The organism is Rhodococcus sp. KB6, assembly GCF_001445685.1.
Lineage (GTDB): Bacteria > Actinomycetota > Actinomycetes > Mycobacteriales > Mycobacteriaceae > Rhodococcus_F > Rhodococcus_F qingshengii.
The window spans coordinates 1-115,343 of record NZ_LNAK01000134.1; the positions used below are offsets into that span (position 1 = coordinate 1).

Annotated in this window: 107 protein-coding genes, 3 tRNA genes, 1 other RNA gene and 2 pseudogenes (1 of these 113 running past the window's edge); 75 read left to right on the plus strand and 38 right to left on the minus strand. The window is 63.3% G+C overall.

Annotated features, from left to right (window positions below; all coding sequences use genetic code 11):
- Nucleotides 1-26: 26 nt before the first annotated feature.
- Both ASU23_RS19935 and ASU23_RS19940 read right to left on the minus strand, forming a co-directional pair.
- A complete protein-coding gene (locus ASU23_RS19935; RefSeq protein WP_003942363.1) occupies nt 27-1,232 on the minus strand; it encodes an acyl-CoA dehydrogenase family protein in 1,206 nt (401 codons plus the stop codon).
- Between the two features lie 27 nt (nt 1,233-1,259).
- A complete protein-coding gene (locus tag ASU23_RS19940) occupies nt 1,260-2,708 on the minus strand; it encodes an acyl-CoA dehydrogenase family protein (RefSeq protein WP_003942317.1) in 1,449 nt (482 codons plus the stop codon).
- A 103-nt stretch (nt 2,709-2,811) separates the two neighbouring features.
- On the opposite strand from ASU23_RS19940, the gene ASU23_RS19945 reads away from it, so the two are divergent.
- Nucleotides 2,812-3,957 carry a sensor histidine kinase gene (locus tag ASU23_RS19945; RefSeq protein ID WP_047271658.1) on the plus strand — a complete coding sequence of 382 codons (1,146 nt, stop codon included), beginning with the start codon at nt 2,812-2,814 and terminating at the stop codon, nt 3,955-3,957.
- The gene (locus ASU23_RS19950) at nt 3,954-4,592 is read left to right on the plus strand and encodes a response regulator transcription factor (RefSeq protein ID WP_042450085.1); all 639 of its coding nucleotides are present in this window, start codon (nt 3,954-3,956) and stop codon (nt 4,590-4,592) included. The genes ASU23_RS19945 and ASU23_RS19950 overlap by 4 nt, the downstream gene beginning before the upstream one ends.
- On the opposite strand, the gene ASU23_RS19955 is transcribed toward ASU23_RS19950, so the two are convergent.
- From ASU23_RS19955 to ASU23_RS19965, 3 genes are all read right to left on the minus strand, one after another.
- Nucleotides 4,586-6,124, minus strand: a complete 1,539-nt coding sequence (locus tag ASU23_RS19955; protein WP_058038577.1) for a multicopper oxidase family protein — start codon at nt 6,122-6,124, stop codon at nt 4,586-4,588. The two genes, ASU23_RS19950 and ASU23_RS19955, sit on opposite strands and share 7 nt — an antisense overlap.
- A 136-nt stretch (nt 6,125-6,260) precedes the next feature.
- Nucleotides 6,261-7,043, minus strand: a complete 783-nt coding sequence (hisN, locus tag ASU23_RS19960) for a histidinol-phosphatase (protein WP_054187613.1) — start codon at nt 7,041-7,043, stop codon at nt 6,261-6,263.
- A gap of 19 nt (nt 7,044-7,062) precedes the next feature.
- The gene (locus tag ASU23_RS19965) at nt 7,063-7,557 is read right to left on the minus strand and encodes a carbonic anhydrase (RefSeq protein ID WP_058038578.1); all 495 of its coding nucleotides are present in this window, start codon (nt 7,555-7,557) and stop codon (nt 7,063-7,065) included.
- A gap of 109 nt (nt 7,558-7,666) precedes the next feature.
- Between ASU23_RS19965 and prfB the strand changes: the two genes are divergently transcribed.
- The 7 genes from prfB (at nt 7,667) to ASU23_RS20000 (ending at nt 13,317) form a co-directional block, all read left to right on the plus strand.
- Nucleotides 7,667-8,773 (plus strand): peptide chain release factor 2, encoded by a 1,107-nt coding sequence (gene prfB, locus ASU23_RS19970; protein WP_058038579.1) that lies wholly within the window; start codon nt 7,667-7,669, stop codon nt 8,771-8,773.
- A gap of 22 nt (nt 8,774-8,795) precedes the next feature.
- Entirely contained in the window at nt 8,796-9,680 is an 885-nt protein-coding gene (locus ASU23_RS19975) for a mechanosensitive ion channel family protein (RefSeq protein WP_003942304.1), read from the plus strand.
- The gene (locus ASU23_RS34525; protein WP_007731286.1) at nt 9,677-10,162 is read left to right on the plus strand and encodes a hypothetical protein; all 486 of its coding nucleotides are present in this window, start codon (nt 9,677-9,679) and stop codon (nt 10,160-10,162) included. The genes ASU23_RS19975 and ASU23_RS34525 overlap by 4 nt, the downstream gene beginning before the upstream one ends.
- 62 nt (nt 10,163-10,224) lie before the next feature.
- The gene (gene ftsE / locus ASU23_RS19985) at nt 10,225-10,914 is read left to right on the plus strand and encodes a cell division ATP-binding protein FtsE (RefSeq protein ID WP_003942294.1); all 690 of its coding nucleotides are present in this window, start codon (nt 10,225-10,227) and stop codon (nt 10,912-10,914) included.
- An 81-nt stretch (nt 10,915-10,995) separates the two neighbouring features.
- A complete protein-coding gene (ftsX, locus tag ASU23_RS19990; RefSeq protein ID WP_003942367.1) occupies nt 10,996-11,901 on the plus strand; it encodes a permease-like cell division protein FtsX in 906 nt (301 codons plus the stop codon).
- A gap of 76 nt (nt 11,902-11,977) precedes the next feature.
- The gene (smpB, locus tag ASU23_RS19995; RefSeq protein ID WP_003942330.1) at nt 11,978-12,451 is read left to right on the plus strand and encodes an SsrA-binding protein SmpB; all 474 of its coding nucleotides are present in this window, start codon (nt 11,978-11,980) and stop codon (nt 12,449-12,451) included.
- Nucleotides 12,452-12,459: 8 nt separating this feature from the next.
- On the plus strand, nt 12,460-13,317 hold the full coding sequence (locus ASU23_RS20000) for a DMT family transporter (RefSeq protein WP_075832889.1): 858 nt from the start codon (nt 12,460-12,462) through the stop codon (nt 13,315-13,317).
- Between the two features lie 36 nt (nt 13,318-13,353).
- On the opposite strand, the gene ASU23_RS20005 is transcribed toward ASU23_RS20000, so the two are convergent.
- Nucleotides 13,354-13,938, minus strand: coding sequence for a helix-turn-helix domain-containing protein (locus ASU23_RS20005; RefSeq protein ID WP_058038580.1), 585 nt, complete (start codon nt 13,936-13,938; stop codon nt 13,354-13,356).
- 65 nt (nt 13,939-14,003) lie between these two features.
- On the opposite strand from ASU23_RS20005, the gene ASU23_RS20010 reads away from it, so the two are divergent.
- From ASU23_RS20010 to ssrA, 3 genes are all read left to right on the plus strand, one after another.
- Nucleotides 14,004-14,951 carry an NAD(P)/FAD-dependent oxidoreductase gene (locus ASU23_RS20010; protein ID WP_058038834.1) on the plus strand — a complete coding sequence of 316 codons (948 nt, stop codon included), beginning with the start codon at nt 14,004-14,006 and terminating at the stop codon, nt 14,949-14,951.
- Between the two features lie 20 nt (nt 14,952-14,971).
- Nucleotides 14,972-16,528, plus strand: coding sequence for an SDR family oxidoreductase (locus tag ASU23_RS20015; protein WP_058038581.1), 1,557 nt, complete (start codon nt 14,972-14,974; stop codon nt 16,526-16,528).
- 66 nt (nt 16,529-16,594) lie between these two features.
- Nucleotides 16,595-16,965: a transfer-messenger RNA gene (gene ssrA / locus ASU23_RS33505) on the plus strand.
- A gap of 101 nt (nt 16,966-17,066) precedes the next feature.
- On the opposite strand, the gene ASU23_RS20020 is transcribed toward ssrA, so the two are convergent.
- From ASU23_RS20020 to ASU23_RS20030, 3 genes are all read right to left on the minus strand, one after another.
- The gene (locus ASU23_RS20020) at nt 17,067-18,047 is read right to left on the minus strand and encodes an alkaline phosphatase family protein (RefSeq protein WP_058038582.1); all 981 of its coding nucleotides are present in this window, start codon (nt 18,045-18,047) and stop codon (nt 17,067-17,069) included.
- Between the two features lie 101 nt (nt 18,048-18,148).
- On the minus strand, nt 18,149-19,450 hold the full coding sequence (locus tag ASU23_RS20025; RefSeq protein WP_058038583.1) for an HNH endonuclease signature motif containing protein: 1,302 nt from the start codon (nt 19,448-19,450) through the stop codon (nt 18,149-18,151).
- Between the two features lie 110 nt (nt 19,451-19,560).
- On the minus strand, nt 19,561-20,382 hold the full coding sequence (locus tag ASU23_RS20030) for a GNAT family N-acetyltransferase (protein ID WP_080961234.1): 822 nt from the start codon (nt 20,380-20,382) through the stop codon (nt 19,561-19,563).
- Between the two features lie 53 nt (nt 20,383-20,435).
- On the opposite strand from ASU23_RS20030, the gene ASU23_RS20035 reads away from it, so the two are divergent.
- From ASU23_RS20035 to ASU23_RS20100, 14 genes are all read left to right on the plus strand, one after another.
- Nucleotides 20,436-21,068 (plus strand): alpha/beta fold hydrolase, encoded by a 633-nt coding sequence (locus ASU23_RS20035; RefSeq protein WP_007731295.1) that lies wholly within the window; start codon nt 20,436-20,438, stop codon nt 21,066-21,068.
- On the plus strand, nt 21,065-22,345 hold the full coding sequence (locus ASU23_RS20040; protein ID WP_058038584.1) for an NAD(P)/FAD-dependent oxidoreductase: 1,281 nt from the start codon (nt 21,065-21,067) through the stop codon (nt 22,343-22,345). Before ASU23_RS20035 ends, ASU23_RS20040 begins: the two co-directional genes overlap by 4 nt.
- A complete protein-coding gene (locus ASU23_RS20045; RefSeq protein ID WP_058038585.1) occupies nt 22,336-23,079 on the plus strand; it encodes a DUF1365 domain-containing protein in 744 nt (247 codons plus the stop codon). Before ASU23_RS20040 ends, ASU23_RS20045 begins: the two co-directional genes overlap by 10 nt.
- The gene (locus ASU23_RS20050) at nt 23,076-24,365 is read left to right on the plus strand and encodes a cyclopropane-fatty-acyl-phospholipid synthase family protein (protein ID WP_003942339.1); all 1,290 of its coding nucleotides are present in this window, start codon (nt 23,076-23,078) and stop codon (nt 24,363-24,365) included. Before ASU23_RS20045 ends, ASU23_RS20050 begins: the two co-directional genes overlap by 4 nt.
- Nucleotides 24,362-25,678 carry a cyclopropane-fatty-acyl-phospholipid synthase family protein gene (locus ASU23_RS20055; protein WP_058038586.1) on the plus strand — a complete coding sequence of 439 codons (1,317 nt, stop codon included), beginning with the start codon at nt 24,362-24,364 and terminating at the stop codon, nt 25,676-25,678. Before ASU23_RS20050 ends, ASU23_RS20055 begins: the two co-directional genes overlap by 4 nt.
- Nucleotides 25,675-26,478, plus strand: a complete 804-nt coding sequence (locus ASU23_RS20060) for a DUF1295 domain-containing protein (RefSeq protein ID WP_037130102.1) — start codon at nt 25,675-25,677, stop codon at nt 26,476-26,478. The genes ASU23_RS20055 and ASU23_RS20060 overlap by 4 nt, the downstream gene beginning before the upstream one ends.
- A gap of 23 nt (nt 26,479-26,501) precedes the next feature.
- Entirely contained in the window at nt 26,502-26,879 is a 378-nt protein-coding gene (locus ASU23_RS20065) for a CrcB family protein (protein ID WP_058038587.1), read from the plus strand.
- The gene (gene crcB, locus ASU23_RS20070; RefSeq protein ID WP_003942344.1) at nt 26,876-27,220 is read left to right on the plus strand and encodes a fluoride efflux transporter CrcB; all 345 of its coding nucleotides are present in this window, start codon (nt 26,876-26,878) and stop codon (nt 27,218-27,220) included. Before ASU23_RS20065 ends, crcB begins: the two co-directional genes overlap by 4 nt.
- A gap of 97 nt (nt 27,221-27,317) precedes the next feature.
- Entirely contained in the window at nt 27,318-28,955 is a 1,638-nt protein-coding gene (pgm, locus tag ASU23_RS20075; RefSeq protein ID WP_042924497.1) for a phosphoglucomutase (alpha-D-glucose-1,6-bisphosphate-dependent), read from the plus strand.
- A 42-nt stretch (nt 28,956-28,997) separates the two neighbouring features.
- Nucleotides 28,998-30,251 (plus strand): MFS transporter, encoded by a 1,254-nt coding sequence (locus ASU23_RS20080; protein ID WP_003942326.1) that lies wholly within the window; start codon nt 28,998-29,000, stop codon nt 30,249-30,251.
- 25 nt (nt 30,252-30,276) lie between these two features.
- A complete protein-coding gene (locus tag ASU23_RS20085) occupies nt 30,277-30,765 on the plus strand; it encodes a MauE/DoxX family redox-associated membrane protein (RefSeq protein WP_058038588.1) in 489 nt (162 codons plus the stop codon).
- A 42-nt stretch (nt 30,766-30,807) separates the two neighbouring features.
- A complete protein-coding gene (locus tag ASU23_RS20090; protein WP_007731305.1) occupies nt 30,808-31,551 on the plus strand; it encodes a DsbA family protein in 744 nt (247 codons plus the stop codon).
- Between the two features lie 145 nt (nt 31,552-31,696).
- Nucleotides 31,697-31,769: transfer RNA gene (locus ASU23_RS20095), tRNA-Ala, on the plus strand.
- 126 nt (nt 31,770-31,895) lie between these two features.
- Nucleotides 31,896-32,939, plus strand: coding sequence for an NAD(P)/FAD-dependent oxidoreductase (locus ASU23_RS20100; RefSeq protein WP_253741415.1), 1,044 nt, complete (start codon nt 31,896-31,898; stop codon nt 32,937-32,939).
- 10 nt (nt 32,940-32,949) lie between these two features.
- On the opposite strand, the gene ASU23_RS20105 is transcribed toward ASU23_RS20100, so the two are convergent.
- A complete protein-coding gene (locus ASU23_RS20105; RefSeq protein ID WP_058038589.1) occupies nt 32,950-35,484 on the minus strand; it encodes an alpha/beta fold hydrolase in 2,535 nt (844 codons plus the stop codon).
- A 178-nt stretch (nt 35,485-35,662) separates the two neighbouring features.
- Between ASU23_RS20105 and ASU23_RS20110 the strand changes: the two genes are divergently transcribed.
- The 3 genes from ASU23_RS20110 to bluB all read left to right on the plus strand — a co-directional run bounded on the left by ASU23_RS20110 (nt 35,663) and on the right by bluB (nt 38,025).
- Nucleotides 35,663-36,265, plus strand: coding sequence for a lipocalin family protein (locus tag ASU23_RS20110; RefSeq protein ID WP_058038590.1), 603 nt, complete (start codon nt 35,663-35,665; stop codon nt 36,263-36,265).
- An 81-nt stretch (nt 36,266-36,346) separates the two neighbouring features.
- On the plus strand, nt 36,347-37,399 hold the full coding sequence (locus ASU23_RS20115; protein WP_058038591.1) for a GTP-binding protein: 1,053 nt from the start codon (nt 36,347-36,349) through the stop codon (nt 37,397-37,399).
- Nucleotides 37,396-38,025 (plus strand): 5,6-dimethylbenzimidazole synthase, encoded by a 630-nt coding sequence (gene bluB / locus ASU23_RS20120; protein ID WP_058038592.1) that lies wholly within the window; start codon nt 37,396-37,398, stop codon nt 38,023-38,025. The genes ASU23_RS20115 and bluB overlap by 4 nt, the downstream gene beginning before the upstream one ends.
- 14 nt (nt 38,026-38,039) lie before the next feature.
- On the opposite strand, the gene ASU23_RS20125 is transcribed toward bluB, so the two are convergent.
- The 4 genes from ASU23_RS20125 to glp all read right to left on the minus strand — a co-directional run bounded on the left by ASU23_RS20125 (nt 38,040) and on the right by glp (nt 42,331).
- Nucleotides 38,040-39,479: a DEAD/DEAH box helicase gene (locus tag ASU23_RS20125; protein ID WP_042450056.1), complete on the minus strand. Its 1,440-nt coding sequence runs from the start codon at nt 39,477-39,479 to the stop codon at nt 38,040-38,042.
- 228 nt (nt 39,480-39,707) lie between these two features.
- Complete coding sequence (locus ASU23_RS20130) at nt 39,708-40,121, minus strand: molybdenum cofactor biosynthesis protein MoaE (RefSeq protein WP_003944730.1); 414 nt, start codon at nt 40,119-40,121, stop codon at nt 39,708-39,710.
- On the minus strand, nt 40,114-41,100 hold the full coding sequence (gene moaCB / locus ASU23_RS20135) for a bifunctional molybdenum cofactor biosynthesis protein MoaC/MoaB (RefSeq protein WP_047271627.1): 987 nt from the start codon (nt 41,098-41,100) through the stop codon (nt 40,114-40,116). Before moaCB ends, ASU23_RS20130 begins: the two co-directional genes overlap by 8 nt.
- 28 nt (nt 41,101-41,128) lie before the next feature.
- Nucleotides 41,129-42,331, minus strand: a complete 1,203-nt coding sequence (gene glp, locus ASU23_RS20140) for a gephyrin-like molybdotransferase Glp (RefSeq protein WP_003944714.1) — start codon at nt 42,329-42,331, stop codon at nt 41,129-41,131.
- A gap of 111 nt (nt 42,332-42,442) precedes the next feature.
- On the opposite strand from glp, the gene moaA reads away from it, so the two are divergent.
- From moaA to ASU23_RS20155, 3 genes and pseudogenes are all read left to right on the plus strand, one after another.
- Nucleotides 42,443-43,501, plus strand: coding sequence for a GTP 3',8-cyclase MoaA (gene moaA, locus ASU23_RS20145; protein WP_058038593.1), 1,059 nt, complete (start codon nt 42,443-42,445; stop codon nt 43,499-43,501).
- Nucleotides 43,494-43,751 carry a MoaD/ThiS family protein gene (locus ASU23_RS20150; protein ID WP_003944706.1) on the plus strand — a complete coding sequence of 86 codons (258 nt, stop codon included), beginning with the start codon at nt 43,494-43,496 and terminating at the stop codon, nt 43,749-43,751. The genes moaA and ASU23_RS20150 overlap by 8 nt, the downstream gene beginning before the upstream one ends.
- Nucleotides 43,752-44,065: 314 nt before the next feature.
- Nucleotides 44,066-44,821: pseudogene (locus ASU23_RS20155) on the plus strand (hypothetical protein).
- 25 nt (nt 44,822-44,846) lie between these two features.
- On the opposite strand, the gene nadE reads toward ASU23_RS20155, so the two are convergent.
- Nucleotides 44,847-45,671 carry an ammonia-dependent NAD(+) synthetase gene (gene nadE, locus ASU23_RS20160; RefSeq protein ID WP_003944695.1) on the minus strand — a complete coding sequence of 275 codons (825 nt, stop codon included), beginning with the start codon at nt 45,669-45,671 and terminating at the stop codon, nt 44,847-44,849.
- Nucleotides 45,672-45,739: 68 nt separating this feature from the next.
- On the opposite strand from nadE, the gene ASU23_RS20165 reads away from it, so the two are divergent.
- Complete coding sequence (locus tag ASU23_RS20165; protein WP_003944766.1) at nt 45,740-46,294, plus strand: nucleosidase; 555 nt, start codon at nt 45,740-45,742, stop codon at nt 46,292-46,294.
- Nucleotides 46,295-46,313: 19 nt separating this feature from the next.
- On the opposite strand, the gene ASU23_RS20170 is transcribed toward ASU23_RS20165, so the two are convergent.
- Together ASU23_RS20170 and ASU23_RS20175 are read right to left on the minus strand one after the other, a co-directional pair.
- Nucleotides 46,314-47,093 carry an META domain-containing protein gene (locus ASU23_RS20170; RefSeq protein ID WP_058038594.1) on the minus strand — a complete coding sequence of 260 codons (780 nt, stop codon included), beginning with the start codon at nt 47,091-47,093 and terminating at the stop codon, nt 46,314-46,316.
- A 35-nt stretch (nt 47,094-47,128) separates the two neighbouring features.
- On the minus strand, nt 47,129-47,728 hold the full coding sequence (locus ASU23_RS20175) for a TetR/AcrR family transcriptional regulator (RefSeq protein ID WP_003944690.1): 600 nt from the start codon (nt 47,726-47,728) through the stop codon (nt 47,129-47,131).
- 106 nt (nt 47,729-47,834) lie between these two features.
- Between ASU23_RS20175 and ASU23_RS20180 the strand changes: the two genes are divergently transcribed.
- On the plus strand, nt 47,835-48,401 hold the full coding sequence (locus ASU23_RS20180; RefSeq protein ID WP_003944689.1) for an NAD(P)H-dependent oxidoreductase: 567 nt from the start codon (nt 47,835-47,837) through the stop codon (nt 48,399-48,401).
- 70 nt (nt 48,402-48,471) lie between these two features.
- Here ASU23_RS20180 and ASU23_RS20185 read toward each other — a convergent pair whose 3' ends face one another.
- Complete coding sequence (locus ASU23_RS20185) at nt 48,472-49,299, minus strand: siderophore-interacting protein (protein WP_058038595.1); 828 nt, start codon at nt 49,297-49,299, stop codon at nt 48,472-48,474.
- A gap of 291 nt (nt 49,300-49,590) precedes the next feature.
- Here ASU23_RS20185 and nrdH point away from each other — a divergent pair, with 291 nt between their 5' ends.
- The 3 genes from nrdH (at nt 49,591) to nrdE (ending at nt 52,524) form a co-directional block, all read left to right on the plus strand.
- Nucleotides 49,591-49,821, plus strand: coding sequence for a glutaredoxin-like protein NrdH (gene nrdH, locus ASU23_RS20190; RefSeq protein ID WP_003944717.1), 231 nt, complete (start codon nt 49,591-49,593; stop codon nt 49,819-49,821).
- An 82-nt stretch (nt 49,822-49,903) separates the two neighbouring features.
- Nucleotides 49,904-50,383, plus strand: a complete 480-nt coding sequence (gene nrdI, locus ASU23_RS33510; protein ID WP_003944767.1) for a class Ib ribonucleoside-diphosphate reductase assembly flavoprotein NrdI — start codon at nt 49,904-49,906, stop codon at nt 50,381-50,383.
- A 59-nt stretch (nt 50,384-50,442) separates the two neighbouring features.
- Nucleotides 50,443-52,524 (plus strand): class 1b ribonucleoside-diphosphate reductase subunit alpha, encoded by a 2,082-nt coding sequence (nrdE, locus tag ASU23_RS20195; protein WP_007736057.1) that lies wholly within the window; start codon nt 50,443-50,445, stop codon nt 52,522-52,524.
- 61 nt (nt 52,525-52,585) lie between these two features.
- Here nrdE and ASU23_RS20200 read toward each other — a convergent pair whose 3' ends face one another.
- Complete coding sequence (locus ASU23_RS20200; RefSeq protein ID WP_003944723.1) at nt 52,586-52,798, minus strand: hypothetical protein; 213 nt, start codon at nt 52,796-52,798, stop codon at nt 52,586-52,588.
- A gap of 12 nt (nt 52,799-52,810) precedes the next feature.
- Complete coding sequence (locus ASU23_RS20205) at nt 52,811-53,728, minus strand: SPFH domain-containing protein (protein WP_003944699.1); 918 nt, start codon at nt 53,726-53,728, stop codon at nt 52,811-52,813.
- 170 nt (nt 53,729-53,898) lie between these two features.
- Here ASU23_RS20205 and nrdF point away from each other — a divergent pair, with 170 nt between their 5' ends.
- Nucleotides 53,899-54,864 carry a class 1b ribonucleoside-diphosphate reductase subunit beta gene (gene nrdF / locus ASU23_RS20210; protein ID WP_003944744.1) on the plus strand — a complete coding sequence of 322 codons (966 nt, stop codon included), beginning with the start codon at nt 53,899-53,901 and terminating at the stop codon, nt 54,862-54,864.
- A gap of 75 nt (nt 54,865-54,939) precedes the next feature.
- On the opposite strand, the gene ASU23_RS20215 is transcribed toward nrdF, so the two are convergent.
- From ASU23_RS20215 to ASU23_RS20225, 3 genes are all read right to left on the minus strand, one after another.
- Entirely contained in the window at nt 54,940-55,413 is a 474-nt protein-coding gene (locus ASU23_RS20215; RefSeq protein ID WP_058038596.1) for an NUDIX domain-containing protein, read from the minus strand.
- A gap of 66 nt (nt 55,414-55,479) precedes the next feature.
- On the minus strand, nt 55,480-56,484 hold the full coding sequence (locus ASU23_RS20220) for an iron-siderophore ABC transporter substrate-binding protein (protein ID WP_231783550.1): 1,005 nt from the start codon (nt 56,482-56,484) through the stop codon (nt 55,480-55,482).
- 157 nt (nt 56,485-56,641) lie between these two features.
- Nucleotides 56,642-57,637: an ABC transporter substrate-binding protein gene (locus ASU23_RS20225; protein WP_058038598.1), complete on the minus strand. Its 996-nt coding sequence runs from the start codon at nt 57,635-57,637 to the stop codon at nt 56,642-56,644.
- 349 nt (nt 57,638-57,986) lie between these two features.
- Between ASU23_RS20225 and ctaD the strand changes: the two genes are divergently transcribed.
- The 4 genes from ctaD to ASU23_RS34300 all read left to right on the plus strand — a co-directional run bounded on the left by ctaD (nt 57,987) and on the right by ASU23_RS34300 (nt 62,728).
- Entirely contained in the window at nt 57,987-59,777 is a 1,791-nt protein-coding gene (ctaD, locus tag ASU23_RS20230) for a cytochrome c oxidase subunit I (protein WP_020907234.1), read from the plus strand.
- 116 nt (nt 59,778-59,893) lie between these two features.
- Nucleotides 59,894-61,114 (plus strand): phosphoserine phosphatase SerB, encoded by a 1,221-nt coding sequence (gene serB / locus ASU23_RS20235; RefSeq protein WP_042926136.1) that lies wholly within the window; start codon nt 59,894-59,896, stop codon nt 61,112-61,114.
- Nucleotides 61,111-61,896: a peptidyl-tRNA hydrolase gene (locus ASU23_RS20240; RefSeq protein WP_082661439.1), complete on the plus strand. Its 786-nt coding sequence runs from the start codon at nt 61,111-61,113 to the stop codon at nt 61,894-61,896. Before serB ends, ASU23_RS20240 begins: the two co-directional genes overlap by 4 nt.
- Nucleotides 61,897-61,933: 37 nt before the next feature.
- On the plus strand, nt 61,934-62,728 hold the full coding sequence (locus tag ASU23_RS34300) for a YitT family protein (protein WP_306673537.1): 795 nt from the start codon (nt 61,934-61,936) through the stop codon (nt 62,726-62,728).
- On the opposite strand, the pseudogene glgX reads toward ASU23_RS34300, so the two are convergent.
- Nucleotides 62,641-64,683 (minus strand): annotated as a pseudogene (glgX, locus tag ASU23_RS20250) (glycogen debranching protein GlgX); the annotation flags it as partial. The gene ASU23_RS34300 and the pseudogene glgX sit on opposite strands and share 88 nt — an antisense overlap.
- A 51-nt stretch (nt 64,684-64,734) precedes the next feature.
- On the opposite strand from glgX, the gene ASU23_RS20255 reads away from it, so the two are divergent.
- Genes ASU23_RS20255 through ASU23_RS20275 form a run of 5 tightly spaced genes read left to right on the plus strand, consistent with a single transcriptional unit; the run spans nt 64,735 to nt 69,450 of the window.
- Complete coding sequence (locus tag ASU23_RS20255; protein ID WP_003944728.1) at nt 64,735-65,556, plus strand: ABC transporter ATP-binding protein; 822 nt, start codon at nt 64,735-64,737, stop codon at nt 65,554-65,556.
- 56 nt (nt 65,557-65,612) lie between these two features.
- Nucleotides 65,613-66,431 carry an NUDIX domain-containing protein gene (locus tag ASU23_RS20260; RefSeq protein WP_029255094.1) on the plus strand — a complete coding sequence of 273 codons (819 nt, stop codon included), beginning with the start codon at nt 65,613-65,615 and terminating at the stop codon, nt 66,429-66,431.
- Between the two features lie 10 nt (nt 66,432-66,441).
- Nucleotides 66,442-67,221, plus strand: a complete 780-nt coding sequence (locus tag ASU23_RS20265; RefSeq protein ID WP_003944701.1) for an enoyl-CoA hydratase/isomerase family protein — start codon at nt 66,442-66,444, stop codon at nt 67,219-67,221.
- Between the two features lie 53 nt (nt 67,222-67,274).
- Nucleotides 67,275-68,291, plus strand: coding sequence for a class I SAM-dependent methyltransferase (locus ASU23_RS20270; RefSeq protein ID WP_003944733.1), 1,017 nt, complete (start codon nt 67,275-67,277; stop codon nt 68,289-68,291).
- 1 nt (nt 68,292) lies between these two features.
- The gene (locus ASU23_RS20275) at nt 68,293-69,450 is read left to right on the plus strand and encodes a hypothetical protein (protein WP_058038600.1); all 1,158 of its coding nucleotides are present in this window, start codon (nt 68,293-68,295) and stop codon (nt 69,448-69,450) included.
- A gap of 1 nt (nt 69,451) precedes the next feature.
- Here the strand turns inward: ASU23_RS20275 and ASU23_RS20280 are convergent, their stop codons facing one another.
- Nucleotides 69,452-70,759 carry a PQQ-binding-like beta-propeller repeat protein gene (locus tag ASU23_RS20280; RefSeq protein WP_058038601.1) on the minus strand — a complete coding sequence of 436 codons (1,308 nt, stop codon included), beginning with the start codon at nt 70,757-70,759 and terminating at the stop codon, nt 69,452-69,454.
- A gap of 137 nt (nt 70,760-70,896) precedes the next feature.
- Between ASU23_RS20280 and ASU23_RS20285 the strand changes: the two genes are divergently transcribed.
- Both ASU23_RS20285 and ASU23_RS20290 read left to right on the plus strand, forming a co-directional pair.
- Entirely contained in the window at nt 70,897-71,661 is a 765-nt protein-coding gene (locus tag ASU23_RS20285; protein WP_003944741.1) for an acyltransferase, read from the plus strand.
- Between the two features lie 97 nt (nt 71,662-71,758).
- Nucleotides 71,759-72,394, plus strand: coding sequence for a maleylpyruvate isomerase family mycothiol-dependent enzyme (locus tag ASU23_RS20290; RefSeq protein ID WP_042451128.1), 636 nt, complete (start codon nt 71,759-71,761; stop codon nt 72,392-72,394).
- A gap of 10 nt (nt 72,395-72,404) precedes the next feature.
- On the opposite strand, the gene ASU23_RS20295 is transcribed toward ASU23_RS20290, so the two are convergent.
- Genes ASU23_RS20295 through ASU23_RS20305 form a run of 3 tightly spaced genes read right to left on the minus strand, consistent with a single transcriptional unit; the run spans nt 72,405 to nt 75,981 of the window.
- On the minus strand, nt 72,405-73,649 hold the full coding sequence (locus ASU23_RS20295) for a glycosyltransferase family 4 protein (RefSeq protein ID WP_058038602.1): 1,245 nt from the start codon (nt 73,647-73,649) through the stop codon (nt 72,405-72,407).
- The gene (locus ASU23_RS20300; RefSeq protein ID WP_058038836.1) at nt 73,646-75,172 is read right to left on the minus strand and encodes a glycoside hydrolase family 57 protein; all 1,527 of its coding nucleotides are present in this window, start codon (nt 75,170-75,172) and stop codon (nt 73,646-73,648) included. The genes ASU23_RS20295 and ASU23_RS20300 overlap by 4 nt, the downstream gene beginning before the upstream one ends.
- Nucleotides 75,173-75,201: 29 nt before the next feature.
- Nucleotides 75,202-75,981 carry a bifunctional 2-polyprenyl-6-hydroxyphenol methylase/3-demethylubiquinol 3-O-methyltransferase UbiG gene (locus ASU23_RS20305; protein ID WP_058038837.1) on the minus strand — a complete coding sequence of 260 codons (780 nt, stop codon included), beginning with the start codon at nt 75,979-75,981 and terminating at the stop codon, nt 75,202-75,204.
- 271 nt (nt 75,982-76,252) lie between these two features.
- On the opposite strand from ASU23_RS20305, the gene ASU23_RS20310 reads away from it, so the two are divergent.
- The 9 genes from ASU23_RS20310 (at nt 76,253) to ASU23_RS20350 (ending at nt 86,041) form a co-directional block, all read left to right on the plus strand.
- Nucleotides 76,253-77,053 (plus strand): electron transfer flavoprotein subunit beta/FixA family protein, encoded by an 801-nt coding sequence (locus ASU23_RS20310; protein WP_003944754.1) that lies wholly within the window; start codon nt 76,253-76,255, stop codon nt 77,051-77,053.
- Between the two features lie 48 nt (nt 77,054-77,101).
- Nucleotides 77,102-78,058: an electron transfer flavoprotein subunit alpha/FixB family protein gene (locus ASU23_RS20315; protein WP_003944698.1), complete on the plus strand. Its 957-nt coding sequence runs from the start codon at nt 77,102-77,104 to the stop codon at nt 78,056-78,058.
- Between the two features lie 135 nt (nt 78,059-78,193).
- The gene (locus tag ASU23_RS20320) at nt 78,194-79,030 is read left to right on the plus strand and encodes a GNAT family N-acetyltransferase (RefSeq protein ID WP_003944707.1); all 837 of its coding nucleotides are present in this window, start codon (nt 78,194-78,196) and stop codon (nt 79,028-79,030) included.
- The gene (locus ASU23_RS20325) at nt 79,030-79,929 is read left to right on the plus strand and encodes a 1-acyl-sn-glycerol-3-phosphate acyltransferase (RefSeq protein WP_054827837.1); all 900 of its coding nucleotides are present in this window, start codon (nt 79,030-79,032) and stop codon (nt 79,927-79,929) included. The genes ASU23_RS20320 and ASU23_RS20325 overlap by 1 nt, the downstream gene beginning before the upstream one ends.
- Nucleotides 79,930-79,981: 52 nt before the next feature.
- The gene (locus ASU23_RS20330; protein WP_058038603.1) at nt 79,982-81,211 is read left to right on the plus strand and encodes a cysteine desulfurase family protein; all 1,230 of its coding nucleotides are present in this window, start codon (nt 79,982-79,984) and stop codon (nt 81,209-81,211) included.
- Nucleotides 81,211-82,323 (plus strand): tRNA 2-thiouridine(34) synthase MnmA, encoded by a 1,113-nt coding sequence (gene mnmA / locus ASU23_RS20335; protein WP_042447455.1) that lies wholly within the window; start codon nt 81,211-81,213, stop codon nt 82,321-82,323. The genes ASU23_RS20330 and mnmA overlap by 1 nt, the downstream gene beginning before the upstream one ends.
- Nucleotides 82,320-83,342, plus strand: coding sequence for a methionine synthase (locus ASU23_RS20340; protein ID WP_058038604.1), 1,023 nt, complete (start codon nt 82,320-82,322; stop codon nt 83,340-83,342). Before mnmA ends, ASU23_RS20340 begins: the two co-directional genes overlap by 4 nt.
- 60 nt (nt 83,343-83,402) lie before the next feature.
- Nucleotides 83,403-85,505, plus strand: a complete 2,103-nt coding sequence (ligA, locus tag ASU23_RS20345) for an NAD-dependent DNA ligase LigA (protein ID WP_058038605.1) — start codon at nt 83,403-83,405, stop codon at nt 85,503-85,505.
- Between the two features lie 47 nt (nt 85,506-85,552).
- Nucleotides 85,553-86,041 carry a GNAT family N-acetyltransferase gene (locus ASU23_RS20350; RefSeq protein WP_058038606.1) on the plus strand — a complete coding sequence of 163 codons (489 nt, stop codon included), beginning with the start codon at nt 85,553-85,555 and terminating at the stop codon, nt 86,039-86,041.
- A 13-nt stretch (nt 86,042-86,054) separates the two neighbouring features.
- Here ASU23_RS20350 and ASU23_RS20355 read toward each other — a convergent pair whose 3' ends face one another.
- On the minus strand, nt 86,055-86,705 hold the full coding sequence (locus ASU23_RS20355; protein WP_003944719.1) for an amino acid-binding protein: 651 nt from the start codon (nt 86,703-86,705) through the stop codon (nt 86,055-86,057).
- A gap of 280 nt (nt 86,706-86,985) precedes the next feature.
- Here ASU23_RS20355 and gatC point away from each other — a divergent pair, with 280 nt between their 5' ends.
- Nucleotides 86,986-87,285, plus strand: coding sequence for an Asp-tRNA(Asn)/Glu-tRNA(Gln) amidotransferase subunit GatC (gatC, locus tag ASU23_RS20360; protein WP_003944747.1), 300 nt, complete (start codon nt 86,986-86,988; stop codon nt 87,283-87,285).
- Nucleotides 87,282-88,760 (plus strand): Asp-tRNA(Asn)/Glu-tRNA(Gln) amidotransferase subunit GatA, encoded by a 1,479-nt coding sequence (gene gatA, locus ASU23_RS20365; protein WP_030535403.1) that lies wholly within the window; start codon nt 87,282-87,284, stop codon nt 88,758-88,760. The genes gatC and gatA overlap by 4 nt, the downstream gene beginning before the upstream one ends.
- 57 nt (nt 88,761-88,817) lie before the next feature.
- On the opposite strand, the gene ASU23_RS20370 is transcribed toward gatA, so the two are convergent.
- Nucleotides 88,818-90,218, minus strand: a complete 1,401-nt coding sequence (locus ASU23_RS20370) for an alpha/beta-hydrolase family protein (protein ID WP_058038607.1) — start codon at nt 90,216-90,218, stop codon at nt 88,818-88,820.
- A complete protein-coding gene (locus tag ASU23_RS20375) occupies nt 90,215-90,889 on the minus strand; it encodes a hypothetical protein (protein WP_058038838.1) in 675 nt (224 codons plus the stop codon). The genes ASU23_RS20370 and ASU23_RS20375 overlap by 4 nt, the downstream gene beginning before the upstream one ends.
- A 164-nt stretch (nt 90,890-91,053) precedes the next feature.
- Between ASU23_RS20375 and ASU23_RS20380 the strand changes: the two genes are divergently transcribed.
- The 4 genes from ASU23_RS20380 (at nt 91,054) to gatB (ending at nt 95,684) form a co-directional block, all read left to right on the plus strand.
- Nucleotides 91,054-92,328 carry a sensor histidine kinase gene (locus ASU23_RS20380; protein WP_058038608.1) on the plus strand — a complete coding sequence of 425 codons (1,275 nt, stop codon included), beginning with the start codon at nt 91,054-91,056 and terminating at the stop codon, nt 92,326-92,328.
- Between the two features lie 9 nt (nt 92,329-92,337).
- Entirely contained in the window at nt 92,338-93,000 is a 663-nt protein-coding gene (locus ASU23_RS20385; protein WP_007729374.1) for a response regulator transcription factor, read from the plus strand.
- Between the two features lie 115 nt (nt 93,001-93,115).
- Nucleotides 93,116-94,147: an ATP-dependent 6-phosphofructokinase gene (locus ASU23_RS20390; RefSeq protein WP_019747919.1), complete on the plus strand. Its 1,032-nt coding sequence runs from the start codon at nt 93,116-93,118 to the stop codon at nt 94,145-94,147.
- Between the two features lie 25 nt (nt 94,148-94,172).
- Nucleotides 94,173-95,684 (plus strand): Asp-tRNA(Asn)/Glu-tRNA(Gln) amidotransferase subunit GatB, encoded by a 1,512-nt coding sequence (gene gatB / locus ASU23_RS20395; protein ID WP_007729370.1) that lies wholly within the window; start codon nt 94,173-94,175, stop codon nt 95,682-95,684.
- 88 nt (nt 95,685-95,772) lie between these two features.
- On the opposite strand, the gene ASU23_RS20400 is transcribed toward gatB, so the two are convergent.
- Nucleotides 95,773-96,819: an NAD(P)-dependent alcohol dehydrogenase gene (locus ASU23_RS20400; RefSeq protein WP_042447438.1), complete on the minus strand. Its 1,047-nt coding sequence runs from the start codon at nt 96,817-96,819 to the stop codon at nt 95,773-95,775.
- Between the two features lie 126 nt (nt 96,820-96,945).
- Nucleotides 96,946-98,076 (minus strand): sorbosone dehydrogenase family protein, encoded by a 1,131-nt coding sequence (locus ASU23_RS20405; RefSeq protein ID WP_003944688.1) that lies wholly within the window; start codon nt 98,074-98,076, stop codon nt 96,946-96,948.
- 90 nt (nt 98,077-98,166) lie between these two features.
- On the opposite strand from ASU23_RS20405, the gene ASU23_RS20410 reads away from it, so the two are divergent.
- Complete coding sequence (locus ASU23_RS20410; RefSeq protein ID WP_003944742.1) at nt 98,167-98,994, plus strand: DoxX family protein; 828 nt, start codon at nt 98,167-98,169, stop codon at nt 98,992-98,994.
- Nucleotides 98,995-99,062: 68 nt separating this feature from the next.
- On the opposite strand, the gene ASU23_RS20415 is transcribed toward ASU23_RS20410, so the two are convergent.
- From ASU23_RS20415 to ASU23_RS20425, 3 genes are all read right to left on the minus strand, one after another.
- Nucleotides 99,063-100,598, minus strand: a complete 1,536-nt coding sequence (locus ASU23_RS20415; RefSeq protein ID WP_058038609.1) for an amino acid permease — start codon at nt 100,596-100,598, stop codon at nt 99,063-99,065.
- A 768-nt stretch (nt 100,599-101,366) separates the two neighbouring features.
- Nucleotides 101,367-103,208, minus strand: coding sequence for a dihydroxy-acid dehydratase (ilvD, locus tag ASU23_RS20420; RefSeq protein WP_007729361.1), 1,842 nt, complete (start codon nt 103,206-103,208; stop codon nt 101,367-101,369).
- A 72-nt stretch (nt 103,209-103,280) separates the two neighbouring features.
- Nucleotides 103,281-103,802, minus strand: a complete 522-nt coding sequence (locus tag ASU23_RS20425; RefSeq protein ID WP_030535410.1) for a PH domain-containing protein — start codon at nt 103,800-103,802, stop codon at nt 103,281-103,283.
- Nucleotides 103,803-104,067: 265 nt separating this feature from the next.
- Here ASU23_RS20425 and ASU23_RS20430 point away from each other — a divergent pair, with 265 nt between their 5' ends.
- The 10 genes from ASU23_RS20430 to ASU23_RS20475 all read left to right on the plus strand — a co-directional run bounded on the left by ASU23_RS20430 (nt 104,068) and on the right by ASU23_RS20475 (nt 114,850).
- A complete protein-coding gene (locus tag ASU23_RS20430; protein ID WP_030535411.1) occupies nt 104,068-106,008 on the plus strand; it encodes an acetolactate synthase large subunit in 1,941 nt (646 codons plus the stop codon).
- A complete protein-coding gene (gene ilvN, locus ASU23_RS20435; RefSeq protein ID WP_003944718.1) occupies nt 106,005-106,508 on the plus strand; it encodes an acetolactate synthase small subunit in 504 nt (167 codons plus the stop codon). The genes ASU23_RS20430 and ilvN overlap by 4 nt, the downstream gene beginning before the upstream one ends.
- Nucleotides 106,509-106,561: 53 nt before the next feature.
- Nucleotides 106,562-107,563, plus strand: a complete 1,002-nt coding sequence (gene ilvC, locus ASU23_RS20440) for a ketol-acid reductoisomerase (RefSeq protein WP_030535412.1) — start codon at nt 106,562-106,564, stop codon at nt 107,561-107,563.
- Nucleotides 107,564-107,813: 250 nt separating this feature from the next.
- A complete protein-coding gene (serA, locus tag ASU23_RS20445) occupies nt 107,814-109,406 on the plus strand; it encodes a phosphoglycerate dehydrogenase (protein WP_003944758.1) in 1,593 nt (530 codons plus the stop codon).
- Nucleotides 109,407-109,480: 74 nt separating this feature from the next.
- Nucleotides 109,481-110,494, plus strand: a complete 1,014-nt coding sequence (locus ASU23_RS20450) for a 3-isopropylmalate dehydrogenase (protein ID WP_003944691.1) — start codon at nt 109,481-109,483, stop codon at nt 110,492-110,494.
- An 84-nt stretch (nt 110,495-110,578) separates the two neighbouring features.
- Nucleotides 110,579-111,352, plus strand: coding sequence for a fumarylacetoacetate hydrolase family protein (locus tag ASU23_RS20455; protein ID WP_003944722.1), 774 nt, complete (start codon nt 110,579-110,581; stop codon nt 111,350-111,352).
- Nucleotides 111,353-111,743: 391 nt separating this feature from the next.
- Nucleotides 111,744-112,904, plus strand: coding sequence for an alkane 1-monooxygenase (locus ASU23_RS20460; protein WP_030535413.1), 1,161 nt, complete (start codon nt 111,744-111,746; stop codon nt 112,902-112,904).
- 73 nt (nt 112,905-112,977) lie between these two features.
- Nucleotides 112,978-114,453 (plus strand): glutamate--tRNA ligase, encoded by a 1,476-nt coding sequence (gene gltX / locus ASU23_RS20465; protein ID WP_003944712.1) that lies wholly within the window; start codon nt 112,978-112,980, stop codon nt 114,451-114,453.
- A gap of 156 nt (nt 114,454-114,609) precedes the next feature.
- Nucleotides 114,610-114,681, plus strand: a tRNA-Gln gene (locus tag ASU23_RS20470).
- 96 nt (nt 114,682-114,777) lie between these two features.
- A tRNA-Glu gene (locus tag ASU23_RS20475) sits at nt 114,778-114,850 on the plus strand.
- Nucleotides 114,851-114,989: 139 nt separating this feature from the next.
- On the opposite strand, the gene ASU23_RS20480 is transcribed toward ASU23_RS20475, so the two are convergent.
- Nucleotides 114,990-115,187, minus strand: a complete 198-nt coding sequence (locus tag ASU23_RS20480; RefSeq protein WP_007729345.1) for a DUF5302 domain-containing protein — start codon at nt 115,185-115,187, stop codon at nt 114,990-114,992.
- A gap of 83 nt (nt 115,188-115,270) precedes the next feature.
- Nucleotides 115,271-115,343, minus strand: the end of a protein-coding gene (locus ASU23_RS20485) for a pyridoxamine 5'-phosphate oxidase family protein (protein ID WP_058038610.1). The gene runs 431 nt beyond the window's last position; 73 of the gene's 504 nt are visible here — the last part of the coding sequence; its start codon lies beyond the right edge, outside the window — the gene reads right to left on this strand; the stop codon is at nt 115,271-115,273.

Sequence of the window (115,343 nt, forward strand, 5' to 3'; positions counted from 1 at the left end):
CACAATCATTTCTAGCGTCTGAACTGCTATTTCAGTTCGGCGGACGACTTTCCGAGCAGGCGGCGTGCGACGATCAGCTGCTGGATCTGCTGGGTGCCCTCGAAGATGTCGAGAATCTTCGAGTCGCGGCCCCACTTCTCGAGCAACGGGCGCTGCGAGTAGCCGTAAGTGCCGGCCAACTCGACTGCCTTGAGCGTCACGTCGGTGCCGGTGCGGCCGGCCTTCGCCTTGGACATGGACGCTTCGAGCGAGTTCGGCTTCTTGTTGTCGGCCATCCACGCCGCGCGCAGAGACAGCAGGTACGCGGCCTCCCAGTCGGCTTCCAAACGGATGAACTCGGCTGCAGCTGCATGCTGGTTGTAGACCGGTGTGTCGTAGGAGATCTCGACACCGGCTTCGGTCAGGATGCCGCGCAGTTCTTCGAGAGCTGCGCGTCCGACGCCGACGGCCATGGCTGCAACGAGGGGCCGGGTGTTGTCGAACGTCTGCATGACGCCGGCAAAGCCCTGCTCCACGTTGACCTCCGGGCTGCCGAGGATGTTGTCCGCGGGAATGCGGCAATCCTGGAGCAGGAGTACTGCGGTGTCGGAGGCCTTGATGCCCAGCTTGTGCTCGAGGCGAGCAACGCTCAGGCCCGGTGCGTCACGCGGAACGACGAACGACTTGATGGCCGCTCGGCCCTTCGACTTGTCGACCGACGCCCACACGACGATGTGCGTCGAACGCTCACCGGCGGTGACGAAGATCTTCTCGCCGTTGAGAACCCACTCGTCGCCGTCGAGAACGGCGGTGGTGGTCACGGCGGCGGAGTCGGAACCGAAGCTCGGTTCGGTGATGGCCATCGAGGCCCACACTTTGCCGAAACGTTCGAGCTGTTCGTCGGTTGACACTGCGGCGATCGCGGCGTTGCCGAGCCCCTGGTAGGGGATCGAGAGCATGAGTCCGACGTCGCCCCAAGACGTTTCGAGCGAGTTGAGGAGCGCAGACATGTTGCCGCCGTTGGCGTTGCCGCCCTTGGCGCTCGCGTCGGACCGTCCGCCGCTGGCACCGCCGATGTCTCCACCGGAATCGGAGAGGCCTTCGACCATGGCGGCCATGGTGTCGAGCTCGACGGGATACTCGTGCTCAGCGAGATCGTACTTACGTGAAATGGGTCGGAAGATCTGCGCCGCGACCTGATGTGCCTGGTTCGCTGATGCTTTGAGCTTCTTGGGAAGTTCGAGGTTGATCATCGTGGTTCTCCTGGAAGTTCAGCGGCGTCAGATGAGGACGATGCCCTCGGCAACGCCGATGGCACGGAGGTCGCGGTACCAGCGCTCGACCGGGTGTTCCTTGGTGAACCCGTGTCCACCGAGGAGTTGCACACCGTCGAGGCCGATCTGCATGCCCTTCTCGGAAGCCAGCTTCCGGGCCAGAGCGGATTCGCGAGCGAAAGACAAGCCCTGCTCGGCGCGTGAAGCGCCCCGAAGCGTGACCAGGCGCAGTCCGTCGAGTTCGATGCCGATGTTGGCGACCATGAAGGCAACCGCCTGGCGGTGGCTGATCGGCTCGCCGAACGCTTCGCGCTCGTTGACGTACGGAATCACGTAGTCGAGAACTGCCTGGCTGGTTCCGACGGCCATGGACGCCCAACCGAGGCGAGCCAGGCGAATCGCGTCGGCGTATTCGGCCTTGCGCTGCTCGGCGTCACCGTCGCCGAGCAGTGCGGACTCCGACACAGCGACATCGGTGAGGATCAGGCGACCCAGGCCGGCGGCGCGCAGTCCCATGCTGGGATCTGCTTCGACGACGAGTCCCTTGGTGTCGGATTCGACGATGAAGAAGGACGGCTTGCCGTCGAGTTCTGCGGCGATGACGAAGAGCTCGGACGTAGCCGCGGCGGGCACCAAGCTCTTGACGCCGTTGAGCTTGTAGCCGCTGGGGGAGCGAACTGCCTTGGTCTGCAGGGCGAACGGATCGAACAGTGCGCGTGGTTCGTTGACCACCACTGCTGCGCCGGGGACCTGCTCGCCGGTGAAGGCCGGAAGGTAGGTCTTCTGCTGCGCGTCGGTGCCCCACTGCGTCAGTGCGACTGCAACGCCGCTGGGTGCGAGGATCGGAAGTGCAAGTCCCATGTCTCCGTGCGCAAGTGCCTCGGCAACAAGCGAATTGGTGACTGCGCCGCGGTCGGCAGCTGCTCCGTCGAGTTCTTCGGGAACGTTGATCAGCGTGATGCCGAGCTCGGCTGCGCGCTTGGAGAGATCGGCGGGTGCCTGCGCTGCGCCGTCGGCGTCGTGCGCTGCGGGACGCAGGATCTCGGCCGCGAACTCGCGCACGGTCTCGACGATCATCTTCTGGTCGTCGTCGGGGGTCAGATCGAAGTAGTCGGCGTTCTTGCTCGGGTTGTCGGGCAGGCGCTTGGGTGCGCCGTTGCCCGAGACCTTCTGGAATCCTCGAGTGGCGGCACCCAGGGTTTTGAAGCCCGTCTTGGTGCCCTCGTAGGTCACGCGATCGATGGTCTGACGCAGATTGAACTTCTCGGCCAGTTCCGAACCGGTGATCTTGGTAAGCACACGCATGGCTGCGCCCATGGCGTCGCGTTTGATCGGGTTCAGGCCGACGGCGGACGTGTCGCGGGGCGCACCCTTGGCGCCGCCGCGCTGCGCGCCCGATTCGCTGCGCTGAGCGCTCTTGTCGGGGGCAACACTGTCTTGCTTGGTCATGATCACCAGCTGTTTCTCGGTGTTGGGGCGTTGGACGATCCTTATCTTACTCATCAGTAAGGTCTGTTGTCGAGAAACCGCGAAATGATGCGCGTCATAGGCTCGAGGGGTGAACCGGACAGAGGTGCCAGATCGGATACAGCGGTACGTGCGCTACACGCCGTTGGTGGTGGTCCCGTGCCTGTTGATCGCCAGCACGTATCCGGGGGAGTATCGAGTTCCCCTCACCTACTGGATTCTGTCGATGCTGTCGGCGCTCGCCTTCGCCGTCGGCCGTCGATGGCCGGTCTTCGCGTCCCTGGTCATCTCGGCGCTCGCCGTTCCGATGTTCGTCGCCGACGCCTGGGGGCTGTCCGAGCTTGTTCCGTATCTCGGGGCGGTCGCCGTCGTCGACGTCACGATGCGGGCCGAGCGTAGAGAAATGGTTGCCGTATCGGCAGCAGGATGGTGCGGTTCGGTGCTCGCGGGTATCTGGTTCGAATCTCACGAAGCGTTCTGGTCTGTCACGACGGCTGTGAAAGTGCTTGCGTACGTGGGGTTGCCACTGCTGCTCGGGCTGTATCTACGCTCGCAGCGTGAATTGGCCGCGAACAATCTTGCGCAGACCCGCGCTGCGGAGCGCAGTGCGCTCGCCCGCGAACTGCACGACCTGGTTGCGCACCACATGGCATCGATCGTCCTGAGAATCGGCGTGGCTCAACATGTCTTGGCGCCCCAGGACGAGGCCGTGCGTGAGGTCCTCGCGGATGTGCGTGGGACTGCGTCCGATGCGCTGGCCGATATCCGTCGCCTCCTGGTCGCACTTCGTGATCCTTCGCTCGGTGAGGTCGCTCTGGTCGAGCCGGATGCCGTCGAGGCGGAAATCGAGGCGGCGATAGATCGTGTGCGTGCGGCGGGTTTCGAGGTGCAGGCAGTCTTCGATGCCCAGGAGAATGTCGAGTCAGGCGCAGCCGATCTCGACGCGATCGGGAGGCTGACGTTGTTGCGGGTGATTCAGGAATCACTGACCAACGTCATGAAGCATGGCGACAAGAAGGGGCTGGTATCGGTCTCGGTCGGTCGCGAAGACAACCGGGTGCATGTCAGGGTTGTCAACGACGTCGAGGGATCGCCTCGGAGTGCAGGTCATGGCCTGGTGGGAATGCAGGAGCGTGCGGAGTTGGTCGGCGGCGAGATGACCGCGGGCACCAACAGTGACGGGAAATGGGAAGTGCACGTGAGTATTCCACTCGTTGTCTCGGGCGATGTCTCGTGATCAGCGTGCTGATCGTCGACGACCAGCGACTTGTGCGCGCCGGTTTGCGGATGCTGTGCGCGGCAGCCGAGGACATGACCGTGGCCGGTGAGGCGTCGAACGGCGTCGAGGCGGTAGCGCTCGCTGCAGAATTGGATCCCGACGTGATTCTGATGGACTTGAGAATGCCCGGGCTGGACGGGATCGGCGCCACGCAGCAGATCGTCAAGGCCGGTCGTCGAGCGCGCATCCTCGTGCTGACCACCTTCGACGACGACGATCATCTGTATCCCGCACTCGCCGCGGGGGCTTCGGGATTCTTCGTCAAGGACACCGAACCCGCCGAGTTGCTCGGTGCCATTCGGCGGATCGCCGAGGGCGAGATGGTGTTCACTCCGGAACTTCTCCGCCGCGTTGTGGATCGAGCGGTGATCGGTGGTATCGCAGACACTGCTGTGACGGAGAAGGTTCCGTTGACCGATCGCGAATCGCAGGTCCTCGCGCTGGTGGCAGAAGGGAAGAGCAATCAGGAGATCGCGGACACGCTGCATCTCGGTGTCACCACGGTGAAGACGCACGTGGCGAACCTGATGTCGAAGACCGGTTGCGACAATCGGGTTCGCCTCGCCGTGTACCACTTGCAGAACTTTCAGTGACCGGAGTGCGAACCAGACGAAGGCATCGGCATGTCCATCGGCATGTCCATCTGCATCGGAGCCGCCTTCTGCCCCGGTTCGAGGACGAGGAATTGGCCCATCATCCCTTGGTCCTCGTGCATCAGCAGGTGGCAGTGGAACATGTACGGGAAGGTGGGATCGGTGTACTCGGACCACTGCAGCGCGACGCGAATCCTACTGCCCGGTGGTGTGTAAACAGTGTCCTTGAGTCCTCGTAAGTGAGGCGGAGGAGTGCGACCGTCGACGTCGAGGATCTGGAACTGTACGTCGTGGACATGGAAATTGTGTGGCCAGTTGTCCTTGTTGGTGATCGTCCACACCTCGGTCGCGCCGACCTCGGCCTCGAAGTCGATGCGGTTCATGTCCATTCGTTGCCCGTTGATCATGTACCACTGCAGATCGAAGGTTCGGGAAACGCTTGCCTTCGACGGATCCAGACTCGGCAGTACGGCCAACTGCGCCGGGAGAGTCGACCGTGACGCGCGGCTGGCAACGCCCCGCAGTTCGAGGATGTCGAAGCGGTCGTTCATGCCGAAGTTCTCGGCGTCGGAGGAACTCACGCCACCGCCGTCCTCGATCGGGAACGACACCAGTGTGGTCGTCGCACCGGGGTCGACGCGAACCACGATCTCGGCTCGTTCGCCGGGGCTGAGCTGAATCCGCTTGATCGCAATAGGTGATTCGAGCAGTCCGCCGTCGGTGGCAATCAGATCGAACGTGCGGTCGTCGGGGAACCCCAGGTTGTAGAGACGGCCGGAAGAGCCGTTCAGAATGCGTAACCGGACGACCCCGGTGGTGACGTCGAGGTAGGCGTCGGAGATGCCGTTGGTGACGATCGTGTCGCCGAGCAGGCCTATGTCGGTCGGATCCGATTCGTCGAAGCTGCCGTCGGCGAGGAATCGACGATCCTGGATGATCAGCGGAACATCCTCGACACCATAGGTTTTGGGGATGTCCAACGCCCGCGTGTCGGCGTCGTCGATCAGGAACAGTCCGGCGAGACCGCGCTGCACGTGCCGTTCGGTGGATCCGTGCGGGTGTGGGTGATACCAGAGCGTCGACGCCGACTGGCCGATCGTCCACGCCGGTTCCCAGCGTCCGCCGGCTTCGATGGTCTGGTGCGGGCCGCCGTCGTATCGGGCGGGCAGATGCATGCCGTGCCAATGGACGGTCGTGGGCTCTGCCAGTGTGTTGTCGATCGTGAATGCGACAGATTCTCCGCGTTCGGCGCGGACGGTCGGCCCCAGAATGGATCCGTTGAAACCCCAAGTGTCGGTGAGTTTTCCCGCGACGATCTCGGTGGTCCCGGCACCGGCACGAAGTGTGAAGTGGCGAACACCTGCGTCGTCGACGGTGGATTCGGCAAGCGGCGGAATCGGTAGCGGACGCGAAGTTCCGGCCACCGCCAACGTGGCGCTCTTCGCTGCCGGGTCGGCGCCGCAGCCCACCGCGAGCCCGAGGGGCGCTGCGGCCAGACCGAACAGAATCGTGCGCCTGGAAATCCGGTTCATCGTTCTCCTGGAAGTAGTGCGTGATCAACTACTTCCAGTCAACGGGCCGAGATGTCGTGCCGAATCCTGCCGACGGGCCTGTCGGAACTCCTCCCTCGGACCCTTGCGGCGGGTGGGATGTTCTGGTACTCGGGTGTTACCGCAGGCGGGCCAGAACGTCTTCGTGCAGCAGTCCGTTGGTGGCGACCGCGCTGCCGCCGTGCGGACCTGCGCCGCCGTCCAGATCGGTGAACGCGCCGCCGGCCTCACGGACCAATACGTCGAGCGCTGCCAGATCCCACAGCGACACCTCGGGTTCGGCAGCAATGTCGACGGCGCCTTCGGCCACGAGGCAGTAGGAGAAGAAGTCCCCGTAACCGCGCACGCGCCAGACGTCGTCGGTGAGTTCGACGAACTGATCGCGAATTCCGCGGTCCTTCCACCCCGAGAGGCTCGAGAAGCTCAGGCTCGCTGACTCGCTGCGATCGACGGCGGATACCTGGATCGCCCGCGCATCACTGTCCCCGAAGGAAGTATGTGCACCCAAACCTGTTGCAGCCCACCATCGCCGATTCAGTGCAGGTGCGCTCACGACGCCGATGACCGGGACGCCGTCCTCGAGCAAGCTGATCAGCGTGGCCCACACCGGTACGTTGCGGACGAAGTTCTTGGTCCCGTCGATGGGGTCGACCACCCACTGTCTGCCCTCGAAGACTGCGTCGCCGCCGAATTCCTCGCCGAGTACGGAATCCGTAGGACGATGCTCACCGAGCGTCGCGCGCACTGCTCGCTCGACAGCCAGATCGGCGTCGGAGACGGGGGTGAGGTCCGGCTTGTCGTCCACTCGAAGGTCGAGGGCGCCGAAGCGGGCGCGAGTGATCGCGTCAGCCTCGTCGGCGATACGGAGGGCGAGTGCGAGGTCGGATGCGCGATCGGTCACGGGTACACAACCTACCGGCTCAATCGGGGAGGACCTCGTTCAGCTTTCCGGTTGCGACGTCGAAGACGAATCCGCGTAGGGAGGTCGTCGCGGTGACGAACGGACTGTTCTCGATGCGCTTCAACGACTGACGGACGTCCTCGTCGATGTCGGGAAACGATTCGGCAGCCCAATTTGGTTTGATGCCGATCTCGTCCTGGATGGATCGCTTGAAGTCGTCGTCGGTGAACGTCAGCATTCCGCAGTCGGTGTGGTGGATGAGGATGATCTCGGTAGTTCCCAGCAGACGCTGGCTGATGGCCAGGGATCGGATCTCGTCGTCGGTGACGACTCCACCCGCATTGCGGATGACGTGCGATTCGCCTTCCTTGATTCCCAGCACCCGATAGACGTCGATGCGGGCGTCCATGCAGGCGAGTACGGCGACGTGTTTGCTGGGTGGGAGGGGGAGCGGTACGGTGAACTGCTCGGCGTAGGCGGCGTTGTTCTGCAGGTATTCGTCGGTGACAGTCATCGTTCCAGTAGGTTCCCTCGGAGCGAGGTTGGCAAGGCTTCCAGTCCCGGTGATCCCAATACGTGACGGGCGGCAGGGCCGAGGTCGGCACCCGGTAGCCTTGAGAACCGTGCATCCCGACGTAATTGCAGACCTGAACGCCCTCGACACCACCCTTCGCACCTGCGAATCGGTTGTGGACGTCGAGGAGCTGCGCCGACGCATCGACGAGCTCGAGCACCAGGCAGCCGACCCGGGTCTGTGGAACGACCAGGAACACGCCCAGCAGGTCACCAGCCAGCTCTCCCACGCGCAGGCCGAACTGCGGCGCATCGTGGCACTGCGCGAGCGGCTCGACGAGATGCCGATCCTCTACGAATTGGCCGAAGACGAAGGCCCCGACGCGCTGGCCGATGCCGACGCCGAGCGCGCCAGCCTGCGTGAAGACATCGCGGCGATGGAAGTCAAGACCATGCTCTCGGGCGAGTACGACGAGCGCGATGCGCTCATCAACATCCGCTCCGGTGCAGGCGGTATCGACGCTGCAGACTGGGCCGAGATGCTCATGCGTATGTACATCCGCTGGGCGGAGAAGCACGACTACGGCGTCGAGGTCTACGACACGTCGTACGCCGAAGAAGCCGGACTCAAGAGCGCGACGTTCGCGATCAAAGGCCCGTACACGTACGGCACGTTGTCCGTCGAGATGGGCACCCACCGGCTCGTTCGCATCAGCCCCTTCGACAACCAGGGGCGTCGTCAGACGTCGTTCGCCGAGGTCGAGGTACTGCCGGTCGTCGAGACGACCGACCACATCGAGATCAACGAGAACGACATCCGCGTCGACGTCTACCGCTCGTCCGGTCCCGGCGGCCAGTCGGTCAACACGACGGACTCCGCCGTTCGACTCACGCACATCCCGACGGGAATCGTCGTCACCTGTCAGAACGAGAAGTCGCAGCTCCAGAACAAGGTATCGGCGATGCGCGTCCTGCAGGCGAAGCTGCTCGCGGTCAAGCGTCAGGAAGAGCGCGCCGAGATGGATGCGCTCAAGGGCGACAGCGGCAGCTCGTGGGGCAACCAGATGCGCTCCTATGTTCTGCATCCGTACCAGATGGTCAAGGACCTGCGTACCGAGTACGAGGTCAACAACCCGTCGGCAGTGCTCGACGGCGACATCGACGGGTTCCTCGAGGCCGGCATCCGCTGGCGCATGAGCGAGAACCAGTCCGCATAGCGTTCGGATACCGAAAGGCACGATGACTTTACTTCGACCTGGGCAGAACCTGCTCGATTGGCTTCAAACCACCGGTTTGTCCGTCCTCATGACCGTGCTCGGGGCGATGATTCTCGCCCGGTTGGTCAGTTGGGGAGGCAACAAGGTCACCGACCAGATCGACTCCAACTATCAGTTGGGCGATGCGCTGGTTCGTTCCGAGGCGACCAAGCATCGTCACTCGGTCGCGCAGGTCATCACCTGGGTGGTCATCACGTTCATCTACGTGATCGCGACGCTGAAGGTTCTCGACCAACTGAACCTGCCGATCGGAAGTCTCGTCGCGCCGGCGACCGTTCTCGGTGCCGCGCTCGGTTTCGGTGCACAGCGCGTCGTGCAGGACATTCTTGCCGGTTTCTTCATCATCACCGAACGTCAGTACGGCTTCGGTGACACCGTGCGACTTGCGATCACCGGCTCCTCCGACGACGCCGAGGGTGTCATCGAGGACGTGACCCTGCGCGTGACGCGAATGCGGAACTCCGACGGCGAGGTCATCACCGTTCCCAACGGGCAGATCGTGAAAGCGACCAACCTGTCCAAGGATTGGGCACGCGCCGTCATCGACGTTCCGGTTCCGGCGACCGCCGATCTCACCCGGGTCAACGAGGTGCTTCGCCAGGTCGGAGTCGACGCGATGGCCGACCGCGGACTCAAGAAACTGCTGCTCGACGAGCCCACGGTCATGGGCGTCGAAAGCCTGGAGGTCGATCAGGTCAACGTGCGGATGGTCGCGCGCACACTCCCTGGCAAACAGTTCCAGGTCGGACGCGCTCTTCGCGTCCGCGTCGCCGCAGCACTGCGACGTCAGGGGATCACGGTGTCACCGGATCTGCACACCGTACGGACCGAGGAGGCGAGCGAATGACCGATCAGGAACCGCGCCGCGGACTCGACCGACTGTTTCACCTGGACTGGCTCCCGTCCCGGATTTTCGGCGGGCGGATGCGAACCTCTACCTTCATTCTCATCGTGGCGTGGATATTGACGTATCTGTTGCATACGTATCTCAATCCTGAGGACCCGACCGCAGTGACACCACCGCCCAGCGTGGACACGTCGCAGACCGAGCCTTACGTCGCGCCCTCGGTCAAACCGTCGACGACGACCCCCGTGCCGTCCTCGACCGAGCCGACGACTACGTCCGAGACCCAGTCTCCGGAATCGAGCACGGGCAGCTCAGGTTCTCCGACTCCGACTTCGGGTCCCGCGCCTGCGCCGGGCAACGCCGAACAGTCCGCGACCACGGTGCCGACCACTCCGGCGACGACGACCGTTCCCCAACCTGGCGCGGCGATGCAGGCACCGACGTCTGTGCCGCAGTCACCCGCGACCACCGGTACCGGATAAGGACGAGGGTGCTCGCGCGTGGCGCCAAGGTCACCGTTAGATAACGGCTAGACTGGCTAGTTGTGATCAGCATGAAGAATGTGTCGAAGTCCTACAAGGCCTCCACCAGGCCGGCGCTCGACAAGGTCAGTGTGGAGGTGGAGAAGGGGGAGTTCGTCTTCCTCATCGGCCCCTCCGGCTCCGGCAAATCGACGTTCATGCGGTTGCTGCTCAAGATGGAGTCGCCTACGTCCGGCGACATCGAGGTCGCGGATTTCCACGTCAACAAGTTGGCGGCCCGCCGCGTGCCGAAGCTTCGCCAGAGCATGGGCTGTGTGTTCCAGGACTTCCGCTTGCTTCAGCAGAAGACGGTCTCCGAGAACGTGGCCTTTGCGTTGGAAGTCATCGGCAAGCCCCGCAACGTCATCGCGCGCACTGTGCCCGAGGTTCTCGACATGGTCGGTCTGGCCGGCAAAGCCGATCGACTGCCCACCGAACTTTCCGGCGGTGAGCAGCAGCGCGTCGCCATCGCCCGCGCATTCGTGAACCGCCCTCTCGTGCTGCTCGCCGACGAGCCCACCGGCAACCTGGACCCCGAAACGAGCCAGGACATCATGCTGCTGCTCGAGCGGATCAACCGCACCGGCACCACCGTCGTGATGGCGACCCACGATCACCACATCGTCGACTCCATGCGTCGACGCGTCATCGAACTCGATCTCGGCAAGGTGACCAGAGACGAAGCGCGGGGTGTGTACGGCGTCGGCAGGTAGCGCCGACTACGACCACACGTCCCGTACGCCCACCGGTTGTCGTGAAACAACCGGCCTCTCGAAAAGGAATCGGATTCCCCGATGCGCGCCAGCTTTATTTTCAGCGAAGTCCTGACCGGCCTACGCCGCAACATCACGATGACCATCGCCATGATCTTGACGACGGCGATCTCCCTCGGACTCTTCGGCGGCGGTCTGCTGGTCGTGCAGATGGCAGGCAAGACCCAGCAGATCTTCCTCGAACGCGTCGAGGTGCAGATCTTCCTGACCGACGACATCTCTTCGGCCGATCCCGGTTGCGAGCAGGAGATCTGCAGTTCGTTGCGCAAGGAACTCGAGCAGACTCCGTCCGTCGTCGCGGTTCAGTACCTCAACCGCGAAGACGCCGTGAAGGACGCCACCGAGCGCGTCTTCAAGGACCAGCCCGAACTGGCAGCCCTGGTGAGCCCGGACAGCTTCCCGGCGTCGTTCAAGGTCAAGCTCAGTGACCCGGAGCGGTTCGGCGTCATCAACGACACCTTCGGTTCGAGGCCCGGCGTCGAGAGTGTGCTCAATCAGCGCGAGTTGGTGGACCGACTGTTCAGCGTCCTCGGTGGCGTGCGCAACGCAGCGTTCGCGATCGCGATCGTCCAGGCGATAGCGGCCATCCTGCTGATCGCCAACATGGTCCAGATCGCCGCGTTCACGCGTCGCACCGAGGTCAACATCATGCGGTTGGTCGGCGCGACGCGTTGGTACACCCAGCTTCCGTTCCTCCTCGAAGCCGTCGTGGCGGCCTTGATCGGTGCGGTGCTCGCCATCGCCGGACTGTTCACGGCGAAGAACGTCTTCATCGACGGGGTCCTGTCCGACGTCTACGAAGCAAACATCGTGGCGCGGATCTCCAACAGTGACGTGCTGTTCGTCTCGCCGATCCTCGTACTTGCCGGTGTCGGAATGGCCGCGGTGACGGCGTACGTGACGCTGCGTCTGTACGTCCGCGAATAATCGGTTTGCACGAGCTTCTATGCTGGAACAGCAAGAACCATTCGACAGCAAGACAGCGGACTGAGAGGCCCGGACAGTGAAGGAAAAGGGCCGCAAGGTCATTGCGACCAATCGCAAAGCACGCCACAACTACACGATCATCGACACCTACGAGGCCGGCATCGCTCTCGTCGGGACCGAGGTCAAGAGTCTGCGTGAAGGCAAGGCGTCGCTCGTCGACGCGTTCGCCACGGTGGACAACGGCGAAGTGTGGTTGCGCTCGTTGCACATTCCGGAGTACACGCAAGGCACGTGGAACAACCATTCGCCACGTCGTACCCGAAAGCTCCTGCTGCACAAGCGTGAGATCGAGCACCTCGTCGGCAAGACCCGCGAGGGAAACCAGACGCTGGTCCCGCTGTCGATGTACTTCAACGACGGCAAGGTCAAGGTCGAACTCGCACTGGCAAAGGGTAAGCAGGACTACGACAAGCGCCAGGACATGGCCAAGCGCACCGCCGAGCGCGAGGTGACCCGCGAGCTCGGTCGTCGTATCAAGGGCATGCGCTGACCTCCATCCTGCTTGCCCTCGTGGCGGCAGTTGCCTACGGAGTCAGCGACTTCGTCGGGGGAGTTGCGTCACGACGAGTTGCCGCACTGCGTGTGGTGATCGTCTCGTATCCGCTCTCGCTCGTCATCGTTCTGATCGCAGCACCTTTCGTATCCGGGACGCTGACGCTGAACGGTTTGATCTGGGGCGCGATCGCGGGCGTCACGAGTGGTCTGGCGGTCTGGTGGTTCTATCTCGCGCTGGCAACCGGCCCCATGTCGGTGGTCTCGCCGCTGACAGCTGTTCTGGTGGCGGGCATTCCGGTGCTCGTCGGCTTCGCTTTCGGTGAGCGGCCGGGGTTGATCGCGTACCTGGGTATTGCCGTCGCGCTGGTCGCCGTCGTCCTGGTCAGCCGCGAGTCGCCTGACGACACCGCGGGTGAGGTTGCCGGCGGAATCACCCTCCGCTTCACCAGACAAGTGGCTCTTCTGACCGTCGGAAGCGGTGGCGCATTTGCGCTCTCGTTCATCGCACTTCACCAGATCGGCGAGGGCAGCGGGCTGTGGGCGTTGGCCGTATCTCGAGGCGCCGCGACCGTCGTGGTGTGGTTGGTCGCGCTGGCGGCCGGTCACTTCGTTCTCCCACGAGGCGAGCCACTCAAGCTCGCGGTGTACGTCAGCGTCCTCGACGTCGTCGCGAACGGGACGATGATCTACGCCTTCCAAGGCGGAATGCTCTCACTGGTCAGCGTGATCGGTTCGCTGTATCCGGCTGCGACGGTTCTGCTCGCCATGGTGATGCTGGGCGAGCGGGTAAGCCGCGTGCAACAAGCGGGAATGCTGTTGGCGCTGGCGGCAGTCGGCATGATTGCCGTCGCGGGCGCCTAGATTTTTTCGAGTTCCAGCGTTTTCAGTCCTAGCGTTTCAGCCGCGTCTGTCGGCCGGCGCTGCGCGTAGGTGAACCCGCTCGCCTTGTTTTCCGAAGAGGCTGATCGCCTCGGCCGGCCGGCCGCCGGCAGCACTGATGCGGTGCGGGATGTGCGTGTCGAACTCGGCGGCCTCGCCTGCGCCCATGATGAAATCCCGATCGCCGAGTTGGAGTCGGATGCGCCCGGACAGAACGTAGACCCACTCGTAGCCCTCGTGGGATCCCGGTTCGCGATCGTCGTCGGTGGGCGAGATGATCATCTTGTAGGCCTGCAGATTGCCGGGTTGACTGGTCAGCGGAATGACCGTCATACATCCGACCGTTCGAGGTTCTTCTCGAACGCGGGGGTCCTTGATCTTGCTGTTCACCAGGTCGTCCAACGGGACGCCGTGTGCCTTGGCAATCGGCAGCAGCAACTCCAAGTTGGCTCGGCGAGTACCGGATTCGAGTCTCGACAGTGTGCTGACGCTGATGTCGGTGGTCTCCGACAGGTCGGCCAGGGTCATCTCGGACTGCTGGCGCAACGCACGTAGGCGAGGGCCGATGCCGGCTAGTACGGCTTCGAACGATGTTTCGGTCATGCACTCATTTTGCCAAAGTGGCAACAGTGTTTGTCAAGACTGCGTTCTCTTGTCATTCTGGATTCATGACGCAGAACTCATTCGACGTAGCAGTAATCGGAGCCGGTGCGGCAGGCCTCAACGCCGCACTCATTCTCGGTCAGGCACGCAGGTCCGTGATCGTCTTCGACAACGGATCGCCACGGAACGCGGCCGCCGACCACATGAACGGATTCCTCTCCCGTGACGGCATGAACCCGGCAGAATTGTTGACCATCGGCCGAGGTGAGGTCCGCAAATTCGGCGGCGAGTTCCACGACGGCACCGTTGTCTCCGTGACACGGGACGGCGAGAAATTCTCGGTAGAACTGGCTGACGGCATCAAGATTCAGGTGCGCAAGGTGCTTGTTTCGACGGGTCTGACGGACCGCCTACCGCTAGAACTCGAAGTCTTCGGCGAGCGTTGGGGACGCGATGTGTTGCACTGCCCGTACTGCCACGGGTATGGCGTGCGTGATCAGCCGCTCGGCGTGATCGCCAAGAGCGCGGAATTTGCGATGCACCAGGCGCTCATGGTTCGCCAGTGGTCCGATGACGTGGTTCTCTTCCTTCATCGCATCACCGAACTGAGTTCCGAAGATCGGGAAAAGCTTGCGGCTCGCGGTATTTCGATCGTCGAGGGTGAGGTCACTGGTCCTGTCGTCGAGGATGATCGGTTGGTGGGCGTGCGGTTGGCCGACGGCAGTGTGGTCGCGCGTTCGGCGGTCTTTGTCGGTGGCGCCCTCACGATGGACCCCAACGATGCGATCTTGCGCGCATTCGGTGCGCAGCGCGCCGAGACGATGATGGGCGATTTCGTCACAGTCGACATGATGGGGGCCACAAGCGTGCCCGGCGTGTTCGCCGCGGGCAATGTCGTGGACCCGGGTGCCCAGGTCATCATGGCCGCAGCCGCCGGGGCGAAGGCCGGAGCGGGGATCAACATGATGTTGACCAACGACGACCTCGGGGTTGCACTCGCGCTTCGCAGTTGAATTGTGCGTAGCGTGGGGTGATGGACGCAGTGAGAGTGTTGATCACGGGTGCGACCGGATACATCGGCGGACGTCTTGCCCCTCGCCTGGTCGAAGAGGGTCATCGAGTTCGAGTGGTGGTGCGCAGCCCGGAGAAACTACGCGATGTTCCCTGGCACGATTCCGTGGAGATCAAGCGCGGGGATCTGACCGACAGTGCCACCCTCTCAGGTGTTTTCGATGATATCGACGTGGTCTACTACCTCGTTCACGCCATGGGTGGGGGAGGGTCGTTCTCGGATATCGACAAGCGAAGCGCGGAGAACGTCGCCGCCGCTGCCCGCGATGCGGGGGTGCGACGGATCGTCTACCTGGGCGGGCTTCATCCCTCCGACCGAGAGTTGTCGACTCACTTGCAGTCCCGGCTCGAAGTCGGTCGGATCCTGCTCGACTCCGAGGTTCCGACGGTTGTGTTCCAAGCTGGAGTGGTGATCGGATCGGGTTCGGCGTCCTTCGAAATGGTGCGCCACTTGACCAATCGGCTTCCGGTGATGACCACACCCAAGTGGGTGCACAACAACATTCAGCCGATCGCGGTGCGTGACGTACTCCACTATTTGATTGCAGCCGCGGCGACGACGCCGGAGGTCAACCGCGCCTTCGACATCGGTGGGCCGGATGTCATGCAGTACGGCGAAATGATGAACACCTACGCCGACGTCGCTGGATTGGTACGCCGACGCATCCTCGTCCTGCCCGTCCTCACCCCGCGTCTGGCAGGTCACTGGGTGGGATTGGTCACGCCGATCCCACGAGGTTTGGCGATGCCCCTGATCGAATCCCTGCAGAACGACGCGGTGATGCACAATCACGACATCGACGGCTTCATCCCGCCTCCCGCCGAGGGCCTCACGCCGTATCGAGAAGCGGTGCGACTGGCACTTCGAAAGATCGACACCGGTGAGGTGGAGACGGCGTGGTCCGGTGCAACGATCGCGGGCGCTCCATCCGATCCTCTTCCATCCGACCCGGATTGGGCCGGCGAAGCGGTCTACGTCGATCATCGCGAACGTGACTGCGCGGCGGATCCGAAAACCCTCTGGTCGGTGGTCGAGTCGATCGGCGGCGAGAACGGTTGGTATTCATTCCCTTTGGCGTGGGCCATTCGGGGGTGGATGGACCGCGCGGTCGGTGGTGTCGGACTGCGCCGGGGCAGGCGGGATCCACGCCGGCTCAACACGGGCGAAGCCCTGGACTTTTGGAGGGTCGAAGAAATCGATCGAGGCAAGTTGCTCCGATTGCGCGCCGAGATGAAGGTCCCGGGCGGAGCATGGTTGGAGTTGCGAGTATCAGAAGGCCCAGCCGGTGCCGACGGACGGCCGGTGGGTTCCCACCTCGATCAACGCGCGGTCTTCTTCCCTCGCGGGCTCGCGGGTCGGGCGTACTGGTATGCGATCCTGCCTTTCCACGGAGTCGTCTTCCAGGGGATGATCACCAACATCACCGGTGCCGCCGAGCGTGAGATGGCTGCAGTGCAGGAAACGGCTGGGGTGCAGGAATCAGCTGGGGCGAAGGACACGGAAAGTGCCGCCGATTAATTGGTATGACTTCCGAACTTCGGCGCGTTATAGTGAATAGCCCCACGAAAGACGCGGGGCACACACGGGGCTGAACGGTTTCGACTGCGTGTGTTGAGTTAGGGGAAGCGTGTCGGTGCAGGCAAGAGACCACCGTAAGCGTCGCTGCAAACCTATAAGCGCCGATTCCAATCAGCGCGACTACGCTCTCGCTGCCTAAGTAGCGAAGCGTGTCTGTCAGCCCGGGGTTGCCCTCGACCCGGTTCCTGGCATCAGCTAGAGGGCTTTACTGTTCGGCTCGGTCACGGAGTCGGATGGGACATCAAACAGTGACTGGGATCGTCATCCTAGCTTGTTCGCGAGACTGGGAGATCCAAGTAGAGACTTAGCGAACTGCACACGGAGAAGCCCTAGCGATTCAACGTAGGACCCGGGTTCAATTCCCGGCAGCTCCACAACAGGTCGGGCCGGAGAGCACACGCTCTCCGGCCCGACCTTTTTGTTGCCTTGCTGCTGTTTTGTTGCGGCGCTTTGCTGCCGCGCTCGGGACTTCTTGCGATCAGGAGCCGAAGAATCCCAGGTCGACCGAGCCGACGAAGCCGGGAGCTTCCTTGGCCAGCGGCTTGCCGTCCAAATCGGTAGGCAATGCAACGCCCAGGCTCTGGAGGATTGTCGGGGTGATGTCGGCGATCGTGTACGAGTCTGTGTTCTTACCGGCCGCGTATCCCGAGCCGCGTGCTATGACGAATGTCGTTGCTTCCGCGGGTGTCTGACCGCCGTGCCCGCCGGTGGGCTTGTGCCCATGATCCGCAGTGACCAGTACGGTCCACTTCTCACCGGTCTTTGCTGCGCGCTGATCGACGGCATCGACAATCTTGCCCACCTGAGCATCGACCGAGGCGATGGACTCTTCGTACGCAGCGCCGTTGGTGCCGCCGCTATGTCCCGCGCCGTCCACCTGATCGAGTTGGGTGAAGATCAGGTCAGGTCCCTTGTCTGTGATGTCGCGGGCGACGGCGTCTGCCGTCGCAGCGTCGGTGGCCGCTCCGGAACCTGCATCGGCCGTGGTGACGACAACGTCGGCTTTCGGTGTCCCACTGGAGGCGATGTTGTCGATGCCGCCCCAGGTGGAGATCGATTCGGTGAGGAGGGAGGGCTTTGCTGTTTCCAGCCGGGTGAAGACGCTCGGGTAGAGGTCGAAGCGGGCGCCCGCGTACGTGTTGTCCTTGACTCCGTGCTTGGTATCCCAGACTCCGGTCAGGATGGTCGACCACGACGGTCCGGAGATGGTGGTGTGGCCGAGGATGGAAGATTCTCCGCTGGTTCCTTCGGCGATCAGCTTCTGGAGGCGGGGAGCGTCGGCGGTCTTGATGTGGCTGAGCATAGTGCCGTCGAGGCCGATGACAACTGTCTTCTCGGCGGCCGACGGATTGAGGTCGGACGATCCGGGAATTGCTGCAGCAGTTGCAGTTCCGGCAGCAACAGCGCCGGCGAGGAGGAGTGTGATAGCGGCTGAGGTGCGTGCGATTTTCTTGGTCACGCTAAGCATCTTGCGATAGGACTAGACCAATTGCACTACCTGGATGTGAGGGTTGTCCTGTTGTTCACGGCAGATTCAGATTGGACTAGACCAATGTTTCCTCAGGCGGCCCAACCGTCGAGGATGACGCTGACCGCGTGATCGAGGTGAAGGGGCTCGCCGTCCCATCTTGGGATGATCGCGTCGTCGGGTATGTCTCCGCGCAGTAGGCCATCAGCGAATCCCTCGGTCGGTGGTGCTGGGTCGATGACGTCACCATTGGCGTAAAGGAACTCGAACTTCTGCTCGCCGAGAGCAGTGATCGTGAACTGGCCGTCATGCAGCGCGCGGTGGCAGGTGCCGCACAGCATGATCAGATTGTCCAAGTCCGTATTTCCGCCGCGTCCCCAGAATTTCACGTGATGTGCGTGTAAGAAGCGAGTCCGCCCGCAACCCGGTGTGCGGCAAGATCCGTCGCGGTAATTCAATGCCAGCATTTGTTTGGCGCTGACGACGCGGGTCCTTCGGCCCAGATTCAAAACGCATCCCTCCTTTGTCGTTCCCAGGCGAAGTTTCGCGTTGCAGAGCACTTCCTCGGCGGCACTTTGGGGGAGCGCGGGTCCACTCGGTACACGGACGGTGTTCGCTTCGTGGAAGAACACAACTTCGTTCGCGGCGGCCTTGGACGTGCGGTCTGTGACTGCGGCGGTGGCGAGCTCTGCCATCGCGACGAGTCCTGGTCCGATATTTCCGGCCGGGTTCTTTGTAGCCTTCTCGTCGACAGGGCGGATGGCAGCGGTTCGGGTGCGTTCACGTTCCGCCACCGCCAATGCTGCGAGGATTCGGGCGCCGTCCTGTGCGGGCAGGCGTCCTTTGATGACAAACTCGCCCGTATCAGAGTCCCAATGCCAGCGGACCTGAAGATGTTCGGGCGCTTTGCTTTTGCCGGATTCATTGTCGGTTGCTTTACGCAGACCTGCGGCGAGACGATCGATCTGGGCTGCGGGCGCCTCGCATCCGAACCGAACCATCTGCTTTTCGTTTGACGGCGTGGTGACCCGGGTGAGTGCGCGAACCTTCGAGTAGGACAGCCGGCCTTGCTCGAAGGCCTTCCGCATCTCGGGCAAAGGTCGGAGCGCTTTGGCGACGCGAACATATTCCCTGCCGGTGTGCAGGCTCATTCCACATTTCCACGACAGCCAGTGGGCGCATGAATGCAGTCCAGGGCCGGACCAGCCGCGGTCTTCGTCGAACTTCGACAGGAGGGTGAGGAATCGAGCCGTGGCCGCGGCGATCTGGCCGGCGAGAGCGCAGATTTCGGAGCCGAGTTGCTCTACGTCGCTTCGGGTGGAATCCGGCGTTTCTTCATTGATCAGTGCCGCGGTATCGGTCAGTTCTGCGGTATCGGTCAGTGCTGCGTTCATCGTTGCCCCCCGGCGCGTGTCCGACAATGTTTCGAATGTACGTTCGATAATAGATGCCAGTACCGACACACATCCGTGGATGAGGACGGAAAGCGTCCCCGCGGGGACGTCTAACCGCTGCCGATCGAGTACTCGGCGTAGGTACCGACATCCTCGAAGCCGACGTTTCGATAGAGCTGTGCGCCGTCGCTGGACGCCTGAAGTACAGCGGTTCGGGCACCTCGCTCGCGGGCGATGTCGAGTGCGGCAAGGGTGACCGCCGAGCCGAATCCGCGTCGGCGCGCCGTTTCGAGTGTGACGACCCCATACAGTCCGGCGACGTCGGCGGCAAAATGGACCTCGGCTCCGGCGACAGGCTGGGAGTTCGCGTATCCCACGACAAACGAACTCCGCGAGCGCTCATCGAGGATGTCATCGGCGGTGTCTTCGAAGAAACGTATTACTGCGGTTGAGGGCGGCGACCAATTGGCGGCCATCACGGCGGCGTAGTCGGCGAGCTGCGAACGAGTCGTCACTCGCTGAACGCACAGTTCTGAGACAGGCGTTGGGCGTGGGACGACGTCCAAGTCTGCCGTCATCGCTCTTTCTTCCTCGGAGCGCACGCAGCCGAGGGCTGACAAGCGAGCACCGAGGTCAGAGGGCTTGTCGCGCGGACCCGTCCACCAGGAGAACGGACGACCGGTTGCTCGAAGCCACGCGAGTACGTCGAGTAGTCGTCGGTCTTCTTCCGGGCCTTCAGCAGCAGGTACAGCGAAGCGCGCACCAGCGATGATGTTGAAAGTGTCGTCGGTGAGGCCGCTGTCTGCGACGACAACATCTGCAGAGACCGTGACCGATCCCGTCGGCAAGTGTTCATGCAGGTGGCAAGCATGGGATACCAAGTTGGCGTCCATGGCGTCGAGGACATCGCCGACGAGTGCTTCACGATTCACAAAAGAAATTCTACGAACCCCATCCAAATGGTTTTCGGCTCCGAATGCCGTGTATGACGCCCAACCGACGGCAACAGCAGGACGGTGACCAGCACCTGGTGGTGCTAGTGCTGCCTGGAGGAAAGGTATCGAGCCATCGCCCGGCTCGCGCCTGGCATCTGTCCAACCTTCGGATGTGCCCGTTCACCGCTCAGCTTCGCCTCTCCGGTGTGAAAGCGGTGCAGGCTCGCTATCGAGTTCGAGGTTGGAACGGTGCCGAGCGCAGTCCGGTCGCCGACGCCCGCGCCGCACTCGACGCGATAACGAAACGTAATTCACAAGCTCAGGTGATCCTGCTGGGGCACTCGATGGGCGGACGGGTCGCCGCCGAACTATGTGGCGATCCGGCGGTGGTCGGTGTGGTCGCGCTGGCGCCGTGGTGGCCCGATGGAACGTCGGTGAATCTGCATTCGGACACACCGCTGGTTGTGCTCCACGGCACGGCCGACTCGTGGACCGACCCGGCAGCGTCTCGCCGGAAGGTTGACGAACTGCAGAAGTCGGGTAAGAGCGCTGAATGGATCGGCATCGACGGCGCAGGCCACTTCATGCTCCGTCGGGCGGCGACTTGGCATCGCCTCGTCGCGGATGCAATCGCAGGAATGAGTCGCGGGGTAGCCGCAACAAAGATGGGAGAACGACGATGAGTTCCGACAAGCGCAAGGTGGCCGTCGTCGGTAGTGGTGTCGCAGGTCTGACAGCGGCGTGGGTGCTCAGTAAGGACAGTGACGTCACCCTCTACGAAGCGGATTCACGGCTCGGCGGGCACGCGGACACCCATTCGGTCACCGACCCGGAAGGGCGAAGCCTCGCCATCGACACGGGGTTCATCGTCCACAACGATCGCACCTATCCGACATTGTTGCGATTGTTCGCAGAACTAGATGTGCCTACGCAGGAATCCGATATGAGCATGTCGGTCAGGTGTGGGGGGTGCGGGCTCGAGTACTCGGGAGGCCAAGGGTTGCGCGGCGTTCTCCCGACGCCGGGGCTGCTGGTGAACGGCAGTTTTCTGTCGATGTTGATGGAGGTCAAGCGCTTCCATCGCCGTGCCCGCGCATTGCTCGACAACACGGATCCGTCGGCACCCGACCAGACACTGGGAGTGTTTCTGCGCAGCGGCCGGTTCTCCGACTACTTCACCGCTCACTTCATGACTCCGCTCGTGTCGGCAGTCTGGTCGTGTGATCCCGGCTCGGCGCTGAAATATCCCGCGCGGTACCTGTTCTCGTTCCTCGATCACCACGGAATGCTGAGCGTCACTGGATCGCCGACCTGGCGAACAGTCACCGGTGGATCGGGCGAATACGTTCGTCTCGTCGCCAAAAGTATCGGGGATATCCGCCTGAACACGCCGGTTCGCGCCGTCCACCGGTTCGACGATCGCGTCGACATTCGTGACGGCGACGACCAGATCCAGACCTTCGACGCAGTTGTGGTCGCAACGCATCCGCAGCACGCACTGAAGATTTTGGCGGATCCGACGCCTGCCGAATCCCAGGTCCTCGGTGCAATGCCGTACTCCGTCAACCACACCCAACTTCACACGGACGAAAATGTGCTGCCCGGCAACACCAATGCGCGCGCGTCGTGGAACTACTACATCCCTGAATGCAACGCGAAGCCGGATCACGTTCTGGTCAGCTACGACATGACGAGGTTGCAGCGGCTGCCGGAGACCGGCCGGCGCTACCTGGTGACGTTGGGGGGATACGAAATGGTGGCCCCGGACTCGGTGATCGATCAGATGACCTACGAGCATCCGCAGTACACACCCACCTCCGTCGCCGCTCAAGCGCGGCTTCCCGAGTTGGACTCGGACGTGCTCGCGTTTGCCGGTGCGTACCACGGATGGGGCTTCCACGAGGACGGTGCACTCTCTGGCCTGCGTGCCGCCGAACGCGTCGGAGGTCGGTGGCCGTGACTACTCCCATCACGCCGTCCATCGTTCATACGAGCATTCGGCACGTACGAACGGAGCCGTTGCACAACGAGTTCGAGTACCGAAGCTACAGTTGGCTCGTCGACGTCGACGATTTGCCCGAGCTCCCGAAGGCTTTGCGGCCCTTGGCGAAGTTCGACGCCGGGGATCACCTCGGCGACCCCACTCGATCGATTCGTGCCAACGTCGAGACTTTTCTGGCAACCAACGGATTGGAGTTCGCCGGCGGTCGCATCCTCATGCTTACGAACGCGCGTGTGTTCGGCCATGTGTTCAACCCGCTGAGTGTGTTCTGGTGTCTGAACGACGACGGCAGTCAGCGGTGCGTCGTTGCCGAGGTTCACAACACCTACGGCGAGCGGCACTGCTACCTGCTCGACACCGACGAACGTGGCGCGGTTCGCACGTCCAAAGAGTTCTACGTATCTCCGTTCAACGATCTGGACGGCGAGTACCGGATGCGACTTCCGCTACCCGACACCGCGCTCGCGCTCTCGATAGTTCTGGCCCGTGACGGCAAGGCGCCCTTCGTGGCCACGGTGTCCGGTCGTTGTGTGCCGGCGACGACGCGCGAGATCGTGCGCAGTGCGCTCGCCATCCCGCTGGCTCCGCTCCGAGTCGCCGCGCAGATCAGATTTCAAGGAATCCGGCTGTGGGCCAGGCGCTTACCCATCGTTCCCCGACCGCAACATCACCCGCAGGAGGCAGTGCAATGACCACAACCACTCTCGGCACCGAACCTTCCGCTCACACGATCGAAACCGAGCGGTGGCCGGGCGTCGCCACCGTGCCGAGCGGGCTCAAAGTGCGGGTTGCATCACCGGTTGCCCGCGCCCTGTTCCACAAGGCGGTCGCACGTTTGCCGCTGCGTGTCCAGATGCCCAACGGTGAGTTCTCCGGTGGCGGTAGCCCCGATTCGCCGTTGATGGTCATTCACCGCCCAGACGACTTCGCTGCTCGTGTGGGGGACAGTGGTTTGATCGGATTCGGCGAGTCTTACATGGCGGGCGATTGGGAAGCATCCGACCTCACTGCGGTCCTGGAAGTCTTCGCCTCCCGCGTGGCGACGCTCATTCCCGACTTCCTGCAGCGGCTACGAGGCCTCTACATTCCGAAGCAGCCTCGCAGTGAACGGAATTCGACGCAGAACACGCGCTCGAACATCTCCCGGCACTACGACCTCTCGAACGAGATGTTCGAACTGTTCCTCGACGACACCATGACGTATTCCAGTGCCCTCTTCGAGGATCTGTCGGTAGGGGCGACCCCATCGTGGGACGTGCTCGCAGCGGCGCAGCATCGGAAGATCGATCGACTGCTGGATGGCGCAGGTGTCGGACCCGGTTCGCGAGTGCTCGAAATCGGCACAGGCTGGGGAGAATTGGCGATCCGAGCTGCCCAACGGGGAGCGACGGTGCGCTCGGTGACACTTTCGGTCGAACAGCAGGAATTGGCAGCGAAGCGGATAAGCGCTGCGGGACTGGCAGATCGCGTTCAGGTCGACCTTCTCGACTATCGGCAGGTACAGGGGGAGTACGACGCCGTTGTGTCGGTCGAGATGATCGAGGCCGTCGGCCACCAGTACTGGGGAAGCTACTTCCAGACGATCGACGCCCTGCTGGCGCCGGGTGGGCGCGCGGCGATCCAAGCCATCACGATGCCGCACGATCGAATGCTCGCGACCCGCAACACCTACACCTGGGTGCACAAGTACATCTTCCCCGGCGGATTTCTCCCGTCGGTGCGGGCGATCGAGGACGTCACCGAGCGCATGACAACCCTGCGGGTGCGTGAGCGGATGTCGATGGGCGATCACTACGCGCAGACGTTGCGACTGTGGGACGAGCGATTCAGCGCTCGCACCGACGAGGCGTCCGCGCTCGGGTTCGACGCAGTGTTCGCGCGCATGTGGCATTTCTACCTCTGCTACTCCGAGGCGGGGTTTCGGTCGGGGTATCTCGACGTCCAGCAAATTGTTCTCGATCGGAGGAACCAGCGATGACTGCCACAATGGATCGAACGACACAAGGTACCGGCGTTGCGGGTCGTCTCTCGGACATCCTCAGTCCACTTGTCGGCGGCGAACTTCCGGTGCGGTTGACTGCATGGGACGGCAGCACAGCAGGTCCGGAAGATGCTCCGAAGGTGACGCTTTACAGCCCGAACGTTTTGCGACGCTTGCTCTGGAATCCCGGCGAGTTGGGGGCTGCGCAGGCGTATGTTCTCGGTGAACTCGACGTCGAGGGCGATCTAGGCGATGCACTCACACACGTGTGGAAGGTGTCTGCCGAGCGGGGGCTCGGGTCGATTACCCCGACACCGTCGCTCGTCTTGGCCGCGGTCAAGGCTGCGCGATCCTTCGGTGCTTTCGGGAGACCTTTGGCTCCGCCGGCGTCGCAGGCTCAGGTGAAGGGGCGCCTGCACAGCCTCGCCCGCGACCGCGAGGCGATCGGGCACCACTACGATTTGTCGAACGATTTCTACCAATTGATCCTCGATGAGAACATGGCGTACTCCTCGGGCTATTGGACTTCCGATGCACCGGACTACACGCTCGAGGACTCACAGACAGACAAGCTGGACCTGGTGTGCCGCAAGGTCGGTCTCGATCGAGCGCGAGGCTTGCGGTTTCTCGATGTCGGCTGTGGTTGGGGCTCGCTCAGCCTGCATGCAGCGCGGGAGTACGGCGCCAGGGTTGTCGGAATCACGATCTCGGCGGAGCAGAAGGCTTTTGTCGACGCGAAGGTCCGCGCGCTCGGTTTGGAAGACTGGGTCGAGATTCGCCTCCAAGATTATCGAGAGATTCCAGACGGTCCCTTCGATGCGGTCGCGTCCATCGAGATGGGTGAGCACGTCGGTGAGGACAACTATCCGACCTACGTGAAAGCGCTCCACGACAATGTTATTGCCGGTGGCCGTGTGCTGATTCAGCAGATGTCCCGCACTGGCCCGCACCCCGGGGGAGGTCCGTTCATCGAGTCGTTCATCGCGCCGGACATGTACATGCGGCCCGTCGGTCGCACTGTTGCGATGATCGAGGAAGGTGGACTCGAAGTGCGGGACGTCCACGCCCTGCGTGAGCACTACGTGCGGACCGTCGACGCGTGGGTCGAGACCTTCGAATCGAACTGGGATCGCGTCGTGGAACTCGTAGGTGTCGAAGTCGCCCGGGTGTGGCGTCTCTACCTCGTCGGCGGAGGGATGGCATTTCGGGACGGCAGGATGGGCGTCGATCAGATTCTGTCGGTCCGGCCGCACGGTGATGGTCGATCGGGTATGGAACCGGTACGGCCGCAGTGGGTGTCGCGGCGATGAACGGATTCGACTGGGGCGCGTTCGGAGTGGTCACACTCACGAGTCTGCTGGCGATCGCCGTCGGAATGGCGGTGACAGCCACGATCGGTGTACGGATCGGGCGCCACAACGTTGTCGACGTGTCATGGGGCGCCGGCTTCGTTCTGATCGCGCTCGTGTCCGCGATAGTGGGAACCGGCGACCTCTGGCGCCGGTTGCTGATGCTTGCGCTCGTGGCGATCTGGGGTCTGCGGTTGGCGACGCACATGGCGATTCGATCGCGTGGCAAAGGTGAAGACCCGCGGTACGAAGAAATGCTCGGACGAGCGACGGGTAATCGAACGCTGTATGCGATCCGCAAGATCTATCTCACGCAGGGGATTTCGTTGTGGTTCGTCTCCCTGCCGATCCAGGTCGCAGCAGTGTCGAACGGCAGCTTCGGACTTCTTGTCGTACTCGGAATCGCGCTGTGGATTGTCGGCGTCACGTTCGAGACGGTCGGCGACCGACAGATGGAGGAGTTCAAATCCGATCCGGGCAGCCGTGGCCACATCATGGATCAAGGTTTGTGGGCATGGACGCGGCATCCCAACTATTTCGGCGACGCGTGTGTCTGGTGGGGGATCTTCCTCGTCTCGGCGTCCGTGTGGCCGGGGGTGTTGACCGTCCTCTCACCGATCGCCATGACGTACTTCCTGGTCTTCGCCACCGGAGCGCGGTTGCTCGAGCGACACATGGAACAGCGTCCGGGCTATCGCGAGTATCAGCAGCGGACAAGTTACTTCATTCCTCGCCCGCCGAAAGCCCGCTCCGGGACGTAGGCTCTTTCGGGTGAGGCCAGAGCATGGGTGATCTGAAACTGCCGGCTGCGGTATGCGCGGTTGCCGTCGGCGGAGGGTTGGGCGCGCTCAGCCGCTACGGTCTGGGGGAGCTCTTTCCCCACATCTGGACGACGCTGGTCATCAACGTCGTCGGCTCGTTCGTTCTCGGTGTTCTCGCGGCCCTGCTCGTGCACAACAAGGTTGGGTACCTCTTTCTCGGCACGGGCTTCTGCGGCGGCTTCACCACCTTCTCGTCCTTCGCGGTTCACGCCGTGACGGAGAGTCCGTGGCGATCGATTCTCTATGTTCTCGGGACGTTGCTTCCCGCGATCCTCGCTGCAGCACTGGGCAAAGGGCTCGGTGAACGCTGGATCCGCGCGCGGGACGGAGCGTCGGCATGACAGTTCTCCTGGTGGCGCTCGGCGGCGGCGCTGGTGCGAGTGGCCGGTACCTGTTGGCGCGGTATGTGCCCGCGTACAAGGGATTTCCGGCTGCGACGTTCGCCGCGAACGTGATCGGCTGCTTCCTCCTTGGATTGTTCACCGGGGCAGCTCTTTCCACCGAGATGGCCGCACTTCTGGCGACCGGCTTCTGCGGCGGCTTGTCCACCTATTCGACATTCGCGACCGAGAACGTCGGGATGATCGAGAGGCGCCAGACGGCGCTTTCTCTGATCTACATCGTCCTCAGTCTGATCGTGGGACTGTCCGCTGCGTGGTTGGGAATCCAGATCACGGATTGACGGATCCGGCGCCGAGCGTGCACGCCACGCGGCCAGGGTAGACAATTGTCCACAGTCGCGTCGACACAGTGGTCGACCACCGGGCCGAGGGGGATTCGTGGCGCACGAACGAGCAGGACAAGTGGCTCTGCCAGAGGATCTGATCAATGTTCCTCATCTGGTCACCGCGTATTACACGCGCACTCCGGATCCTGAGAACCCGATGCAGCAGGTACTTTTCGGCACTTCAGGACATCGCGGTTCCAGTCTCGACTCGGCGTTCAACGAAGCTCATATCCTGGCGACAACCCAGGCGATCGTCGAGTACCGCGCTTCGCAGGGAATCGACGGCCCGCTGTTCATCGGCCGGGACACACATGCGCTCTCGGAGCCTGCCTGGCTGTCGGCCTTGGAGGTCCTCGTCGCCAACGACGTCGTCGTCCTCGTCGATTCACGCGACGCCTACACTCCCACCCCGGCTGTCAGTCACGCGATCTTGCGATACAACTCGACGGGTCCGGAGGCCAAAGCCGACGGCATCGTCGTGACACCGTCACACAATCCGCCTCGTGACGGTGGCTTCAAATACAACCCGCCGCACGGCGGGCCCGCGGACACGGATGCGACGTCGGTTATCGCCGATCGAGCGAACGAGCTACTGCGCAAGGGGCTTTCCGGGGTACGGCGTGTGACGGCGGCACAAGCGCTGGACCGCGTCGAACGCTACGACTTCCTCCGCTACTACGTCGAAGACCTCCCCAGTGTCCTCAACCTCGACGCGATCCGCGATGCCGGAATCACGATCGGTGCAGACCCCCTCGGCGGGGCAAGCGTCGACTACTGGGGCGCGATTGCCGAAACTCACCGACTCGACCTCGAAGTTGTGAATCCTCTCGTCGATCCGACCTGGCGGTTCATGACGCTCGATACGGACGGCAAGATCCGCATGGACTGCTCGTCGCCCGACGCGATGGCGTCGCTGATCGGGATTCGGGATCGCTACGACATCGCGACCGGAAACGATGCGGACTCCGACCGCCACGGCATCGTCACTCCCGACGGCGGTTTGATGAACCCGAATCACTATCTCGCCGTTGCCATCGAGTACCTGTTCGCGAACCGGCCAGGTTGGGGCGCAGATACCAAGGTCGGCAAGACACTCGTGAGTTCCTCGATGATCGACCGTGTCGTGAGCAGCCTGGGCCGCGAATTGCTCGAGGTTCCGGTCGGGTTCAAGTGGTTCGTTCCAGGATTGCTCGACGGGTCCGTGGGATTCGGCGGCGAGGAAAGCGCCGGCGCGTCCTTCCTCCGACACGACGGTTCCGTCTGGACGACGGACAAGGACGGCATCATCCTTGCGTTGCTCGCGTCGGAAATCACCGCGGTGACGGGAAAGTCTCCGTCAGCGCACTACGCCGCGTTGGCCGAGAAGTTCGGGAGCCCGGCGTACGCACGTATCGATGCGCCCGCGACGCGCGCACAGAAGGCAGTCTTGGCAAAACTGTCTCCCGACCAGGTGAGTGCGACCGAGTTGGCGGGTGAACCGATCACCGCGACACTGACTGCCGCGCCCGGAAACGGCGCGGCGATCGGTGGTCTCAAGGTGACGACGGAGAACGCGTGGTTTGCAGCGAGGCCGTCCGGCACGGAGGACGTGTACAAGATCTATGCCGAGTCGATGAAGGGCGCCGATCATCTGGCTCAGGTTCAGGCAGCGGCCAAGGACTTGGTGTCCAGCGTCTTGAAGGCGAACTAGCCCGCGGACCGCTCATGTCGCCCGGCTAGAATTCCGGGCGACATGAAAACTCGTGCAGCCAAGCTGCCACAGGAAATTTGGGTACTGGTCGCCGCCAGCTTCGTCATCGCCCTCGGATTCGGGTTGGTCGCCCCGGCACTACCTCAGTTCGCGCGCAGCTTCGACGTATCGGTCACCGCCGCCACGATCGTGATCTCGTCTTTCGCTTTCATGCGGTTGGTGTTCGCGCCGATGAGCGGCACTTTGGTACAGAAACTCGGTGAGCGGCCGGTCTACATCGTCGGCCTTCTCATCGTCGCGGTCTCGACCGGTGCGTGCGCTTTCGCGGGGGAGTACTGGCAACTTCTGCTGTTCCGGTCGTTGGGCGGCATCGGGTCGACCATGTTCACGGTGTCGGCCCTCGGGCTGATCATTCGCATGTCACCGTCGGACAGTCGCGGCCGCGTGTCGGGTCTGTACGCGACAAGCTTTCTCATGGGATCGATCGGCGGCCCGCTGGTCGGCGGAGCGCTGTTGCAGTTCGGTCTGCGGATGCCGTTCATCATCTACGCAATTGCGTTGGTGATCGCCGCGCTCGTTGTCTTCGTGAGCCTGCGTGGATCTCATTTGGCGTCACCGGACAAGGCTGTCGATGTGAAGTCGATGACTCTCACAGAAGGCCTCCAGTCTCCGGTGTACCGGGCAGCGCTCGGATCGAACCTCGCCTTCGGTGGCGTGATCTTCGGAGTTCGCGTTGCCATGGTTCCCCTGTTCGTCGTCGAGTTCCTCGGCCGAGACCCCTCGATTGCGGCCTACGCCCTGACGATCTTCGCCGTCGGCAATGCGTTGGTGTTGATCGTCTCCGGACGACTCTCGGACCGCTTCGGACGCAAGCCCTTTGTCGTGAGCGGCCTACTCATCTGCGGTCTGGGAACCATCGCAATGGGATTCACCGACAACCTCGTGGTGTTCTTCGCCATTGCCGCAGTGACTGGTGTCGGCTCCGGCCTCATGAGTCCGGCCCAGCAGGCCGCGGTTGCCGATGTTGTCGGATCGACGGCCCGAGGCGGACCCGTTCTGGCGGTATTCCAGATGATGTCCGACATCGGTGGGGTAGTGGCGCCGATTTGTGCCGGACTGATCGCCCAGCATGTGTCGTACTCGGCGGCCTTCGCGGTGATGGGAGCCGTAGTAGTCGTGTCGGCGACGGGGTGGTTGTTCGTCCCGTCGCGAACGAAGCCTGTCGAATCCGTTGTAGAAGATCTGACTGATGTGACGGTGCTAACGGATACTCCTGCGCGGACAAACCTGGACTGACCGGGCATTCTGTACTCTCGATCGGGTGGCAATTCGCATCGTGAGTCTTGTGGCCCGATTGGGTTTGGCGGCCGTCTGGCTGATTTCCGGGGGACTCAAGTTCTTTGATCCCGTTCAGACGAAGATCGCGGTGCGCGCCTATCAACTATTGCCCGAGTCACTGGTGGGTCCGGTGGCGACGGCTCTTCCCCTGGTCGAAATAGTCCTGGGCCTGCTGATCCTCGTCGGGTTGGCGGTGCGAGCATCCGCTGCAGTCTCGGTGGTCATCCTCACGGTTCTCATTGCGGTGATCATTTCGGTGTGGGCCAGGGGATTGTCCATCGACTGCGGATGTTTCGGCGGCGGAGGTGCAGCCGACGTCGGCGCTTGGGACTATTCGAAGGAGATTCTCCGCGACCTGGGCTTCTTGGCACTTGCCGTCTGGCTGCTCGTGTTCCCGCGTTCGCCACTCGCGTTGGGGCCCGGATCACGCGTTGCGTTCTCAGTGGATACTCAGTCTTCAGTGGCAAGGTAAGCAATCGGTAAATCGTTTCGACGCACGAAGGACTGCATCAGCGTGAGCACCAAGAGCAGCAAGAACAAATACTCTCCGGAACCGGTCTCGAGCCGCTCCACCTACATCATCGGTGGCCTCGCGGTGCTCGTGATCGCGGCCCTCGTCATCGGCGGTGTCTTGTGGACGAACAGCAAGAACAAGCCCCAGAACGACGGTTACGGCTCCGTGCAGAGTTCCGAAGTTGCCGTCACGGTGCAGGACAACGGAGTGGTGCTGCTCGGCAAGCCCTCCGCCGCGACAACCATTGATCTCTTCGAGGATCCGCTGTGCCCGGCCTGTGCTGCTCTCGAACACCTCAGTGGCCAGGCTCTCGCGGCCGCCGTCGACAACGGTGACGTCGCCGTGCGGTACCACATGCTGAACTTCCTCAACCGGGCCTCGGGCAGCGGTGACTACTCCACACGGGCCGGCGCCGCTCTGCTCTGCGTCGCTCAGGGTGGTGACGCGATTGCGTACTCCGCATTCCATAACAAGCTTTTCGCGACCGACACGCAGCCGGCCGAGGGCGGCAGCAGCGACCACACCAACGACGACCTCGCCCAGATCGCTCGTGATGCGGGCGCATCCGAGGACGTGGCAACCTGCATCTCTTCCGGTACCAACGTCGAAGCCGCCGCGGCCAATGCCGCAGCCGCCAGCCAGGCGCTCAAGGATGTCGGGTCGAACGGGACGCCCACGGTAGTGGCGAACGGCAAGATCGTTGACACGGGCAGCAGCGACTGGGTTTCCAAGCTCTCCTCCTGAGCTGAAGCGGCCGCTCCGACGAGGAGCGGCCGCTTCGCTCTGACCAGGCGATTTGTTGCCCAGGAGTCAAGTGGTGTAACTTTCTTCCAGCAAGCGGAAAGCAGAACAGCCGCTGCGAGTTCGACTGTTAGAGCGAACTGAATACGGGGCTATGGCGCAGCTGGTAGCGCACCACACTGGCAGTGTGGGGGTCAGGGGTTCGAGTCCCCTTAGCTCCACCCAAGACAAATGCTCTGCACCAAACGGTGCAGAGCATTTGTTGTTTTCGTGCGCATTACTGTCCGCTGTGAGGCCTGATCGGCCCGTGCATCTCGGTACGGAGACCAGCGGCGGAATGGGGAATCGTGCGCGCACACGTGGTGGTGATCGGTGCAGGATATGCGGGCGCCATGGCAGCGAAGCGGCTCCATCAGATGATTGCGGCTGGCTACGACGCGACGGTCTCGTTCGACAGGGCGCTACCGCGTGCGGCACACCGAGTCTTCGGAGAGGTGACGACGATCGAGGCGGCGCTCGGCAGGCTCACCCTCGACGACGGCAGCGTGCTCGACTACGACTACTTGGTCTACGCAGTCGGAAGTAGGCAGTTACCCAGCACTATTGCCGCGGCGGCGGAGCACGGGTTCAGCGTCTCCGAATTCGAGGACGCGGTTCGCCTCGAATCCAGACTGGCGACACTCGACGGGAAGGCTACGGTCTGCGTTGTCGGCGGCGGTCTCACCGGAATCGAGACTGCCGCAGAATTGGCTGAGCAGCGAAGCAGCCGAATCACTTTGGTGACCGGAGGAATCGTGGCCCCGGATCTGTCAGAGCGTGCGCGATCTGCAATTCTCAGAACATTGACCGATCTTGGGGTCGACATCGTCACCGAATCCCGGGTGACGCGGATCGACGGTTCGTCCTGCGAGCTTGCGGGAGGCGCACGGGTGGAGGCAGATTGCACGATTCTCGCGACAGAATTCGGGGTCCCCGATCTGGCGCGCCGAAGTGGCCTTCCCGTCGACGGTCTCGGTCGTCTGAAGGTCGACGACCGACTCGAATGCTCGTCCCACCCCAACATCGTCGGTGCGGGTGATGCGGTCGCAGTCGGTGATCTTTTACTGAGGATGAGTTGTCAGGCTGCGATTCCCTTGGGAGTCCATGCGGCCGAGACGATCCTGCATCGACTCGAAGGTTCCGCGCCGCGCCCGGTGGCTCCGAAGTTCGCAGGCCGGTGCATCAGTCTCGGAAGGCGGCGAGGTGTGTTCCAGCGGACCACTCGTGTCGACAACGCAACGGGCATGTTCGTCGCAGGCAGGGCGGGTGCGTTCGTCAAGGAACGAGTGTGTTCGTCGACGACCGACTGGGCCCTCACTCCGCGCCGCTCTTTCTTCTACAGCTGGACATGAGGAGCGCTGGTCACGCTCGATCACAGACTCGATCGATGATCGCCGCAGTCTTGCGGACGTACGGTTGGCGGACGACGTCTTCGTGGCACGCGTCGACGTCGTCGAAATCCAGTGAGCCCGTGGCAATGAGTGACCAGATCTCGCGTCCACGGTTGTTGGTGGCCCCACGGATCACGGTGACGGGCGCGGCGCATGCTCGTATCCGATGCTTCCGGAGCGCCTGGCCTCCTATGTAGAGGAACACGGTCCACTGGGTGGCCGGCGGGTACTGCAGAAGGCCGGCGAACAGCGTGCGGATCCACATGGCCGCGACGGTGCGTCTGGTCGGCTTCCAGCGGGCATTGGTGGATGGTTGTGGTGCAAGGTCGACGATCGACGGATCCAAAGTGATGCCCGCTCGACCAGCCAGTCGTGCGGCAGCCTCGGTGGAGATTCTGGTGTCGAGAACGGTGACGTGTTCGACAGTGTCACCTGACTCGGACAGCTGTGTCGCCATTTCCAGCGCCACGTAGCCGCCGTACGAGTATCCGGCGAGGAGGTATGGCCCGGTGGGCTGAATCTTCTTGATTTCGAAAATGAAACGGCGGGCGCTTGCTTTCACCGACCGGTCGGGTAGTCCGCGAGATTCGAAGCCATGTGGCTGAAGTGCGTAAACCGGCCGATCGGTGTGAAGCGCTTTCGACAAGGCGGACAGCGTCGTCGATGGGCACCCCGCTCCGTTCATGATGAACAGCGGTCGCCCGGAGCCTTCGAGCTTCAGTGGCACCATCGTGTTGTGACAGACGCGATCATCGGGATCGATTCTGCGCCGATCCACCAGCGCTGCAAGGTCTTTGACGGTACTGGCGGCCGCGAACTCCGCCGCCGTGATCCGGATCCGGAACATGTCGTGAATCTTTGCCACCACTTCGGTTGAAGCAAGCGAATCGCCGCCGAGTTCGAAGAAGTCGTCCTCACGGTCGATGGAGTCGATACCGAGAATCGACTCCCAGATCGAGGACAACCACAATTCGGCGGGCCCGGCGAGAGTCGGTGGAGTGGACCGCACCTCGACGGAGGGCAGCGCTGTTCGATCGACCTTTCCTCTTTCGTTGCGGGGCAACGCCGGCATCAGAACAAAATGTCGGGGGAGCATCCAGGCCGGCAGATATGTTGCCAATTCGCGCCGCATCTCGGCGCCCGACCGTGCCATCACGGCTTTGGTCAGGACCACGTAGGCGACGATCTCCGGTCGATCGTTCTCGAGGACGACGGCCACGAAAACATCGGCGACGCCTGGAATTCGACGAATATGCGCCTCGACTTCCATCGGCTCCACCAGGTAGCCCCGAATCTTGACGGCGTCGTCGACGCGTCCCCGCAGTTGCAGTTCTCCGCGTTCGTCGATGCGGCCCCGGTCACCGGTCCGGTAGATGCTCACTCCGTCGCCCAGGCGCGTGAATCGTGTCGCAGTTCGATCCGGGTCGCCGTGGTATCCGTCGGCAAGATCACTGGAGACAACCTGAATCTCTCCGATCTCTCCGTCGGGGAGAGGCACGCCGTTCACATCGACGATCTGTACGTCCTTGCCGTCGCGAGCACGTCCGGCCGGTACCACTCCGACGGGTAGTTCGGAATGTGGTGGGAACGCGTTGTACGCGACGACACCGGTCTCGGTGGTGGCCAGCCAGTTGACGTACGTGACGCGAGCGAAGCCGTGACTGCGATGGCGCGCGTAGTCCTCGCCGTGAACTGCTTCCCCGTACGTTACGACGACGCGTAGGGAACCGATCGAATCATCATTTGCTGCATCGCAATCGAGATCCGACCACGCCCGCAGAAAGGACGGCGCACAGTGCGTGGTCGTGATCGAATTCTCGATCAGCCAGTCGTCGATTCCCGAGACGCCGTCGATACGTGGATCCCAGCAGAAGACCGTGACTCCGTTCATCAGGCCCATGATCAGGGCCGTGATTCCGGCTCCGAAACTGACGGGCAACAGGTTCCCGATGTGATCGTCGGGTCGCAGGTCGATTGCTGCGGCGAGTTCGTCGGCCTTGTTCAGGCACATGGAGTGGCTCAACACGACTCCCTTGGGTGCCCCGCTGGTGCCTGACGTGAACGCGATCATGGCAGGGTCGGAACTCGATGGTTCCAACGCGCTGTCGAATCTGAAGCCTGTCGCAGCAGACTCGTCGAGTATCGACTGCAGCGCGACGGCGCCCGAGGTGCTCATGATGTGCGCTCGGCGGGCCTCGGGGAGTTGTGGGTCGATCATGACCAAGGGCCGACCGGAAATCAGAGTGGCGAGGATGGCGGGCACCGACTCGGCCGTTGGTTCGAGATCGACCGCAACCGGGCGTGCCCCGTGTGACCCACGTAGGCGAAGTTCGCGGACCAATGCGTCGGTCCGGAGTTCGAGTTCGGCGAAAGTGATCCGGTCGCGCGGAGTCACGACGGCAACGGCGTCGTGCTGCATAGAGGTGACTCGGCGCCACCTCGACTCGATCGTCTCGTCGATGACTGCATAGCGAGTGCGTTCTAGACCTAAGTCGACAACCTTCATCACAGTAGCTCCGTCCGACTTTCAGCTATCTTTTAGCAAAGACTACATAAGGTTTGTGAAGTAGGTCCATAACAAACCAAAAGTAGTTTTACATACCGCCCCATCCTCCAGTCCGTCAGCTCCGAATGCCTTGAGGAACCAATGCCGATCGAGCGTTGTACAGACGAGGAGCAGTGACATGAAGTGGTCGGGGCGAAGTGCGATTGCGATTGCGGGAGTGTGCGCCGCAGCGACGATGTTTTCGGGAACCGCGCAGGCGAGCCCACTCTGGGAACCCTTGCAGCCGGTGGCGAACCTAGACGTCGCGCGCTACGTAGGGGAATGGAACCAGGTGGCGGCGATTCCTCAGCCCTTCAACCTCGCGTGCGCGAAGGACACCCGGGCGAGTTACGGGATTGTCGATTCCACGAACGTGAGCGTGAAGAACACGTGTACGACGTGGACCGGTCAAGCCAACGAGATCGTCGGGAATGCCCGAGTTACCGATCCAGCAACGGGTGCCCAGTTGCATGTGAGCTTCCCCGGGGTGCCCTCACAGGAAAGTTTGGACGGCCCACCCAACTACATCGTCACCTACATTGCCGACGACTATTCGTGGGCACTGGTGGGCGATCCGCTCAGGCTTTCCGGGTTCGTGCTCTCACGGTCGGCGGTCATCGACGCGGCAGGCTGGAGTGAGATCCGCCGGGTCGCCGAATCCCGTGGATACAACGCATGCACGATCCTGACGTCACCGACCACCGAGGGCACGTCGGACATCCGTCCGCTCTGCACGGTGTGAGTCTGCTGTCAGCGTGAACCTTCCGGAGCCACACTCCACTACGATCACTGATCGGTACGTGTGGTTTCGGAAGGTTGTGTGGTGGCGAAGAAGCAGATTCCCGTAATAGTCGTCGCAGGCTTTCTCGGTTCGGGCAAGACGACGCTGCTCAACCATCTTCTGCGTAACAACGACGGTGTACGCATCGGCGTGATCGTCAACGACTTCGGATCCGTCAACATCGACTCGATGATGGTCGCCGGTCAGGTCGATTCGATGGTCTCTCTCAGCAACGGCTGTTTGTGCTGCGCTGTCGACGTCTCGGACATGGACGAGATGCTGAACAAGTTGGCGCACCGGCAGTCCGGGATCGACGTGATCGTCATCGAGGCCAGCGGGCTTGCCGAGCCGCGGAACATGATTCGACTCGTCCTCGGAAGTGAGAACCCGTCTGTCGTCTACGGCGGCCTGGTGGTCCTGGTCGACGGAGCCAATTTCTCCACCGTTCGCCGCGAACATCCCGAGCTCGATCAACATGTCCGCCTGGCAGACCTGGTGGTAGTCAACAAGATCGACAGCGTTCCGGTCGCCGAACGCGAGCGATTCACGGCCGAAATTCGTAAGTTGAATCCGCGAGCGCCGATGGTGGAAACCTCGCACTCGCGGATAGACCCCGCTCTGTTGTTCGATACCGGCGAGGTGACCCCTCCGGCTCCGGGCGATCAACTGAGCCTCGACGAGCTCCTGCGCGACGGGCACGACGACGATCACGAGGACGGCTCGTGTCACCACGATCACCTGCACCACCGCTACGAATCGGTTGATTTCGCATCGGAGACGCCTCTCGATGCCAGGGCCTTGACGCACTTTCTCGAGAATCAGCCGTCGGGTGTTTACCGCATCAAGGGCTTCGTGAACTTCGAGATTCCGGGCTACACAGGAAAATTCGAGATCCAATCGGTGGGTGATCATGTCCGGATCACACCGCTGCGATGGAAGTCGGGCGAACCTCGAACCACGCAACTGGTCGTGATCGGCACCGGGATGGATTCGGGGGCGGTCGGCAGCGCGCTCCGCGCCTGCATGCGCGAAGAAACGGTCGAACCGCACCCCGACGCCATGCTGGGATTGCACCGCTATACCGTCGGGGCGTGAGTGAATCAGCTGTATCCGTGTACGAAGCGATTCGGCGACGCCGAGACGTTCGCGCCGAGTTCTCGGGAGAGATCGTCCCCGACGAAACTCTGATGCGCATTCTCGACGCCGCCCATCGCGCGCCGAGCGTGGGAAACACGCAACCGTGGGATTTTGTCGTCGTTCGTAATCCGGAGACGCTCGACACCTTCGCGGTACACGTCGCCGATGCCCGGGTGAAATTCGCGCAGTCCTTGCCCGAGGATCGCCGCTCGACGTTCGACCCCATCAAGATCGAGGGAATCGCCGAGAGCGGTACCGGCATCGTCGTCACTTACGACCCGTCGCGCGGTGGCCCGAACATCCTCGGCCGTCATACCGTCGACGACACCGGGCTGTTCTCGGCGGTACTGGCAATTCAGAATTTGTGGCTCGCCGCGGTAGCCGAGGAGATCGGCATCGGCTGGGTTTCGTTCTACGACGAGAAGTACCTCACCGAACTCATGGGCATTCCGTCACCCGTTCGCCCCATTGCGTGGCTGTGCGTCGGGAAGGTGACCGAGTTTCAACAGGTTCCGGATCTCGAACGCTTCGGATGGCGACAGCGCCGGCCACTGGCCGACGCTGTCCACTACGAAACCTATTGAGTTGTACCGGGGGCCTAGCGTGCGGGACGGCCACCGGTGGAGCCTGCGGTGCGAGCGCCGCCGCCGGTGCGGGGACGGCGAGCGCCACCACCGGCATGTTCCTGACGGGCAGCTCCGCCGGTGCGAGCACCGCGTGACTGACCGCCCTGTCCGGAGCGAGCCTGACCCGAACGTGCTGCGCCGCCGCGTCCACCCTGGCCGGCGGGACGCTGTCCGCGTCCACCGTTGGGCTGGGCAGGAGCCTTCGGAGCCGGCGTGACGTGCGGTGCGATGTCGCCGACCAACTTGACGACGTGCTCGGAGTTGGCAGTCGAACGGACCGGGGTCACCTTGATGGCTGCCTTGCGCATGAGGATCGCAAGATCCTTACGCTGCTCGGGCAGAACCACGGTGACCACGTCGCCGGCGCTGCCTGCGCGAGCGGTGCGACCACTGCGGTGCAGGTAAGCCTTGTGCTCGGCCGGCGGATCGACGTGGACGACCAACTCGACGTCGTCGACGTGGACGCCACGCGCTGCGACGTCGGTGGCGACGAGGACGCGCGCTTCACCGGCGGAGAATGCCGCCAGGTTACGGTCGCGAGCAGCCTGCGAGAGGTTGCCGTGAAGGTCAACGGACGGGATGCCCGACTCGGTGAGCTGGCGAGCCAACTTGCGAGCCTGGTGCTTGGTGCGCATGAACAGGATGCGACGACCGGTACCGGAAGCGAGCTTCTCGACCAGAGCCTTCTTGGCTTCGACGCCGTCGACGTCGAACACGTGGTGCGTCATTGCGGCGACGGGGGAGTTGGCCTCGTCGACCGAATGCATGACCTCGTTCTTGAGGAAACGCTTGACGAGCTTGTCGACGCCGTTGTCCAGCGTTGCCGAGAACAGTAGACGCTGCCCGTCCTGCGGGGTGGACGAGAGGATGCGGGTGACGACGGGCAGGAAGCCGAGGTCGGCCATGTGGTCGGCCTCGTCGAGCACGGTGATCTCGACGGCGTCGAGACTGACGAACTTCTGCTTCATGAGGTCTTCGAGGCGACCGGGGCAGGCGACGACGATGTCGACTCCGGCCTTGAGAGCCTGAACCTGGCGGTGCTGCGAGACACCACCGAAGATCGTGGTCACGCGCAAGTCGTATGCGGCGGCCAACGGTTCGAGGGTTGCGGTGATCTGGGTGGCGAGCTCACGCGTCGGTGCGAGCACCAGGCCGAGCGGTCGACCCGGACGACGCTTTCCTCCGGACAGTTCGCCGGCGAGGCGGGAGACCATGGGGATGGAGAACGCGAGGGTCTTGCCGCTTCCGGTCTTTCCGCGGCCCAGTACGTCGCGCCCCGAGAGAGTGTCGGGGAGGGTGTCGATCTGGATCGGGAACGGAGAAGTGATTCCGCCGTCTTCGAGAGCTTTCACCAGCGGTGCGCGCACACCGAGGGCTGCGAAGGTGGTAGCGGGCGTAGAGATGTCAGACAAGTGTGTTCAGAGCCTTTCGGGCACGTGTTCGTGCCCGGATGCCGACACGGGAATTAACCGGTCGAACAATCAAGCACAGTGGTGGCGGCGCTGCCGGTCGGCAGGCTTCTTCGCCGTAAGAAGAGCGGGTGCATTGAGCACTCAGCAAGAAAATTTGCGTTCTACGACGCTGGATGCCCGATTTCAGGCACCTAGTGATCGCAACTCTACCTTCCCGGAGCGTTCGACCTACAACCCGACCCATTCGGAGACGCCGTTCGCGAAGTGTTGCCGCTTCCAGATCGGTACCTCGTGCTTGATGCGCTCCACCAGTTCGGCGCACGCGGCAAACGCCTCCGCTCGATGCGGCGCGGCGACGGCGGCGACCAGTGCGAGGTCGCCGATCTCGAGGTGACCGACGCGATGGATCGCGGCAACCGGCAGGCCGGTCGAGGCCGCAACCTCTTGGCAGCACGTCTCGAGGAAGCGTTCGGCATCCGGATGCGCTTGGTACTCCAACGCCGAAACCGCTTGACCTCCATCGTGATTGCGCACCGTTCCCGTGAACACCACAACAGCGCCGTTCTTCGGACCGGCAACGGCGGCGTCGACGGTGTCTGCGTGAATCGGTTGCTCGGAGATCCGAGCCAATAGCTCACTCATCGTGCGCTCCTCCGCCTGCGACCTGCGCGAGCAGGTGATCGATGATGGGTTCGAGGACGGCGAGACCGTCCTTTACTCCACCGGGAGAACCCGGAAGATTGACGATGACCGTCGTACCTGTGAGACCTGCCACACCACGGCTCAGCGACGCGTGCGGTGTCTTCTCGAGGCCCTTGGTCCGGATCGCTTCTGCGACGCCGGGCAACTCACGGGTCAAGACTGCCCGGGTAGCTTCCGGGGTGGCGTCCGTGGGGGAAGCCCCGGTGCCGCCGGTACTGATGACGAGTGACGGGGAGCCCTCCTTGGCGTCAGCGATGCCCGCCGCGATGTCTGCGTCGGCGTACACAAGCGGTCCACGTACCTCGAAGTCCCGTTCACGTAGCCAGGTCGCGATCGTGGGTCCGGTGGTGTCGGGTCTGGTGCCGTTCGCACCGCCGGTGGAAGCCACGAGGACGGTCGCGGACCGTGCCGAGGTGAAGGTGTGCGCCGGAGCTGTCTGTGCGTTCTGAGTGTCGCGGGTCCAATGTCCGCGCTTACCACCGTCTTTGGTGAGCAGACGAACGCCGTTCATGGTAGCTCCGGGGTCCACCGCTTTGACCATGTCGTGCAAGGTCAGGCCGGCTACCGCGACGGCGGTGAGTGCTTCCATCTCGACGCCGGTCTGTCCGCGAGTCTTCGCCGTCGCCTCGACGGTGATCGATGTTTCGGTGAACCCGAATTCCACCTTGACCGACGAGAGCGCGAGTTGATGACACAGCGGGATCAGTTCGGAGGTCTTCTTCGCACCGGCGATTCCGGCGATGCGCGCGGTGGTGAGGACATCAGCCTTGGGCATGCCGTCGGCGCGGACGAGGCGAACTACCTCGGCGGTCGTGACGAGTTCGCCGGCGGCGACGGCGATACGCGTCGTCTCGGCCTTGGCGCTGACGTCGACCATGCGCGCTCGGCCCTCGCTGTCGACGTGTGTCAATTCGGTCATCAGTGTCCTTTGAATCAGATCGAGTGAATCAGATCGAGGAAGTCGAGAGCGGGACGACGTCGACGAGATCGCCCGCGCCGAGCTCGGTCACGGCGGCGGGGATGTCGATCAGGACGTCGGCCCACGCCATGGCTGCAACAAGGTGCGATCCGGGTCCGGCAACGAGTTCGATTCCGTCCGCAGTTCTGCGTGCCCGCAGGAACTGCCGCTTGCCGTCCACCGAACGCAGCGGTGCAGTCAACGGGAGTCGCTCGCGCGGGATCTCGGGCAGGCCCGCGGCCCGGCGCAGTTCGCCCCGTGCGAAGACCTCGAAGGAGACCATCGTGCTCACCGGGTTGCCCGGGAAGCTCAGTACCGGCACTTCGTTCACCACTGCAGTGCCTTGCGGACCGCCCGGCTGCATTGCGACGTGGCCGAAGTGTGCTCCCAGAGGCGTGAGAGTTTCCTTCACCACCTCGAAGTCGCCCATGGACACTCCGCCGGAGGTGAACACCAGATCAGCGACCGAGGTTGCGTACGAGAGCAATTCGCGGAACTCGGCGGGGTCGTCGCTGCTTCGGGCGACGGATACGACATCGGCGCCGTTGGCTTCGGCCAATGTTGCCAAAGCTGGACCGTTGGAATCGTAGATCTCACCGGGTTCGAGAGTTGTTCCGGCACTTTTCAGTTCGGCGCCCGTCGTAATTATCGCGACCCGTGGCTTCGTGTAGGTGTCGAGCGAGGCCAAGCCCACAGCACTCAGCGCGGCGATATGGCGAGGTTCCAAGTGCGTTCCGGCCGTGACCAGTAGCATTCCGGCGGTGATGTCGCTGCCACGTTCGCGTACGAATTCGCCTACCGACCTGCCCCGTTCGATCGTGACGACGTGCTCGGTGACACCCGTTGTGTCCTCGACCGGAACAACGGCGTCGGCACCCTCGGGGAGCGGAGCACCGGTCATGATGCGAAATGCCGATCCTGGAAGGTGTTTCGGTGGTTTTCCGCTTCCAGCGGCGATCACGCCTCGAACCGTCAGTGTGGTCGGAACCGAGGCCACAGAAGCAGCATCGACGGCATACCCGTCCATCTGCGAGTTGCGGAAGAGTGGCAGGTCTACCGGCGATGCGATATCCGAGCAAGTTATGCGCCCCAACGCTTCTGCCGTCGGAACTGCCGTCGGAGAGAGGGTGTGCAGGCCGGTGAGCAATCCGGAGATGTGCGACGCGTGTTCCTCGACCGAACGCGCGCTCATGACAGTAACCTCGACAACCTCGACATGTTTTGATCCTAGGCGGTGTGGTCCGTCCGACACACGGAGTACGGCTTTCGGTCATACTGGAGCAATACGGAAGTTGGTGAAGTGATGACAGTGGTCTCGATGGGAATTCCCACCGTGCGGTTCGACGCTGCCTCCCTCGCCGGTCGTCCCGAGACGGATCTCCTGGTCGACAGGTTCGGGCGTGTTGCCAGAGATCTGCGAGTCTCGATCACCGAGAAGTGTTCACTTCGTTGCACGTATTGCATGCCGGAGGAAGGCTTGCCGGCCATCGCTGCGGAAGATCTTCTGAGTGCCGACGAGATCATTCGAGTAGTCGGAATCGGCGTCGAACGAGTCGGTATTCGCGAGGTGAGATTCACCGGCGGCGAACCGCTGATGCGTAGTGACCTCGAAAAGATCATCGGGGGGTGCGCCGCGCGCGTGCCAGGAATTCCACTTTCCATGACTACCAACGCCGTTGGGCTCGAACATCGTGCGGCGAAGTTGGCTGCAGCTGGTTTGACTCGCATCAATGTTTCCCTGGATTCGGTTGATCGCGCCCATTTCGCTGAATTGACGCGTCGAGACAGGTTGCCGTCCGTTCTCGCGGGAATTCGAGCGGCAGCTGCGGCCGGGCTCGCGCCACTGAAGATCAATGCGGTGCTGATGCGTGAAACGCTCCACGGCGCGGCGGATCTTTTGCAGTGGTGCCTCGAAGCCGGCGTCGAATTGCGCTTTATCGAGCAAATGCCTCTCGATGCAGACCATGCATGGGCGCGCGAGAACATGGTGACTGCGGCTGAATTACTGTCGGTATTGAGTGACCGTTTCGAATTGGCCGCAATCGGTCGCGAAGACCCGTCGGCTCCTGCTGAAGAATGGCGTGTCAACGGAACTGAAATGACGGTGGGGATCATCGCTTCGGTGACGCGCTCGTTCTGCAGTGATTGCGATCGGACGCGAATGACAGCAGAGGGAACAATTCGGTCATGTTTGTTCAGTGACCGTGAAGTTGACCTGCGCGCGGCGCTCAGATCGGGAGCAAGTGACGACGAACTTGCGGATTTGTGGCGCGGTGCGATGTGGAACAAATGGGCAGGGCACGGCATCGACGCCGCGGACTTCGTTCCGCCGGAAAGAAGTATGGGAGCGATTGGTGGCTGATCCGCATTCGATCTCGGTTCGTTACTTTGCTGCTGCAGCGGATGTATCCGGTTGCCGTAGCGAGGTAGTCGCCATCTCGCCTGACAACACACTTGCCGAGTTGGTGGCGGTGCTGGTCGGGCGATACGGACCGGAGATGGAGCGAGTGCTGTCGGTCTCGGCTTTCCTCGTCGGTGACGAGTTGACCCGCGACGTCTCTCGAGCCTCCGGTAGCGCTGTCGATATTCTTCCGCCTTTCGCTGGAGGCTAGTCCGAGAATTGCCGGCGTAGCTATTTGTGGGCTGCCGACGTATTGTCCTTTTTCGGTTTGCCGGTCCAAATATTTATATCTTGATCACTCCAGCTCAAGTGGCATCTATCTCCGTTTTCTCCATTGTTGGTCAATTGTCCAGCATTGGTCGTTTTGTTTAGTTTCTCCTACTTTTAGGGGAGCGAATTCACTTCGAATTGCCAAGGTGAATTGTCATCTGTTTGGATGACAAAAGAAATACCTTCGCTGTTGGTAATTGTCGACATGTGTTAATTTTGGCGCAATTCCACTCGGGATATGTGAAAGGTATTTCAATGTCGATTAATTCCACGCGCCGTGTCGGAGTCGTCGTAGCACTCCTCGGGGCAGCTGCACTCACCGCTCCGGCAATTGCTACTGCGCTTCCGTCCACCGGTTCTCTCGGCTCTTCTGCGCCGGAAGCCTCGTGCTCGACCCTGTCCACCGAAGCGACGCCGAACGGTTGGGGCATCCCGTTCACCGACGAGAAGGATCAGACCGCGTCGTACTCGGCCGACAACGTTCTCGACAAGGACGGTTCACTGAAGCTGGCCGTCGACGGTACCGGCGATCGTTCGGTTTCCTACCATTCGGCCGGCGGTATCAAGCTGTCCGACGCAGTCGGCAAGGCGATCGGCTTTGCCGAGCGCGCCGCCACGCCGACTGCGGCGTTCCAGCTCCGCCTCACCGGAACGACCGGCGGAAAGTTCGAGAACGGATTCACCACCCTGGTGTGGGTCCCGGGACCCGACGCCACGCCGACGGCTGACGGCGGCGTTCACGCGGATCTCCAGAAGGGCGTGTGGTGGAGCACTCAGAACATCGACGGCGCCAAGGACCGCGTGTCAGTGCCTTTGGCTGACATCGTCGCCGCGAACCCGAACGCGGTAGTCGACCACTACGGCGTCAGTGTGGGCACCGGTTCCGCCGCCACGTCGACGCTGGTCGATGCAGTGCAGTTCAACGGATGCACCACCAACTTCGCGTAGAAGGATCCGGCTTCGGGAACGGGTTCGCTGGGCGACGTCTTCGGCAGCCTGTTCGGTAGCTAGTCGCTGGTAAGAGCTCTGGTAGGAGTTACTTCCACCAGTCATCGAGGGGTGTGACCGGCACCGTGCGCTTGTGACGAGTGTTGGTGAACATCTTTTCGAGCTTCTCGGCTACCTCGGAGGAAACGTCCTTTCCTTCGAGGTAGTCGTCTATCTGTGAGTACGTGACGCCGAGGGCAACTTCGTCGGGTAGCGCGGGTCGGTCGTCCTCGAGGTCGGCGGTCGGCACCTTGCGCCACGTGCTCTCGGGTGCGCCCAATTCCTGCAGCAATGCAGCGCCCTGGCGTTTGCTCAAGCCGGTGAGCGGCGTGATGTCGACACCGCCGTCACCGAATTTCGTGAAGAAGCCGGTAATCGCTTCTGCGGCGTGGTCGGTACCGATCACGAGGTAGCCGAGCTGACCGGCAATCGCATACTGGATGACCATTCGTTCGCGCGCCTTGATGTTGCCGCGGACGAAGTCGCGTAGTTCGCCGTTCCCCAACGCCTCGGAGGCCTCACGGGCCGTCGCGTCGGCGCCAGGCTTGACGTTGACCGTGAGAGAGCGGTCCGGCTTGATGAAGCCGAGCGCGATCTGAGCGTCGGATTCGTCAGCCTGAGCGCCATAGGGGAGTCGAACGGCGACGAACTCGGCCTCGTGGCCTTCTTCACGAAGTTCCGTGACCGCGCGTTGGGCGAGGGCTCCGGCGAGCGTGCTGTCCTGACCGCCGCTGATTCCCAGAACGAACCCTTTGGCGGGGGTCGAGCGCACGTAGTCCTTCAGGAACTGGACTCGCGCGCGAACCTCCGCTGCGGCGTCGATTGTCGGCTTTGTGCCGAGTTCTTCGATGATGCTTTCACGCAGTGTGGCCATGAATGGACTCTAGCGATGTGAGCAGGCGCGTGCAGTGCCACCGTATCCGGGGCGGTACGGTCGCGCACATGAGTGCGAACAACGTTCTGGTGGTCAGTGCGACGAAGTCGGAAGCGGCATACGTGCCGCAAGGATACGAACTGCTGATCACGGGGATTGGAAAGGTCAGTGCTGCAACAGCAGTCGCCTCTGCTCTCGCGCGGTACGAGCGGGATGATCTGCCGCTGGTCGTCAACATCGGGACAGCCGGTGCGCTGCACGCGCACCACGGCGGCCTCTATGTTCCCGGCGTCGTCATCAATCACGACATCAGCAGCACCGCGATCCGAGCGCTGGGGCACGACGTCGCGGACCGTTTGGTGCTCGCCGGCGGTGACGACTCGGTGTTGGCGACCGGCGACGCATTCATCGCCGACGCTGCAACCCGGGACGCCCTTGCGCAGCGAGCCGATCTGGTCGACATGGAGGGGTTTGCCATCGCATTCGCCGCGCAGGCTGCGGGTGCTACCTGCCGACTCGTCAAACACGTCAGCGATCACGCGGACGACTCGGCCTTGGACTGGCCCGCGATGATCGATGCCAGCGCCCGCGAGTTGGGGCGCTGGCTGCTCGACAACGTCTGATCGAGCCTGCAGCGTCTGGTCAAGCCTGCGCAGTCAGTATCAATCCGGTGTCGTCGGGCTTGCGCAGGGTCAGCGTGTCGGCGTCGACGGTGTAGCTCACTTCGCCGTCGAGCACCGCCAGGATCTGGCGCTCGATGTCCATGTTCTCCTCGGGGCAAGCCATACGCGTGGTTGCCATCGGCGTGAACGTGACTGTGGTGTCGGACGTCTGGGCGCTTCCGGTCATGCGATTGCATCCGGTGCTCCCGCTGACCGAACCGTCTGCGGCAATCGTCAGTTCGGGAGCTGACGTCTCCAGAGCCAGGCTCGTACTGATCGCATCGGGACTGATGAGGGACGTGACAGTCCACGTCGTGCCCTGCAGCGGTCGATCCGGCGTGACGATTTTCTTGTCCTGCAGGGTGACTGTGTCGTCCTTCGATGTCAGGACGAGGGTGTCGCCGTCGAGGCTCCACGCCGGCGCAGCGGTCAGCAATGTTGTTGTCCAGGAGTCGGATTCGGCGATGCCGGGAGGGCAGCCCATCATGGTCGACGCCATGGTGCCGGTGGTCAGCGTGCCGTCGGTGAACTCGACCGAACCGTTTGCCGTGTTGCATCCGGCGCTCGCGGACACTCGACCGGCCTGGCTGAAGTCGAGAGTCAGCGGGCCGCCGCCGGGAATTTGTGTTCCATCCACGGAGGTCGAGATGAACACACGACCGGAGGGATCCGTCTTGTCTTCGGGGGTGTCGGACGAAGCGGAGCAACCGCTTACCGCGGCGATGGTCAGGAGGCCGATGACGGCTGCAGCGATGCGCATGGGCTCACATTAAGTGGTGGGACGGATCGGGGGAGTCAACATCGAGTAACGCGCCGGGCAAGGTCTTCCCAGCCGGCGGCCAGACGCTCGGTGGTCATCCCGAGATCGCGCACCTGATGAAGGACGAGCGACGCTTCGAGTGGTGCCAACAGTGCTGAAGCGAGCAGATCGAGGTCGCCCTCGACGCCGGCTCCTCGAAGAAGCCCGATGACGTGAGCGATGCCGAGAGCCCGGGCCGGACCGCCGAAGCGGTATTCAGGAGCGTTTTCCGCCGCTCGGAGGACTTCGCCCTGTACTTCCACCATGGCAATCCGGGCTCGTCCGAACGCGATGAGGCGCTCGATCGGCGGCGCGCCCGGACCCAACGGTGGGGGGCCGAACATGAATGCCTGTTGCAGTTCTCGCTCGGTGTGATCGAGCAGTGCCTGCATCAGTCCCGATCGATTGCCGAAGCGCCGAAAAACTGTGCCCTTGCCCACACCGGCCCGGCACGCGACAGCGTCCATCGTCACCGCGTCGACACCTCGCTCGGCAACGAGGAGGGCTGCGGCGTCGAGCAGAAGTACGCGGTTACGTGCTGCGTCACCGCGCTCGACCGGCGCGGCGCCGATCTGGGGGAGGGGGATTGCGCTCACGGGATCAGGTTACAGGGCCGGGGAATGTAAGTGGACCGCGGTCCGTTTAGTTGATATAACTTTCAACCGGAGCCACCAACCGCACCACTCTCGAAGGAAACTCGCTATGTCACAGACCAATGTTCTCGTTCTCGTCGGCAGCCTGCGCGCCGGATCCGTCAACCGCCAGCTTGCCGAGACGGCTGTGTCCGCCGCGCCCGAGGGTGCAACGCTGACGGTCTTCGAAGGCCTCGCCGACGTCCCCTTCTACAACGAAGACATCGACGTCGAGGGTGCTTCCATTCCCGCTGTCGACGCACTGCGCGCCGCTGCGAGCGACGCTGACGCGTTCCTGCTCGTCACCCCCGAATACAACGGCACCATCCCCGCAGTTCTGAAGAACGCCATCGACTGGATCTCGCGTCCGTACGGTGTCGGTGCAGTCAAGGACAAGGCTGTCGCAGTCATCAGCGCTTCGCCCAGTGGCAACGGCGCCAAGTGGGCACACGAAGACACCACCAAGGCAGTCCGCATCGCCGGCGGCAAGGTCGTCGAGGACACCGCACTGAGCATCGGTGGAACCGGCGCACTGTTCGGTGAGCTGCACCCGCGTGAGAACGCAGAGGTGCTCGCTCAGGTCTCCAAGGTCGTCTCCGACCTCGTCGACGCCGGCAAGCAGCTCGTCAACGCGTAATCCGTTTCACGAGTGAGGGCCATGCCGGAAGGTATGGCCCTCACTCGTATGCGAGTCACGCCCATATGCGCTAAAGCCCTTCGCGTTCCATCGCGTCGTCGACGGCGTCGCGAACCGCTTCGAAATCCTTGCCGGCCATCATCGCTTCGCCCATCGCGGCGTCGATACGGTCGGCGACGACGGCGTACCGACGCTCCCAGTTCTCCTTGTCCTCCCGCCAGTAACCCATCACGTGCATGCGGGGTGCCGGGATTTCCCATGTTCGACGCAGATGGGCGCGGATGCGTCTGGCGGTCGCGGCCTCGACTGCACACCAGATGTAGCCCTCGCCGGGAGGTAGGGCAGCGCCGGCCAATTCGGCGAGCAGCGAGTCCGATTCCTCGATCCATCGGTAGTGAGCGTCGGCGCGCGTCGTGAACGTCTGCTGTTCGCTCGGCGCGGGTACCTGCGCGATGACGTGGATCGGTAGACCGTCGGGTGCTTCTTCGAGAATTCGCCCGATCGCGGGCAGAGCGGCGTGATCGGCGACCATCAGCAGCCAGTCGCAACCTGCCGGCGGCGTGAACCACCCGCTCGCCGTCGAGAGGTGAACGGTCTCGCCCGGTTGCGCAGTCGCGGCCCAGAGTGCCGCGCCGCCGTGGCCGTGGAGAACGAAGTCGATCTCCAGTTCGTTCTTCGACGGCTGCCAGCGCCGGACGGTGTAACTACGGGCGTGAGGGGGATCGAGGGGGAATCTGACGAGCACCCGTTCGTCGGGGCTCCCGCTCGTCTCGAAGTCGCTCAGGCCCTCCCCACCGAAGGTGATTCTGCGCATCAACGGTGTCACCTGCTGTGTTCTCGTCACGGTTGCCTCGTGGCGTGGAGCCTCGTCCTTCGGGGGTGTTTCCACGACGCTCATGGTAGGTCCGTGGCGCGGCTCCGAGAGGCTGGCGAGCACAAAAAGAAACTGTGACGCGCGACACGCCGACGCGCCGGGAAATGAAGGCGCTGAACTGGGGCGACCTGGGAATTCCAACGATGTGACTCACAACATCTCGCGTTATGTGTTTCTGTCGGCCACTAGGTGTAGTGTCTTGAGCACTGAGAGACCACAACGCGGAACGCCTCGAGCGAGACTCCGGCAATCGGTCGTATCGGTGCTGAACATCACTACATCGGCCTTTGTTGGCTAAGCGAAAGAGGGACTCTCATGAGCATCACCGTCTACACCAAGCCCGCTTGCGTTCAGTGCAATGCCACCTACCGCGCCCTGGACAAGGCCGGTCTCGAATACAACGTCATCGACATCACCGAGGATGCCGAAGCCCGCGACTACGTCATGGCTCTCGGGTACCTCCAGGCACCCATCGTGGTTGCCGGTGAAGATCACTGGTCGGGCTTCCGTCCCGATCGCATCAAGACCCTGACCGTCGCTGCTTGAAGCGCCGCAGTGTCGGCGGTGGACACCTCCGCCGACACATCTGAGTAGTTCCGGGCACCGTACAAGAAAATGGTGACAACCGATGACTTCGCTGGTCTATTTTTCCAGCGTGTCGGAGAACACCCACCGATTCGTTCAACGTCTCGGCCTGCCTGCGACACGTATACCTATCCATGACCGTGACGGCTCATTTCGTGTAGACGAGCCCTATGTGCTGATTCTGCCCACCTATGGTGGCGGGGTCACCGTGACAGGGCGCGACACCAGTTATGTACCGAAGCCGGTCATTCGTTTTTTGAACAATCCACACAACAGGTCGTTGATCAGAGCAGTGATCGCGGCGGGAAACACCAATTTCGGTGAGTCCTTTTGCTATGCAGGAAACATCATTTCCCAGAAATGCCACGTTCCTTTTCTGTACCGGTTCGAACTCATGGGCACTGCCGAGGACGTCGACCGGGTACGAGAAGGCTTGGGGGAGTTCTGGAATCATCTCGAAACAGAGAAGGAGCACGGGCAGTGGCGCCAACCATCACTGACACGATCGCGGCAGGAAGCGTAGAGCGTGATGCGCGCGGCGGCGATTCCACCAACGGTCTCGACTACCACGCACTCAACGCCATGCTCAACCTGTACGGCGCCAACGGTGAGATCCAGTTCGAGATGGATGTCGCTGCAGCCCGTCAGTACTTCTTGCAGCACGTCAACCAGAACACCGTGTTCTTCCACAACCTCGACGAGAAGCTGGACTACCTCGTCGAGGAAAACTATTACGAGCCCGAGGTTCTCGATCAGTACTCACGTACTTTCGTGAAGTTCCTGATCGATCACGCGTACGCCAAGAAGTTCCGCTTCCCGACGTTCCTGGGTGCATTCAAGTACTACACCTCCTACACGCTCAAGACCTTCGACGGTAAGCGCTACCTCGAGCGTTTCGAAGATCGTGTCTGCATGGTTGCGCTCACCCTGGCCGCAGGCAACGAAGACCTGGCCGTCGAACTCGTCGACGAGATCATCGCCGGACGCTTCCAGCCCGCCACCCCGACGTTCCTGAACTCGGGCAAGAAGCAGCGCGGTGAGCCCGTGTCCTGCTTCCTGCTTCGTATCGAAGACAACATGGAGTCCATCGGTCGCTCCATCAACTCGGCACTGCAGCTGTCCAAGCGCGGTGGCGGAGTTGCCTTGCTGCTCACCAACGTTCGTGAGCACGGCGCCCCGATCAAGAAGATCGAGAACCAGAGTTCGGGTGTCATCCCGATCATGAAGCTTCTCGAGGACTCGTTCTCCTACGCCAACCAGTTGGGTGCGCGTCAGGGCGCCGGTGCTGTGTACCTGCATGCGCACCACCCCGACATCTACCGGTTCCTCGACACCAAGCGTGAGAACGCCGACGAGAAGATCCGTATCAAGACGCTCTCACTCGGCGTCGTGATCCCGGACATCACGTTCGAACTGGCGAAGAAGAACGAGGACATGTACCTGTTCTCGCCGTACGACGTCGAGCGCATCTACGGAGTTCCGTTCTCCGACATCAACGTCTCCGAGAAGTACTACGAGATGGTCGACGACAAGCGAATTCGCAAGTCCAAGATCAAAGCTCGCGAGTTCTTCCAGACCGTCGCCGAATTGCAGTTCGAATCGGGCTACCCCTACATCATGTTCGAGGACACGGTGAACCGGGCGAACCCGATCGAAGGCAAGATCACGCACTCGAACCTGTGCTCGGAGATCCTGCAGGTTTCGACGCCTTCACTGTTCAACGACGACCTGTCCTACTCGAAGGTCGGCAAGGACATCTCCTGCAACCTGGGTTCGCTGAACATCGCGAAGACCATGGACTCGCCCGACTTCGCCAAGACCATCGAAGTGTCGATCCGCGGATTGACGGCGGTGTCCGACCAGACGCACATCTACTCGGTGCCGTCGATCGAGCAGGGCAACAACGACTCTCACGCCATCGGCCTCGGTCAGATGAACCTGCACGGATACCTCGCTCGTGAGCGGATCTTCTACGGCAGCGAAGAAGGCATCGACTTCACGAACATCTACTTCTACACCGTGCTCTTCCACGCACTGCGTGCGTCGAACAAGATCGCCATCGAGCGCGGCTCGTACTTCAAGGGTTTCCCGGAGTCGAAGTACGCCTCGGGTGAATTCTTCGACAAGTACACCGACCAGGCCTGGGAGCCGGCAACCGACAAGGTTCGCGGACTCTTCGCCGATGCGAAGCTGCACATCCCCACCCAGGACGACTGGCGTGAGCTGAAGGCTTCGGTTCAGAAGCACGGTATCTACAACCAGAACCTTCAGGCCGTCCCGCCGACCGGCTCGATCTCGTACATCAACTACTCCACCAGCTCCATCCACCCGGTGGCGTCGAAGATCGAGATCCGCAAGGAAGGCAAGATCGGCCGCGTCTACTACCCGGCGCCCTACCTGACCAACGACAACCTGGAGTACTACCAGGATGCCTACGAAATCGGGTACGAGAAGATCGTCGACACCTATGCTGCCGCAACGCAACACGTCGACCAGGGCCTGTCGCTGACGCTGTTTTTCAAGGACACCGCAACCACTCGCGACATCAACAAGGCGCAGATCTACGCGTGGCGTAAGGGTATCAAGACGCTGTACTACATCCGTCTGCGTCAGATGGCTCTCGAAGGCACCGAGGTCGAGGGCTGCGTTTCCTGCATGCTGTAAAGGGCTCCGCCCCCGTGCGCCTTTTCGGTAGTGGTTACTACCGAAAAGGCGCACAGGGGTATCAGGCCGGCGGGCGGCCGGGACCGTGCATCTTGCCGGCGTTCTTCGGCATTCGACCGTGCTCGGTGAGTGCGCGCCGAAGGAGAAACTCGATCTGGGCGTTGGTACTTCGGAGATCGTCGGCGGCCCAGCGGGCGAGGGCGTCGTGTACCGCTGGGTCCAACCGAAGAAGGATCTTCTTACGCTCGGATCGCGGAGCTGGATCCGTGGCCATGTGGCCTTTCCTTTACTGGTAGAGCGAACCGGTGTTGAGCACCGGTTGTGCGTCGCGGTCGCCGCACAGCACGACCAGAAGGTTACTGATCATCGTGGCCTTGCGTTCCTCGTCGAGTTCGACGACGTGCTTTTCCTCGAGCTGCTTGAGTGCCATGTCGACCATGGACACCGCGCCTTCGACGATTTGCTTGCGGGCGGCTATCACAGCACCCGCTTGCTGGCGCCGAAGCATCGCGCTGGCGATCTCCGGTGCATACGAGAGCCTGTTGATGCGTGTCTCGATAACTTCGACACCCGCCGCACGCACGCGGGCGTGAACCTCCTCCGACAAGGTGGTGGTGATGATATCGGCGTTCTCGCGCAACGAGACTCGGCCTTCGGCGTCGTACGGGTAGCTACCGGCGATATGGCGGACGGCCGCCTCGGTCTGTACGGAGACGAACTCCTCGTAATCGTCCACCTGGAACGAGGCGAGCGCTGTGTCGGCCACCTGCCAGACGACCACCGCCGAGATCTCGATGGGATTGCCGTCGGCGTCGTTCACTTTCGCCTGACCGGTCTCATGGTTTCGGATGCGCGTCGAGATCGATCGACGGACCGTCAGCGGATTTGTCCATCGCAGTCCCGGCGTGCGCAAGGTGCCGCTGTACGAGCTTCCGAGAAGTTGCAGAACTCGGGCTTGATTCGGTTGCACCAAGGTCAGGCCCATCAGGAGGGGGAGTGACGCGATGAACAGCACCACTCCGACCGGAATCAGGGCGAAGAGTCCCAGAACTCCGCCAACGACGGACAGCGCGATTCCGGCCAGGAAGAGAAGGACGCCGCCGAGGAGCATCCAGCTGCCGGACAGGTCCCAGCCTGGGCGTTCGGCGATCGTTGTGGTGGCGACACCGGTCGGTTTCTCGGCCACGGTGGGTGTGCTGGTCATGCGACACTCGCTTTCCATCGGTAAGTGATATTTAATTGATATCACATTTTTTGTACTCGTGGAGGGGCGCGTGCGACACATGTTGTTGTGTTGGCATCGCGGACCCGACACAACGGGTAGTGTTCAGGCAAGCCAACATTCGGCAGTATCTCTCTCGCTAGGTAGGAATTATGGTCAAGCTGGTCAGTCGCGTTTCCGCCATCAACTGGAATCGCGTCCAGGACGAGAAGGACGCCGAGGTATGGGATCGCCTCGTCAGCAACTTCTGGCTGCCCGAAAAGGTGCCGGTCTCCAACGACATCCCGTCCTGGGGAACGCTGACCGCGCAGGAGCAGCAGCTCACCATGCGCGTCTTCACGGGCCTGACGCTGCTCGACACCATCCAGGGAACCGTCGGCGCCGTCAGCCTCATCCCGGACGCGATCACTCCCCACGAAGAAGCGGTGTACACCAACATCGCCTTCATGGAATCGGTGCACGCGAAGAGCTACAGCTCTATCTTCTCGACGCTGTGCTCCACCCCGGACATCGACGACGCGTTCCGCTGGTCGGAGGAGAACCCGAACCTGCAGCGCAAGGCGCAGATCGTTCTCGACTACTACAACGGTGAGTCGCCGCTCAAGCGTAAGGTCGCATCGACGCTCCTCGAGAGCTTCCTCTTCTACTCCGGCTTCTACCTGCCGATGTACTGGTCCTCGCGAGCCAAGCTCACCAACACCGCAGACCTCATCCGCCTCATCATCCGCGACGAGGCCGTGCACGGGTACTACATCGGCTACAAGTACCAGAAGGGCCTCGAACAGCTCACCGAGGCCGAGCGTGAAGAGCTCAAGAACTACACGTTCGAGTTGCTCTTCGAGCTCTACGAGAACGAGGTCGACTACACCCAGGACCTCTACGACGGCGTCGGTCTGACCGAGGATGTCAAGAAGTTCCTGCGCTACAACGCCAACAAGGCGCTCAACAATCTCGGCTACGAAGGCCTCTTCCCGAAGGACGAGACGGACGTCAATCCGGCTATCCTGTCGGCACTTTCACCGAATGCGGACGAGAATCACGACTTCTTCTCCGGCTCGGGTAGCTCCTACGTCATCGGCAAAGCCGTCAACACCGAAGACGACGACTGGGATTTCTAGAGCGACCCTGCACCCAACGAAGCCCGACTCCTGCACACGCGGGAATCGGGCTTCGGTCGTCGATGGGCGAGTGGGTCAGCGCTGAAACCACGCTTCCGGCTTGTCCAGCAATGCTTTTGCGAGGCGCAGACGCGAGGTTTCCGTCATGTCCGAAGGCAATCCGCTCGGCGCGAACCACGCGACCTCGAGGTTTTCGTCGTCCGCCACGTGTGCATCTCCGCCGGTCCACCTGGCCAGGAAACACACGTCGAGGTACTGAGTCACGTCGCCGTTGGGGTACGTAATGGGCTCTGTGACATCGACACTCGTGATCCGAACCAATTCGGCGTCGACGCCGGTTTCTTCCTTCGCCTCGCGCACCGCCGCCGCCGACGGTTCCTCCCCAGGCTCGAGAACGCCGGACACGACGGCCCACTGACCGTTGTCGGCGCGGCGGGTGAGCAGGACCCGACCGTCGTCGTCGCGGATCACGACGCTCACTCCGGACAGCCAGAGCGGCGCATGACCGACCTTCTCGCGCAAAGCGACAATGAATTCCGGGATCGGCATGATCAGAACCCGACCGTCACAGTTGTGGCGAGCCGCCTCGAATGTGGGAGTTGTGGTTCGTTCCGGTCAGCTCGCATATCCGTTCAAGGTTCCCTTCAAGTCCGCCAATACGGCACGGGCAGCAGTCATCCCGTTTCCGTTCCAGATGTCGTCTTCCGCTACGAACACACGTCGGTCGGTGGCAGCGGCGAGGTCCTGCCACTGGTCGCTCTTCATGATCTCGGTGCCGTAGGTACGGCCGTTCGGCCCGTCGAAGAGGACGTAGATCAAGTCCCCTTCGGCGGCGCTGAGATCGTCGGCCGGAATCGGTGCCGTGGTCGCATCGGTCAATCGCTGCGCCGGTGGGCGCCGGACGCCGACGTCGCTGAGGATCTGTCCGGCGAAGGATGCAGGGCCCTCGATCTGCAGGTCCTTCGAACCGAACCGAACCACTGATGCCTGCGTCTGCGATGCATTCAATGCGTCGCCGAGCTGCACGACGTCCTGCTGGTAGCGGTCCAGCTCCGTCGCAGCCGCGGACGAACGGCCCAGTGCCTGGCCGGCGAGGGCGAACTGCGCTTTCCAGTACACGGGATCCGAGCCCGCGAACACGGTGGGGGCGATGGCGTCGAGTTGCCCGTACAAGCCGTCGGACGCCGGACTGGACCCGAGGATCAAGTCCGGCGCGGCGGCCTTCACTGCGTTGACGTCAGGCGCGCTCACGGGGCCGACACTCGGAATCTCCGAGATGCCGAAACCCAGGTACGACGGTTGAGGCGAGTCGACACCGGTTGCGGCGCCCACTACCCGCTCCCACAGACCGAGGGCGCACACGGCGTCCATCGAGACACTGTCGAGGACCACGATCCGTTGGGGATCGGAAGGAACCTCGGTTTCACCCGCAGTGTGTACGACTCGACGCTTCACCCCGGGGCCCGCTCCCGGGTCGGCTTGCGTCGGCGTCGGGCACGCGGTGGCGGTGTCGCGTTCGATGCCCATCACGCCGGCACCGGCGATCGACGTAGTGGTCCGGACGATGGTGCTCGCCGGATCGTCCGACGAGTCGGACGAGCAACCACCGAGGACGAGCATCGTGGCGGCGATCCCCAGGATCGAGACACGACGAACGGACGTGCAGGCGGTCGTGCGTGAGAGAACAGACGTGCGTGAGAGAACAGACGTGCGTGAGAGAACAGACAAGTCGACGGCTTCCTGTGTGAGCGGGCGCCGTTCAGGTTAGCTGTTCGACTCAGCTGTTCTGCTTGTCCACCTCGAACGTGTCCGAGAGGTCGTCGAGGATCATGTGGGCGCCCTGGATGCTGACCGGCGACATCCAACGTGAATCGTCCACGTCGACCTTGCGTCCTCGAAGCGTCTGCCACAGCGGGCTCTCGAGGAACGGCTTCGCGGCTTCGGCGCTCTTGCCCTCGGCGTCCTGCCAGGTGCTGATGAAGATGACGTCCGCGTCGGCTTCGTTGATCAGCTCGGGGCTGATCTTCATCATGATGTTGCCGGCATCGGCGGGGTCAGGTCCCTGGTTGTCCGGGCGCTTCAATCCGGCGTCCTGAAGAACGATGCCGCTGAACGAGGTGGTGCGGTAGAGACGTGCGGTCGGTTCACCGGCGAACCGGACTACCGAGATGACCGGGTTGTTCGCCTTCTCGTTGATTTCCTTGCCGACGGCAGCCGCGCGTGTTTCGTATTCGGTGATCTTCGCCTCGGCCAGCGATTCCTTGCCCAGCGCTTGACCGACTACGCGGATGTTGTCCTTCCACGTCGGACCGGTCGTCTGGGTGAAGACGGTGGGCGCGATTGCGGAGAGCTGCTCGTAGTTCTTCCCGTCGCGGACCTCGGCGGAGATGATGAGGTCCGGCTGCAGTGCGGCGATCTTCTCGAGGCTTGCACTGCTGACCGTGCCGACCGAGACGGCGTCCGCGGCGAATTCCTCCCGCGAGGATCCGAGGTAGTCGGGCAGACCGGGCTCGCGGTAGTCGACGTAGCCGACGAGCGGGGATTCGAGGAGAAGGACGGCGTCGGTGAAGCTGTTGTCGAGCGCGACGATCCGCTGGGGTGCTGCCGGGATTTCGGTGCTTCCACGGAAGTGTTCGATCGTGCGGGGGAATGCGCCCGACTCGGTCGAGGTGGTGGTTGCAGCGGGCTCGTCGTTACTCGAGCAGGCTGGAACGACCAAGGCGATCGAGGCTGCGACGGCTACCAGCGCGGCGCGGCGGGGAAAGAATTTCACTGAATACTCCTGAGGTGAGTTAGGCGAGGGTGACCTTATCAGTGGAGGAGATGGCCGAAAACGGACACCGGCCGAATTCTTCGACGGGTACGACACGCCGATTCGGATGTGGGTTCGGACTCCCGAGGGAACATAAACCGCAGGTCGTTCGTTTGGTGCCCCCAAAAACGGATGCTCGAGTACGACGCAGAGTAGGACCGGGTCGCGGTGCCTCGGAGTCACGGTCTACGATTCGATGAGCGCAAGCCAGAAGCCGTTGTCCGCAGCCCGGGCGACGGACCCTGCGGGCGCAACCAAGGGCTCTTTGACGGAGTCTGCGGAGCGACCAAAGGCACATTCAGGAGGATCAGTGACTGCCGTAGCGCCCCAGCCAGTCCCCACGATAGCGCCGGCCAGGCCTTACCCGCCGCGGCAGGGACCCAAGGGCTCATTCATTTTCAAGATGATCACGACCACCGATCCCAAGGTGCTCGGAATCATGTACTTGGCGACTTCCATCGCCTTCTTCCTCATCGGTGGCCTCATGGCACTGATGATGCGTGCCGAACTTGCTGTACCCGGCATGCAGTTCCTTTCCAACGAACAGTTCAACCAGCTGTTCACCATGCACGGCACGATCATGCTGCTGCTGTACGCGACCCCGATCGTCTTCGGCTTCGCGAACTACATTCTTCCGCTCCAGATCGGTGCACCCGACGTCGCGTTCCCGCGTCTGAACGCGTTCAGCTACTGGCTGTACCTGTTCGGCGCGATCATCACGACGGCCGGATTCGTCACGCCCGGTGGCGCAGCAGACTTCGGTTGGACGGCATACACGCCGCTGACCAGCGCGCTGCACAGCCCCGGCGTCGGCGCCGACCTGTGGGTCTTGGGTCTGGCTGTCGCCGGCCTCGGCACCATCCTCGGTGGCGTCAACATGGTCACCACCGTGATTTGCCTGCGCGCACCCGGTATGACCATGTTCCGCATGCCGATCTTCACCTGGAACATCTTCATCACCAGCATCCTGATCCTGCTGGCGTTCCCGCTGCTGACCGCTGCATTCATGGGCCTGTTCGTCGACCGCCATCTCGGTGGGCACATCTTCGACCCGGCAACGGGCGGTGTGCTCCTGTGGCAGCACCTGTTCTGGTTCTTCGGTCACCCCGAGGTGTACATCATCGCGCTGCCGTTCTTCGGCATCGTCTCGGAGATCTTCCCGGTCTTCAGCCGTAAGCCGATCTTCGGCTACAGCGGCCTGGTGTACGCAACGTTGGCCATCGCCGCTCTGTCGATCGCAGTGTGGGCCCACCACATGTACGCGACGGGTGCTGTTCTCCTGCCGTACTTCTCGTTCATGACGTTCCTGATCGCCGTGCCGACAGGTGTGAAGATCTTCAACTGGATCGGCACGATGTGGAAGGGGCAGTTGACCTTCGAATCGCCGATGCTGTTCTCGATCGGCTTCCTGATCACCTTCCTCTTCGGTGGTCTGTCGGGTGTCATCCTCGCGAGCCCGCCGCTCGACTTCCACGTCACCGACAGCTACTTCGTCGTCGCCCACTTCCACTACGTGGTCTTCGGCACGGTCGTGTTCGCCACGTATGCCGGTATCTACTTCTGGTTCCCGAAGATGACCGGTCGCATGATGGACGAGCGTCTTGGCAAGTGGCACTTCTGGACCACGTTCGTCGGTTTCCACGGCACGTTCCTCGTTCAGCACTGGCTCGGTGCCGAAGGTATGCCGCGTCGTTACGCCGACTACCTGCCCTCGGACGGGTTCACGGTGCTGAACTCGGTGTCCACGATCTTTGCCTTCGTGCTCGGTGCCTCGACGCTTCCGTTCATCTGGAACGTCTTCAAGAGCTACCGCTACGGCGAGGTGGTCACCGTCGACGATCCGTGGGGTTACGGAAACTCGCTGGAGTGGGCAACCACCTGCCCGCCGCCGCGTCACAACTTCACCGAGTTGCCGCGCATCCGTAGCGAGCGTCCGGCGTTCGAGCTGCACTACCCGCACATGGTGGAGCGGATGCGCGCGGAAGCGCACGTCGGCCCCGGCCACGGCGGGAAGAACGCCAGCACCGTGCTCGAAGATGCTCGTCACGAGCCGCTCACGGTCGGGGACGAAGGCGACCCTGGAACCGACAGCCGCTCCTGAGCGAAGTAACACACTGAAGTAATCAGCGAAGGCCCCGCCCGAGTAACGGGTGGGGCCTTTCGCTTGGCACAATAGTGACGATCAAGACGCGAACGAAGAAACGATCGGAGTTTTCGGTGGGTGCCTCTGACACCACTGTTCTGGTGACTGTGACCGGGCCGGACCGCCCTGGCGTCACCTCGGTACTGTTCGCGGCGCTGTCGCGGCACGATGTGCGTCTACTCGACGTGGAGCAGGTGGTGATTCGAGGTCGACTGACACTCGGTGTCATGGTTGCCTGCCCGAACGATCCCGAAGCGCTTCAGGAAGAACTCGAACAGGCGATGGCGACGGTCGGAATGAACGTCGACATCGAAATCGGTGCCGATCCCGGACGGCCCGCGGTGTCCACCCACGCGGTCGTTGTTCTCGGTAGCCCGGTCAATGCTCGCGCAATGCGATCGGTTGCACGCGAACTCGCGAAGCAGGGCGCAAACATCGATTCCATCCGTGGTGTCGCCGACTATCCGGTCACCGGCCTCGAACTCAGCGTCAGCGCGGCCGATACGACCGACGGCGACGCGAAGCTGCGCACCGGACTCGCCGAGGTCGCCGCACTCGAAAACGTCGACATCGCGGTCGAGCGCGCAGGTCTCGCTCGACGGGCCAAGCGTCTGATCGTGTTCGACGTGGACTCGACGCTCGTCCAGGGCGAGGTCATCGAGATGCTGGCCGCGAAGGCCGGCGTCGAGGACGAGGTCCGCGCCGTCACCGAAGCTGCGATGCGCGGCGAGATCGACTTCACCGAATCACTGCACCAGCGTGTGGCGACACTCGCCGGTCTCGACGCCTCCGTCATCGACGAGGTGGCAGAGAGCATCGAACTGACGCCGGGTGCGCGAACCACGATTCGCACCCTGCGCCGTCTCGGATTCCACTGCGGCGTGGTGTCGGGTGGCTTCCGGCAGGTCATCGAAGGCCTCGCACACGAACTCGAACTGGACTTCGTGCACGCCAACACCCTCGAAATCGTCGACGGCAAGCTGACCGGACGTGTGATCGGTGAAATCGTCGACCGCGCCGCGAAGGCCGTTGCGCTGCGCAAGTTCGCCGATCAGGTCGGTGTGCCGATGGAACAGACCGTCGCCGTCGGTGACGGTGCCAACGACATCGACATGCTCAACGCCGCGGGCCTGGGCGTGGCGTTCAACGCCAAGCCTGCGTTGCGGGAGGTCGCAGATGCTGCGTTGTCGCATCCCTTCCTCGACGCTGTGCTGTTCATTCTCGGTGTGACCCGCGACGAGGTCGAGGCTGCGGACGCCGTCGACGGTGGCGTGCGACGCGTACCGATTCCATGAGTTCCGATCCAGCATTCAGTTCCGATCCAGCTGTGATGTCCGGCCCCGATTCGCGCTGGCGCGAGCGCCACGCGGTGCTGGCTGCTGGGTACGGAGGGCGAGACGATCCCGCGGATCCGGCGCTGGTGTTGGCGATGCCGATCGTTCTGCACATTCCGAAGGCAGACCCGCCCAAGCGCACCGCACTGCTCGAGGCTGCGGCAACGGCGGCTGTGGCGCTGTGTCTGGACGAACGCGTCGGGTTCACCGAAGACGGGGAACCCGGCCCCTGGCACGAGGACTATTCGGCGTGGGTGGGTGCCCGGATTCGGAAGGTGTCTCGTCGAGCGCGAGGAGCGCAGTGGCTCGCCGCGCAGGAGGTACCGGGAATCACCGTCGATGTGGATGGCGCGCAGGCGCGGGCTCTGGTTCCCGGGCCGGTCGGAGAACTGGACCCGCGAATCAAGAAGTTGCAGATCGGTGGGACCGATCTCGAGCACGACGAGCCTGGCCCGCCGGAGCCTGGTCTTCCGGTGCTGTGGATCGACTCGGCGCTCGAGATGACGGTTGGCAAGGCTTCGGCACAGGTCGGGCATGCCTCGATGTTGTTGGCGGCGGCCATGTCCGAGAAACAGTGCTGGGCCTGGACGCAGAACGACTTTCGCTGCTCGGTGCGCGACGCGAGCCCGGAACAGTGGGCCGAAGCAGTAGTTCGGCTGAAGAAGTCGGAGGCCGTCGCGGTTCGTGACGCTGGTTTCACGGAAGTGGCACCAGGCTCCATGACAGTCATCGCGGTTCCGTAGAGACGCAACCGACCAGTCCAGTATCGGTAACTTGGCTATGGATGAACAGTCCAGTGGCCATCAAGATGGTCGAGTGTTGATACGGAGATTCGCCTCGCTGTTCGTTGGTCTGTGGTTGTACGGCTTCTCGATGGCCATGATGATCACAGCCGGTCTTGGTCTGGATCCCTGGGACGTTTTTCATCAGGGTGTGGCCGAGCACGTTTCGCTCAGTTTCGGCGTGATCACTGCGATTACCGGTGCGGTGGTACTGCTGCTCTGGATTCCGATCCGTCAGCGGCCGGGATTCGGAACGGTCGCCAATGTCGTTGTCATTGCCATCTCGGTGGATACCTCACTGGCCTTCTTGCCCGTCTTTGATTCCATGCCAGTTCGAGCCGTGATCATGGTCGCGGGAATCCTCCTCAACGGACTGGCCAGCGTTCTCTACATCGGCGCGGGCATGGGGCCGGGCCCCCGCGACGGATTGATGACCGGACTGGTCGCTCGCACAGGTCTGTCGGTCAGGCTCGTGCGTACCAGCATCGAGATCGCGGTCCTCGCTACCGGATGGCTCCTCGGTGGAACGGTTGGCATCGGAACCGTGTTGTACGCCTTCGGGATCGGGCCGACCATTCAATTCCTGATCAAGTTGCTGCCGGATTCCATGACAGCAGCGGTTACCGGAGGACGTGTCACGGAACGTAAGGCCAAGACCGTGGGTCCGGTCAGTGAAATCTCGGTGCCGACGGGAACTTCGGCCGTGGAGGCAGGTTCGCCGGTCGGTGACGCCGAATCGAACGATGCAGTCAAGGTGCCGTCGAACCATTCCGGAGTGCCGACGGTGACCTGAACCGGTCCACCGGAATGCAGGATCAGGAGCCAACTGTCGTCACCGAGTGGGCGCCCGGTTCGAGTGTGAGACCGAACGTCGGCTCCGTCGATCCAGGCCTGCAGCGTTCGGTGACTCCCGTCGTACCATGCGGTGTCGTCGAACTCGACGCCGGCAGCGTCGAACCAGACGAGGTCCGGGTGCTCCAGTCTTCTTCTGCCTTCGAAGAATTCGGGCTGACGCAACGCCGGTGCTGCTCGGCGTAGTCCGAACGCTCGGGAGACGAACTGCATCAACGACTGATCGGCCGTAGTCCAGTCCAGTGCCCACGACTCGGCTGGGGAGGCAACTGCTGGAACACAATACGCGTTGTTGTTCCCGCCGAGGCTGTGGCCGAACTCGTCACCGGCGGTGATCATCGGGGTACCTGTCGACAGCACGAGTGTGGCCAGTAGCGCCCGTACGTGACGTGCCCTGGCGTCCTGAATCTCGGGATCGGTGCTCGGGCCTTCGATTCCGTGGTTGAACGAATCGTTGTGATCGGCGCCGTCACGATTGTCTTCACCGTTGGCCTCGTTGTGTTTGCGGTTGTATGCCACGAGATCGGCGGCGGTGAACCCGTCGTGCGCTGTGACGAAGTTGATCGACGCCCAGGGGCGACGGCGGCTGCCGGCAAAGATGTCCTCGGAACCGGCGAGGCGCGACGCGACCTTCCGGACGCTGGATCCGCCGTTCCAGAACTGGCGAATGGTGCTGCGGTACTTGTCGTTCCATTCGGACCACTGGAGTCCGAAGTTTCCGACCTGGTAACCGTCGGCAGTGGCATCCCACGGTTCGGCGATGAGCTTGCACCGAGTCAGTACCGGATCGGAGGAGATGGCGGACAGGATGGACGCCCGCTGGTCGAAGCCTCCGCCGCGCGGCCTACCCAACGCGCTCGCAAGATCGAATCGGAAGCCGTCGACACCCATTTCGGTGGCCCAGTAACGGAGGCTGTCGGTGATCATGCGGACGGCGATGGGGGAGCAGGCGTCGACCGTGTTGCCGCACCCGGTCAGGTCGATGTCGCGGCCGTCGCCGTCGAGAAGGTAATAGCCGGGGCCGTCCAAACCTCGCCAGCTGACACTGATTCCGTCGACACTCTGCTCGCAGGTGTGGTTGTAGACGACGTCGAGGACGACCTCGATGCCTGCCGCGTGTAGTGCGTCGACCATGATCCGGAACTCGGTGACTTCGCCGCCCGGAGTTGCCGCGTATCCGGGATGCGGGGCGAAGTACGACGCCGTCGAGTATCCCCAGTGGTTGCGCATCCCTCGCTCGCGGACGCTGTGTTCGGTCAGAAATGCCTGTACGGGAAGCAGTTCCACGGCAGTGACGCCGAGTGAGACGAGGTGATCGATCACGGCCGGTGCCGTCAGGCCGAGGTACGTTCCGCGGTGGGCGGCGGGTACTCCTGGATGACTGGCGGTGTACGCGCCCACATGCAGTTCGTAGATGACGCTTTCCTCCCACGGCGTCTCGAGGCGGGCTCCGGCGGGCGCGAGGCCGGGAGTCACCACGGACAGCGGCACGTGGCCGAGCGAGTCGACCGTCGACGGGTCGCCGAAGGGATCGTCGGCGTACGACAGGAGGGCACGGTGATCACCGAGATCCCCCTCGATGCGGCGCGCCCACGGATCGACGAGCAGCTTGTGTGGATTAAGTCTCAGCCCGGCGCGCGGATTCCACGGGCCGGACGCCCGAATTCCGTAACGCTGCCCCGCACCGATCCCGGAGATGATTCCATGCCAGATTCCGTACGTGTGTTGCCGAAGTTCGACGCGATCTTCGTTTCCGTCCTGGTCGATCAGGCAGATGTGGACGCTCGACGCAGCTGGGGCGTGGACCGCGAACTGGGTTCCGGAGTCCACGATGTTGGCGCCGAGTGGGAACGGAGACCCTGGCGTCGGGGTGTGAGTTTCGATGAGAGGCGACACGCAAGATGATCCTGCCGTGAACGGCCGGAGAATGTGCGGGAAGATGTTCGGGTGCCGCTACCTGATCCAGATCTGCTCATCGATTTCGACAACGTACTCATCCGTCGGGGAGGGTCCACTCTCGTGGGGCCCGTCACCTGGAAAGTGGAGCTGGACGAGCGATGGGTGGTGCTCGGACCCAATGGTGCCGGCAAGACCTCGCTGCTGCGCATCGCGGCCGGTGAGACTTTCCCGACCAGTGGTTCTGCCCACCTCCTTGGCGAAGTTCTCGGCAAGGTCGACGTCAACGAGTTGCGCCCGCGAATCGGTTTGTCCTCGTCGTCGTTGGCGAACCGCGTGCCCGGCGACGAGAAGGTCAGCGACCTCGTCGTGTCGGCGGGCTACGCCGTTCTCGGTCGGTGGCGCGAGGAGTACGAATCCATGGACACCTCGCGCGCTGTGGAGATGCTCGAAAGCCTCGGCGCCGAGCACCTGGCGGATCGGACGTACGGGACGCTTTCCGAAGGCGAGCGCAAGCGCGTCCTCATCGCGCGAGCCTTGATGACCGATCCCGAACTTCTTCTCCTGGACGAGCCCGCCGCCGGGCTCGACCTCGGTGGCCGTGAGGAACTTGTGGCCAGACTCGCCGAACTGGCTGCCGATCCGGACGCCCCGGCAACCGTCCTGATCACCCATCACGTCGAGGAAATCCCGCCGGGATTCACCCACGCACTCCTTCTCAAGGAAGGGGAGGTCGTCTCCCAGGGGCTTCTGGACGACGTCATCACCGCCGAAAATCTGAGCGCGGCATTCAGCCAGTCCATCAGCCTCGACAAGGCGGACGGCCGATACTTCGCGCGCCGCGCGAGACCGTCCGGAGCTCATCGCGCGTGAGCTTCAGTGGGACCTGAAATGCGTCCCAGATCACAGATCGCGTAGGTTCGCGAAGCATGGCTAACGAGAATACAAACGCTGTCCCCGAGCCCAAGGATGCGTCGACCGTCATCTTGGTGCGCGATGCCGAATCCGGGATCGAGATCTTCCTGCTTCAACGAGTACAGGGGATGGCGTTTGCCGGGGGCATGACGGTCTTCCCCGGCGGCGGCGTCGACAAGTCCGATGCGACGGCCGAGGTCGAGTGGGCCGGACCGTCGGTCGAGTGGTGGGCCGAGCGGTTCAGCACGGATGTTGCTCGGGCGAAGGCTCTCGTCTTGGCTGCGGTGCGGGAAACTTTCGAGGAGTGCGGTGTCCTGCTGGCCGGCCCCACGGCTGACACGGTCGTCGCGGACACGGCCGGCTATGCACAGGACCGAGTAGCTCTCGAAAAGCACGAGCTGTCGTTCAGCGATTTCCTGAAGAAGGAGAACCTGGTCCTGCGCACGGATCTGCTGCGGCCGTGGGCGAACTGGATCACGCCGGTGGGCGAGACCCGCCGCTACGACACGCGCTTCTTCGTCGCAGCGTCACCGACCGGACAGATCGCGGACGGGGTCACCTCCGAGGCCGCCGAGGTGCGTTGGCAGAGCCCGCAGGACGCGCTCGCGCATTGGCGGGAGGGTGGCAGCATCCTGTTGCCGCCGACGTGGAGTCAGCTGACCGAATTGGCCAAGTTCAGTTCGGTGGCGGAGATACTCGCAGCCGAGCCGGAGATTCCCGTCATCCTGCCTACGTTGATCACCGACGAGGAAACGCTGCGCGTCGAGTTCCCGAACCAGGACGGTTACTACGTCGCCGGGCCGCATCCGTGGTCGGTCAAGGCGGCAAAGTAACCTCTCGACCATGGCTGAATTTGTGACTCTCGAGGTTTCCGAAGGCATCGGCACCATCCGTCTGGCGCGTCCGCCCATGAACGCTCTGAACCGTCAGGTTCAGGACGAGTTGGCTGCTGCCGCACACGCTGCGACCGTCGACAAGGCAGTCAAGGCCGTCATCGTCTACGGCGGCGAGAAAGTCTTCGCAGCCGGTGCCGACGTCAAGGAAATGGCCGAGATGGATTACGGCCAGATCCGTGACGCGATCGGTGGCATGCAGGCCGGGCTCGGCGCCGTGGCGTCCATCCCGAAGCCGACCGTTGCCGCGATCACCGGATACGCACTCGGTGGTGGACTCGAAGTTGCACTCTCGGCCGATCGCCGGATCGTCGGAGACAACGCCAAGCTCGGAGTTCCGGAGATTCTGCTCGGAATCATTCCCGGTGGCGGCGGAACGCAGCGTCTGGCTCGTCTGATCGGTCCGGCCAAGGCCAAGGATCTGGTCTTCACCGGCCGTTTCGTCGGGGCTGACGAGGCGTTGGCCATCGGTTTGGTCGACGAGGTCGTCGCTCCCGACGACGTGTACACCGCGGCCCGGACATGGGCCTCGCAGTTCGTCGGGGGAGCGTCACGTGCGTTGGCTGCTGCCAAGGCAGCCATCGACGAGGGTCTGAACACCGACCTGGAATCCGGGCTCAAGATCGAGCAGCATCTGTTCGCCGGATTGTTCGCGACCAAGGATCAGGCGATCGGCATGGAGTCGTTCATCGCGAACGGTCCGGGCAAGGCCGAGTTCACGGGCGAGTAGGCTCCCCTAAACTAGAACTTGTTCATCTCTTACCAGCGAGTAGGATAGCCGCCATGACAGCCAGCCCGAATGACGACGCAACCGTCACGCCGCCCGCCGCTACCGACACCTCGGTAGTCGACCCCGCGCCGCGGCCGCACGCCACGGCCGAAGAGGTCGAGGCCGCTCGTAAGGACACCAAGCTCGCCCAGGTGCTCTACCACGACTGGGAAGCCGAAACCTACGACGACAAGTGGTCCATCTCGTACGACGAGCGCTGCATCGACTACGCACGTGGTCGTTTCGACGCCGTCGCGGGCGATCAGCCGCTCCCGTACGAGCGCGCGCTCGAACTCGGTTGCGGCACCGGATTCTTCCTCCTGAACCTGATGCAGGGTGGAGTCGCCAAGACCGGTTCGGTCACCGACCTCTCGCCCGGCATGGTCAAGGTCGCACTGCGCAATGCCGAAAGCCTCGGCCTTCCGGTCGACGGCCGTGTTGCCGATGCCGAGACCATTCCGTACGAGGACAACACCTTCGACCTGGTGGTCGGCCACGCCGTGCTGCACCACATTCCGGACGTCGAGAAGTCGCTCCGTGAGGTCCTTCGTGTCCTCAAGCCCGGCGGACGTTTCGTCTTCGCCGGTGAGCCCACCACTGTCGGCAACTTCTACGCCCGCTGGCTCGGCCGCGCGACGTGGGAAGCAACCACACGCGTGACCAAGCTGCCGTTCCTCGCAGACTGGCGTCGTCCGCAAGAGGAACTCGACGAGTCTTCTCGTGCAGCAGCTCTCGAAGCTGTCGTCGACATCCACACGTTCGACCCCACCGACCTCGAGAACATGGCGAAGTCTGCGGGCGCCGATCAGGTCCACGCTGCCACCGAGGAATTCGCCGCGGCGCTTCTCGGCTGGCCGGTCCGTACCTTCGAAGCGGCTGTTCCGCCGGAGAAGCTCGGTTGGGGCTGGGGGCGTTTCGCTTTCGGTGGTTGGAAGACGCTCAGCTGGGTCGACGAGAAGGTGCTCCGCCACGTCGTTCCTCGCGGATTCTTCTACAACGTCATGATCACCGGCGTGAAGCCCGGCAACTGAATTGGGTTATGACTTCACCCTCGGCGACGTCGACTATCTCGGAAGTGATTCCGGTGTAGCTGCCTTGGCCGAGGTGGATCAGCTCGAACTGTCCACGCGTACGCGTCTGGCCGACATCGGCCGGACGCGTACGCGTTTCGGTGATCACATGCCTGCGCTCGTGGACACCGTCCTGCTTCGACGCAAGGCCGTTACGAAACTGCCCGGCAGTGATCAGTGGTTGTTCACGGACGACGCGATGCAACAAGCCACTCCCGGCGTTGTCGCGGCCCACCGCGCGCAGCGTCTGATCGGGCGCGACGTCCACGACGTGACGTGCTCCATCGGCGCCGAACTGCATGCCTTGACCGGAGTTGCGCATCGCGTGATCGGCAGCGACATCGATTCCGTTCGCCTGGCGATGGCACAGCGCAATGTGCCGAGCGCGGCGTTGCTGCGGGCCGACGCGCTCCGCCCGACGACACGCGACACCGTCGTACTGGCAGACCCCGCACGGCGATCGGGCGGTCGCCGCACTCACGATCCGGCAGCGTTGATGCCACCGTTGCCGGACCTCATCGAGGCGTACTCCGGCCGTGATCTCGCGGTGAAGTGCGCTCCGGGACTCGATTTCGACAAGCTGGGCTGGGACGGGGAAGTCGAGGTCGTCTCGCTCGACGGCGGCGTCAAGGAAGCCTGCCTGTGGTCGACGGGGCTGGCCGAGTCCGGCGTCACGCGTCGAGCTTCGGTGCTTCGCTCCGACGGGAGCGGGTGGGCGATCACCGACGCCGAGGACGACGTGATTCCGGAGCAAGCGCCGGGGGAGTGGATCATCGACCCGGACGGAGCGGTAGTGCGCGCGGGCCTCGTGCGCCACTACGCGGCCAGACACGGTCTCTGGCAGCTCGATCCACGCATCGCTTATCTGACCGGTGACAGCGTCCCTGAGGGAGTTCGCGGATTCCGGATCCTCGAGCAGATCAAGTACTCCGAGAAACTGCTCAAACAGACACTGTCCAAGCGGGACTGCGGTGTGGCCGAAATCCTGGTGCGAGGAGTCGACGTGGACCCGGCAGTGCTGCGTCCACGGCTCAAGCTCAAGGGCTCGCTTGCGCTGAGCGTCGTGATCGTACGGATCGGGCGATCGGCGTCGGCCTTCATCTGTGAGGCATCCCGCTAGCTCACTTGAAGACGAACAGCTCACCGATTGCGCTGGGCGTCAACACTTCGCCCTTGGGGCCGATCGAGGTGCCGACGGTGAAGCCGACTGCTCCCGGCAACGTGTCCTGATCCACCGTCTCACCGGTTTCGGTGTCGAAGGTGATCAGGCTCAGTCCGTTCTCACCCTCGCGTACGACGGTGTATCCGGTGTTGCCGGCGGTCTGCGCCGGAACGCCCAGTTGCAGAAGGTCTTTACGTTCCCAGGCCAGTTCGGCGTGATCTCCCTCGTCGCGCACGGCAAGGAGGTGGCCCTTGTCGCCGCCGGCGGGAATGATCAAACCGTCGTCGGACGTCGAGGCACTACCGGCCGAGTTGAAGCCGATGTCGTAACTCCACCTGGTGTCACCGGTTTCGGCGTTCACTGCCCAGAGAGATCCGTTGTTGTCGGTGGCGTAGACGGTCTTGCCGTCCTTCGACAGGTCCGGGCTCGACGCCGTTCCACCGGGAAGCGCGTCGGTGGACCACTCGCGGGTGATGGACGGATTGTCGCCGCCCGTGTACTTCATGGCGACCAGATCGGCTGCCTGAGAACTGGGTCCGTAGAAGGTGAAGTAGAACTTGCCGGTGCCCAGGTCCACTGCCGGGGTATTGGCCACCGGGCAGCCGGACGTGCCGAGGAAGCACTCGTTCAAACCCTTGTTGTCGGGAATGAGTTCTGCATTCGCGCCCTGGTCGATCGACGGCGGCGGGATCAGGTCGAACGACGGAACCACTTTTGCGCCGGTCTGCGGGTCGAGCACGTTGATCTGACCCAATTGGGTGATGAACAACAGGTTTCCGTCGCCGGTGAACTGTGACGAGAGAGGAGTGCCCACAACGAGCGTGCGCCAACGCAATTGACCAGTCTCGGTGAAGGACATCATCGCGCCGCTCTCGCCGACGTAGACATTGGTGGCAGTGTCGACGATGGGCGTCGAGGCGACTACTCCGTCGTTGAGTCGAGCGCACCACTTCTTGCGACCCGAATCCATCTGGAACGAGAAGAGATTGCAGCCGTTCTCGGTGCGGGCGGTGACGAAGCTCTGGCCGTTCGCGGCCACCGAGGCGTACGCGGCAACCGGACCGCCGAGAGGGCGTGACCATGCGAACTCGACATCGCGTGATCCGGTGACCGGGCTCGTGTCGCTGTTGCGGGCGTCGGCATGCATGGCCGGCCAACCCGCCGACGCGTACCGGTCGACCTGTCCGTCGTCGCTGCCGCAACCGGCGATCAGGGCCGCAGCGATCGCCGTCGACACCATCACGGACGACCGTAGGACCCGCCGCATCACAATCTCCCTGCCTTCACTTGATCAAGAGCCCTCGGTAACTGCACAAGCCCGGACCAGAGACTATCCCGACCGGGGCAACGTGACGGGGCACACCCCGAGGGTCGGTGAGTCGGCCCCACGTAGGCTGAACACTCATGACGAGCATGTGGGGCGCACCGTTGCGCACTCGATGGCGGGGATCACGCCGAGGCGACAGCGATCAGGCCAAGTTCTTGACGGTCGATTCCCTCAAATGGGTTCTGGCGAACAAGGCGTACACACCCTGGTATCTGGTGCGGTACTACCGTCTGGCCAAGTTCAAGATGGCCAACCCGCACGTGATCCTGCGCGGCATGGTGTTCCTCGGCAAGAACGTCGAAATCCATTCCACCCCCGACCTGTCCCGCCTCGAGATCGGGCGCTGGGTGCACATCGGTGACGGCAACGCGATCCGCTGCCACGAAGGCTCGCTGCGCATCGGCGACAAGGTCGTCTTCGGCAAGGACAACGTCGTCAACACGTACCTCGACATCGAAATCGGTGCGTCGACGCTCGTAGCCGACTGGTGCTACATCTGCGATTTCGACCACCGCATGGACGACATCAACACACCGATCAAGGACCAGGGCATCGTCAAGGGCCCCGTCCGTATCGGCCCGGACACCTGGGTGGCAGCGAAGGTCACCGTGCTGCGAAATACCCGCGTCGGACGCGGTTGTGTCCTCGGTGCGCACGCCGTCGTCAAAGGCGACATCCCGGACTACAGCATCGCGGTCGGCTCGCCCGCGAAGGCGGTCAAGAACCGCAAGTCCGATTGGGAAGCCGGCGCTGCCGATCGTGCAAAGTACATCGCGGCGCTCGAGGACATCGCACGCAAGAAGGCTGCTGCGGACGCTGCCGACGCGTCGTCGACGTCGTAGCTCACTTTTTGGCAGAACCAGCGATTACTTTCGGCGCCGCCACCGGTCTGTATCGGTATCGGCGCCGAAAGTCTGCGCCGGTGAAAGGAGTGCCGACATGAGCGAACAGACACCCGAATGGGTCGTGGCGCAGCGCCGCGAACTGGTGGGATTTCTCGAAGGCCTGAGCACGGAGCAGTGGAACGCGCCGACCCTGTGCGAGGGGTGGCGGGTCCGCGAAGTGATCGCGCACATCACCATGCCCTACCGATACTCGGCGCCGCGATTCGTCGTGGAAATGGTCAAGTCACGCGGAAACTTCAACAAGATGTCGAACCGGCGAGCGCTCGCTGATGCGTCGGAAGTCGGTGAGCGACAACTGCTTGCCTCGCTTCGCGACAACGTTGCACACCCGTGGAAGCCACCAGGCGGCGGCTTCGAGGGTGCGCTCTCGCACGACGTGATCCACGGTCAGGACATTCGCGTGGCACTCGGCGACGATTACGTGGTGCCCGAAGACCGGCTCACTCGTGTGCTCAGCGGACTCTCGCCCAAAACCGTGAAGTATTTCGGAACTGACCTCGACGGCGCTCGGTTGCGCGCCGACGACCGAGACTGGACGTACGGTGCCGGCGCCGAGGTTCACGGGGCGGCGCAGGATCTCCTGCTCGTGCTGTGCGGCCGGATGCTGCCACCAGGCCATCTGCTCGGGGATGCGAGTTCTCGTTTCACCGCGCCCCTCCCGACCCGCTGAGGTCAGCGCGTCAGCGACCAGGGAGCGGCCGCTCGGGAATCTGTGGCCGTGCCAACGGCTGCCGCACCCGACGCTTCGCGCCCGCGTAGACGTGAGCAGTCTCCTCGGCGACCTGATGCCAGTCGAAGTCCGATGTCAGGCGTGCGCGGGCGGCCACTGCCCGTTCCTGTGCCCCGGCGGGATCGTCGAGTACCTCGCGGACAGCCGAGGTGAGCCCGGCGATGTCGCCCGGTTGGAAGGACATCCCCGTCACCCCGTCGACGACGGCTTCGCCCAGTCCGCCTGCGGTGGACGTGATCAGCGGAGTGCCGGCCGCCGCCGCTTCGAGGGCGATGATCCCGAACGGCTCGTAGCGCGACGGCAGGACGATGGCGTCCGCTCCGTGCAGCCAGCTGAGCAGTTCCGTGTGATCGAGGTTGCCGAGAAAGTCCACCGCCCGCGCGACGCGATGCGTGCGTGCCTGTTGGTAGAGCCAGGTGAACTGGGTGCCTTCGCCCGCGATCGCGAGGGTCGTGCCGGGGTGGCTACGACGGATTCGGGGGAGTGCTGCGATGGCGTCCTGCACGCCCTTCTCGTATTCCAGGCGGCCGACGAAGAGGAGTTTCGGCGGTCCGGATCGCGGTCCACGTTCGCGAAAGTTCCACGTGGTCAGGTCGATTCCGTTGCGGATGACGGTGATCGGCGGCAGCGTCGGGCCGTAGAGCTCGGTCACTTCTTCCTGCATGGACGCCGAACAAGTTATGAGAGAGTCGGATTCGTTTGCCAGCCACCACTCGACGGAGTGGACCTGGCGGTTGATGCGTCCGGAGATCCAGCCGCTGTGGCGACCCGCCTCGGTGGCGTGAAGTGTGGAAACCAGTGGGACGTCATAGAATTCGGCCAGGGCGATCGCCGGATGTGCGACCAGCCAGTCGTGCGCGTGCACGACGTCGGGCTGCCAGCCCTCGCCCACTCCTGGCTTGTGCAGCGCCATCCCGGCACGGACCATCGCGTGACCCATCGCGAGGGTCCACGCGAGCATGTCCTCGCCGAAGACGAAGTGCGCGGGGTCCTCGGCCACTGCGACGACAAGGACGCCCTCGGAAATGTGCGTGATCGTCGGGTGCGTCGACGCATCCGTTCCGGAGGGGCGACGCGAGAGAACAACGACCTCGTGGCCTGCAGCCGCCAACTCGGTGGCGAGATGGTGGACGTGTCGGCCGAGGCCGCCGACGACGACCGGTGGGTACTCCCACGAGACGATGAGAATTTTCACGACGGACTCAGTTCTGTGTCAGGTAGACGGCGAGCATCCAGTCCCGGGAACAACCCGTCGGCGCGATTCCAGCCTTCGGCGAGTCGCTCGGCGACGGCATCGCGGCCGGAAACGAGCGCTTCGGAGATTTCCCTGGTCGCGTGGGCGTGCTTGTGTGCGCGTTCGCGGGCGTACCCCGCGGCCGAATCCTTGCTCACCATGAATGCCCAATCGCTCGAAACTGTCATCAGTGTCTCGCGAAGTACCTGATCGTTGACCCGGTTTCGCAGTTCCGGTCGTCCGGGTGCGTTGTCGCGTCCGCGAGACTTGTCCACGGTGCCGAGCGCGGTCTCCACCACTTCGGAGTTCAGTTGCACCAGGTCGGACACCTGATCGCCAGCCCAGACACGCCAGTCCTTACCCGATCCCCAGGACGAATCCTCGAGTTGAACGGGTTCGCCGACGTATCCCGATGCCTTGGCGTCGGCGAGGGTGCCGACGCGAATTCCGGCCTCGGGAAGCGCGCGCAGGAGATTTTCGAGCCACTGCGGACCTTCGTGCCACCAGTGCCCGAACAGTTCGGTGTCGAAAGCTGCGACCACGAGGGCGTCGCGGCCGATGCGGGTGGATTCACTGCGCAGACGCGCCCGAACGGTTTCGACGAAGTCGGCAACATGCTTGTCGACGGCGGCCGCAGCGAGTTCGGGGTCGTACGGCAACTTGTCGGCGGAGTCGACGGTCCGTCCGGTGACTCGCGACGGCTTGAGACCCGTCTCGTGGTCGTAGGTGTGGAAGTCGCGGTAGGCGGCGTGACCCGGATATCCGGACTTGGGGGACCAGACCCGGTAGCTGACCTGCAGGTCGCGGCCGAATGCAACCACGTCGGATTCTCGAACCGGGCGGCCGAGGGACGTGTCGCCGCGCAAGGCGGGGCCGTCGACCATGAAGTGGGTGACGCCCGCTTCGGCGTACCCGCGCTCCATGCCCGGGGTGTACCCGCACTCAGGTCCCCAGATCCCGGTCGGAGTGTGATTCCACCGGGCATGCGCGTCGGCGAGACCTTCGCGGAGGGAGAACGCCCGCAAGCGAGGATCGAGCAGCGGTTGGAACGGGTGGGCCAGCGGCCCGCCGAGAAGCTCGAAGGCCTCGCGATCGATGAGGTCGCGGAACACCGGTGAGGCGCCGTGCTGCCAGTGAGTCTCGAAATCCGCGAGAGCGGCAGCTGACGCCCGGTGTTCGCGCGCGCCGAGTTCGCGGTGCGCCGCGTCCGGCATGCCGGCAGCCTCGTGGGCGCGGATTTGCCAGTTGCCGAGCCAGTGATGCATCCCGGCGAGGCAGTGGGGATCGTCCAACTGGGCCGCGAGTACGGGCGTGATTCCCAGCGTCAGCAGGTGCGATCGGCCCTCGTCGGCCAGGCGTCGTAGCGCGGCGGCGAGCGGAATGTACGACGCAGCCCAGGACTGGTAGATCCATTCCTCGCCGACTGGCCATCTGCCGTGGTTGGCGAGCCACGGCAGATGGGAGTGCAGAACCAGGGCGAACATCCCCGGTTCGGTGACGGGTGTTGCGTTACTCACTCGCCGGTTTCCTTCACGGCAATAGCGACGAGGTCGAGGCTGTCGTCGATGTCGGGTTCGCTGATGCTGAAGTCGTCGACGGTGATGCCCTCGACGTCGCGGGTGAGATCTTCCGGCCAGGGCTCGCCGGCCAACGCGCGGTCGATCTGCGCATTGATGAACGATCCGCCGTGCTTGGCGTCGAGTTCCTTCAGGCGCGAACCGTGGTGGACGCCGGTCATCAACTGAACGCGGAATCCGGCGTCTTCGAGCAATTCGGTCATTTCGGAGGCGTTGAGCTCACGAGTGTGGAAAGGGTTGAGCGGCGTGTCGCGGCCGGGGGAGAAGGTGATCCGGTTGGGGGTGCTGATGAGAAGTTCACCGCCGGGAGCGAGAACTCGGAAGCATTCGCGCAGGAACTGACCCTGATCCCACAGGTGCTCGATCACCTGGAAATTGACGACGACGTCAACCGAGTTGTCCGCCAGTGGAAGCTCGGCGAGGTTGCCGTGGAGCATCTCGACGCGGGGGTAGCGGGCACGGACGTGCTCGACCGCGGAGATGTCGTAGTCGAGGCCGGTAACCTTTGTTGCGACGTCCGCAATCATGTTGGCGCCGTAGCCTTCTCCGGAACCGGCCTCGAGGACTCGGCGGTCCGTGCAGCGCTCCAGAAGTGCGCGGTACACCACTTCGTGGCGTCGGAACCAGTAGTTCTCCTCGGGGATTCCTGGCACGGTTCGTTCGCCCGTCAAGGGCAGGGGTGGGTCCTCGTGGTTGCTGACACTCGTTTCACTCACCCGTGCGAGATTAGTGCCATCCGAGTAGAACGTGTTCGCCGTGGTCCAGATCACTGCTGTCAATTCCTGTTCGTGCCGTTATGGTGGACGAGGTTCCACGTTAAGTTACCCACCGGTAACTTAACGTGGGGTAATCTAACGCACAGCCGACGTGAACCGAGAAATTCGCCCGTAGGGAGACCTGTCGGACTCTCTTTTCGGACGCTCGGACTGCGCGAGCACCACAGACGATTTATCAGGTGAATTACACACAGGAGGTCGACGAAGACCCATGACGAATATCGTTGTTTTGATCAAGCAGGTCCCCGACACATGGTCCGAGCGCAAGCTGACCGACGGCGACTACACGCTTGACCGTGAAGCCGCCGACGCAGTCCTCGACGAGATCAACGAGCGCTCCGTCGAAGAAGCACTCCTCATCAAGGAAGCTCAGGGCGGTGAGGTAACGGTGCTGTCCGCAGGTCCCGACCGCGCCACCGACGCTATCCGCAAGGCTCTCTCGATGGGCGCCGACAAGGCCGTCCACATCAACGACCCGGCACTGCACGGCTCCGACGCGATCCAGACCGCATGGACGCTCGCTGCTGCTCTCGGCCAGATCACCTTCGAGAACGACGAGCCTGCCGACCTGATCATCGCCGGCAACGAGGCCACCGACGGCCGCGTCGGCGCTGTTCCGGCCATCATCGCCGAGTACCTGGGCATCCCGCAGCTCACGCAGCTGCGCAAGGTCGTCGTCGCCGACGGCAAGATCACCGGTGAGCGCGAGACCGACGAGGGCGTCTTCGGCCTCGAGGCTTCGCTGCCCGCGATCGTCTCGGTCACCGAGAAGATCAACGAGCCGCGCTTCCCGTCCTTCAAGGGCATCATGGCCGCGAAGAAGAAGGAAGTTCTCGTCTACACGCTGGCCGACCTCGGAGTCGACCCGGAGACCGTCGGAGTTGCCAACGCCGGCACCACCGTGACGTCCTCCACCCCCAAGCCCCCCCGTACCGCTGGTGAGCGCATCGTCGACGAGGGAGACGGTGGCACCAAGATTGCCGCGTACCTCGTCAGCAACAAGGTCATCTGATCGCGCCCTTCTAGACATCCAGCAGAAGAACTCAGGGAGAGTTAAGTCATGGCAGAAGTACTTGTGCTCGTAGAGCACGCAGAGGGTGCGCTGAAGAAGGTCAGCACCGAACTCATCACCGCTGCACGCGCACTCGGTGAGCCGTCGGCAGTTGTCGCCGGCCCCGCGGGCACCGCAGCAAAGCTCGCCGACGCTCTGGCAGCAGCCGGCGCCGAGAAGATCTACGTCGCCGAGTCCGACGACATCGACGGCTACCTCGTCACCCCCAAGGTCGACGTTCTCGCCGCTCTGGTCGAGTCCACCAGCCCGGCAGCAGTCATCACCGCAGCCGGCACCGAGGGCAAAGAGGTTGCCGGTCGTCTGGCCGCACGTCTGGGCTCCGGATTGCTGACCGACGTCATCGAGATTAAGGCTGACGGCACCGGCGTCCACTCCATCTTCGGTGGCGCGTTCACCGTCGAGGCCAAGGCCAACGGCGACGTTCCGGTCTACTCGGTTCGTCCGGGCGCAGTCGAGGCTGCTCCGCAGGCCGGCGCAGGCGAGCAGATCACCGTCGAGGTTCCAGCCCAGGACGAGAGTGCCGTCAAGGTCACCTCGCGTGAGCCCATCGTCGGCGGCGACCGCCCGGAGCTCACCGAGGCGTCGGTTGTCGTCTCCGGTGGACGTGGTGTCGGCAGCGCGGACAAGTTCTCCGTCGTCGAAGAGTTGGCCGACTCCCTCGGCGCTGCAGTCGGTGCTTCGCGTGCCGCTGTGGACTCGGGTTACTACCCCGGACAGTTCCAGGTCGGTCAGACCGGTAAGACGGTCTCGCCGCAGCTGTACATCGCGCTCGGCATTTCCGGTGCCATCCAGCACCGTGCCGGCATGCAGACGTCCAAGACCATCGTCGCGGTCAACAAGGACGAAGAGGCACCCATCTTCGAGATCGCCGACTTCGGCATCGTGGGCGACCTGTTCAACGTCGCACCGCAGCTCACCGAAGCTGTGAAGTCCCACAAGGGCTGAAAAGCGCAAACTGCTGTGCGCCTTTATCAACCCCCCGCGGTTGATAAAGGCGCACAGTGCTTTATTCACCCGGCCTGCATCGGCATGTCACTTCGTCGATACCGAGACGCCGTTCGCGCTCGATAAACCTTGCGCATGACAATTACGTCAGTCCTTCGCTCCGCGAGTGACAATCTCGGCCGTGAGGTCGCCCAGCCGAGATATTCCCTGATCGTCTCCTCCGACCGCGAGCATCGTGTCGCTGCGCAGCGCCTTCGATACCGAGTGTTCGCCTCCGAGCCAGGCTTCTCCCTCCCCGCTTCGGCCGGGGTGTTCGAACTCGACGCCGACGCCTTCGACGAATTCTGTGATCATCTTCTCGTTCGCGACAACATCACCGAGGAGTACGTCGGCTGCTACCGAATGCTGCCGCCGGATTCCGCTGCGGCGGCCGGTGGGTATTACACCGCAACGGAATTCGACATCTCCGCGCTCGATCCGGTGGCGAACAGGATCGTCGAAATGGGTCGCGCGTGCGTCGATCCCGCTCACCGCACCGGATCCGTCCTGAGCCTGATGTGGTCGGGCATCCTGCACTATCTCGAATTGACCGGATACGAGTGGGTGATGGGCTGCGTCTCCGTGCCCGTCTTGCCGAGCCCCGATTCAATTGCCGGCGCCGATGTCCGCGGCGTCCGTGACTTCGTGATGAACAAGCACGCCAGTCCGGGGTCGCGGCGGGTGATCCCACGAAACCCGGTGGTCCTCGGGGGTCTGACGCTCGACGAGATCGCCGCACCGGAACGCGTGACGATGCCACCGTTGCTCCGTGGTTACTTGCGGATGGGCGCGATGATCTGCGGGGAACCTGCTCACGATCCCGAGTTCGGTGTGGCCGATTTTGTTGCGCTGCAAGGCCTTCACTCCGCCAACAAGCGGTACCTCGAACGGCTGCGATCGGCGGCCGCCGCACACGAGTCGGGGATCGGCTGATGACCGCGGCGGTGCCGTACTGGGTGCCGACGAGCCCCTGCGGCGACGGGTGCCTACCCGCGGACGCACCCGGTGTGTCGAGTATCACCGTGATGGCCCGCGGGGTCATGGTCGGTGCCGCACTGTTGACTGCGCCTGTGCTTTCGGCCGGCTGGCTCCTCCCGCGCACCTGGCGTACTGAGATGCAACGCGGATACTCGCGCGCGTTGCTTCGTTGTCTGGGGATGAAGCTGACGGTCGACGACCAGCGGTTGGGGCGCGCGGAACCTGACGGGGTCATGGTTGTCGCCGGTCACGTGTCCTGGACCGACGTCCTCGTCGCGAGCGCCGTTGCTCCGGCCAACTTCGTCGCCCGCGCCGACCTGCTCGACTGGGCAGTGCTCGGCGGTCTCGCGCGCCGGATGCGCGTCGTCCCCATCGACCGCGCTCGCCTGCGTGAACTCCCCGGAACCGTCGACGTCGTTCGCGAACGCCTGCAGCGAGGTGTCCGGGTGATGGTGTTCCCCGAGGGAACGACCTGGTGCGGGCGGGCGTACGGCGGTTTTCGTCCGGCGATGTTCCAAGCAGCCGTCGACGCCGAATGCCCGGTTCAGCCGATGGCGATCCGCTACGAGAACGCCGACGGTTCCCTGTGCACCGGACCCTGCTTTGTCGGCACCGAAACGATCGGTCAGTCCATCCGTCGGATCCTGCGTCAGAAGAACGTCGAGGTGAAGGTCAGGCTGGCTCCGCTCGAGGAGGCAGGGGAGTGTCGAGCCGATCTCGCGCAGCGATGCGAGAGCGCCGTACGCGGCGTCGACATCATCGATCTGGCAGCTCACGACATCTTCGACCCCGCACCGGAACTCGTGACACAAGCCATGGGACAAATCGATCCTTCCCCGGCGATGAGCGCTTAGCCTGCTGAGCGAGGCTGGTCGAACTCTCGTGCTGGGCTATCCTTGTCAAGCCATGACTCTGCCTGCACACAGTGCCCACGCCGGATTTCCGGTGTACCTCGATCATGCCGCCACGACTCCGATGTCGGCAGCCGCTATCGAGGCGATGACCGATACCTTCAAAACCGTGGGCAACGCGTCCTCGCTGCACGGCTCCGGCCGTGCGGCCCGGCGCCGCGTCGAGGAATCGCGCGAATCGATCGCCGCCAGCCTGGGTGCGCGGCCGTCGGAGGTCATCTTCACCTCCGGAGGCACCGAGAGCGATAATCTCGCGGTCAAGGGCATCTACTGGGCTCGCCGTGACGCAGACCCGCGACGCACTCGCATCCTGGCCAGCTCCGTCGAGCATCATGCTGTGCTCGACGCCGTCGAGTGGCTCGAGCAGCACGAGGGCGCGCGCGTGACGTGGTTGCCGGTCGACGAGAACGGTGTCGTCGACCCGCAGACCTTGCGTGACGAGCTTTCCGTCCACGCCGACGAGGTAGCACTCGTGACGGTGATGTGGGCCAACAACGAGGTCGGCTCGATCATGCCGATCGTGGAGTTGGCGGAGATTTCGGCTGAGTTCGAGATTCCGATGCACAGCGACGCGGTTCAGGCAGTTGCACAATTGCCGGTCGATTTCGCGGCGAGCAAATTGGCCGCGCTGAGCATCGCGGCGCACAAGTTCGGTGGTCCGCACGGCGTCGGCGCGCTTCTGCTCGGACGCCAGGTTCCCTGTGTGCCGCTCCTTCACGGCGGCGGACACGAACGTGATCTGCGTTCGGGGACGCCGGACACCGCGGGAGTTGTCGGGATGGCTGCGGCGCTGCGCGCGAATGTCGCGAACTTCGATTCGAGCACAAGGGAATTGGCGAAGCTGCGTGACCGTTTGATCGGCGGGGTCCTGGAGATCCTTCCCGAGTCGGTGCTCAACGGCCCGACCGGTTCCGATCGGCTTCCCGGTAACGCGCACTTCACCTTCCCCGGTTGCGAGGGCGATTCGTTGTTGATGCTGCTCGACGCTGCCGGTATCGAATGTTCCACCGGTTCGGCCTGCACCGCCGGTGTGGCCAGGGCCAGCCACGTCTTGATTGCGATGGGCGTCGAATCGCCCGTCGCGCGTGGCTCACTGAGATTTTCGCTCGGACATACGTCGAGTGTCACCGATGTGGACGCGCTCATCGCTGCGCTTCCACAAGTAGTAGAGCGCGCTCGGGCCGCCGGTCTTGCCGGTGCCGGTTCGCGTGGAGGGGATCGCTGATGCGAGTACTCGCAGCCATGAGCGGAGGTGTCGACTCCGCTGTCGCCGCCGCCCGCGCTGTCGCCGCCGGACACGACGTCGTCGGCGTTCATCTTGCTTTGTCCACGGCGCCGGGCGCATTGCGGACGGGTTCGCGTGGATGCTGCTCGAAGGAAGATGCCGGCGACGCCAGGCGCGCCGCCGACGTTCTCGGAATACCCTTCTACGTCTGGGATTTCGCCGATCGCTTCAAGGAAGACGTGATCGACGACTTCGTGGCGTCGTACGCAGCGGGTGAGACCCCCAATCCGTGCCTGCGCTGCAACGAGAAGATCAAGTTCACCGCACTCGCCGACCGTGCAGTCGCTCTCGGCTTCGATGCCGTGGCGACCGGTCATTACGCGCGCCTCGAAGACGGCGTCCTACGCCGGGCGGTCGACGCGGACAAGGACCAGTCGTATGTCCTCGGTGTGCTGACGGCTGAGCAGCTTTCGCGAGCGATGTTCCCGATCGGTGACACACCGAAAGAACAGATCCGCGAGGAAGCCGCCGAGCGCGGTCTGGCTGTGGCGAACAAGCCTGACAGTCACGACATCTGCTTCATCCCGACCGGCGACACACGAGCATTCCTGGGTGCGCGCATCGGCGTTCGTCCGGGAAGCGTCGTCGACGCCGATTCGGGTGAAGTCCTCGCTGCACACGACGGCGTACACGGCTTCACGATCGGACAGCGCAAGGGTCTCGGCGTCGAAGGTCCGGCGGGTGACGGCCGTCCGCGGTACGTGACCGCGATCGAGCCCGAAACCGGAACGGTCCGAGTGGGTTCGGCCAAGAATCTCGACGTCTGGGCCATCTCGGCGCAGCGTGCGATCTGGACCTCGGGCCAGGCGCCGGAGGGCCCCGTCGAATGCATGGTGCAGGTTCGTGCGCACGGTGGACTGGCGCAGGCCGTTGCGGAGGCCGTCGACGACGGTACTTCGAGCGGCGGTATCTCGATCTCGTTGCGCGAACCACTGACCGGCGTCGCAAAGGGACAGGCCGTCGTGTTGTATCGCCCCGACCGAGAACTGGGCGACCAGGTTCTCGGCAGTGGCACCATCTCGGGCACCGAATCCGAGCCGAACACACTGTGACGCAGCAGGTTTCCATCGGTGGTCTCGTCACCGGAATCGGATCCTGGCCGGGCACGGATGCCCGCGAAAGTGCCGCAACCATCCTCGGTGAGCTGGGTGGTTTCCCGCATCTGGTGGAGTTGCCGAGCCGCGGTCTCGGCGCTGACATGGTCGGCCGGGCGGGGGCAATTCTGGTCGACATCAACCTCGACGCCTCGACCCGTGCCTATCGAGTCGTGCCTCGGCGGGGCAATGTCGCGAAGCGAGCCGAGGACTTTCTGAATCAGGATCTCGATGCGCTCGAGGAAGCCTGGGAGTCGGCGCGCTTGGTCGGCGGAGACCACGTCGTCAAGCTTCAAGTCGCCGGCCCGCTGACACTCGGCGCCGAGATCGAAGTCGCAAACGGTTCGCGAGTTCTCGTCGACCGCGGTGCGCTCCGCGACGTCGCAGAATCACTCGGTGAGGGTCTCGCGCGTCATGCGGCCGAGGTCACTCGCCGCACCGGCGCCGCAGTGGTGATTCAGTTGGACGAGCCGCAGATCGCGGCAGTTCTGGCCGGTTCGCTGCCTGGGCGCACCAAGATGGAGAGCGTTCCGGCACTGCCGGAACCCGAGGCACTCGCCGTACTCGACTCGACGATCAGCGGTTGCGGACTGCCCACAATCGTCCACAGTTGCGGCACAGACATGCCGTGGGATCTACTGAGGCGAAGCCAGGCGTTCGGCGTGAGCTTCGACATGTCGCTCATCGGCTCACGCGATCTCGACGGTATCGGCCAGTTGTTCGACGCCGGCAAGGAATTGGCGCTCGGTCTGGTTCCGTCCGTGGAGCCGGAAAAGCCGGTGACGTGGAAAGAGTGTGCGATGCCCGCCGTCACACTGGTAGATCGTCTCGGCTTCTCTCGTGAACTCCTGCAGACCCAGGTCGCGGTCACTCCGCGTTGCGGTCTTTCGGGTGCGAACCTCGACTGGGCTCGTGCCGCCCTTCGGCTGTGTACAGACGTCGGCAAGGCATTGGTGGACGATCCGTCGGCGTTCTAGTGTGTGCGTTCCGATGTGGAGTCGTGTGGTGTGTCGGTGTGAACCGATAATCTTCTAGCTGTGACTGAAACCGCGGATGCAATGCAGCCAGCGCCCAACGAGGCGCGCGAGCAGTGGACGGAGCTGGCCGAAGAGGTACGCCAGCATCAGTTCCGCTACTACGTTCGTGATGCGCCCGTCATTTCGGACGGTGCATTCGACACATTGCTCGGGCAGCTCAATGCTCTCGAAGAGCAGTACCCGGATCTGCGAACTCCCGACTCTCCGACGCAACTCGTCGGTGGCGGATTCGCGACGGACTTCACGTCCGTCGACCACCTCGAGCGGATGCTCAGCCTCGACAACGTCTTCGACGAGTCGGAGCTCCGAGCATGGATCGCCAAGGTCGAGCAGGAAACCGGGCCGGAACTGCACTATCTCTGTGAAGTGAAAATCGATGGTGTCGCCCTCAATCTCGTCTACGAGAACGGCAAACTCGTTCGTGCCGCAACCCGCGGTGACGGTCGTACGGGCGAGCTGGTCACGCTCAACGCTCTGACGATCAACGACATCCCGGAGCGCCTTACCGCCACGGACGAGTACCCGATTCCGAGCCTGCTCGAGGTGCGTGGCGAGGTGTTCTTCCGCCTCGAGGACTTCGCAGCACTCAATGCCTCCCTGGTGGAGGAGGGGAAGGCGCCGTTCGCCAATCCGCGCAACTCCGCGGCGGGCTCCCTGCGTCAGAAGAATCCTGCCGTCACCGCGCGTCGCCGCCTCGGAATGATCTGCCACGGGTTCGGGCGCATGGAAGGTTTCGAGCCGGCCTCGCAGTACGACGCCTACGTGGCCCTCGCCGCCTGGGGTCTGCCGGTGTCCACGCACACCTCACGGGTGGTCGGCGCCGACGCCGTGGTCGAGAAGATGAAGTACTGGGGAGAACACCGCCACGACGTCGAGCACGAGATCGACGGGTTGGTGGTCAAGGTAGACGAGATGTCGTTACATCGACGTCTGGGCACCACGTCGCGCGCACCACGGTGGGCTATCGCGTACAAGTACCCGCCGGAAGAGGTCACGACCAAGCTCCTCGACATCCGGGTCAGTGTCGGACGTACGGGTCGTGTGACGCCGTTCGCGTACATGGAACCCGTCACGGTGGCGGGTTCCACTGTGTCCTTGGCCACGCTGCACAACGGCTCGGAGGTCAAGCGCAAGGGTGTGCTGATCGGCGACACCGTGGTGTTGCGTAAGGCCGGAGACGTTATCCCCGAGGTCCTCGGGCCCGTGGCAGACGTTCGTGACGGTACCGAGCGCGAGTTCGTCATGCCGACGCATTGTCCCGAGTGCGGCACGTTGTTGGCACCCGCGAAAGAGGGCGACGTCGACGTGCGATGCCCCAATCAGCAGTACTGTCCGGCGCAGTTGCGCGAGCGCGTGTTCCACGTCTCGGGGCGCGGTGCATTCGACATCGAGGTGCTCGGGTACGAGGCCGCGACCGGGCTGTTGGAGGCGAAGGTCATCGGTGACGAGGGTGATCTCTTCTCACTCGACGCCGAGAAACTGATCGAAGTTCCGATCTTCCGCACCAATGCGGGATCCCTGTCCGCCAACGGAAAACGCTTGCTGGCCAACCTGGATTCGGCAAAGGACAAGCCGCTGTGGAGAGTGCTTGTGGCACTGTCGATTCGGCACGTCGGCCCCACTGCCGCGAGGGCGTTGGCCGGCGAATTCGGCTCGCTGCAACGCATTCGGGAAGCTTCGGTCGACGAGTTGGCTGCAGTCGACGGCGTCGGATCGACTATCGCCGCCGCCGTCGTGGAGTGGTTCTCCGTCGACTGGCACCAGCAGATCGTCGACAAGTGGGCGTCGGCCGGAGTACGCATGGAGGACGAACGCGACGATTCGATTCCGCGCAATCTCGAGGGTCTCTCGATCGTCGTCACCGGTTCGCTCGAGACCTACTCGCGTGATCAGGCGAAGGAAGCGATTCTGGTGCGCGGCGGCAAGGCGGCAGGGTCGGTCTCGAAGAAGACTGCGTTTGTCGTCGTCGGTGAAGCGCCCGGTTCCAAGCACGACAAGGCGGTCGAATTGGGTGTGCCGGTGCTCGACGAAGACGGCTTCCGGCGGTTGCTCGAAGATGGCCCGGATGCGGTCGCTCCCACCGATTTGGACGAATCAGAGTGACTTTGTCCGATTTCTGAGATTGGTGTGCTGGGTGCGATAGTGACGCCATGATCGAGATTCGTGAAGTTCTACCGGCTGAGTTCGAGACCGTCGGGGAGCTGACTGTGCAGTCGTACGTGGGTGGCGGATTTGTCACCGGCGGATCGCCGTACGCGGAGCGCCTGCGCGACACCGCAACTCGGGTGGAGCAGGGGCGGGTGCTGGTTGCGGTTCTCGGTGACGAAGTCGTGGGCTCGTTGACGATCGCAGAACCCGGCACGCCCTTCGCGGATGTTGCGCAGAAGGGCGAACTCGAGTTCCGCATGCTCGCAGTCTCGCCGCAAGCTCGGGGATCGGGCGCCGGAACCGCATTGGTTCGCGCAGTGATCGCCGAAGCCTACGACCGCGGCGATCACTCGGTGGTCATCTCGACGCAGCCCGAGATGGTCGATGCCCGTCGTATCTACGACCGCAACGGTTTCGTCCCCGATCCCGAGCGGGCGTGGGAGCCGATTCGCGGTATGGAACTGACCGTCATGGTTCGCGGCCTGGCCTGATCAGCCAGCCTGGTCAACCCAGTACCGTCGCCACGATTCCTGCGAGGTAGCCGAGGCGGGCTATCTCCGAAGGGCGGAATTCGGGCCCACCGGGACGACCGAGCATGAGGACTCGATTGCCGGAGCCGAGAGGTGCGGCAGCGAGGCTGGTGTTCATGTCGCGCCATACGTCCGGAACCCAGTCGGCCTCGCCGTCGAGGGCGGTGGGCTTGTCCAGTGGCATCCACGGAATGTCGGTGGCGTGGGTTTCCGGCGCGCCGGCGCTACCGACGACGCGGTACGCACCGTGCTTGCCGATGTCCGCGACGACGCACCAGCCGACTCGCAGTACACGCGGCGCGCCGTCGACGAGGACCTGTAGTCGATCGTTTCGGGCCGTCGCAACGGAATCTATGAGTTCGAGCTCACGGTGAGTGTCGAGAATCCCGGCGTAGGGGCGGATCGAATCGACCAGCACGTCCGGTAGATGCTCGGCAGCGGTGATCAAGGTGTCGGGCAGCGCGCCCGGTTCGACGTCGACCACGAGGTCGTCGATGGCAAAACCGTCACCTCGTTCCACGACGTCGAGGGAGAGGATGTCTGCGCCCACGGATCCGAGAGCTACGGCGAGCGCGCCGAGGCTGCCTGGTCGATCGGGCAGTTGGACGCGAAGCAGGTACGACACGTGCGTGCCTTTCGCTGATCGGTTCTCGCCCGGATCACGTCGACCCGGGCCTGACTCATCTTTGCACTTGCCCAACCTGCGATGGTGGGCGCCGCGGCGGCGTCACGCCAGATGCACATGCTTGTCACACGAGCGAAACACACTGCGGGCTTTCGGCGTGGCGATCGACACAGTGAGCGTGCTCGTCGTTCGATACAGCGGGCGTGCTTACAGGTCTGTCGCGGCGAGCAACTAGGCTGGACCGGCAATGTTCACGTCCTCTTCCGAAAGGGGCCCCGCGGTGCCTGCCATCTCCCGTGACGAGGTCGCGCACCTCGCGCGGCTGTCCAGACTCGCCCTGTCCGATGCCGAACTCGACGAGTTCGCCGGTCAGTTGGATTCGATTCTCAACCACGTCAAGGTGGTCACCGAGGTTGCCGCCGACGACGTCCCGCCCATGGCGAATCCCAATGCCGTCACCAACGTGACGCGCCCCGACGTGATCGTGCCCGGGTTGACCCCCGAGCAGGCATTGTCCGGAGCACCCGCAGTCGAACAGGATCGCTTTGCGGTTCCGCAGATCCTTGGAGAGGGCGAATGACCGATCTGACCACGCTGGACGCCGCTGAGCTGGCCGGCAAGATCCACTCGCGTGAGGTGTCCTCCGTAGAGGTCACGCAGGCGCATCTCGACCGCATCGCGGCCGTCGACACCGAGTACCACGCCTTCCTGCACGTTGCAGGCGAACAGGCTCTCGAAGCCGCCGCAGCAGTGGACAACTCGCTCGCAGGCGGAAACGAACCAGCTTCGGCACTCGCCGGCGTTCCGATCGCGTTGAAGGACATCTTCACCACGACGGACATGCCGACCACCTGTGCGTCGAAAATTCTCGAAGGCTGGGTCGCGCCGTACGACGCGACTCTGACCTCCAAGCTGCGCGCTGCCGGCATCCCGATCCTCGGCAAGACGAACCTCGACGAGTTCGCGATGGGCTCTTCGACCGAGAACTCGGCCTTCGGCCCGACGCGTAACCCGTGGGACGTCACCCGCATCCCCGGTGGCTCGGGCGGCGGTAGCGCAGCGGCGCTCGCGTCCCGTCAGGCCCCGCTGGCCATCGGCACTGACACCGGCGGTTCGATCCGTCAGCCCGCTGCGGTCACCGCGACAGTCGGAACCAAGCCGACGTACGGAACCGTCTCGCGCTTCGGACTCGTCGCGTGCGCGTCCTCGCTCGATCAGGGCGGCCCCTGTGGTCGCACCGTGCTCGACACCGCTCTGCTGCACGAGGTCATCGCCGGACACGATCCGCGTGACTCCACGTCCATCGACGCCCCCGTGCGTCCGGTCGTCGCCGCCGCACGCGAAGGTGCAAACGGCGACCTGCGCGGCGTCAAAGTCGGTGTGGTCAAGGAACTTCACTCCGACAGCTACCAGCCAGGCGTCATCGCTTCCTTCGATGCTGCCGTCGAGCAGCTCAAGGCACTCGGTGCCGAGGTTGTCGAGGTCTCGTGCCCGAGCTTCGAGCACGCGCTCGCGTCGTACTACCTGGTGCTGCCCAGTGAGGTCTCGTCCAACCTGGCCCGCTTCGACGCGATGCGCTACGGACTGCGTGTCGACGACGGCAACATGAGTGCCGACCAGGTCATGGCGGCAACCCGCGCCGCCGGTTTCGGTCCGGAGGTCAAGCGCCGCATCATGATCGGTACCTACGCACTGTCCTCGGGCTACTACGACGCCTACTACGGTTCGGCGCTCAAGGTCCGTACGCTCATCGCGCGCGATTTCGACAAGGCCTACGAGAAGGTGGACGTACTGGTCTCGCCGACCAGCCCGTTCACGCCGTGGAAGTTGGGGGAGAAGGTCGGCGATCCGTTGGCCATGTACCTCTCCGACCTGTGCACGCTGCCGACCAACCTGGCCGGACACTGCGCGATGTCGGTGCCCTCGGGTCTGTCCGCGGACGACAACCTGCCGGTGGGCTTGCAGATCATGGCGCCCGCCATGGCTGACGAGCGCCTCTACCGTGTCGGTGCCGCCTACGAAGCTGCACGCGGCCCGATCGCGACTGCGGTCTGACCTGTTTGCTGTGCGCCTTTATCAACCCCCCGCGGTTAATAAAGGCGCACAGCAGTTTCAGGAGCAAGTTCTCAGGGCCGTCCCCTGATCGGTTCCGTAGCGATGGCCGTGACCGGCGGGGACACCGAGCGAACCGAGCATGTCGACGGTGGTCTGCAAGAACGTGACACCCGGGATCCACTGCGGGATCGGTGCATCTTGCACGGCACGGCTCAGATCCGGTTTCTGTGTCGCGAGGGCAGGCGACCACCACACCACCGGGTCGGAAATGTTCGCGAGGACGGTTGCGCCGTCCGTTCGTGTCGCGCCGGCCGGGGGACCTGCCCACAACACGTCGCACGCGGTGGTGGGACTGCCCTCGGACAAAGCCTCGGTCAGTGCGGCGCTGCCGCCGACCGCGCCGAGGCTCTGTCCGTAGAGGAACAGGTCCGGTCGATCCTCGGCGGGCATAGCGGCAATGTGGCTGCCGACGGTGGTGAACAGGGCGGTGGCTGATTCCTCGGCGTCGTTGCGGCTGAACAGGAATGTCGCCCAACTGGGTGCGTCGGAGTATTGCTGCCCGACTATTGCGACGTCGCCGCCGAACCGTTGCTCGATACCGTCGACTGCATGCGTGTCGATCCACCCCGATCCGGTCGGAACGGCCACTACGACGCTGTTGCGGGTAAAGCCGCCGACGCGATCGAGTTCGCTCACCGCGAGCGCGGCACGTGATGCAGTGTCGGGTGCCGAATCCAAACCGGCGTAGACACGCACCGAGTCTTCGCCTGCTGCGACGAATTTGCGTCCCTCCGCCCCCATCGACGTCCACGAGATGAGAGATTCGGGGCTGCCTGACACAGAGGCCGAAAGTGGCTGTGTCAGAGCAGTGTCGATGTACGCGTTGGACTTGTCGAACGAATCGGCGAGGCCGTTCCACACGACGGGACCGACTACCAACTGCACCCCGAGAACACCCATGACCAGTGCGCCGACGCTCCGCGCGAAACCCATCCACCGCAGCGCCTTCGAAATTCCGATCCCGATGCCCCAGAGACCAAGTGCGGTCAGTGCTGCAATGCAACCCGCCTCCGCCCAGTGGAGAAGTCCGGCAGACGGTGCGCCCATCGCCGCTCGCAACGAGTTCTGCCAACCGGCGGCGGCGAACATCGCAACTGCGGTGCCGGCAGTCGACAACCCGAACGCGGTGATGCGCCAATGACGTTCGTCGAATCGGGCCTTGACCCGGTCGGGGACGAGCCGACGGGCTACCGCGGAGAACGCCCACATCGCCAGTAGTCCGGCCGCGACGAGCAGACCGCTGAACACCCCTTGTAGTACGGCTGATCGCGGCAGGAGTCCGGGAGCCAGCGAGATGGCGGACATCGCTGCCACGGCGACGCTCGTGGACACGCGGGGGAGTGCGAGCGCCCCGACTCGGGCGAGGACGGGGGTCCGTGACGCATTCAGAACGCTCATGCTGCAATCGCTTTCGGGGAGTAGGAGAACTCGTTCGACGGGTCGAGGCGCTGCGATCGCATCAGGGTGAAGCCGAAGGCGGAGACTGCCAGAACACCGGCCGTGCCGTAACCGAATCCCGATTCCGCGACCGGCGTCAGATAGCTTTGGCGCCAGGAGTTTCCGTTCACAGCCGTGACGGCTACATCGGCCATCGCGAAGCAATACCCTCGTGAGAGAAAGGACGTGCGGTCTTCACACGCGGCATGCATTCGCTGGTCGAGCTGACCGTCGAGGACCTGACGTGCCCACGGCCCCAGTTCCGTTCCGTGCGAATGCGCGTAGCGGAGTAGGTCGTAGCCGAGATCGTGCGCTTTGCAGGCCGAGTCGAATTCGTCGGGAAGTGGGACCGGCGACGAGCAGTCGCCGTGGGGATTGGCGAGGTATCCGTCGACGACGGCGGGGGTGTAACCGGCGAATGCCGCAAAGTCCGCCGGGATGGTGGTCGCAGCGTCAGCGGCATCCGCAGTAGTCACGGTGGCGATCGCCCTGGATGCGTTCGAATTCTCGGTGCGGGGCGACTGGGCTCCGCTCGCTCCGGCAGTGACCGTGATCGCTGCCGTTGCAGCCAGCGCCAGGGCAGCCCAGGTGCCGGCGCTTCGAGAGATGTCTTTCACCCGTGTGATCCGCATGCCGTTCACGCTATGAACGGACAATCCTGGCGGTCATCGCTCTGTGGAGGGGTTCTCCGACGCGCATTCGGGTGAGAATTCCCTCCCCTGTGATACCTCGGAGGTAGGGGGATCTCACTCTGCAGTATGAGGACTTTCGGGGTTCGCCTTCATAGGCTTGACGAGTGATCAAGGTCCGTAGGAAGAACAAGGGTGCACCGGATGTGCCCGCGCCGACATACGCCTCCGCCGGGTCGATGCTGTCCGGCCTCGACGGGGCGGTCGTTCATTCGGAGAAAGTGCGTAGGGCAACCAGTTTCGTGGCCCGCGGTCAGTTCTGGAACATCGTCATCGTAGCGATCACTCTGATCCTCTATTCGATTGCCTGGCCGACACTGCAACTGACGCATCATGTTTCGCCGCCGATCATGCCCTTCGTCGCCGCGTTGGCTGCATTTCCGTTCGTCCTGATCCGGATCAACGCTCCGTTGGGGTGGGCGGTGTCGGCGGTCTCGGCGTTGATCATCCCGTTGGTGTTCGACAACACTCCCGGTTACGGCTACCCGTGGCAGGTCGTCCACATCATCGTGCTGATGTCGTTGCTGGCCGCAGTGAGTCTGCGGGCGCCCATTCAGGTTGTCGGTGTCGCCTGGATCGCCACAGTGCTGCTCTTTCTCGGCAACGCCCCGGGAAGCGACGGCGCCGGTTGGGCTGTCGGGCTGAGTGCCCTGGTCGTCTTCTGCCTGTTGATCCGCTGGTTGGTTCTCTCGCGCCGCCAGTTGGCCAAGCAGGAGGAAGTCAGTGAGCTCGAGCGCACACGGCGCACGATCCTCGAGGAGAAGGCGCGGATCGCCCGCGACTTGCACGACATCGTGGCCCACCACATGTCGATGGTGGTCGTGCAAGCTCAGAGTGCGCCGTACAGACTCGATGCAGTCACTCCGGAGATCCGAACCGAATTCGAATCGATAAGTGAGACAGGGCGAGCAGCGCTCAACGAGATCCGTGGCCTCCTCGGAGTCCTGCGCAGCGACGGGGACACCGTGGTGACGGCTCCACAACCGGGCGTCGACCAGTTGGACGAACTGTTGCTCGGCAGTACCCGTGCCGGTTTGCCGGTATCGTGGCGAGTCGACGGCGATCGAGCGTCGGTCTCGGAATCCACGGGCCTTGCGCTCTACCGGATCATTCAGGAGTCGATCACCAACGCGGCCAGGCATTCGCCAGGCGGACCCATTGAGGTCGCCGTGGCCTTCGGTCCGCAATCGGTGAGCGCGCTCGTGAACAACGGACCTTCGCCATTGGGTGGCAATCAGCACTCGGCGTCGGAAACCACTGGTGGCAACGGAATCCGCGGAATGCGAGAGCGGGCTTCGGCGGTGGGCGGCATGCTGCTGGCAAACCGGCGACAGGACGGAGGGTTCGAGGTCCGGGCCGAGTTGCCGTCGATGCCCGCCTAGGCTGTCCGAGTGCCCATCACAGTATTCATCGCAGACGACCAGGCGATGGTTCGACAAGGGTTCGGAGCCCTACTCTCCGCCCAGCCCGACATCAGCGTGATCGGCGATGCGCCGGACGGCAAGATCGCCGTCGCCGAGGTCGCGCGATTGCGTCCGGATGTGGTCTTGATGGATGTTCGCATGCCCGAGATGAACGGACTCGACGCTGCCCGCCAGATTCTGTCCGCCGGATGGGAACCACCGGTGCGAGTCCTCATGCTCACCACTTTCGACATCGACGACTACGTCTACGAGGCACTGAGCGTCGGGGCGAGCGGTTTCATGCTCAAGGACGCACCGGCTGAGGAGCTGATTCGGGCGGTACGCGTCGTTGCCGAAGGGCAGGCTTTGCTGGCGCCGACGGTGACTCGGCGTCTGATTGCCGATGTGACCAGCCGGCGGGCGGCCCCGCGCGCACGGCCCGCAGCGCTGGACGCCCTGACCCCGCGTGAGCGCGAGGTCCTCGAACTGATCGCCCGCGGATTGTCCAACGTCGAGATCGCCGAGCGGCTGTTCGTCGCCGAGCAGACCGTCAAGACCCATGTCGGGAAGGTGCTGTCGAAGCTCGATCTGCGCGATCGCGCCCAGGCAGTCGTGCTGGCGTACGAAAGCGGGCTCGTCACGCCGGGTTAGGGGTCCCGTGCGGCGCGGCGTTGCGGCTCGGCAACGCCGCTATCCTGCGGCAATACGGTGACTGGGGGAAGATGGACACCAAGATCCACAATCCGGTCACGAGAGGTGCTGCACTATGCGAATCGGAATCCTCACGGGCGGCGGCGACTGCCCGGGCTTGAACGCGGTCATCCGCGCCGTCGTACGTACGTCGGCCGGTCGTTACGGCAGTACCGTGGTCGGATTCCGGGACGGCTGGCGAGGATTGCTCGAGGACCGCAAGGTCCCGCTCGACTCCGATGACCGCATCAACCGCATCCTCACCCGCGGTGGCACGATCCTCGGCACCGCTCGCGTGAACCCCGACAAACTCCGTGCGGGCCTCGATCAGATCAAGCAGACTCTCGACGACAACGGGATCGACGTCCTGATCCCGATCGGCGGCGAAGGCACTCTCACCGCGGCCAGTTGGCTTTCCGAGAGCGGCGTACCCGTGATCGGTGTGCCCAAGACGATCGACAACGACATCGATTGCACTGACGTGACTTTCGGTTTCGACACCGCCTTGGCTGTCGCCACCGACGCCATCGACAGGCTCCACACAACCGCCGAATCGCACCAGCGCGTCATGCTCGTCGAGGTCATGGGCCGGCATGCGGGCTGGATCGCGCTGCAGGCCGGACTGGCGTCGGGGGCGCACCTGACTCTGGTTCCGGAACAGCCGTTCGACGTCGACGAGGTGTGCGCGATGGTCAAGAAGCGCTTCCAGCGTGGCGACTCCCACTTCATCTGCGTCGTGGCTGAAGGTGCGATGCCCGATCCCGCGTCGATGACTCTGCGCGAAGGTGGCATAGACGAGTTCGGCCACAAGATCTTCACCGGTGTCGCGCAGCAGCTCGGAAACGAGATCGAGCGCCGCATCGGCAAGGAAGTTCGCACCACCGTCCTCGGGCACATTCAGCGCGGTGGCACCCCGACGCCGCACGACCGCATCCTCGCCACTCGCTTCGGCGTTCATGCCACCGACGCAGCTCACCGCGGAGATTTCGGTCAGATGGTCGCGTTGCACGGAACGTCCATCGACCTCGTTCCGCTCGCCGAGGCGACCCGCAAACTCAAGACGGTGCCCAAGGAGCGCTACGAGGAGGCAGCCGCATTCTTCGGCTGAGCCGCAGACGCATAAACTGATCACCATGACTGCTGTCGATGCGCCCGACATCCTCGATTACGACGAAGTACTGACCAAGTACGAGCCTGTGATGGGTATGGAGGTGCACGTAGAACTCGGCACCGCGACCAAGATGTTCTGCCCGTGCCCCACCGAGTTCGGTGCCGAACCCAATACCCAGGTGTGCCCGGTCTGTCTGGGCATGCCCGGTTCGTTGCCGGTGGTGAACGCAGCCGCTGTCGAGTCCGCGATCCGGATCGGCCTTGCGCTCAACTGCTCCATCACGCCGTGGGGCCGATTCGCACGCAAGAACTACTTCTACCCGGATCAGCCGAAGAACTACCAGATCTCCCAGTACGACGAGCCGATCGCAACCGAGGGTTACCTCGACGTGATCCTCGACGACGGCACGACGTGGCGCGTCGAGATCGAGCGCGCCCACATGGAAGAGGACACCGGTAAGTCCCTCCACGTGGGTGGCGCTACCGGTCGTATCCACGGTGCCAGCCATTCGCTGCTCGACTACAACCGTGCGGGCGTTCCCTTGGTGGAGATCGTCACCAAGACCATCCACGGTGCCGGTGAGCGCGCCCCCGAGGTAGCTCGCGCGTACGTCACGGCGCTTCGTGATCTGCTGAAGTCCCTCGACGTCTCCGACGTCCGCATGGACCAGGGATCGATGCGCTGCGACGCCAACATCTCCCTCATGCCGATCGGTTCCACCGAACTGGGGACCCGCACCGAGACCAAGAACGTCAACTCCCTCAAGAGCGTCGAGGTCGCAGTTCGCTACGAAATGCGCCGTCAGGCAGCAGTTCTCGACGCCGGCGGTGAGGTCATCCAGGAGACCCGCCATTTCCAGGAAGGCGACGGCACCACCGCAGCGGGACGCCGGAAGGAGACGGCCGAGGACTACCGCTACTTCCCGGAACCGGATCTCGAGCCCGTCGCTCCGAGCGCCGAGTGGGTCGAAGAACTGCGCGGTACCTTGCCGGAGCTTCCCTGGATTCGCCGTGCGCGGATCCAGAAGGACTGGGGAATCTCCGACGAGGTCATGCGCGACCTCGTCAATGCCGGTGCCATCGATCTGGTGATCGCGACCACCGAGGCCGGTGCTTCGCCCGAGGCAGCGCGCTCCTGGTGGCTGTCCTACCTGTCACAGCAGGCGAACACCCGTGGCGTCGAACTCGGTGCTCTGCCGATCACCCCGGCGCAGGTTGCCCAGGTCGTAGCTCTCATCGACAGCGGCAAGCTCAACAACAAAGTGGCTCGCCAGGTCGTCGATCACGTCCTCGACGGCGAGGGTGACCCGGAGCAGGTTGTCGCGGCCCACCCGGAGTTGGTCGTCGAACGTGACGAAACCAAGCTCAAGGCAGCCGTCGACGAAGCGCTCGCAGCGAACCCCGACATCGCGGACAAGATTCGCAGTGGCAAGGTGCAGGCCGCCGGAAAGATCGTCGGCGACGTCATGAAGGCCACTCGTGGACAGGCAGACGCGGCTCGTGTGAAGGAACTTGTCATCGAGGCGTGCAGCTAGCGCACACTGAATTTCTGACACTGATGCCCGGCCGAATCGAATTCGGCCGGGCATCAGTGTTTTTCGCTGTCGTTTTGCCGCTGTCGGTCTACAGACCAGGGACCACAACCGCGCGGCCGCTGAGCGTTCCGGCGGCTAGTCGTCGATACGCTTCGGCGCCGTTGTCGAGACTGAAGGTCTCCACCGCGATGTCGAAGATGCCGGCGTGCGCCAGGTCGATCAATTCGATCAGCTCGTTGCGGGCACCCCAGTACGGAACTGTCACAGAAGCCTCGTAAGGACTTTGGAAGAACCCGACTTTGGCATGGGCCTGCCCGTCGCCGATCCCGACGATGGTGACGTCCGATCCGACGCCGGCGACAGCCATCGCGGTGTCGATGGTGGGCTGATAGCCGACGAAGTCGAGAACCAGTGCGGCGCCCTGACTTCCGGTGATCCTGCGGACGTTCTCGGCCGCGTCCTTGTCGGACAGAACCACTTCGTGAGCGCCTACCTTGGTTGCCAGTTCGAGCTTGTCCGCGCTCACGTCGAGTGCGATGACGGTTGCTGCCGAGAGGTGGCGGAGGAGTTGGATGGCGACATGGCCGAGACCGCCGGTACCGATGACGACGGCGTACGAGCCACCGCGAAGTTTCGGCAGTGAACGCTTGATCGCGTGATACGGAGTCAGACCGGCGTCGGTCAGCGGCACCGTCTTGACCGGGTCGAGGTCGCCGATCGGGACGAGGTGGCGAGGTGAATCGACGATCATGAATTCGGCCAACGCGCCGGGTGCACCGAGACCCGGAGGATTGATGCCGAGTTCTTTTGCTCGAGAACAGTAGTTTTCGAGTCCTTGCGAGCAGTGCCAACAGCTGCCACAGCCCCAGGGTCCGTAGACGACGACATTGGTTCCGATGTCGAGTCCTTCGACGCCCTCGCCGACGGCCGCGACCCGGCCGGCGCCTTCGTGGCCGAGCGTGAGAGGAAGGCCGTAGGTGTACTGCTCTTCGGGCAGGCTCATGATGAAGTCGTCCGAGTGGCAGACGCCGGCAGCGGTGACTTCCAGGAGCACTTCACCTGGACCGGGCTCGGGTTTGGGAATCTCCGTGAGTTCGGGTTCTGCGCCGATTCTCGTGTACTGGATTGCCTTCATACCGACTCCTTTGTCGTGGTTGGCCAACCGGTCCTGGCAAATGCGTGGTGTTTAGCCCCGCTAACAAAAGAGTACGCATCTGTGCATGTTCGGTCACGGGATCCGTGACCGAACAGACATGGCGGCTCAGTCGATCCCGCCGCTGCCACTCGGCATCGGGATCTTGACCACCTTGTCGTCGTTCGGACCCGGCTCGCCCGCGGTTTTGTTTATCGTGCTCGCCCACATCAAACCGTCGGATCCGAGTGCCAAACCGCCCAGCTGGCCGTACGTGTCTTTCGCCACTGCCGACGGCGCGGTCGTGACGGCACCTGTTCCTGGATCTGCGGCCAGCGCCGAGATCGCTTTGCCGGCCCCCAGCGCGACAGCTACCACTCCCTGCGCCGCGATGCACCCGCCGACTCCGGGGCGGTCGGGCCACGTCCACGCGGGGGATGTCACCGTGCCGTCGGCGCCGACGCGTTGGAGGCGATCCTCGAGAGTGGTTCGGTCCGTGACCCACGTCGCGATTCCCGGATCGACGCACACGCCGCCGCCGTTTCCGATTCCGGACAGAACAACTTCCGGGCGAGGCGGCGCAGCGTTGGGTGTCAGCGATCGGACCCGCAAGAGTTTCCCCGCCAACGAGGCGGGATCCTGAGCAACCGCAGGGTTTCCGGTATCGCCTGTCAGAACCATGAGCTGGTCCGGGGCCGCGAACTCCAGTGACCCGCCGTTGCCGCTCGCGCCGCGCGGGATTCCACCGAGTACTTCCTTGGCGGTGTCACCCGGAGCGATGCGGACCACCCGGTTGTCCGTTCCGGTGGTGACGTAGGCATAGATCAAGTTGTCTTCGACAAACGTGGGGGAGAGTGCGATGTCGAGCAGGCCGCCGTCACCGCTGCCGTCGACGTCGATCTTGGCTACCTCGACCGGTGTCGTGTTGGGAGCTACCTGCATGATCCGGCCGGTCCGCCGTTCGGCGACCAGTCCGGAGTTCCCGTCCGGGAGTGTGACGAGCCCACCCGTGGTGTCGAGACAGGTTGCGATCACGGCGGTGTCGGCATCCTGACACGGTCCGAGGGGGCCGGTCCGCGGCGCCGGCGGCGTGGTCGACGGCGGCGGGTTCTCCGGCTGCACTTCCGCGCTGGCCTGGTTGGTCGGTTCGGGTGTGAACGGCGAGGCAGTCGATTCGTCGAAGTCGGCGCAACCTGCGAGCAACGATGTCCCGAGCACCAGCGCCAGTGCGCCCAGCGCTGCATGCCTACCCGTAGTCATGCCCAAGACGTTACGTAATGCACGGCAGATGCCGCCACGCCGGACCAAGGTTCCCCGTCGAGTTCGTGAATCGGTCATAGGCTCACCTACGTGACTGACGAGCGAAAAGATCCCAGCGAGTTGTCGGATGCGGACAAGCCGACGGGCAATGTGTCCAGTCCGTATGATTCGCCCACCGAACAATTTCCGACGGTGAGCGCCAAGAATCCGTTGCCACGGACCGACGACGATCTCGATTTCGGTTCCACGAACGCCAACTCCCTGACCGAACAGATACCGACATACCGAGCACCTGGCGCGGATCAGCCGACCGTGGCTCTCGAGCGTGAGACGGCGTACGACGCTCCGATCGCCGCCGTTCCCACCGCCGAAGCCGTGGCAGGTACAACTGAGTCTCCGCGGGGCCGAGGCACTCTCGACCTCGGGTTGCTTGCACTGCGATTGGCCGTCGGTGGAACTGCGTTGGTGCACGGTCTGCAGAAGTTGACCGGTATCTGGAACGGGCCGGGGCTGAACGGGTTCGAGTCGATGCTGGCGGACGCCGGGTTCCAGCAGGCGAAGTGGATGGCGATACTCGGCGCCGTCGGTGAAGTCGCAGGTGGCGCCCTCCTGATCCTCGGGTTGCTGACTCCCGTTGCGGCAGCGTCGGTTCTGGCGGTGATGATCAATGCGTGGGCGCTGCGTCAGGCGAGCGCACCCGGCCTGGAGTACTTCGCCCCGGCCGGGACCGAGTACGAGATGCTGCTCGGAATCTGTGCGGGCGTCATCATTTTGACGGGACCAGGTCGTATTGCGCTCGACGGTCGTCGTGGCTGGGCAACTCGTCCGTTTATCGGATCGCTCGTGGTTTTGATCCTCGGTATCGCTGCCGGCGTCTGCACCTGGATCTTCCTGAACGGTGCCAATCCGCTCATCTGAAACTCGCGCCGTCGAACAAACGAACCGCCGCTCTCCGAATCGGAGAGCGGCGGTTCGTTTGTGAAGGATCAGTCCTTGACGAGTACCGGGTCGGCGTTCGCGGACGGGATGGCCGTTCCGTCCTTGAGCTTGCGACCGAGGACCGACTTGCGGTGACCGTAGGCGAAGTACACGACCACACCGATGGCCATCCAGACGAGGAACCGGATCCAGGTCTCGACCGAGAGGTTGAGCATCAGCCAACCGCAGGCGAGCACGGCGACGATCGGAACGAACGGCACCAGCGGGACGCGGAATCCGCGCGGCAGGTCGGGGCGGGTGCGGCGAAGGACGATGACACCGACACAAACCAGGACGAAGGCGAACAGCGTTCCGATGTTGACCATCTCTTCGAGCGTGCCCATGGGGAAGAACGCTGCCAGGACGGCAACGATGCCACCGACGATCAACGTGATGCGCATCGGGATGCCCTTGGCGTTGGTCTTGGCCAGGCTGCGCGGCATGAGGCCGTCACGGGACATGGCGAAGAGGACGCGGGTCTGGCCGAGCATCATGACCATGACAACTGTCGTGAGGCCGGCCAGGCCACCGAAGTTGATGGCGGTTTGTGCCCAACCGATTCCGTTGGCCTCGAATGCGGTTGCGAGGGTGGCGCTGGAATCGCCGACCAACGGACTGCCGTCCTTGAGTTCGGTGTACTTGACCATGCCGGTCAGTACGAGTGTGACGGCAACGTAGAGAACCGTGACGATGGCGAGCGAGCCGAAGATTCCTCGCGGCAACGACTTCTGCGGGTTCTTGGTTTCCTCGGCGGTGGTGGCGACGACGTCGAAACCGATGAAGGCAAAGAACACGAGGCTGGCGGCTGCGAGCAATCCGTAAGCGCCGTAGCTACTTCCGCCTGCGCCGGTCAGCCAGGAGAACAAGGTCTGATGGATTCCGCTTGCAGAACTCTCGGTTCCTTCGGACGGCGGGATGAAGGGGGAGTAGTTCTCCTTCTTGATGTAGAACGCGCCCACGACGATGACGAGCAGGACTACTGCGATCTTGATCGCGGTGATGATTGCGGAGACTCGCGAGGAAACCTTGGTGCCGATCGCGAGGATCAGCGTGATCGCGCCGATGATGAGCAGAGCGCCCCAGTCGAAGCTGATCGAACCGATGTGGGCGGTGGTGCTTCCGCTGGCCCCGATGACGTTGCCGAGGTACAGCGACCAGCCCTTGCCGACGACGGCGGAGGCGAGAGCGAACTCGAGAATGAGGTCCCAGCCGATGATCCAGGCGGCGAACTCCCCGAACGTGGCGTAGGAGAACGTGTATGCGCTGCCTGCGACGGGGACGGTGGAGGCGAACTCCGCGTAACACAGCGCGGCGAGGCCACAGGCGATGGCAGCGAGAACGAATGCCAGTGAAATGGAGGGTCCTGCGACATTGCCTGCGGTTCGAGCAGTCAGCGTGAAGATGCCTGCGCCGATGACGACGGCGACTCCGAATACCGTGAGGTCCTTCGCGGTCAGTTCCTTCTTGAGCTTTGTCTCAGGCTCGTCGGTGTCCGCGATCGATTGCTCGACGGATTTGGTGCGCCATATGCCGACTCCGGGCATGTATTGCTCCTTGGTTGTTTCCCGTCGACCTTGTGGGTGACGGGCGGTGGCTGACTGTCGTCGTTGTGATGTGCGTCTCAGCGACCTGATGAGGGAACCACTGGTGAGCGCCGTGTGCAAGTCGGCTCGCTCGAACTGACCGAAATGATCACCTGACTGAAAGTCATCCCCCCTCATGTATCTGAATTGATCAGCTGGTGTCTGAAACCCTACGTCCAAGTGAATTCGCTCACGAGCCGGACGCGCGATTCGGTCTGAAATGTCTGATAGCTCATATCGTTCCGTTGGTGCTCCGCGTGTCGCCCGACTATTCGGTACCTGTCGGTCGGTCTTGCTGTCGATGAGTTGCACTGTCGCTGTGCCGGCACGTCCCATTTCACCCGTATCGGGGCGACAGGCGAGAGGACCACCGCGTACCTGGATCCGATCGAGCGTCGATCACGCGTCGTGGCAGAGTGTGTCGGCGACGGGATGGTCGGATTGGGTTGTGGTTCAAGCTCATACAGCACCGGAGGAAGTATGGCGTTTTCGGACGCAGTCGGTCCCGCGTTCTTCTCCGAGGTGACATGAACCCGACTCTGTCGACCCTCTGCCGTGGCCCGTTGGCGAGCATTCTCGTGGAGCTGAGTTGGTTGCCGCACGTCCGACTGCCCGAAAACCTTGTGTGACTGTCACATCGGCTACGCGCGTCTCGAGCCGCACGCACGCTTGCAGAAAAGATCCCCGGCCGAAAGGCGGCCGGGGATCTTTTTCGATTCGTGGCAGAACTTACGGAACGTAGCGAACCGCGCCCTTGTCGGCGGACGTTGCCAGAGCGGCGTAGGCGCGCAGTGCTGTCGTCACGGTGCGCTGACGATCGACCGGCTGCCACGGGCGCTCCGAGGCCTCCATCTTCGCGCGTCGCTCGGCGAGGACGTCGTCGTCGACCAGGATCTCGAGCGTGCGCGAGGCGACGTCGATGCGAACCTGATCGCCGTTCTGGACGAGACCGATGATTCCGCCTGCAGCAGCCTCAGGGGAGATGTGACCGATGGACAGCCCGGAAGTTCCGCCCGAGAAACGACCGTCGGTGATCAGTGCGCATTCCTTACCGAGGCCTGCGCCCTTGAGGAAGGCAGTGGGGTGCAGCATTTCCTGCATGCCGGGGCCGCCCTTGGGGCCTTCGTAGCGCACGACGAGAACGTCGCCGGCCTTGATCTTCTTCTGCAAGATGACTGAGACGGCTTCTTCTTGGGATTCGACGACGAGCGCCGGGCCCTGGAAGGAGAACAGTTCCTCGTCGATGCCGGCCGTCTTGAGGATTGCGCCGTCGAGTGCGATGTTGCCGCGCAGGACAACCAAGCCGCCTTCGACGGTGTAGGCGTTCTCGACGTCGCGGATACAGCCGCCGGCCGCATCGGTGTCGAGGGCAGACCAACGGTTGTCCGTGGAGAACGGTTCGATGGTGCGCACGCCGCCGGGAGCCGCGTGGAAGAGTTCGATTGCCTCGTCGGTTGCCTTGCCGGAGCGGATGTCCCAGTCGTCGAGCCACTGGTCGAAGCTCTTGGTGTGCACGGTGGACACGTCGGTTTCGAGGAGTCCGCCGCGGCGAAGCTCACCGAGCAGGGCGGGGATTCCGCCGGCGCGGTGGACGTCTTCCATGTGGTAGTCCGAGTTGGGAGAGACCTTGGACAGGCACGGAACCTTTCGGCTGATCGCGTCGATGGTGTCGAGGTCGAAGTCGACCTCGCCTTCCTGCGCCGCAGCCAGCGTGTGCAGGACGGTGTTGGTGGAACCGCCCATGGCGACGTCGAGAGCCATCGCGTTGCGGAACGCTGCCGGGGTCGCGATGTTGCGTGGCAGCACCGACTCGTCGCCGTCGCGGTAGTACTTGAGGGCCGCCTCGACCACAGTGGTGCCCGCACGAGAGAAGAGTGCGTGACGAGCCTTGTGAGTTGCCAGCGTGGAGCCGTTGCCCGGCAATGCGAGGCCGAGGGCCTCGGTCAGGCAGTTCATGGAATTGGCGGTGAACATTCCGGAGCAGGACCCGCATGTCGGGCACGCGCTGCGCTCGACCTCGTCGAGGCCCTCGTCGGACACGGCATCGTTGGCAGAGGCGGAGATCGCGGTGATGAGGTCGGTGGGGGCTTGGGCCACGCCGCCGACGACCACTGCCTTACCGGCCTCCATCGGACCGCCGGAGACGAAGACGGTCGGGATGTTGAGACGCATTGCAGCGTTGAGCATGCCGGGAGTGATCTTGTCGCAGTTGGAGATACACACCAGTGCGTCGGCTGTGTGGGCGTTTGCCATGTACTCGACCGAGTCGGCGATGATCTCGCGGCTCGGGAGCGAGTAGAGCATTCCGCCGTGGCCCATTGCGATGCCGTCGTCGACTGCGATGGTGTGGAACTCACGAGCGACGCCGCCGGCCGCACTGATGGCCTCGGCAACGATCTCGCCCACGTTCTTGAGATGCACGTGGCCGGGTACGAACTGGGTGTACGAGTTCGCTACGGCGACGATCGGCTTTCCGAAGTCGGAATCCGTCATTCCTGTGGCGCGCCACAGGGATCGGGCTCCGGCAGCATTACGTCCGATGGTGGTGGTGCGTGACCTCAACGGGGGCATGGGCGTGTTCCTTATGTGATCGTTGCTGGTCCACTCAAATAGAAGCGAGGGCCTTTCAACGCTACTCGCGTGCTACGGGCGCTTCTCTTCGGGCTGGTCCTGTGTGTTCTCGGCGACCTCGGATTCTGCTTCTGCTTCTGCAGCTGCTTCTTCCTCTTCGGCTTCCTTGGCAGCGAAGGCTTCTGCGGCAGATGCATAGGGATCGGTGATGCGGCCGCCGCTGGCGATCGCGATCTCGGGAAGCCTGACGAAGCTGACCGCAGGCAGGGTCACCTCGGTTCCGTCGGTGAGTTCCGCGCGCGCCCAACTCCGCTTCGGGAAGCGGAAACCCTTGACGTCGTCCCAGGCGAGGGTGCGCTTGGAGAACGTCGAGCGGACCTCGAGGCCGTCAGGGCTGACGGTGGTGCGCAGTCGCGCGACGAGATAGACGGCGATGATCGGAAGGATCAGCAACCAGCTGAAGGCGACGGGCCACCCGAAGATCGGGAAGCTGACCGCGAACAGAAGGAACGCGCACGCCATGTAAGCGAGCTGCGAAATGCGGATGACGTGCCGAAGTGGTTTCGGCGTGTGGGATGATTGAGCCGGTGGCACGGGCTGCTGCGAAGTTGACACCTCTACATCTTCGCATTGCAGCCGATGTATCTCAGATTCTGGGACGGTCGACTCACCAAGTTTGCCGTTCGCGACTAGCGCCTCTACTGTCGAGTGCGTGAAACAGAATGAGTTGCTCGTAATCGGCCGGCGCGTCGTCGCCTGAGTCGATTTTCAACTCACCAGATAACGACGCGCCACCCTCGCTCAGCAGATGCTGACGGGGGTTTTTTGTTGCCCGGAGCCAGAATCAGAGGATTTCCCAGTGAGCGCACCAACAGCACGGCCTCAACCCACGCCGCGCAAGTCAGGGACACCGAGCCCGACAACCGCGGCTGCCGCAACCCAGACGGCCAACCGTCGCCAGCTCCCGCCTGAGCGGGTAACCGGCGCGCAGTCTGTGGTTCGAGCCCTCGAAGAGCTCGAGGTCGACACGGTATTCGGCATTCCCGGCGGTGCCGTGCTCCCGGTTTACGACCCACTCTTCGATTCGGTCAAGGTCCGCCACGTGCTCGTGCGCCACGAGCAGGGTGCAGGCCACGCTGCCACCGGTTACGCCCAGGCGACCGGCAAGGTCGGCGTCTGCATGGCCACCTCGGGTCCCGGTGCGACCAACCTGGTCACGCCGCTGGCCGACGCGCAGATGGACTCCGTTCCGATCGTCGCGATCACCGGGCAGGTGGCGCGCTCGCTGATCGGTACCGACGGCTTCCAGGAAGCCGACATCTCAGGCATCACGATGCCGGTCACCAAGCACAACTTCCTGATCACCGACGCGATCGACATCCCGCGCATCATGGCCGAGGCCTTCTACCTCGCGGCCAGCGGTCGCCCCGGCGCCGTCCTGGTCGATATCCCCAAGGACATCCTGCAGTCGCAGACCACGTTCTCGTGGCCGCCGGAGATGCGTCTGCCGGGCTACCGCCCGGTGACCAAGCCGCACGGCAAGCAGGTTCGTGAAGCTGCACGTCTGATCGCCGACGCCAAGTCGCCGGTTCTGTACGTCGGTGGCGGCGTCATCAAGTCCGACTCCTCGCCGGAGCTGCTCGAATTGGCCGAGCTGACCGGTATCCCCGTCGTCACCACGCTGATGGCCCGCGGCGCGTTCCCGGACAGCCACGACCTCAACTGCGGTATGCCGGGAATGCACGGCACCGTTGCCGCAGTCGCCGCTCTGCAGCGTAGCGATCTCCTGATCACCCTCGGTGCGCGTTTCGACGACCGCGTCACCGGTCAGTTGAATTCCTTCGCGCCCGACGCCAAGGTCATCCATGCCGACATCGACCCGGCCGAGATCGGCAAGAACCGCTACGCGGACGTCCCGATCGTGGGCGACTGCAAAGAGGTCATCACCGAACTCATCGAGGCGATCCGTGCCGACATGGCCACGGGCACCACGTTCGACCTCACCGAGTGGTGGGCGTACCTGAATGACATCCGTCGTACGTACCCGCTGAGCTACGACCGTCCCACCGACGGTCAGCTGAGCCCGGAGTACGTGATCCAGACCGTCGGCAAGCTCGCCGGACCGGATGCCATCTACTGCGCCGGCGTCGGTCAGCATCAGATGTGGGCCGCGCAGTTCGTCGGTTACGAGAAGCCGCGCACGTGGCTCAACTCGGGCGGACTCGGCACCATGGGGTACGCGGTTCCCGCAGCCATGGGTGCCAAGATGGGCATGCCCGACACCGAGGTGTGGGCGATAGACGGCGACGGCTGCTTCCAGATGACCAATCAGGAACTCGCAACCTGTGCCCTCGAAGGTATCCCGATCAAGGTTGCCCTCATCAACAACGGCAACCTCGGCATGGTGCGTCAGTGGCAGACACTCTTCTACGAAGAGCGCTACTCCAACACCAACCTCGGAACGCACGGCGCCATCCGCATCCCGGACTTCGTGAAGCTCGCAGAAGCATTGGGCTGCCACGGAATTCGTGTCGAGCGTGAAGAAGATGTCGAAGCTGCGATCCGTGAGGCGCAGTCCATCAACGACAAGCCTGTCGTGATCGACTTCATCGTCACCGCCGACGCACAGGTGTGGCCGATGGTCGCTGCCGGAACGAGCAACGACGAAATCATGGCGGCCCGGGGCATCCGGCCGCTGTTCGACGACGACGAGGCAGTTGCCGAGCCCGCCGTCATCCACGAAGCCATGTCACGCGAGCAAGCCGGACCCGCCGCGGGCACAGGGGAGGATCAGAAGTGAGCACCAGTCACACCCTCAGTGTTCTCGTCGAGGACAAGCCAGGCGTGCTGGCTCGCGTCTCCGCACTTTTCTCCCGCCGCGGATTCAACATCGAATCCCTTGCGGTGGGCGGAACCGAGATCCCCGAGATCTCACGTATGACCATCGTCGTCACGGTCGACGAGTTCCCTCTCGAGCAGGTGACGAAGCAGCTCAACAAGCTGATCAACGTCATCAAGATCGTCGAGCAGGACGGTGAAGCATCCGTCGCTCGCGAGCTCGTGCTCATCAAGGTGCGCGCTGATGCAAGCGTGCGCACGCAGGTCATCGAAACGGTGAACCTGTTCCGCGCCAAGGTGATCGACGTCTCTCCGGAGTCCGTCACCATCGAGGCGACCGGTACTCGGTCCAAGCTGGATGCACTGCTGCGGATGCTTGATCCGTACGGTATCCGGGAGATCGTTCAGTCCGGGGTCGTGGCAGTCGGTCGAGGGCCGAAGTCGATCACGGCCACCCGCTAGTACTTTTAGACACGTAAAAATCCAAGGAGAGGTTGAGAACTGTGGCAGTCGAGATGTTCTACGACGACGATGCCGATCTGTCGATCATTCAGGGCCGCAAGGTTGCTGTGATCGGCTACGGAAGCCAGGGCCACGCCCATTCGCTGAGCCTGCGTGACTCGGGCGTCGATGTGCGCATCGGCCTCAAGGAAGGCTCGAAGTCGCGTGAGAAGGCTGAAGAGCAGGGGCTGACGGTCGGTACGCCGGCCGAGGTTTCCGAGTGGGCCGACGTCATCATGGTGCTCGCACCTGACACCGCTCAGGCGAGCATTTTCACCAATGACATCGAGCCGAACCTCAAGGACGGCGACGCGCTGTTCTTCGGTCACGGCCTGAACATTCACTTCGACCTGATCAAGGCTCCGGAGTTCGTCACCGTCGGCATGGTCGCCCCCAAGGGCCCCGGCCACCTGGTGCGTCGTCAGTTCGTCGACGGCAAGGGCGTTCCCGCGCTCATCGCCATCGACCAGGATCCCAAGGGTGAAGGACAGGCTCTCGCTCTGTCCTACGCCAAGGGCATCGGCGGAACCCGCGCAGGCGTCATCAAGACCACGTTCAAGGAAGAGACCGAGACGGACCTCTTCGGCGAGCAGGCCGTGCTCTGCGGCGGCACCGAGGAACTGGTCAAGACCGGTTTCGAGGTCATGGTCGAGGCCGGCTACGCACCCGAGATGGCGTACTTCGAGGTTCTGCACGAGCTCAAGCTCATCGTCGACCTCATGTACGAGGGTGGCATCGCCCGCATGAACTACTCGGTGTCCGACACCGCTGAGTTCGGTGGATACCTCTCCGGCCCGCGCGTCATCGACGCCGACACCAAGGAGCGCATGAAGGCGATCCTGGCCGACATCCAGTCCGGCGAGTTCACCCGTCGTCTGGTTGCCAACGTCGAGAACGGCAACACCGAGCTCGAGGGCCTGCGCAAGGCCAACGCCGAGCACCCCATCGAGGTCACCGGCAAGAAGCTGCGCGACCTGATGAGCTGGGTCGATCGTCCGATCACCGAAACCGCGTAATTCGCAGTTTCACGCTCCACGTCTCCACTGGCCTGATGCCGCGCCGGTTCAATTACGTTGAACCAGCGCGGCATTGGGCCGGAGTCGTTTTCCGGGTCGTCTGAGTCCGGATTCATATTCCGTCGAGAATTTGCCCGCGAAAGTGTCCACTATGTGGTATTGCCTACCGCGTTGTGGATTCCAAGTGAGCGCGCACTAAACTATCGGTGGTTAAACCACCTTCACACCCACCTAATCAGGGAGTTTGCACGTGAGCCAGCCTGGCCGTCCCGTTGTTCTGATCGCCGACAAGCTCGCGCCGTCCACAGTCGAGGCGCTCGGTGACGGTGTGGAGGTGCGTTGGGTCGACGGACCCGACCGCCCGGCGCTGCTCGCCGCGGTACCCGAGGCCGACGCGATTCTCGTCCGTTCCGCCACTACCGTCGACGCCGAGGTTCTGGCTGCCGGCACCAAGCTGAAGATCATCGGCCGCGCCGGTGTCGGCCTGGACAACGTCGAGATCCCCGCAGCCACCGAGCGCGGCGTGATGGTCGTCAACGCACCGACCTCCAACATTCACTCCGCTGCCGAGCACGCTGTCGCGCTCCTCATGTCGACCGCTCGCCAGATTCCCGCAGCAGACAAGACTCTGCGTGAGAACACCTGGAAGCGAAGCAAGTTCAACGGTGTCGAGATCCTCGGCAAGACTGTCGGCGTTGTCGGACTCGGCCGCATCGGCCAGCTCTTCGCGCAGCGTCTCGCTGCGTTCGAGACCACGATCATCGCGTACGACCCCTACCTGCCCGCAGCGCGCGCAGCGCAGCTCGGCATCGAACTGGTCACCATCGACGAGCTCGTCGAGCGCGCCGACTTCATCTCCGTGCACCTGCCCAAGACCAAGGAAACGGCCGGCCTGATCAACGCCGAGCGCCTCGCCAAGGCCAAGGACGGCGTCATCATCGTCAACGCCGCTCGCGGTGGTCTGATCGACGAAGATGCGCTCTACGACGCACTCGTCTCCGGCAAGGTCCGAGGCGCCGGTCTCGACGTGTTCAGCACCGAGCCGTGCACCGATTCCAAGCTTTTCGAGCTCGACAACGTCGTTGTCACCCCGCACCTCGGAGCATCGACGTCCGAGGCTCAGGACCGCGCAGGCATCGACGTGGCCAAGAGTGTTCTCCTCGCTCTGGCAGGCGAATTCGTTCCCGAGGCTGTCAACGTCTCCGGCGGCCCCGTGGGCGAAGAAGTTGCTCCGTGGCTCGAGCTCGTCCGCAAGCTCGGTCTCCTCGCTGCGACGTTGTCGCCCGAAGCTGTGCAGACCGTGCAGGTTGTCGCCACCGGCGAGCTGTCTGCCGAAACCGTCGACATCCTCGGCCTGGCTGCACTACGCGGCGTGTTCTCCGCCAGCAGCGATGAGGCCGTCACGTTCGTCAACGCTCCGGCACTGGCCGAGCAGCGCGGCGTGACCGTGTCGGTCGAGAAGCACTCCGAGGCTCTTGCTCACCGCAGCGCGGTCGAGGTGCGTGCAGTTGCCGCCGACGGTACGGTCACGTCGGTCACGGGCGCACTCACCGGTCTGCAGCAGGTCGAGAAGATCGTCAACATCAACGGACGCAGCTTCGACCTGCGCGCCGAGGGCCACAACATCGTCGTTCACTACAGCGATCGCCCGGGCGTTCTCGGTGTCCTCGGCACCGTCCTCGGAAACGCGGGTGTCGACATCCTCGCAGCAGCACTGAGCCAGGATGCCGAAGGCGAAGGCGCAACTGTCATCTTGCGCGTCGATCGCGTCGTCGGTGACGCCGAGGTCGAGGCAATCGTCTCGCAGCTCGACGCTCGCGTCGCCCAGGTCGACCTTTCCTGATTGTTTTTGCTGTGCGCCTTTATCAACCGCCCGCGGTTGATAAAGGCGCACAGTTCTACTGAGATGAGGACTCCATGAAGCTTGCGGTCATTCCGGGTGACGGAATCGGCGTCGAGGTCACTGCCGAGGCGCTCAAGGTGCTCGGCAAGTTGGTTCCGGATCTGGAAACCACCGAATACGATCTCGGTGCCCGTCGCTACAACGCCACCGGCGAGTTGCTCCCGGCGGACGAGCTGGACCAGATTCGTCAGCACGACGCAATTCTGTTGGGCGCCATCGGTGATCCGCGGATCGTCGCACCCGGCATCCTCGAGCGTGGTCTGCTGCTGAACATGCGCTTCCAGCTCGATCATCACGTGAATCTTCGCCCCGCACAGCTGTATCCGGGTGCGCTGTCGCCGTTGGCGGCCCAGCCGGAGATCGACTTCGTCGTGGTTCGTGAAGGCACCGAGGGTCCGTACACCGGAAACGGTGGAGCGATCCGCGTCGGCACCGATCACGAGATCGCAACCGAGGTGTCGATCAATACCTGGTTCGGTGCCGAGCGCGTGGTGCGTTACGCATTTGCCTTGGCGCAGACCCGGTCCAAGCACCTCACCTTGATTCACAAGACCAACGTGCTCTCCAACGCGGGCGCAATCTGGACGCGTGCAATCGAGACCGTCGGTGCCGAGTTCCCGGACGTCGAAACCGCGTACTGCCACATCGACGCGGCCACGATCTACATGGTCACCGACCCGTCGCGCTTCGACGTGATCGTCACGGACAACCTCTTCGGTGACATCATCACCGACCTCGCCGGCGCCGTAACCGGTGGCATCGGTTTGGCCGCAAGCGGAAACATCGATGCCTCGGGTACCAACCCGTCGATGTTCGAGCCCGTTCACGGCAGTGCTCCGGACATCGCCGGCAAGGGAATCGCTGATCCCACCGCCGCGATCCTCTCGGCCGCACTGCTTCTTCGCCATCTCGGACGCGAGGACGACGCCGCTCGGGTCGAGGCTGTGGTCGCTGCCGACCTGGCTACCCGCGGCGAAGGTCCCATCTCCACAACGGAGATCGGCGACCGGATCACTGCAGCGCTGTAAGGAATTCTTTCACGAGACTGACGCGCGTAAGCCTTTCGGCTTGCGCGCGTCAGTCGTTTCCGGCACCCCGATAGACTGGCCGGCATGCGTCTTGGTCGAATTGCCAGTCCCGATGGTGTTGCGTTCGTCAGTATCGAAGGTGAAGAGGATGCCCTCGTCGCCAAGGAAATTGCGGAGCACCCGTTCGGGAACCCCACATTTACCGGCCGAAGTTGGCCGCTCGCCGATGTTCGTCTGCTGGCTCCGATTCTCGCCAGCAAGGTGATCTGCATCGGCAAGAATTATGCAGATCACATCGCGGAGATGGGCGGAGAGGCTCCCGCGGACCCCGTGATCTTCCTCAAGCCAAACACGTCCATAGTTGGCCCGGGTGCCCCGATCGTCTTGCCTCCCACCTCGAACGAGGTGCACTTCGAGGGTGAACTCGCGGTCGTCATCGGTCAACCGTGCAAGGACGTTCCGGCGGCGAAGGCGTTGAGCGTGGTCCTCGGTTACACGATCGCCAACGACGTGTCGGCGCGAGATCATCAGCGTCACGACGGGCAGTGGACGCGCGCGAAGGGCCACGACACTTTCTGCCCACTCGGCCCCTGGATTGAAACCAGTCTGGATGCGTCCGACGTCGACATCAAGACCGAGGTGAACGGTCAGGTCAAGCAGGACAGCAGCACGGCTTTTCTCCTCCACGACATTCCGAAGATCATCGAGTGGATCTCGGCGGTGATGACTCTCTTGCCTGGCGACGTCATCCTCACCGGCACCCCCGCCGGAGTAGGCCCGATCGTCGACGGCGATTCCGTGTCGGTCACGGTCTCGGGGATCGGCACGCTCACGAACCCGGTGACCGCCAAGAGCTGATCCTGACCCGGTTCGTTCAGTCACGCGACTACGGAGGCCCCATCCAACCGGATGGGGCCTCCGTCGTGGTGTGAGGTCGAGAGGTGTCTGTCGCAGAAAAGTTGCAAGATGGTAACTATCGCCAGTGGATTGATCGGGATTGCCAACCGACTCGAAGAAATCAGGCTCCGGGACTGACCTGCGGGTTTCATGACCCAGGCGAAGCTTCGCCTCTGATCCTCCTGGCGTTATGTCGGATTTGGCCAGGTTGGGAGAGTTCGCCATACGGTTTGCTGTCGCGGCCCGTAACAGACCAAATTCCCTGAAATGTAACGCTGAGCAGTAGGGTGACCGATAACTGGATAGAAGCCAATGGGGCAATCGAGTGGATTGCGCAGAAACGTGGTGATACATGACGACCTTCGCGGAAGCCTCCCGGACAGCGGCAGGGCAAGCGCGGAACGGGCAGCGGCCGGTGTGGCGAGACAAGAAGCGCTACCTGTGGCCACTGGGTTTGCTGGTTCCTCTCAGCCCGTTCGCTGCGTGGTTCCTGGTCGACAAATTCAGTCTCGGGCTCTTCTGGGCCATCGGGGCGTGGCTGATCGTCATCGTCATCCCCCTGATCGATCTCCTGGCGGGCGAGGACGGTAACAGCCCACCGGACGAAGCGATCCCTGAATTGCAAGAGGATCGTTTCTACCGCTGGTGCACGTACTTGTTCCTGCCCCTCCAATACGTCGGGCTGGTGTTCGTCGCGTGGTGTTGGGTGAACGCGCCGATGGCGGCGGGGGAGAAGTTCGCGCTCGCGATGACTGCCGGCGTGGTTGCCGGTGTGGGGATCAACGCGGCGCATGAATTGGGGCACAAGAGTGAGAAGCTCGAGAAGTGGCTCGCGAAAGTAGCGCTCGCGCAGTCCTTCTACGGCCATTTCTACGTCGAACACAACCATGGTCACCACGTCCGCGTCGCGACGCCGGAGGATCCGGCCAGCTCGCGGTACAAGGAAAACTTCTGGTTCTTCTTGCCTCGCAGCGTCATCGGCGGCCTGCGCTCGGGATGGCGGATCGAAAGCGCTCGTCTGAGGCGTCAGGGGAGACGGACGTGGAGTTACCGCAACAACATCCTGAACGCGTGGGCGATGAGTGTGGTTCTGTTCGGCAGTCTGATCGCCGCGTTCGGCTGGGAAATTGCGCCGTGGCTCGCCGTTCAGGCAATTGCAGGCTTCACGTTCCTCGAGACCGCCAACTATCTCGAGCACTACGGCTTGCTACGTGCGAAGCGGCCTGACGGCTCGTACGTCCGGTGCTCGCCCGAGGACAGCTGGAACAGCGACCACGTCGTCAGCAATCTGTTCCTCTATCAACTTCAGCGTCACAGCGACCATCACGCGAATCCGCGTCTGCGGTACCAGAGCCTGCGAAGTGCGGCCGAAGCGCCGCAACTTCCAGCGGGTTACGCAGTCATGATCGTCTGCGCGTGGGTGCCGCCGCTGTGGCGAAAGGTCATGGACAAGCGACTGCTGGCCTACTACGACGGCGACATGACACGCATCAACGTCCTGCCGGGTAAGTGATCGGCCGGATGGAGGAAGGGCTGCCGGACTAACCTGTAGTACGACCATCCATCATCGCCGAGCCAAGTGAGCCATGACCAACAGCGAAGTACGCGTCCGTTTCTGTCCGTCACCCACCGGAACCCCGCACGTGGGTTTGGTGCGCACCGCCTTGTTCAACTGGGCATTCGCACGACACCACGGCGGCACATTCGTGTTCCGTATCGAAGACACCGATGCGCAGCGCGACAGTGAAGAGTCCTACCAGGCCATCCTCGACGCCCTCCGCTGGTTGGGGCTCAATTGGGACGAAGGCCCGGAGGTCGGTGGGCCGCACGCACCGTATCGCCAGTCCGAGCGTCGCGACCTGCATCTCGACGTTGTTGCCAAGTTGCTGGCCGCGGGCGAGGCCTACGAGTCCTACTCGACGAACGAGGAGGTCGAAGCGCGACACAAGGCGGCCGGACGCGATCCGAAGCTCGGATACGACAACTTCGATCGCGAGCTCAGCGACGAGCAGCGCGCTGCCTACATCGCCGAGGGGCGCAAGCCCGTCGTCCGCCTCCGGATGCCCGATCATGATCTGACCTGGAACGACCTGGTGCGGGGCGAGACCACGTTCAAGGCAGGCACCGTTCCGGACTTCGCGCTGACTCGCGGCAACGGCATTCCGCTGTACACCTTGGTCAACCCGGTCGACGACGCGTTGATGAAGATCACCCATGTACTGCGCGGCGAAGATCTGCTGTCCTCGACTCCGCGTCAGCTCGCGTTGTACGAGGCATTGATTCGTATCGGTGTCGCCGATTTCACACCGTCGTTCGGGCACTTGCCTTTCGTGATGGGTCAGGGCAACAAGAAGCTTTCCAAGCGCGATCCCGAGTCCAACCTCTTCATCCACCGCGATCGGGGCTTCATTCCCGAGGGATTGCTGAACTACTTGGCTCTGCTCGGGTGGAGCATCGCCGACGATCACGATGTCTTCTCGCTCGACGAGATGGTTGCGGCCTTCGACGTCTCCAAGGTCAACTCCAATCCTGCCCGCTTCGACCAGAAGAAGGCCGACGCGATCAATGCCGAGCACATTCGTCTGCTCGAGCCGGCCGACTTCGCCGGTCGTCTGAAGTCGTTCCTGGTGGAGCACGGACACATCGGCGCCGACGTCGACGAAGCGACGTTCACTGTTGCGGCGGACCTCGTGCAGACGCGCATCGTCGTCCTGTCCGACGCGTGGGATCTGCTGAAATTCCTGTTCGTCGACGAGGCGTCGTTTGCTCTCGATCCGGCCGCGGCGGCAAAGAACTTGAAGGAAGATGCCGGTCCGGTTCTGGACGCGTCTCTTGCGGCGCTCGATGCCATCTCAGAGTGGTCGGCGGCCAGTATCGAGGAAGCACTCAAGAAGGCCCTCATCGAGGATCTGGAGCTCAAACCGCGTAAGGCCTTCGCTCCGGTTCGGGTCGCGATCACGGGCTCTCACATCAGCCCTCCGCTGTACGAGTCGATGGAATTGCTCGGTCGTGAGGTCTCGCTCGCTCGGTTGCGCGCCGGTAGGGCAGCGGTAACCGCCTAGATCGGACGGTCTTCCGGCCGAAAATGAAGCAAAAACCTCCTGTGACCATACGATTTGGTATTTGGGGCAGGGGTACTGGTAATCTTCTTTTCGGCCGGAGACGAGCCGCCGAGCACAACAGCGAAGCGGATCGGGCAAGGCTGGTGAGCAAGACCTTGGGGTATGGTGTAATTGGCAACACAGCGGTTTCTGGTACCGCCATTCTAGGTTCGAGTCCTGGTACCCCAGCGGAAATCCGGTCGATTTTGTGGCCGGACTCAGACAAGCTAAGCTTGCTGAGCATCCAAGAGCAAGACTGATATACCACGTTTAAAAGCGTGTCCTGGCCCCGTCGTCTAGCGGCCTAGGACGCCGCCCTCTCAAGGCGGTAGCGCGGGTTCGAATCCCGTCGGGGCTACAAAGGAAAGACCCTCCGATCATTGATCGGGGGGTCTTTTCGTATGTGCGGGAAATGTTTCCGGCGATGCGAAAAACGATCACCCCCAGTCGAATTCGACTGGGGGTGATCGTCATCTCACTCTGTTGTCTGCGATCGGTTATCCGCTCTTACGGCGGAACTCTCGCTTGTGATCGGCGGGGCCATGCGTGTTGTGGACCTTGGACTGTCCGTCGCGATGGTCGGTCGATTTGGCGTTCTGATGATTCTTCCGTTCGAGGGCCTCACGGAACTTTCGTTTGGTTTCCTCCGATTGGGATTCGGGTTCGGACGGGGTGTTGCTGTCGAGATCGCTCATATGCTCACTCCTTGTTGTTGGGCCTGTTGGTGAAACTACGCCGGCCCGAATTCGATTGCTCGTGATTTTTCCGCTCACGAATCTCAGGGCTGCGGCGGCGGTGCGGTAGAGCCGGAAAGAGGCATCGCAGGCATCCCGAGCTTGCGGTGATCCCAC

Coding starts and splice junctions, on each gene's coding strand:
- ASU23_RS19935 (WP_003942363.1), bottom strand. CDS start 1,232: ATGATCAACCTCGAACTTCCCAAGAAGCTCAAAGCATCAGCGAACCAG.
- ASU23_RS19955 (WP_058038577.1), bottom strand. CDS start 6,124: ATGAACCGGATTTCCAGGCGCACGATTCTGTTCGGTCTGGCCGCAGCG.
- ASU23_RS19965 (WP_058038578.1), bottom strand. CDS start 7,557: ATGACTGTCACCGACGAATACCTGCAGAACAACGCCGCCTACGCCGAG.
- ASU23_RS19975 (WP_003942304.1), top strand. CDS start 8,796: ATGACTTTACTTCGACCTGGGCAGAACCTGCTCGATTGGCTTCAAACC.
- ASU23_RS34525 (WP_007731286.1), top strand. CDS start 9,677: ATGACCGATCAGGAACCGCGCCGCGGACTCGACCGACTGTTTCACCTG.
- ftsX (WP_003942367.1), top strand. CDS start 10,996: ATGCGCGCCAGCTTTATTTTCAGCGAAGTCCTGACCGGCCTACGCCGC.
- ASU23_RS20005 (WP_058038580.1), bottom strand. CDS start 13,938: ATGACCGAAACATCGTTCGAAGCCGTACTAGCCGGCATCGGCCCTCGC.
- ASU23_RS20010 (WP_058038834.1), top strand. CDS start 14,004: ATGACGCAGAACTCATTCGACGTAGCAGTAATCGGAGCCGGTGCGGCA.
- ASU23_RS20015 (WP_058038581.1), top strand. CDS start 14,972: ATGGACGCAGTGAGAGTGTTGATCACGGGTGCGACCGGATACATCGGC.
- ASU23_RS20025 (WP_058038583.1), bottom strand. CDS start 19,450: ATGAACGCAGCACTGACCGATACCGCAGAACTGACCGATACCGCGGCA.
- ASU23_RS20035 (WP_007731295.1), top strand. CDS start 20,436: ATGACGCCCAACCGACGGCAACAGCAGGACGGTGACCAGCACCTGGTG.
- ASU23_RS20040 (WP_058038584.1), top strand. CDS start 21,065: ATGAGTTCCGACAAGCGCAAGGTGGCCGTCGTCGGTAGTGGTGTCGCA.
- ASU23_RS20050 (WP_003942339.1), top strand. CDS start 23,076: ATGACCACAACCACTCTCGGCACCGAACCTTCCGCTCACACGATCGAA.
- ASU23_RS20055 (WP_058038586.1), top strand. CDS start 24,362: ATGACTGCCACAATGGATCGAACGACACAAGGTACCGGCGTTGCGGGT.
- ASU23_RS20060 (WP_037130102.1), top strand. CDS start 25,675: ATGAACGGATTCGACTGGGGCGCGTTCGGAGTGGTCACACTCACGAGT.
- ASU23_RS20065 (WP_058038587.1), top strand. CDS start 26,502: ATGGGTGATCTGAAACTGCCGGCTGCGGTATGCGCGGTTGCCGTCGGC.
- crcB (WP_003942344.1), top strand. CDS start 26,876: ATGACAGTTCTCCTGGTGGCGCTCGGCGGCGGCGCTGGTGCGAGTGGC.
- ASU23_RS20080 (WP_003942326.1), top strand. CDS start 28,998: ATGAAAACTCGTGCAGCCAAGCTGCCACAGGAAATTTGGGTACTGGTC.
- ASU23_RS20105 (WP_058038589.1), bottom strand. CDS start 35,484: ATGAAGGTTGTCGACTTAGGTCTAGAACGCACTCGCTATGCAGTCATC.
- ASU23_RS20110 (WP_058038590.1), top strand. CDS start 35,663: ATGAAGTGGTCGGGGCGAAGTGCGATTGCGATTGCGGGAGTGTGCGCC.
- ASU23_RS20130 (WP_003944730.1), bottom strand. CDS start 40,121: ATGAGTGAGCTATTGGCTCGGATCTCCGAGCAACCGATTCACGCAGAC.
- moaCB (WP_047271627.1), bottom strand. CDS start 41,100: ATGACCGAATTGACACACGTCGACAGCGAGGGCCGAGCGCGCATGGTC.
- glp (WP_003944714.1), bottom strand. CDS start 42,331: ATGAGCGCGCGTTCGGTCGAGGAACACGCGTCGCACATCTCCGGATTG.
- moaA (WP_058038593.1), top strand. CDS start 42,443: ATGACAGTGGTCTCGATGGGAATTCCCACCGTGCGGTTCGACGCTGCC.
- nadE (WP_003944695.1), bottom strand. CDS start 45,671: ATGGCCACACTGCGTGAAAGCATCATCGAAGAACTCGGCACAAAGCCG.
- ASU23_RS20165 (WP_003944766.1), top strand. CDS start 45,740: ATGAGTGCGAACAACGTTCTGGTGGTCAGTGCGACGAAGTCGGAAGCG.
- ASU23_RS20170 (WP_058038594.1), bottom strand. CDS start 47,093: ATGCGCATCGCTGCAGCCGTCATCGGCCTCCTGACCATCGCCGCGGTA.
- ASU23_RS20180 (WP_003944689.1), top strand. CDS start 47,835: ATGTCACAGACCAATGTTCTCGTTCTCGTCGGCAGCCTGCGCGCCGGA.
- ASU23_RS20185 (WP_058038595.1), bottom strand. CDS start 49,299: ATGAGCGTCGTGGAAACACCCCCGAAGGACGAGGCTCCACGCCACGAG.
- nrdH (WP_003944717.1), top strand. CDS start 49,591: ATGAGCATCACCGTCTACACCAAGCCCGCTTGCGTTCAGTGCAATGCC.
- nrdI (WP_003944767.1), top strand. CDS start 49,904: ATGACTTCGCTGGTCTATTTTTCCAGCGTGTCGGAGAACACCCACCGA.
- nrdE (WP_007736057.1), top strand. CDS start 50,443: ATGCTCAACCTGTACGGCGCCAACGGTGAGATCCAGTTCGAGATGGAT.
- ASU23_RS20200 (WP_003944723.1), bottom strand. CDS start 52,798: ATGGCCACGGATCCAGCTCCGCGATCCGAGCGTAAGAAGATCCTTCTT.
- ASU23_RS20205 (WP_003944699.1), bottom strand. CDS start 53,728: ATGACCAGCACACCCACCGTGGCCGAGAAACCGACCGGTGTCGCCACC.
- nrdF (WP_003944744.1), top strand. CDS start 53,899: ATGGTCAAGCTGGTCAGTCGCGTTTCCGCCATCAACTGGAATCGCGTC.
- ASU23_RS20215 (WP_058038596.1), bottom strand. CDS start 55,413: ATGCCGATCCCGGAATTCATTGTCGCTTTGCGCGAGAAGGTCGGTCAT.
- ASU23_RS20220 (WP_231783550.1), bottom strand. CDS start 56,484: ATGCTCGTCCTCGGTGGTTGCTCGTCCGACTCGTCGGACGATCCGGCG.
- ASU23_RS20240 (WP_082661439.1), top strand. CDS start 61,111: ATGAGTTCCGATCCAGCATTCAGTTCCGATCCAGCTGTGATGTCCGGC.
- ASU23_RS34300 (WP_306673537.1), top strand. CDS start 61,934: ATGGATGAACAGTCCAGTGGCCATCAAGATGGTCGAGTGTTGATACGG.
- ASU23_RS20260 (WP_029255094.1), top strand. CDS start 65,613: ATGGCTAACGAGAATACAAACGCTGTCCCCGAGCCCAAGGATGCGTCG.
- ASU23_RS20265 (WP_003944701.1), top strand. CDS start 66,442: ATGGCTGAATTTGTGACTCTCGAGGTTTCCGAAGGCATCGGCACCATC.
- ASU23_RS20270 (WP_003944733.1), top strand. CDS start 67,275: ATGACAGCCAGCCCGAATGACGACGCAACCGTCACGCCGCCCGCCGCT.
- ASU23_RS20280 (WP_058038601.1), bottom strand. CDS start 70,759: ATGCGGCGGGTCCTACGGTCGTCCGTGATGGTGTCGACGGCGATCGCT.
- ASU23_RS20285 (WP_003944741.1), top strand. CDS start 70,897: ATGACGAGCATGTGGGGCGCACCGTTGCGCACTCGATGGCGGGGATCA.
- ASU23_RS20290 (WP_042451128.1), top strand. CDS start 71,759: ATGAGCGAACAGACACCCGAATGGGTCGTGGCGCAGCGCCGCGAACTG.
- ASU23_RS20300 (WP_058038836.1), bottom strand. CDS start 75,172: ATGTTCGCCCTGGTTCTGCACTCCCATCTGCCGTGGCTCGCCAACCAC.
- ASU23_RS20310 (WP_003944754.1), top strand. CDS start 76,253: ATGACGAATATCGTTGTTTTGATCAAGCAGGTCCCCGACACATGGTCC.
- ASU23_RS20315 (WP_003944698.1), top strand. CDS start 77,102: ATGGCAGAAGTACTTGTGCTCGTAGAGCACGCAGAGGGTGCGCTGAAG.
- ASU23_RS20320 (WP_003944707.1), top strand. CDS start 78,194: ATGACAATTACGTCAGTCCTTCGCTCCGCGAGTGACAATCTCGGCCGT.
- ASU23_RS20325 (WP_054827837.1), top strand. CDS start 79,030: ATGACCGCGGCGGTGCCGTACTGGGTGCCGACGAGCCCCTGCGGCGAC.
- ASU23_RS20330 (WP_058038603.1), top strand. CDS start 79,982: ATGACTCTGCCTGCACACAGTGCCCACGCCGGATTTCCGGTGTACCTC.
- mnmA (WP_042447455.1), top strand. CDS start 81,211: ATGCGAGTACTCGCAGCCATGAGCGGAGGTGTCGACTCCGCTGTCGCC.
- ASU23_RS20350 (WP_058038606.1), top strand. CDS start 85,553: ATGATCGAGATTCGTGAAGTTCTACCGGCTGAGTTCGAGACCGTCGGG.
- gatA (WP_030535403.1), top strand. CDS start 87,282: ATGACCGATCTGACCACGCTGGACGCCGCTGAGCTGGCCGGCAAGATC.
- ASU23_RS20370 (WP_058038607.1), bottom strand. CDS start 90,218: ATGAGCGTTCTGAATGCGTCACGGACCCCCGTCCTCGCCCGAGTCGGG.
- ASU23_RS20375 (WP_058038838.1), bottom strand. CDS start 90,889: ATGCGGATCACACGGGTGAAAGACATCTCTCGAAGCGCCGGCACCTGG.
- ASU23_RS20390 (WP_019747919.1), top strand. CDS start 93,116: ATGCGAATCGGAATCCTCACGGGCGGCGGCGACTGCCCGGGCTTGAAC.
- gatB (WP_007729370.1), top strand. CDS start 94,173: ATGACTGCTGTCGATGCGCCCGACATCCTCGATTACGACGAAGTACTG.
- ASU23_RS20400 (WP_042447438.1), bottom strand. CDS start 96,819: ATGAAGGCAATCCAGTACACGAGAATCGGCGCAGAACCCGAACTCACG.
- ASU23_RS20405 (WP_003944688.1), bottom strand. CDS start 98,076: ATGACTACGGGTAGGCATGCAGCGCTGGGCGCACTGGCGCTGGTGCTC.
- ASU23_RS20415 (WP_058038609.1), bottom strand. CDS start 100,598: ATGCCCGGAGTCGGCATATGGCGCACCAAATCCGTCGAGCAATCGATC.
- ilvD (WP_007729361.1), bottom strand. CDS start 103,208: ATGCCCCCGTTGAGGTCACGCACCACCACCATCGGACGTAATGCTGCC.
- ilvC (WP_030535412.1), top strand. CDS start 106,562: ATGTTCTACGACGACGATGCCGATCTGTCGATCATTCAGGGCCGCAAG.
- ASU23_RS20450 (WP_003944691.1), top strand. CDS start 109,481: ATGAAGCTTGCGGTCATTCCGGGTGACGGAATCGGCGTCGAGGTCACT.
- ASU23_RS20455 (WP_003944722.1), top strand. CDS start 110,579: ATGCGTCTTGGTCGAATTGCCAGTCCCGATGGTGTTGCGTTCGTCAGT.
- ASU23_RS20460 (WP_030535413.1), top strand. CDS start 111,744: ATGACGACCTTCGCGGAAGCCTCCCGGACAGCGGCAGGGCAAGCGCGG.
- gltX (WP_003944712.1), top strand. CDS start 112,978: ATGACCAACAGCGAAGTACGCGTCCGTTTCTGTCCGTCACCCACCGGA.
- ASU23_RS20480 (WP_007729345.1), bottom strand. CDS start 115,187: ATGAGCGATCTCGACAGCAACACCCCGTCCGAACCCGAATCCCAATCG.